Here is a 115,343-nt window from a genome sequence, read left to right as displayed (position 1 = left end):
TAGTTGTTCCGATCGTTGAGCCTTTTCCTGCATGAACATCTGGCATAATTCTCACCGTTTCATTTTTTACAAATTCTTGATCCAGCATTTCGATAATTTGAGATTTGGCGGTCTCTTCAACTTCTTCGGTGAATACCTTTGCTTGATTGAATTTCCCCTCTAGTAACATCATTCGTTTTCCTCCTTAATCAGAACCATCTTTTATGCGATCGGTGAGCATCTTTATATAATTTATCCAACTTACCTCACCTTCAACCGTTTTCATTTTTATACGTTTGGTTTGATAAAAACTACTATTATAAACACTTAACTACTAATACTATATTACTTTAGTCCGCTACTAACCACTTGTTCTAAATATTTTTTTAAAAGGCTTTTAAAAAAATTTGCTATTCACGACAAAAAAGAGCCAACCCTCACAGTTATCCTGTAAAGATCAGCTCTAAATTATTCTATGACAATTTTTGTACTTTATCCTGCAATGACGAAGCAGTCTCCTGCAACACGGCATTCAACTCATCGATATTCTTCCGTCCCACTGTTCGCAACCATTCGCGAGCCGCTTCTTCACCTTTCGTGATAAATGGTTCTACGCCGTTGGCCCAAGTTGCTCGGCCGCACAAGACACCATTAAAGGTTGAACCGGAAGATTTAGCAAAACGCAAAGTTTCTTGGAACAACTCAGCACTCACGCCAGCGCTTAAGAAAATGAATGGTAAATCAGTCGCTTCGCTTTGTTCAGCAAATAGTTTCGCAGCTTCGTCTTTCGTATAAACAACTTCTTCGCCGTAGCCTTCAACAAATTTCATGTTCACCGGCACTTCTACTTTCAGCACGTCCACATTGTAACGAGGATCAGAAAATTCCTTCATCATGTCGTTGACTTTGTGGGGTTTCACTTTTGCGTACTCTTTTGAAGCTGCATCACTGATGTTAGCGTCATAAGAAACTAACTCTAGGAAAAATGGAAGTTCTTCTGCAACACATTCTGATCCGATGCGTTCCATGTAAGCTTTCTTTTGGTCGTTAATTTCGTCGGATTCATCTACATCATAATATAGCAGGAATTTGCAGGCATCAGCACCGGCTTCTTTCAGACGTTTTACTGACCAGATGTTTAATGAATCAGGTAAGCGTCCCGGAGTTGATGCATCGTAGCCGGTTTTTTCGTAGGCCAATAATAATCCGGCACTTTCAGCCCGTGCTTTAGCTGCAGGCAAACCATATTCTGGGTCCAGCAAGATTGACGTTGCATAGGGCGTTAATTCTTCAGAAACGATTTTTTTGAAGTCTTCGATATCTTGATCCGTTGCTTCATCTTTGTATTTGGCGATCATCTTCTTCAAAGCTCCACGTTGGTCGATGGCTAAGGCACCGATCACGCCGTCTGGATTACAAGTATTCATCAAGCTTTCGTATTGGGCAGCTGTCATTTTTTTCACGATTAGTTGTCTCCTTCTAGTTTGCTGGCAATTAATTGAGCCAGCTGGTTGGTTGAATTGGTTTGGGCAAATTGGTTCTTAAAGTCTTCCTGCATCAGCATGCGAGCGACTTGGGACAAGACTTTCAAATGAGTCGTGCCGCCTTCTGCTGTTGGGATGAACATAGCGATAATGTTTTGGGTTGGTTTGCCATCCAGACTATCCCAGTCAATTGCGCTTTTCAGTTTAATCACGATAATTGCTGGTTGTTGAATCGCATCGCTTTTGGCATGGGGAATCGCAAAACCGTCCATCATGCCGGTAGTTCCTTCGGCTTCACGTTTTTTCAAGGCGTCATAAACAGCCGTTGCATCGGTGGCATAGCCTTTTTCCACGATAGTTTGGGCCAAAAAGTTAAACACTGCTTCTTGATCCTTCAAATCCAGATCAACAAATATTAATTCTTCGTTTACCATTTTTTTCTCTCCTTATTGAGCTTTCTGGACGCGATTTTTTTGGATCAAGCCAAGAATCACGCCGCCGACAATTGAGCCGATCAGAATTGACACCACCCATAGCATGCCATGAGTAACCACTGGCAAGACTAAAAATCCGCCATGAGGTGCTGGAACTTGAACCTTAAACATGTAAGTCAGTACCGCTGCGATGGATGAACCTACCATCATTGTTGGCAATACCCGCAACGGATCTTTCGCCGCAAAAGGAATCGCGCCTTCAGTAATATGAGTGGAGCCTAGGACAAAGTTCACTAAGCCGGCATTGCGTTCGCTGTTGTCGAAATATTTTCCAAAAAGCAGAACAGCGAAGCCGGTAATTAATGGCGGTGCGATACAGGCTGCCGAAACGCCAGCCATGAACGTTGTATTTCCTTGGGCTAGTAGTGCGGTTCCAGTTACATAAGCTGCTTTGTTAATCGGTCCGCCCATATCAAAGGCACACATGCAGCCGACAATAACTCCTAAAACTAGTGGACTGGAATTTTCAAAGCCAGCTAGGAAACTCATCATGCCTTCATTGATGCTGGACATCGGCCCAGAAACAAACGTCATAACCAGACCGGTTACTGCAACACCTAAAACTGGATATAAGAAAATTGCTTTCAAACCGTCCAAAGATTTTGGCAATGGGTTCAATAATTTAATGAGTCCTAACACCACGTAACCAGCTAGGAAACCAGAAACAATCCCTCCAAGGAACCCTGTTCCGCCATCAGCGGCAATTAATCCGCCGACAAATCCGACCACTAATCCTGGACGTTTGGCAATTCCTTCAGCAATATAAGCTGACAAAATCGGCACCATCATACTCATTGCGAAATTGCCGATGCCATTCAAGCGAGCAGCCATTTCGTTGTACTGGGCATTGGCTGGATCAGCCGAATAAATCCCCCACAGGAAAGAAATAGCAATCAATACCCCGCCGCTAACTACAAATGGCAGCATATGAGAAACGCCATTCATCAGGTTTTTGTAAATCGTATGGCCAATTCCGCCAGCTTTTTTATCACTTTCTGCGGCTTCAGCTTGAACCGGTGCTCCACCAGAAACGGTGCCTTTACCTGCTAATGCGTCATCGATTAACTGCGCCGCATCCTTGATTCCTTTAGCAACTGGAACCTCAATAATCCGTTTTCCGGCAAAACGTTCGGCATGAACATCCTTATCGGCTGCGATAATTACCGCTTCGGCATTGGCGATTTCTTCTGAGCTCAGCTCGTTCTCGACACCTACTTGACCATGGGTTTCTACCTTAATGGTGATGCCTTTCTTTTTGGCCGCCTGTTCCAAAGCTTCTTGAGCCATGTAGGTATGGGCGATCCCCGTTGGACAACCTGTTGCGGCAATAATTTGGTACTTAGTCATTTTCTTTCCTCCTAGTGATTTTGATTTGTTCTTCTAATATAGGAACATCTGAAAAATCAGTTAATCCTTTTTGAAAAGCTGTGGAGCTGCCGGCTGCCAGACTCCTTCGTAAAGTTCCAGCGGTATCTTGCCCCTGAATCAGTCCTGCCAGAAAGGTTCCTAATAAGGTATCCCCGGCACAAGCAGTATTGACCACTCTGCCTGTCGGCGCATTTCCTTTTACACAAGTGTCTTGATTGATGAAGATCGCCCCATCACCACCCAGTGAAAGCAGCACATTTTTGGCACCAGCTGCGATCAGCTTTTCGCCATAAGCGATGTACTCATCTTCGGTAAGCAGCTCCTTGCCGAACCATTCTGAAAGCTCCTCATCGTTAGGCTTCAGTAAAAACGGCTGATATTTCAGACAATCCAAAATTTCTTTGTAACTGCTGTCAATAATTAAATGGACACCAATTTCGTAACAAATGCGGCTGATCTCTACTAAAATTGTCGGCGGGACGCCTCTTGGCAAACTGCCGGAAACACATAAGTAATCGTCTGCTTCCAGCTGACTGATTTTTTCCAGCAAGGCTTGGGTGTTTTCCCCTTGAATTTCCGGTCCTTGATTCACCAGCTTGTACTCGGTGTTTTCGGCATTTACTTGTGTGAACACATTAATTCTAGTTAAGCCTTCCACTGGAACAAAATCGGTAGCAATCTTTTTCTCCTTTAAAAAAGCTTCTATATAATTACCGGTGAATCCGCCGCTGAAACCTAAAGCCGTGCTGGAAACTCCCAACATCTTCAAGACCAGCGATACATTGACCCCCTTGCCATTGGCTTGGATATCATCGTCAATCGTGCGGTTGACTACTCGCGGGAGCAGTTCTTCGGTTTCGATGAACAGATCAATCGCCAGGTTCATCGTGCATGTGTAAACTTTTGACATGTTGTTCTCCCCCATCTCCTTGAAACCTATTATGCCTGGGAAATAGCTGGCAATGTTTTCTAAAACTAGGCAAATCCTTGGAAAATTTTTCTAAGTGATTGGCAAAGGTTGGCTTTTGCCTAGTTATCAGGCAAAATACAGACTAGAGAGAGTTGTAATTTTAAATAGAAGTGATTAAACTGTGGGTGGAGGAGATGCCGCATGGAACACAAATTAAGTGAAACGGAAGATTATCTGTGGACATATATCACGAAAAACATTAGCGAGATTCCTAATTTGTCGATTGTTAAACTAAGTGAATTGGCCAACGTGTCGACAAGTACGATCGTTCGCACGATGAAAAAGAAGGGGTACGAGGGCTTTACTTCCTTCAAGCATCATTTAAAGGATCAATCCAATTCGACGATCAATTTTTCGAAAGTGGAAAAGGTGGATGAGGAAATTCGGCGTTCGATTATGAAAAACGAGCAAGAAGTGATCCGCACCATCAACATGCTGGACACCGGGGTGATTGAGGATGCTATTCAGAAAATCGAAAGCTCCCAGCGGATTATTTTGTTTGCCCGAGCCTTTTCGGAATTGATTGCCGAAGAAATGAAAATCAAGTTCCAGCTGGCGGGAAAATATTGCGAGCTGCATACTGATCCCAATATCATAAAAACCATGAGCACCCGGCTGAACAAAAGCGATACGGTAATTTTTGTTTCTTTAAATGGAGAAACTGAGGAACTGGTGATTGCGGCGAAGAACTGTTACGAAAAGGAAATTACTACGATTTTGATTACTGCTAATTCCGACAGCACCTTAGCTGATTTGGCAGAACTATCTTTAATCGGCTTTAAATCAGAAATTTCCTTCTTCCCCGATTACGAGGTGCGTTCTCGCCTGCCTTTGTCGGTAATTGCCCGCATCTTGCTGGACTCTTATGCGATTCGAGTAAAGAAAGAAAAACCCTAATTTTATGCACACGAAAAACGCCATGATTTTTCCAATCATGGCGTTTCTTTTCCAACTATTATTCTTCCACCGAAACCGGCACAACCTCAAACTTCGTCACGTCCACCAAGCCAACATCGGTAATCTTCAAGCTTGGAATCACCGCTAACGACATGAAGCCTAACGTCATAATCGGATCGACCTCTTTGGAGATGCCTAATTCTTGATGAGCGAGTTGATTAATGACTGCTTCCTGCTCCGCAACTTCTTCACCGGTCAGTTCGCTCATTAACCCAGCGACTGGCAAGGCCAGCTGCCCGATCACTTTTTCTTCAGACACCAGTACGACTCCGCCACCTAGTTCCTTCAAGGCTGCCACCGCTTTTGCCATATCTTCATCGTTGGTTCCGGTGACAATTAAATTATGGGAATCGTGGGCAATCGACAGGGCGATCGCCCCTTTTTTCAAGCCATAATCCTTCAGCAAGCCCACAAACACATTCCCAGTATTGTGATGGCGTTCGATCACGGCGATTTTAGTCACATCCTGTTGAGAATCGTAAACAAATTCGCCGGCGTCATTCCGCTGTACTGTGACAATTGCTTCATTGGTTAAAGCTTCCTGAGGTACTACTTGGATGGCCCGGGCTTTGTCGGCGGTTAAATTCAGCACTAGCTGTTCCTTTTGGAATTTATCGATATGGACACTGGACTGGACACTTTCAGTTGAAGTGGTATGGATTTCCGGCAGATATTCGCCGGCTTTCGCTACCAGTTCACCATCAATATAAGTTTCTTCCACTGCAAAATCTTCCAAATCAGCAAAAACAATCAGATCGGCTTTCTTACCGGGAGCCACCGCGCCACGATCCGTCAACTGGCAGCACTGTGCGGCATTAAGGGTCGCCATTTGAATCGCCGAAATCGGATCAAGTCCTTCTTCAATACAAATCCGGATACTGTTGTCCAAGTGACCTACTTCCAAAATCGAAGCCGCCTGCAAATCATCCGCCACCAAAACACAGCGATGAGCATTTTGTGGCGTCACACCTTTTAACAAGGTCCGTAAATTCTGAGTAACCGAGCCTTCTCGCAAGAACACGTACATTCCCCTGGCAATCCGATCCTGCAATTCTTGCACCGTCGAGCATTCGTGATCATTGTCAATACCAGCTGCCGCATAGGCGTTCAGTTCTTTGTCGAAAACCATCGGCGCATGGCCGTCGATTCGTTTGCCAGCATTTTTGGCTACCAGTAATTTTTCCAGCACTTCATCTTGGGCATGAATCACGCCAGGAAAGTCCATGAATTCGGCTAGTCCTTCTACTAATTGATCCTGCATCGGCCCGACCATGTCATCAGCCGTCAGTACCGCACCGGCATTTTCCATATTAGTCGCCGGCACACAGGATGGCAGCATGTATTGAATATCCAAAACGGTTCCCTTAGCTGCTTCGATCATATAATCCAGACCCTTCAAGCCCAGCACATTCACGATTTCGTGGGGGTCAGCCAACACCGTCGTCGTCCCATGAGGAACCAGCAGGCGGCCGAATTGTTCCGGTGTGACATAAGAAGACTCCACGTGAATATGCGGATCGATCAAACCAGGCGCCAGGTATTTTCCTTGCAGATCATGCACGACTTCGCCTTCATATTCGCCGCCAATTCCGGCGATCGTGCCGTTGATGACTGCGACATCGCCTTCCAGCACAGTGCCGTTATAGACATCGATAATTTTCGCTTGTTTAAAAACCACATCGGCAGTCACGCGACCGGCCGCCACATCAATCAGTTGTTTCAGCTGTTGTTTGTTCATCTTCTGCTCACTCCTGGAAAAAAGTATTTCGTCCATTATAACAAGTCAGCAGAATTCCGCAAAGTTTTTCTTTAAAGTGAAAAAAGGCTGCTCTTGTCTCCAGCAGTAAAAAATATCTCTGCTTTTTCTGCAGATAGGCACCACTTTTCACGACAAAACCTGCAGAAATTAAATTATTTTATTAAGATAAAATTACAGCAGGTTCTCTTTTTAGCAGGTTTATCCCTAGCTGATTCAGCAGAATTTTCACTGATTTTTGTTACTCCGCCCCGTATTAGGCGAGAATTTAGATAAATCCATCGGACTTCCAATATTTCTTTCCTTATTAATTATAAACGCATTATAACTTTTTTGGTTAACTATATAATTCACCTTATAACCAATGAAATTGTTTGGATTATTTAAAGAAAACGCTTGATTTTGATCAGCTATTTTTGTATTATAATTGAAAACATATTCCAACAATGGAATAATTCTAAGTAATCTTCAAAAGCGCCTTCGGGAGACCCGCAGCCCAAATTGACTACATCAGTAAGTTTCGGAAAACCTTTACCAACAAATCATTTTGAAATATGCAAACAGACGAGGAGCAGTGAACTATGACAACCGCAAAATACGTATTATCTTCCAGATCGATCAACACCATGAAAAGAACATCTCTCGAAAAACGCGTTCAGGATTTCCATTCTGAATCAGGTAACGATGTCTATACCATCCAAGCAACTTTAGCAGTGATGATTCGCAACGCCCTATCGACAGAGGACTTTTCTTTTTTGGCGGAGGATCTAATTCGTAAGATATTTTTGACTAGTAAGACTGTCCACGAGATTCGCTTGTCCTGCGTCTATTTCCGTGATTATTTCGATGCCGATCAGTGGGAAAAGGTCAAAAACCGTTTATTTGCCAGTGAAGCCGAGTTTGAACAGCTGACGAAAAGCACAGTGCTTTACATAGAAAAACTGCGTCCTCGCCTGATCTCCAAGGCACGACCCACCGAAAAGAAAACCAACATGATCTCTTATTTCAAAGACGGAAACGGCAAAAGACACAGCTGGAGTCTAAGCAACGTGAATCCCGATATCACCAAAAAGGAGCACTATGCCCTGATGTCTATTTTGAGTACCCTGAATATTTTCCACAAAGACGGCGTTCAGCGTTTTGCGGAGCCTATTTATGCTGACTTCACGGTTTATGAACCAAGCTTTGATCGTCGCGACGAAGAAGCTGCTGCTGAATTGGTGCAGAATGCTGGACAGCTGCTTCCACTTGATGCATCGTTATCCGATGCAGTTGAATCTACTGAAGCAGCTATTAATACTGAAATTGAAAACGCAACCGAAGACGAACCAATCGGTGATTCACAGGATGAAGACACTATTGTCGCAGAATCGGCAGAAATCATTGATGGACCTCCCAGCAAAACCTTATCCGAAGAAGAAGCACAAGCTTTAAATGATTTCTATACCGCCGGCTTTGATTCTTCCTCCGTTACTGATGAAGAGCGTGAAGTAATCGCCTTTAAAGCCGCCTTAGATAAACGGCCGATGCGGGAGATTCAGCTGGAAATGGAAAAAGAGAAGGAACGCGATCTGGAAAAAGCGCAGTCAGCTGATATGCCTAAAGGTAAAAAGGATTTGACCAAAAAGGAACGAAAGAAACTAGCCCAAGAGCGAGCAGATAAAATACAGCGGAATAAACAGAATAAATGGGGAATCTTAAGCCAGATCAATAAACGGGGAGGGAAAAAACGGAAGTAGCGAACAGAAAAGCTGCGTAACCTCGTTCAGCTTTGGAGGATCAGCTTTGGATTCCTCTGCTTTCTGATGGTGAAAAAACTTTTGCACACAGAAAAAACGTGCGGAAATCCGCACGTTAATCCAACTTATTCGGCTATAGAACCCAGCATCTTTTCTACATTCATATATTGGAAATCTTCCGGTTGAATGTAGACGATCGTCCCGGTTGCTGCCTGTATTGCTGCACTGATTTTTTCTTGATAGCGGGCGACTTGCGGAGTGATGAAGAAGACATCGTAGTCTTTGCCGCTGATTTTTTCTTCCAGCCGACTGACTGGAGCATAATCGATATCATAATCCAACTTATGCTCTCGAACAGCTTCCAGCATTTTTGAGACCAGCAGCGCGGCACTAATACCGGTTTCACAAACTATTAAAATACTTTTATCCAATTTGCTTCCCTTCTTTCTAATTATTGTGCGGCTAAGCCCCATGGAGAAAAGGCAACATAGGTCAAGATAACTACCACAACAACAATAATCGAGGCTAATTTTGTATATTTCCACGGCTTGATATCCACCTTGGTGTTAAAGATATCCAGCACGAATTTACCCTCTGGTCTCGCCTTAGAAACAGCCCAGATAATGAAGACGTCTAGGAAGAACAGAAGACTTAACACATACAAGAAATGAATATCGGCCAAGAATACTTTAGATAACGCATACAAGACAATGTGGACTCCTATAGTAACTTTGGCTGAGAGCGCCGTCGCCTTCTTAGAATAAAATGCGAACAAGATGATGACCAATAACGGCATATTATACAAGCCATTGAATTCCTGCACAAACTGGTACAAACCAGCTGGAGCCAAAGAGATCAATGGTGCTACGACAATCGAGATAACCCCCACAACAACGGTGGTAATTTTCCCGGCACGAGCAACTTGTTTATCATCTGCATCTTTGTTAATCATTGGCTTGTAAAAATCTAGGGCAAACAAGGTTGACGTTGAGTTCAAAGCGCCGGAGAAGGAAGATAAAATTGCGCCGAAAATTACGGCAGCAAACACCCCAAACAGCATCTGCGGCAACACTTCACTTACTAAAAACGGATAGGCATTGTCTGGATTCGACAACAGCGAATCGCCAAAAATATTGCGGGCAATGATCCCTGGGAAAACCAAGAACAAGGCGCCGAAAATTTTGAATACACCTACCATGAAGGCACCTTTTTGCGCTTCGGCCAAGTTTTTGCCGGACAGCGCTTTTTGCACGATCATCTGATTGGTACACCAGAAATACAAGTTGTTAAACAGCATCCCGGTAAACAATGTGGGCCACGGCACAACAGCCGAATCAATGGAACCCACGGAGTTCAACAGCTGCGGGGTGTTATCCACGATATAATCAAGCCCACCGATAAAGCTGCCGGATCCCAAATTCATTAGTCCTAAGAAAGGTATCAGCAAACCACAGGCCAGCAAGCCAACCCCGTAAACCGTATCACTATTGGCACTTAGAGACAGACCGCCGATTAAGAGATACAACACACCGACAATCCCGATGATTACCGCCACCAAAATAATAGCGACAATCGGCCGGATGCCTAAGAGCTCATCAATATGGAAGATCTTATTAAAGACCAATGCTCCTGAATACAGCACCACTGGTAAGAACGAGATCATATAGGTCACAATAAACAGAATCGAGACAATCCGCTTGGTAACGGTATCATAACGAATTTCAATAAAATCTGAAATAGTATTAATCCCATATTTGAAATATTTAGGTAAAAAGATTAGTGCTAACGCCACAATCGCAATGGCAGCAGTTACTTCCCAAGCCATTACTTCCATCCCGGCATGATAACTCTGACCATTTTGGCCGACAATCTGCTCGGTGGAAAGATTGGTCATAATAATTGTTCCAGCAATTGGTAAAGCCGTTAAGCTCCGCCCGCCCATAAAATAGCCTTCCGAACCAGAAGTATCGACACTTCTAGACCGTGAATAGGCAAAGACCCAAACACAGGCTACAATCACAACAAAGCTGATCATAGAAAATAAATTCACCGTTTCGCGCTCCTTTTTCTTTCTCTATTGTTTGTTGCCGACCCACTGAGTTTCCAGCGGACCGGCACAATGGTTAAAGTCCTGTTACTTCATTAATATAGGTTCTTGCCTTAACTGCATACTCAAACGGATTCGCTTTAGCAGGATCTTGTTCTGCTTCCACCACAATCCAACCTTCGTAGCCGCTGGCATCAATTGCTTCCCAAATTGGTTTGAAATCAATCATGCCGTCGCCGGGAACTGTGAAAGCTCCGCTCTTCACTGCGTTCAAGAAACTCATCTTCGTGCTCTTAACTTCCCCAACCACAACTTCGCGGATATCCTTGAAGTGAATGTGTTTGATGCGGTCTTGGTATTTGTTGTAGATCGCTACTGGATCTTCGCCAGAGAATACTAAGTGACCTGTATCAAACAACAGTTGAACTTTTTTAGGATCTGTAGATGCCATCAAGCGGTCAATTTCTTCCGTCGTTTGCACGCCGGTACCCATGTGATGGTGATAAACGATTTCCATATTTTTTTCGTGAGCCAAATCGCCTAATTTTTCTAAGCCATCTGTTAGTTTGTCCCATTCTTCATCTGTGAAGCTAGGTTTTGCATCAAAAACTGGTTGATCCATCATGCCTTGAATGCTGTGGCCTTGTTCGGCTACTACGATGACTTTTGCCCCCATTGCATGCAAGAAATCACGATGTTCGATGAATTCTTTAGCAGTTTCTTCAAAAGGTTTCGTGGTTAGGAAGGCACTAAACCAAGCGCTGGCAACCTTCAAGCCGCGGATATCTAAAAAGCGGTGCAATACTTTTGGATCACGGGGATATTTGTTGCCGATCTCAGTGCCGGTAAAGCCTGATAAGGCCATTTCACTAATAGTTTGTTCAAAGGTATTTTCTTTGCCTAATTCCGGCATATCATCATTGGTCCAGGCAATCGGTGCCATGGCTAACTGAATATTTTTTGTCATAATGTGCTCCTTCTACTTCAATTTGATGTAATTATTTTTCTCTGAAAAATAAATCTGATTATCTAGTCTTTCCCTACTTCAATCAAGCTGTCGGTGTCAAATGATTCTTGGCAAGCTAACGCAATACGAGTTGATTGCAGGCCATCGTAAGCATTGACTTCCGGTTGACGTTTGTCGTTGATGCAAGAAACAAATTCTTGGGCTTCGCGGACAAAAGCTTCTCTAAAGCGTTCAGGGAAATTTTGTGAGCATGGGCGAACTGTGCCGTGTTCGTTCATCACAGTTACCAAGTTTTTATCTGGTACTTGAGCAACGCGAAGCATGCCTTTGGTACCCATTACTTCTGTTTCAACATGATAGCCGTGAGCTGCGTTTCGGCCAGCCACTAGTAAAGCCATCGTTTTGTCTTCCAAACGCATCATTGCTGCGCCGGTTTCTAATTCGCCAGCTTGATCCAATTGTGGGTAAGCTGCGTTTTTACCAATTGCCCATACTTTGTCGACTTCTTGACCAGTCATCCAACGAACCAAATCGATATCATGGATCGCCATGTCTAAGAATAAGCCGCCGCTGTCATTGTTCATGGCAAACTCAACAAAACTTTCCATGCCTTCGCTAGGGTCAATGCCGTAGCAGCGAATTAAGGTAATTTCGCCGATTTCACCGTTGTCGATCATCGCTTTCGCATATTGATACGATTCGTCATAGCGGCGCATGAAGCCCAGCATAAAGACTTGATCCGGATGCTTAGTAATCACTTCTTGCGTTTCTTTGATTTCGTCTACCACTAAGCCGAGTGGTTTTTCGGTGAAGACATGTTTGCCATTTTTCATAGCTGTATCAACTTGCTGGCAATGGAAGCCAGATGGTGAAACGATGAAGACTGCGTCGATCACGTCGCTTTTAGTCATTTCTTCATAATCGGAGAAGGTGTTAAGAACTCCTAGTTCATTTTTGGCAAATTCTAATTCCTCAGGTACAAGGCTGCAGGCCGCTGTTAGTTCACAGCCTTGAATATTTTCTGCTAGATTGCGGGCATGAACTTTACCTAATCTGCCTAAACCTACGATACCGATTCTTACTTTACTCACAAAATTTCCTCCTAATTATAGATAAATGTCGGGACAAGTTTCCAATGCTATGTTGACTTTTTTGCCAGTTTCCCGGGCTTCATGCAGCGCCATCATAGTGATAGAAGCTGTATAGCCATCCCATGCAGTCGGTCCGGTAAATTTATCTTCTTGAATCGCTTGAACCCATATTTGGAATTCATAGTCATAGGCCTCTAAGAAACGCGTTTGCCAATCTGGTGAGATGGCGGTGTAATTTCTTTCTTCGGCTTTAGTGCGAATGTACGTTGGATCTGTCAGTCCGATTTCGGCTTCTTCACAAACTACATCGCATTTGATGTCATAACCAAAGCGGCAATTGACGAATACTTCCAAATCTATCGTGATTCCTGAAGTTGTTTCAAAAATTAGTAATTGGGGATCGTGTAAATCTTTGTGGGAATTTCTGGTTTTCTTCGGTAAAAGCAGCTGAACCGAAGCATAATCTTCTTCCACCAACCAACGCAGCGCGTCGATTTCATGGATGGCCGTATTGCTGATGGCCATTGGGGTAGTATAATTTTCGTCGGCACTTGGATTACGATGGGCACAATGCAGCATCAATGGTTCGCCATATTTCCCAGAATGAATCGCTTCTTTTAGTTCGATATAGCCGCGATCGTAGCGGCGCATAAAGCCAACTTGCACCAGCTTTTTGCCATAAGCAATTTCTGCATCGACAATCCGGCGGCAGCCATCACTGTCCATCGCCAACGGTTTTTCACAAAAAACGTACTTGCCATGCTTGATGGCTTCTAACACATATTGTTCATGGGTAGGGTCCCAAGAAGTAACCACTACTACGTCCACCTGATCTGAAGCGATTAGCGCTTCACCCGTTGCGAAAAATTCCGCATCGATTGATTTCGCCAGTGCTGTGGCTGCATCGACATTAATATCTGATACTGCAGTGACCCGGGCACCTTGTGTCTTCCCGTTAATTCGGTGAATGTGCTCAATTCCAATTGCTCCTGTACCTATTACGCCAACTTTGATTTCCATGTATAGATTCCTCCATAGTTATATATTCACGCAAAAATGCGTTGATCCCTTGAAAATTAAACGTTTTAATTCACAGATTCAGGTAATTCCTGATGAAAAATTGCGTAAACCCTAAATACTCAGCCTATCTTAACCAAAACCTCATAAAACTGGGAATTAAAAGTTTTTAAAATTGACCAACCGATGAATCAAGTCACCATTCAAATAGCTACTTAAGCATATTTTGATAATTTAATTAGCATCTCTTGATCAACTTAACTCCATTCTATTATCAAACGCTTACACAAGCAAGAACTTTTTCGTAATATAACAGTTAACTCCACAGAACGAACTGAACAAAGTCGATCACTTCAACGGATTATCAGCGAAATATTTTTTATAAAATATTTTTAAAACTGAAGAATCACTAAGAATATAGCGGTCAAAAACGCCTTTTTATTCAAGATATCGCTGATTCAAGACAAATTTTGGTACCTTTTTTCTATTCAAACTTCCCCATTGGCCATATTATGATGATATCAGTGCCTGTCTTGATTGCCTCAGTCTGACGAAAACTAGTGTTTATTATGTAGGAACTGATGATTTTCGTGGATATATCCGCGAATTAATACTCTTCATTTCAAACTCCAACATTTTACCAAAAGTTCAAAATATCACAAAATCATAGCTATCAACGTCTCCTGAATTTAGCACTTACCATCCTACTAAACATTACGAAATTATATCTAGTGGGCTGATTATTATACTTCCTTCGCTCCAAATAGACTGCAAAAAGTGGCACTGGCAGCTAGCTCATTTTATAGGTCTTCATTTTTCCAAACCCCTGGAAAAATGAATAAGATTTTCGTACGCTTACCATCCTTCTAAACATTACGAAATTATATCTAGTGGGCTGATTATTATACTTCCTTCGCTCCTATTAGACTGCGAAAAGTAGCACTGACAGCTAGCTCATTTTATAGGTCTTCATTTTTCCAAACCCCTGGAAAAATGAATAGGATTTTCGTACGCCTACCATCCTACTAAACGTTACGAATTTCTATCTAGTTGACCAATTTCTATATTTACTTCGCTCCTATTAGACTGCAAAAAGCAGCACTGGCAAAATAAAAAAACCCTTAACTGTTAAGTTAAGGGTGCGGTTGAGCTTCGTTCAACTAAGGCGACCGGTAAAATGACTTCCTCAGCCGGTTTGTCCGGGTTGTTAATTCGTTCCATTAAAATTTTGGCAGTGGTTTCGCCAATCGCCGGAATCGACTGAGCGACGGTAGTCAGCCTAGGCGTAATGTATTCACACATTTCCACATTATCGTAACCGATCACGCTGTAATCGTTAGGAATCTCCTTGCCAGCATCCTCCATTCCCCGATACAAACCAAAGGCCATCTCATCGTTGATGGTAAATATTCCAGTGGCCCGAGTTTGGACGATTTGCTCAACAGCTTTGCGTCCGCCGTCTTTACTCATCTTGGCATCGATAATGGTGATGGAAGTAGCTGACTGGTCATCGCAGGCTTTTTTGAAACCCCGCAGTCGATTTTGGATATGCTCTGGCGCGTCAATCGGCATGACAATCACCAGATCCTTGTGTCCTAGCTTCAATAAATGCTGGGCCGCCAGCTGACCGCCTTTAAAGTCATCCGACAAGACTGCATCACTCAGGCCTTCAATCCGCTTTTGGTCAATGTTGATGTAGGGCCGTTTTCGCTTCTCCAGCATTTCATACAAGGTCTCATTGGAAATCGCTGAAGTGGCAATAATAAAACCATCCACCCCGCGACGCATCAATTCCTCTAAGTAATACTTTTCCTTGCCTTCATCAAAGTTGGCATTACAGAGAATCGTAACGAAATTTTCCTGATAAAGCGCCTTTTCGATCCCGGATATCAGCTGACCGAAAAAGGGATTGGTGATATCTGACATCATCACCCCAATCGTCTTACTTTTTTTGATGATCATCTGCTGGGCAAAATAATTGGGCTGATAATCCAGCACTTCTTTAGCCTCCAGCACCTTCTCCACCGTTTTGCGAGAAAATTTATTTTCATTGCCGTTTAAAATTAATGATACCGTTGCGATCGATACTCCCGAATATCTGGCAACATCCTTGATAGTAACGCGTTTGCTTTCCATCTTAACCTACCCCTTCATCGTTTTTTGTTGTAAAAAATTAAAACGATTCACTCTTTCATTTTATTTCTATAACTTAATTATAAAAGTTGTTGCCAGCTTTTCAAGTAGTCTGTGTAAATTTTGATTGGATCTTTTTTTACACACAGAAAAACACCATGAAACCTCGAAAGATTTCATGGCGTTTGCTTAAATTAAGATACCAATTGATTGATACGGCTGCAAAGTGAAGTCTGAAGTAACTTCCGTTGAAAGATAGTTATCGATCAACACTTCACCACCGACAAACTCTTCCGGCAGCTGGACTTCAGCAGCTTGGGCAAAGAAGTTGTTTAACACTAACAGCTTCTGACCATTATGTTCTCTGACAAAGCCATAAACTGACTCGTGTTCCGGCACGAAGGCTTGATAGCTGCCTTCCGCAATCACCGGATATTCCTTGCGGAGACGGATCAGCTTTTGGTAGTAAGCAAAGATCGAGCCTTCTTCCAGTTCCTTGGCGGCATTGATTTCAGTGGCATGATTGCCGACTGCTAACCAAGGGGTTGCCTTAGAGAAACCAGCGTTGACCTCGTGGGTCCATTGCATTGGGGTACGGGCATTGTCGCGGGATTTGCTTTGCACAATTTCAAAAGCTCTTTCGGGCGATTTGCCTTGCTCCAGCAATTCTTGGTAAGCATTCAAGCTTTCCACATCTACATAGTCATCCATCGATTCAAAATCCGGATCTACCATGCCGATTTCTTCTCCCATATAAATGTAAGGCGTTCCCCGATTCAGGTGAATCGCTGAAGCCAACATTTTTGCGCCTTCCACCCGATAGTTTTCCACATCCACGAAACGGTTTAGGGCCCGCGGCTGATCGTGGTTATTCCAAAACCAAGCGTTCCAGCCTTGATTTTCACTCATTTGTGTTCCCCACGTGTGAAACAATCGCTTCAATTCAGCGAAGTCAAAAGGTACTTTGGTCCATTTTTTGCCTTCTTCATAATCCACTTTCAAATGATGGAAATTGAAGGTCATAGACAATTCATGGCGCTCCGGCTGAGTGTACATAATACAGTTTTCCACGGTAGTAAAGCTCATTTCTCCCACCGTAATGATCTCGGGATCACTACCGTAAGTGGCTTCGTTCATCATCCGCAAATACTCATGGGTAATTGGCTTATCGGTGTACTCCGGCTTGCCGTCACTCATCGCATTGCTTTGCAGCACTTCGTCTTTACCGATCAAATTGATCACGTCAAAGCGGAAGCCTTTAATACCTTTATCCATCCAAAAACGCACCACATTAAACAGCTCTTCCCGAACTTCCGGGTTGCGCCAGTTTAAATCAGCTTGGGTGATATCAAACAAATGCAGGTAATACTTGCCGGTATCACCAAAAGGTGCCCAGGCGTTGCCGCCAAATTTCGACACCCAATCGGTGGTTTCATCGCGAATAATAAAGTAATCCTGGTATTTTTTATCACCAGCTAAGGCTTTTTGGAACCACTCGTGCTCAATGGAAACATGGTTCAAGACCATATCCAGCATCACGTCGATGCCGTGTTCTTTGGCTTTTTGAATTAACGATTCAAATTCCTCCATCGTGCCGAAGACCGGATTGACCGCAGTGTAATCGGAAATGTCATACCCGTTGTCTTTTTGCGGACTTGGGTAGACTGGATTCAACCAGATCATATCCACCCCTAACAGCTTCAAATAAGGCAGCTTTTTAATGATCCCTGCTAAATCGCCAATCCCATCTCCATTGGTATCCAAATAAGATTTGGGATAAATTTGATAAATAACTTTGTCCTTAAAAGACATCTTCTTCCTCCTAAAACCAGGCAGCTGGGTTCTCCAGCCGCCTACATTCATTTATAAATGAGTGACAGTCATGATCGCTTCATCTAAGCTAATCGGTGCTGCTTCTAAAACTGGATCCACTTGAAATTCATTCGAGTTAGTGATGATTATCGGTGTTTGTACTTCATAGCCAGCTGCGCGAATCGCATCAATATCAAATTCCATCAACAGTTGACCCTTAGTTATCGAGTCTCCTTGGCTAACTTTGGCAGTAAAATGCTCACCATCTAATTTCACCGTATCAATCCCGATATGGATCAACACTTCGGTGCCATCTTCGCTTAATAAGCCAATGGCGTGTTTCGTTGGGAACAATAATGTAACTTGACCATCAAACGGCGCATACAATTTGCCTTCGGTGGGATCAATTACCACACCTTGGCCCATCATACCTTCTGCAAAGACTGGATCTTTAGCTTGGCTTAATGGAAGAATTTCACCTTTTAATGGAGCAAACAATTCTAATACTTGCCCTTTTTTGCTGACAACAGGTTGGTCAATGTCGTTTAAATCAACCGCCATTGCTTCGCCAACTCGGTCAATTTTGTTGAAAATTCCCGCTTTGCGGAAGAATAGTGTTAAGACAAATGGTACGGCAACCGCGATCACCATGCCGATGCCAAAGATCAAATAGTCTTGTGGGCGAATCGCCAAGATTCCTGGCAACCCACCAACCCCGATAGACAAGGCACGAACTCGGAACAGTGTCACAAACAAGCCGGCAATCCCGCTACCAATCATGGCCGCGATAAATGGATACATGTACTTCAAGTTAATCCCGAACATCGCTGGTTCTGTTACTCCCAGCCAAGCCGAAATGACAGATGGTACAGAAACTTGTTCTTCTTTTGTGTTGCCTTTATGGGCATATACGACTGCCAATACAGCAGCCCCTTGTGCGATGTTGGATAGACAGATCATTGGCCATAAATTGGTTGAACCAAAGTCAGCCACCAGCTGTGAATCAATCGCTAAGGTAGTATGATGCAGCCCGGTAATAACCAGCGGCGAGTAGATTGCCCCAAAGAATCCGCCGAACAACCAGCTGAAGCTTGAAGTCAAACCAGCATTTACTACAGTAGAAATCACGGTACCGATTTTCCAACCAATTGGTCCTAAAATCAAGTGAGCCGCAAGAATCGTTGGCAACAGTGAAAAGAATGGTACGAAAATCATCGAAATTGCTTCTGGAATACGTTTTCTAAAGAAGCGTTCCAGGTAAACCAGCAGGAAGCCGGCCAGCATCGCTGGAATAACCTGCGCTTGGTACCCGATTTTTTCCACCGTCATGAAGCCAAAGTTCCAAGTGTAGTCGGCAGCAATTTCAGCAGCTGTCGTTCCACTTACCGAATACGCATTCAGCAACTGCGGAGATACTAAGGTAATCCCCAGCACAATTCCCAAAATTTCGGTGGCACCCATTTTACGGGCGATACTCCAAGTAATCCCGACAGGCAGGAAGTGGAAGATCGCTTCCCCTGGCAACCACAAGAAGCTGTTAACAGCATCCCAAAACGTTGAAGACTGTGTGATGGTTTGTCCATCTAAAAAGCCCATTGGTACTGCTTCTAAAATGTTACGGAACCCTAAAATCAAACCGCCGACAATAATTGCAGGTAATAATGGTGTGAAAATTTCAGCTAAAACAGTAATGGCACGTTGAACAGGGTTTTGATTTTGCTTAGCAACTGATTTGGCTGCTTCCTTTGAAACGCCTTCAATCCCAGCCAAAGCAGTAAACTCATTGTAAAAGACCGAAACGTCATTGCCGATGATTACTTGGAATTGCCCCGCGTTGGTGAACATCCCTTTAACCGTCGCAATATCCTCAATCTTACTTTCATCCGCCTTCTTGTCATCAACTAATACAAAACGCATACGAGTGGCACAGTGAGTCACAGCAGAGATATTTTGTTTCCCACCAATCGCCTCTAACAGCGCCTTGGCATCTTTATCATATTTACCCATCTTTTTCCCTCCAATTTCTAAACTTGTATGGATAAGTTCTATCTGCCTTAACTATAAGGAATTCTCACCTATTTGTAAACCGCTTACAGTTTTGTCAACCCGTTTTTAATTAGAATTCTCTCATATTTATTTAAGGAATTAAAGGATTCAAGCTTCTTTTCTGTCTAGGTTTTACCGACCTGTTGCACAAATCACCTACAAGTGATCGATAAAAAATCCTTTAAATAAGTTTTTTCTAATGTTGTAAAACTATCTAGGAAAGCGCTTTACAATAGAGCGATTTTTATTTATACTTGTCTTGCTTATCCGTACAAGTGTAACGAAAGGCTTCGCAAACTCGCTCAGCTTTGGAGCATTAAGACTAAACTTTGGATAAACTGCACCTCAAGTTTCTCCAAAGTTTTGCTTAATGTCGACAAAGCTAGTTTGCGAAGCCGGACATGGAGTAACATACTATACATTAAATTGAATTAGGGTGCCAGTCCATCTTTTCGCAGTTCTGCAAACATCAGAAATCTTTCTAGAACTATTCTCTACAATAAAAGAGAAGCGGTTAGTTGGATGGTATGCGTGGTGAAAATCGAACTAATTTTTCTGTAGGAAAAATTAATACATTAAAATGAACTAGGAGGCATAACATGAAAACATACGAAATCATCTACCAGAACATTGAGCGGGGCATTTTAAAAGGCATCTACCCACCCGGCAGCTATCTTCCCAGTGAAAACCAGCTGCGAAAAACCTATGCTGTTTCTCGTGACACCATCAGAAAGGCCCTTTCTTTATTAATGGCCAACGGCTACATCCAAAAAATGCAGGGAAAAGGTTCTTTAGTGCTAAAGCGGGAGCAACTGCGGTTTCCAGTTTCTGGCTTAACCAGCTACAAGGAGCTGCAAAATTCTTACGGTTACGAAAGCGTGACGGATGTAGTAAGTCTGACAAAAGTGACGATTGATGAAGAAATGGCTCGCCGAACTGGGTTTGAGTTGGGAGAAATCTGCTGGTCCTTGATTCGTACCCGCCAAATTGATCAAAAGAAAATGATTTTGGATAAAGACCTGCTGCTGGTGTCTTTGATTCCTGAATTGGATACCGAGATTGCCAAGGATTCGATTTATCGCTACTTTGAGCAGGACTTGCATATCAACATCGGCTTTGCGGAAAAAGAAATCACGATTGACAGCTTAACTGAAGAAGATCGCGAATTGTTGGATTTAAATCAACACGACATCAACATCGTTTCCGTGAAAAGTCGCGTGTACACCTCAGAAGCACGGCAATTTCAATATACCGAAAGTCGTCATCAGGTGGATAAGTTTCGGTTTTTTGATTTCGCTCGGCGGAATCCGTCGACGATGTAAAAAGCGTCAGTATATTATAGAAGGAAGTGGTCCAGGTGGATAAGATCGAAATCGAAACATGGGGTAATTCGGCTGGTGTGAGGTTATCTGAAGAGATGCTGGAGGCTCTGGGTGTAAAAATTGGTGATACGTTAGAGATTGACATTAACAACAAGGAGCTTGTTTTGAAAAAATATAAGCCTTTTACTGTTGAAGACTTATTCAAAGGTTTCCTTAATGAAGCTGAGGAAACCTCCCCTTCGAACATCATAGCCTTCCCAACATTAGACAATGAGAAGTAGTAGAATAAAGATGACTAGAAAAACACCGATCCTGAGAGTTAGCTTGTTGGTCTAACTTTTAGGATCGGTATTTTTTTGGTTCTATTTTTCGTTCATTAACTCCATCCACCGCTCTTTATACTCTCCAGCCAATTCTTCCACCTGCTGAAAATCACCAATCGCTGCAGGAGCCAGCAAATTACCGCCTACTCCCACCATCACCGCGCCGGCTGCATGCCAGTCGGCTAAGTTTTCCAAATTCACACCACCGGTCGGCATCAGATTCGCGTGTGGCAGTGGACCTTTGACCGCTTTGATCATTTTTGGCCCTGCGCTGTCGCCCGGGAACAGCTTGATGACATCCACACCGCTTTTTAAAGCCTGCTGGATTTCGGTAATCGTTCCACAGCCTGGCAAATAAGGAATTTGATACAGGTTGCAAAGCTCTGCGGTTGCCGGATCGAATGCCGGACTGACAACAAAGGAAGCGCCGGCCGCCAGCATGCGTTCGGCACTGGCAACATTCAACACGGTGCCGGCACCGATGATCACATCTGCCCGCGAAACATATTCTGCTTGCAATTCCCGCAGCACTTCTTCTGCTTGAGGTACAGTCAGCGTCACTTCGATTCCGGTAATCCCACCTTTGATCAAGGCAAGGCAGGCGTTCAAGGCTTCCTGTTTATCCTTGCCCCGCACGACTGCGATCACTCCGGCTTGCTGCAATTTTGCTAATAACTCCATTCGTTGCATATTTTCCACTTCCTATTCTACGTTGACATGTTCGTGCAAGGCATCTTCGTTGGAGGTATCGTCACGTTTTGCCAGCATCAAAGTCAAGGCATCCATGGTAATGTGCACGGTTTGGTCAAATAAGGAAGACAGCAGCTGCACTGATTTCACGCCGGCACCAGTTTTGGTTGCACCGGGAACGACAATCACTTGATCCGCCAATTCAGCCAACGGCGACGTTGGATCGCTAGTTAAGACGACAATATCCAGTCCCAGCTTTTTAGCTGCTTGAGTATCCGCCACGATACTTTTGGTGGTACCAGAACCGGAAATCGCTACCCAAGTGTCGCCTTTTTGAATGGATGGGGTAATGGTTTCCCCCATGACGTAATCGGTATAGCCGATGTGCATCAGGCGCATTGCAAAACCTTTGCCTTGAAATCCGCTGCGGCCAGCACCGATCACAAAAATTCGTTTATCTTTTTGAAAATACTTCATGGCAGCTTCAAGCTGACTTTCGTCCACCTGCTGCATGACTTGATTGATCTCTTCCATAATAGTTGTCATTGTACTCATAAGTGTATTCCCTCCATAAATTCCCTGACGGCTTGTTGGGGATCGTCAGCTTTGGCAATTTTTGAACCGACAATCACGATTTCGGTTAAGCCTTGTTGGGCCAACCCCTTGGCCTGCTCCAAATCAATCCCGCCAGCGATTGCCAGTCGTTTGATTGTCGGAAATTTTTCGTGAAAAGCTGCCACACTAGCGACGGCATCCAGCTTGTCCTTGCGATCAATCGAATGATGCAAGGCGAAAATTGCCTCCTCGAAATCAGTTAGCTGAGCAACTTTCTCATCGCCAACCTCCAGCAAATCAATCATCATGGTTTTCTCCTGCTCCTGTGCCACCTCATAGCAAGCCTTCAAGGTATCATAAGAAGCAGCACCCATCACGGTCAAAATATCTCCGCCATAGCGATAACCTTGGCGAAATTCGTAGGCCCCTTCGTCAATGGTTTTCAAATCCACTAACAATTCAGTTTTAGGCAAGACCGCACGGATTTCTTCAATCGCGCGGTTGCCGTAGTCTTTAATCAGTGAGGTACCGATTTCTAAAATATCCGTCTGACCATCTAATTTCCCAGCCAGCTCCACAGCGTCTTCTAAACTTACTCGATCAATTGCGGTTTGCAGCTTCATTTTGCTACCACCTCGTGTTCTGCTAAAAAGGCCTCCAATTCTTCGGGCGTTGGGTAGCCATCGTTGTCACCAGGGGATTGAACCGCCAGTGCCCCCACAGCATTGGCCCGAATGACAGCCTCCTCTAAACTTTTTCCTTCTATTAAAGCAGTGATTAATCCCGCCGCAAATCCGTCGCCGGCTCCAACTGTATCCACTACCTCGTCTACCTTGAAACCGGAAATGGTAAAGCTGCTGCCATCCTTTTGCTTCACATAAGCGCCTTCGGTTCCTAATTTGACAATCACCGTTTTGGTGGCTGCGCCATTGGCTAAGTAAAAATCAGCAATCGCTTCTGGGTCACGGCTGCCCATCAAAATTTCCCCTTCGTTGATGCCAGGTAAAATAATTTCGGCATGAGAAGCCAGTTCATTGATGGTCTCCACCATTTTTTCTCGGGATTCCCACAGCTGTGGTCGCAAATTCGGATCAAAAGTCGTACGGATATTTTTTTCTTCTAATAGTTGAACAAAGTGACGAAAAGCAGTTAAGGCTTCTGACGAAATCGCTGGGAAAATCCCCGATAAATGCACCATCTTCACTTCCGAAAAATCAATCGTATCTAAAACCTGTTGTTGAAAATGAGCCGCAGCTGATCCTTTGCGGAAGTAGAAAATGCTGGGATCGCCGTCACTCACTCGATCCTTCAATTGAAAGGCGGTCCAGAAGTCTTCCGTTTGGTCCACATAATCAGTGCCTACTTTATTTTCATTCAGCTGATCAATAATAAACTCGCCAAAGGGATCTTTTCCTACGCGAGTGATGTATTGAGTAGAGTGCCCTAAACGGGAAACTCCCACCGCCACATTCACTTCGGCTCCCGCCAAAAACTTTTGGAAATTCTGCGCATCCTTCAAGCTTTTGTCCACCTCAGTCGATCCAAACAAAGCAATCGGTTCACCAATCGTTAAAAATTCACTCATCATTTTTTCCTCTTTTCTTCTATTATAATAAGATATAAGCTGTCGCCAGATTCAATACGGTTGCCAGCCAAGCCCAAGGGAGGCCGGTCATTAAGAAGGTCTTAGTATCCAACTTGGCATATTGGACTGACCACAAATTCCAGGATTGGGTGATACAAGCTGAGACCCCCATCATGGATGGAACCACCAGCAAACCATACAAGAAATATTGGTCAAACATGCCGGTTCCCACTAGGATCGCCGCCGTAGCTGCTCCAGCACCGTACAACATCAACGGCCCCCGGAAGTAAGACAGCGGTGCGATGACTGCGATGATAATTACTAGAATCAATTTGCTGTCAGGAATCACCTGTTGGAAAATACCGGTGAAGCCGGACATCGCATGAACGGCCGCCGATTGAAACATGGTCAAAACGAACAACATAATCAGCAGGCCAGCAATATCACTAATCGCATGCTTAGCAGTCTCGTTCATCATGGTGACAAATCGGGGATAGCTCTTCATGTTGCCAGTCGCCGCAAAAGCAATAATCGTTGAAAGCAGTAAAGCCGGCACGGCATCCCATTTGGCAAAAATACTCAAGGCTACCGGTAACACTGGTAAAATGTACGTCCAGATGGGCACTTCAGGAATTTCTTCACTGCCGTCGCTGGTAATAATTTCTGGTGTACCGTTACGAATTTTCTTGGCATTAAACAAAATGAACAACAGAACAATCACCATTTGTACGCCCATCGCCACAAAGCCGAAGCGTTGATAATGCGTCCCCCACTCGACTTCCGGGAAAAACACTTGGAACTGAACGAAAAGCACGTTGTTTACATACATTGCGGCGCCAATCGACATGGTGAAGACTAAAACGGCAATGTTCCGCGGCACGCCGATGGAAAACATAATCGGAAACAAGATCACACCTACCGCAATTGCCGAACCAACCCCGTAAGAGCTGGTGAAGATCAAAGCGATAACCAAGGCGATCAGCACGGTCGCCAGCACGGGACTTTTCTTGCCGACGGTTTCGGTGCGGCGGCTGATACTGCCGGCGATCCCGGTATCCACCAGCACCCGGCCGAACCATGACCCGAAGATAATATAAGCGGCGGTCTTGCCGTAATTTAAAACCGGTTCGGTAAAAATTTCTTGAATTGCTTGATTGAATGGCACCCCGCCGATAATCGTCCATAACACCGCCATTACGAAGAATCCGACGGTCAAGTTGCCGCCCTTCATGGCGTAAAGCACGAAAATAATGAAGGTAACCGCTAACAAAATTCCTATAATTGCACTACTCATGATTTGTCACCTCCTAATATTGATTTAACTCGCTTAAAATCTTTTGATAGGTAGAAACTGGCTTGCTGTGATCATCCACAAAAAACTCATTTTCCAAATTGTTAAAACGTTGCGCCAAGTAATAAGCACTTAGGTAGGCAGCCAACGCTTCTTTAGCAGCCGCCTCCATCTCGTCTTTTTCGATATCGGGTCGCTTAATCGTGTCCATAAAATGATAAGCGAATGTTTCGGGATCAATTTTAGTTTGTTGGTCTTGCATGCTGTTACGCCTCCTCTAATAACTGCTTAGCTGCTAAAATTTGTTCGTCTTCAGTGGTTGGGTATTCGATTGCCACAGGCACATCCTTTGGTAAAATAGCTAAAATTTCTCGCCATTGGATCACGCCTTCATCTAAACCGGCTGCTTGCGGCTGATCGTTTTCGTAAGCTACGTCTTTTACATGGATGTAACGAACATACTCCTTCAATGCTTCAGCCGCTTTTTCTTCAGACTCGCCAACAAAACGCCAGTTGCCTAGGTCATAAACATATCCAATGTCCAACGCTTGCGCCTTAACCGCTTCCATAAAAGTGGCAATGGCTTGGATGGTTCCCGATGTTTGGGTTTGATCGTTTTCGATATTGACTTCAATGCCTTGCTTGGTCAATTCCGCTAATTTATCCAATGAACTGTCGGCTTGAAAGTCGCCAATGTTCCATTTAATGTGTTTTACACCCATTTGTTGGGCCTCATTTAGATAGTCAGGCAGCTGAGGATTTATTGTGCCTTCAACAAAGACTTCCTCCGGCACACTGTAGAACAGCCCGATGCCCTGCTCCTCTGCCGTCTTTTTGATAACAGACATCTCTTTAGCTAAATCCTTAAAGTACTCACGACGAATCTCGACTTGATCAAATCCCAGCTCCTTGGCCTTGATTAGCAGGTCGCTTTGAAGCGCTCCCTTTTCGACTTTACTGGCAAAAACTAATAAATTTAAGACTACTTGTTCTTTCTTCATAAACAGCTCTCCTTCAATGTGTTAACCGGTTTCCATACTCATATAGTAAACCGGTTTCCAAAAGAAGTCAAACGCTTTCAGTTTAAAAACACCTTTCCGAGTACACAAAAAGAAAGAGAATCATGGAAACCGGTTTCCACGACCCTCTTTCTCGCCTTAAGGTTTTCTTAATTAATAACAACTATATTGAATGACGCCATTGCAGCTTGGTTGGCACCACGATTTCTTCTGCTAGATACTTCTCGGCTTTCAGTAATTCTAAAATCTTAGCAGCCGCCGTTTGGCCGATCGCTTGGGACTGCTGTTCAATACTGGTAATTCCCGGTCCTACCAGGGCGGTTAGGTTCCAGTCATCAAAGCCGGTAACCCCCACATCTGCCGGAATATCTATTTTTTCTTCTATTAAAAGCGTCAACACCGCCATCAACACCCGACCATTGGAAGCAAAGAGCATCGTCTTTTTCGGCGAATTGATTTCCGCCAGCACCCTCTTGGCAAATGCCTCATCCATGGTGGTTTCCATCAACTCGACATTCATGCCCGCTTTGCCAGCGATGTCCGCCACGGTATGATAGCGAATTTCCCGTGTGGTCACCTCGCGCAACGGTTCACTGACTACCACGATTTTTTGATAGTCCTGCTGGATGACGGCCTCCATGATTTTTTCAATCGCCGACACATTGTCGGTGATCACGGCTGGCCACTCAGCGGGATCGGTCTGACGATCCACCAGCAGCAACGGTATATTCCGCTCTTTTAAAAAGGCATAATGCTGGGGATCACGGGAAGATGGTTGTAAAATAATCGCCTCCACGCTTTGATCCAGCAGCTTTTCTAACAAATCTCGTTCTTGTTCAATCGAGTTAGCGGCATCCATAATAATCATTTGGTAGCCTCGCTTCTCCAGCACTTCCCCGATTCCCTTCAATAGTAAAGAAGAGTACATGTTGGAAATATCCGCTACCACTACCCCGATAAGGTAGCTGCGTTTGGATTTTAAAGATTGCGCTTGCCGGTTGGGGCGATAGTTCAGCTCCTCAATCACCGCTGCAATTTTTTCTTTGGTTTCCTTGGACATATTGCCGTAGCGTCCGTTTAAAAAGCGGGAGATGGTGGTTTTGGAGACCCCCGCTTTTTCTGCCACTTGATTGATGGTTACTTTCTTCTTCATGCAGGTTCCTCTTCACTGTAGTGTTTCTTTCATTCTAACGGATAGAATGAGCTTTGTGAAGAATTAGTGGGCCAACATCTCCTGGGCAATCTCTATCCCAGAAAGATCCACTGGATAGTAAGTCGGCCAATGATCCATTTCTTCTAATAAAGCATCTTGGCTGTCATTCCCATAGTAAATATGGAAATGCCCGGATTTTTCTGGGCTGATGCCGTGATCGCTGAATTGGATATACTTGAAGGCGTCGGTATCACCTTTGGCTTCAAATAAGAAACGCACGCCGCGGTTGCCGGCTTTGTAGTCTAAAATTTCATAGCCGGCTGACTTGTATTCCGCTGATTTTTCGGTGCCGTCGTCAAAAATGAAGGTCATAGTGTCGCCTTTGATTTTGATTTCCTTCACATCGGTTTGATAGCCGGTTTCGTAATACGCTTTGTATTCAGCAGCCGTTTGTGAGGAATCCTTCTTCTCTTTGTACTCCATCACTTGATCCAGCGTGCCATCCTCCAAATAAGGATACACCGATTGCCAGGCGCCGGCCCAGTCAGTTAGCGGACGTTCCTCCACATCTCCATCTTTAAAATAGCCGTTGTAGACATTCTTTTCTTTTTCAGGCGCCAAATTGCCTTCTTTGGGATTTTCGGTATCCGTCGTTTTCCGCAACGCAGTCAAATTTTCTTCCATCACGGAAATGTAGTCTTCGCCGTCATCCATTTGATCCTGGGTTAAGCCTTCCAACGGATTCAGGACTTCGGTTTCGATCTTGGTTTCGGCAGCTAGTGTTTCTGCGACACTGCTTTTGGCATTTTCTTCAAAGTAAACATATTGGATGCCGTTTTCTTCCACAAACTCCTTCAATTCCGCCAAACGTGCTGGGGAAGGTTCTTCTTCCGCCGACACGCCGGAAATCGGCACTTGGTTCAAGCCGTACTCCAGAGCTAGATAGCTGAAGGCCGCATGCTGCGTGACAAAGCTGGTTTGCTTCACATTCGTAAAAGCATCCGAATATTCTTGATCCAGTTTTTCTAATTTTTCCAAATATTCCGCCGCATTGGTCTTGAAGGCTTCGGCGTGTTCCGGGTAGCTTTCACTTAATTGATCACGGATCGCTTCGACTTCCTTCACCGCTAAGCTGGGTGCCAGCCACACGTGAGGGTCTAATTCGTGGTGATGGCCTTCTTCGCTATGGTCATGATCGTGCTCTTCTTCCTCGCCCCCCGGCATCAGCAGCATCCCTTCTGTTGCTTTAATGACTTCCACGTTTTCTTTTTCCAAAGATTTCGCAACATCAGGTACCCACATTTCCATGTTTTCGTTGTTGTATACCAAGGCATCGGCTTCTTGAATCTTGGCAATATCTTTCGCTGATGGTTCAAAATCATGGGAGTCGGTTCCGGCTGGTACCAGCAGTTCCACCGTTCCTTCATCTCCTACAATATTTCTAGTAAAATCGAACATCGGGTAGAAGCTGGCAACGATGGTTAACTCGCCATCCGCTGCTGCTTTTTCATTTTCATCGTTATTTCCACAGGCACCCAGCACCCCGGTTAATCCTATTAAAGCCAACCATTTCCAAGCTTTTTTCATTTTCTGCATGCTCCTTTACGCTTTATACTTGCAAACCGTAACATTTACGTTTTGCCGCATGGGTTTAAATTTAGCACAGGCGCATTTCTTTTGTCAACAACAAATAAAAAAATCCTCCAAAAAGAAAAACAGACCAAAATCTGAAATCAGATTTTGATCTGCTAAGTTAACCTTCGACAATTTCGGTCTGCTGATTCTTGTAGTGCTTGACACTTAAGGTCTCAAACACTGCTAAGACGGGATGCTTGTACTCCAAAGACTGTTGAAAATCATTTAGTTTGGCAGTGACAGCTTCGTAGCCTTCGATTTCTTCCAATAAGAAGAAGCCCTTCAAGGCCAGACTCTCGTGATTCTCCGGATCGACAAAGAATAAACTGCCGTTACGATTGGCACGAATATTTTCCGCGGTCCGACCGTCTTGGTTAATATAAAACTTGAAATAGTGAAAGCCGCCCCGTTCCAGCGGTTTGGATACCGCAATCACATGGGGAAAGCCGCGACTGTCAATCGTAGTCAAGGTGGCTGTGTCCACCTTTTCCAGTAACTCTTCAATTTCTTGATCCATTAGTTGCCTCCTTTGGCATTTACTTTTTTCTCAGGTACATAAATCGTTAAAAATTTGTGGAGCCAATCCAGCTCAAGGGGCAGCTTCGGCCCTTTATCTCCATCAATGCGGGCGACGATTTCGTTATCGGTCAAAGGCGTCAGGCGAATTTTCGTTGGCTGCAGGTACAGAACCGAATCCGAATTCTCCAATTTCCCGGTGAACACGAAACGGGCTAGTTGAATTAATTTGAAAATCGTCATGTTATGCAAAATGCTCACATGAAAGGATTCTGACCCCTTTTGGACATAACTCATACCACCGATTGAGCTGGTGGTGGTAATCAGGCCAAACCAGACCTTAATATCCTTTTTGAAAGAATCCGCCTCGATGCGAACTTTATAAGAACGTTTCTTACCGAATTGCTTGATGGCCTTAATCGGGTACACAATCAGTCCGAATTTTTGTTTTTCCTGCTGACGCACTTCGTTGGAAATATCCGCAAAGGTCCCAAAGGCAAAAGAGCTGACAATCGCCTTCTCTCGTTCGCCGCAAGAGCCGATGCCTACTTCTCGCGTGTGACCGGCAACGATCACGTCCATCGCTTCTTCCAAATCCATCGGAATATGCCAGCGTTTGGCAAAATTATTGACTGTCCCTCCAGGAATAATGCCAAATGGAATCGACCTGCCCGCCTGAACAAAGGCCGTTGCCACAATGTTCAACGTGCCATCGCCGCCGATGGCCACAAGCGCCTCGTAATCGTCTAAATGATCCTTGATTTTCTCGATAGCAGCCTCCGGATCTGGTGCCGTTAAGAACTCAGCCTCTTTGTTCACGGTAGCTAATTTCTCCTTCATTCGTTGCGCTGTTTCTTCGGCTTTGCCGTCGCCGGCATTTGGATTAAAATAAATTGCATAAGTCATGTGAATCCCCTCTTTCATTCATCTTAACAATATCACGAGTATCGAAAAAAAGCCTTTAAAACGATTGTTTTTGCCGCTAAATGGTTTTCTTTCTCACGAAAACTGCTATGATAAAGCTAGAAAGGAATGACTGCTATGTTTGAACCAAATAAACCCCGCCGCAGCGATGTTCCCGTCGAGCAATTGCCTGATCAAATGCAAAACGAATTGTGGCATATGATTTTCATTCGCCCCCACAAAGGCTTGCCGCTGACCTCGCCGCAGCGCTTTAACTTTTTTAAAAATCCTAATAAGACCTTGAGTGTTGTTCACTCCCAAAGTGAACCTTACTTCTCCGATAGTGTCACCGCGCCTTACGTAGAAGCTTACGAAAAGGTACCTTTTCCAACCCGTTTATACGTCTATGATACCGGGGAAGAATTAGTGATGACCCTACAAGAAAAAAACTGAGCCAGCGCGGCTCAGTTTTTTGTTGGTTTTATTTAACTACCATCACATTGCATTTGGCATGGTTTACTACATATACGGTAGTTGATCCTAAAACGCGACGTTCCAATCTATTCAAGCCAGTTTCTCCAATGACGATCATATCTACACCTAAATCTTCGGCAATTTTAACGATTTCATGCTTCGGATTTCCAGCTGCTACCTTCGCTTCTACTGGATAATCCGTGGAGGCCTTCAGTTCTGCTACGTTTCTTTCAGCGATTTTTTGCAATTCTTCGGTCAATTTGACGGAACTCTCACTAGCTGTTCCCCGAAAACCAGTTAAGTCAAGGACGGTAAGCAAGTGCAACTCGGCGTGGTTTCTTTCAGCGATGTGGCAAGCTTCTTCAAAGGCTTTTTGTGATTGCGGCGAACCATCCACTGTTACCAAGATTTTTTGATATTCCTTCATGTTTCTCACCCCTTATTTAACGACAAGGACACTGCAATTGGCATTGTTCAAAACATAGGAGGTTGTTAAACCCACCCGGGCCCGCTGAATCGCACCCTTACCGGTTGGTCCCATCACAATTAGGTCAATTCAGGAATAATATTGGCCGAAAATGTAACCGCCTCCTTTATCTAATTATAACACATTTGTAAGCATCAATTTTTCGATTATTGCTCAATTTATTGTGCTTTTTTTTGAATGATGCTACACTGTTGCCACACTCCCAGAAAGGGGACTATTTCTATGAATAAAAAACAACGAAAAAAGGCTCACTTGATTATTCACGGTGCTTCTTCGGCTGCCGCGGCTATCGGTGGAGGCATGGCTCAGCTGCCAGTATCTGACTCAACCGCCCTAATCCCTTTGCAAACCGCGATGATCATTGCCCTTGGTAAAGTATTCGATAAAAAGTTGACTGAAGGTGCCGCAAAATCTTTAGCCACACAAGTCGTAGCTCAACAGGCTGGCAAAATGACTGCTCGCTTCTTCGCCGGAAAAATTCCAGTTGCCGGCAACATTATCAATGCCACTACGGCGGCAGCCATCACTGAAAGCTATGGCTGGATGATCGCCAGAGAATTTTCGGAAGAAGCGGAACAAGCTTTAAAAAAACATTAAAAGAAGCCAAATAAAATAAAAGCTGTTATTCTTTTTGGTATACTTGTCTTGTGGATGAACACGGTGTTTCACTCGTTCAATGAAGTAGTCTGCATTTAACAAAGAGGTTTAGGTTCGACTCCTAACGTCCACATAGATGAATAAACAGTGATAGGACGCGTTCTTAACGCGTCTTTTTTTGTTTTGGTAAGGAAACAAATGCCCTGAATTGTGTCTTTCAACTCTTAAACTGCCTACATTCTTTTACAATTTAACTTCGCAATTCTGGAGGCTGATGAGTTAATTTGTAAAATTTCTCCGTTTTTATCTCTGTTTTTTACACTTTAACAAACGATTGTCTACGATTGACTCGTTAAAGTGTCAATCCTATTTTTGATTGCCCACTCTCCATTTCCCAGCCAGAATCACTGCTACATTCTTTTTTCAAAAAAGTTTCGGTTTCTGTGCATATTTTTTGTCGTATTCGAAAGATGATGGTAAAGTAAGAATGTAGCATATATCCCCACTACCCCATTTTTCCGATCACTAATTTTAGTGGTCGGTTTTTCTTTGCCCAAATTCAAAGTACTTCTTTATTTTTTACAACCGCCTCCCCTTCACTAGTCACTGAAATGATAGAATTATTGCTGATTCTTTGCTTTTTTGGCGAAATAGGCTTATTTTTCTGATAAACTTGCGCTGACATCAAATGTTATCTTTTCCTGGCAATTTTAGTGTGCTATAATTCATTTAGATTGACCATGACTTTTAGAACTTGCAGAATACAGATAATTAATTTGTTTACAACTATTACTATCTTTCTCAGGTCCTTTAATTTGTTTACGCATGTTTCATGGTCAATCCCTTTTTTATGCCCTCATCCCACAATTAAGGATATTTATTGTGAAATTTATTACAATTTGATACTATAATAGTGTCTAGTTCTTTTAACTATTGGGATAGTCAATCCGACTATCCTTTTTTAAGCGGATTAAATAAGTTTAGTCATTAAGAAAGAAGTGAACACATGCTCTTTATTAAGCTTCCCCTGCTAAACGAGATTCCCCCGTTTGATTCTCCTGAAGAGCTCTGTTTTACTTGCGTGACCAAAAGTCAAAGTGTTCACAAAATGACGCCTTTTTTAGCAACTGACGGCTCTTTTTTTTATATTGCCGAACACATCGAAGGAGCACCGGCGAACATTTGGACCCATCAAGATTTGGCCTTTGCAAGAAACCAGCTTAAGAGAAAAAACGCCGCAATCTTTTTCAAGCATCCTGATGATCTGTATGAAAAGATTACCGACTAGCCAGAATTGATCTGGCTTTTTTTGTTTCCTTGAAAATCTCCCCGAAAACTTACGATTTGATGAAAATGGCTGATGGGAATCTTCAGCGGCGTTTTTTTATCCATCATTTACTTATCATATTATCGCCATAATTCTTTTTATTCCTGCAGAATTCTGATATTTCCTATGCTATAATCAACATGAGTTCAATGTTTGAATAAAGGAGTTTGTTATGCATAAAGTTTGTTTACACGACCTGATTACCCGAAAAACCTTCTTAGCAGAGCTGTCTACTATTCCGGCAGTGGAGGAAACGATCCAAATCGACAACGCGCAGCGCTTCTATTTGGTTCATGGGGTAACGAAAAATATTTCCGATCAACTGGAAGCTTCCCACGATTTTGATCTTTATGTGGAACGAATCAACAAGGAATACTGGGTGAATTCTTTGCTGGATAAAATGCAGAATTGTTAATTTTGAGAACCTTTACATAGAAGGAGGCGGATAGTGCATGTCAATACTGACCATTAAAGGCTACCACGTACATCAGGTTCAGCTGGGTGACAAGAATCTGGTGACCGAAGACGGCCGAATGATCGTTGCCACACGTCCGCCTTGCACCAACCATCCATTAATTGATTCCATTACCCTCCGCGTAATTTCCCCAGAAGAACGTCACCAATACACCAATACCATCATGGATGTTATCCCTCTTTCAGCTAAAGCGTTGGGCAAGCTGGGTGAGGGTATTACGCATACCTTGACGGGCGTCTATGTTTTGCTGACAGGGGTGGATACGAATGGACGTCAGGTGTGCAACGGCGGCAGATCGGACGGTATTTTAGCGGAACAAATTGCTTGGGGCCGACCGGGTACGCCGGACGAAGAAGATTTTCTGATTGCCTTTGATGTTGTCTTGAAGGCGGATGCTTGGATGACCCGGGCAGGTCCAGATGCGATCCATTTAGCCTGCGATCAGTTTTGCGAAGTCTTTCGCCAGCAGCTGCGGACCTTTGACCCGGCCGCTTATCATGAGAAGCATGTGTTTGATGACCGCTTACGGCCTGATGCAAAACAGGTGGTTTTAGTCAAAGAGGTATCCGGGCAAGGTGCCGTTTATGATACACGGCTTTTTCCGACTGAACCCGCGGGCTTTCAAGGCAGCACTTCAATTATTGATTTAGGTTGTCTGCCGCAATTTGTGACACCGAATGAGTACCGTGATGGCATTATTCGCGCCATGGATTAAGGAGGAACTATTTTGGGATTAGGATCAAGTATGAAGGAAACGACCCTGCATCATTATCGCGATCCTTTTGTGGAGCTTTTGGCTGAGGACGCAGAAATTGATTTGCGGGGTGTGATTATTATGGGCAGTGCCGATGACACACCAAAGAAAATGCTGGCTAGCCGACGAACAGCTCAACTGATTCGCTCCCTGGCAGTTGACGGCGCAATTTTGTCCTGTAATGGTTTTGGCAATAACCACGTGGATTATGCCAATTTGATCAATGAGGTAGGCACTGCTCAGATTCCTTTTGTGGCCATGAGTGTCTGCGAAGCGGCCGATTTTGTTGTAAAAAATAATTACCTGACTGAGGTTCTGCCTTTTTACAAAAGTCCCAAAGCCAGCGAAACCGGCATCCTGGCACAAAATACCGTCACCTTGCTGGATGCCCAAAAAGCAATTGCCCGCCTGCGTTTGAAAATGCGTCATTCTTAAGAAGCTGAGAAGCTTCTTTTTTTGTTTAGCCTGTCAGAAAAGCCAGATTAACGGTAAAAATGTAGATTTTCTTAACTGTCGAGAAAACTCACTTTACAAAACGAACGTTTGTTCGTATAATAGTAGTGAGGTGATGACCATGTCCATGATTAGTGCTAATTCAGTATCTGATTTTTACCAAACCTATTATTCAATCGTTCAAGATACCGTGCCCTTAGCCCTGTTCCTTAGTGATATTGTTGAAAAGATGGATGATGAGCAAAGAGATTATTTCAAGGTAGCTGCCAAGCGCACTAAAGATAAAAAAGACAGCTATTTCCTCTTTGAACGGTCAAATGATGAATTGGTTTTTAGAGGGGTTCGCACCAGCGATACCCGATTCCACTAGCCCTGCAGGTAAGGAGTGATTGTGATGGAAACGTTAAAAGGTACTGTCAGTCATATAAAGATATTAAAGCTTTCTGATTATCCATTGGTTTATTTTCAATTGGACGGACAACACTGTCTTATTGCCAAGCATAGTTTAAACTTTTTAGCCGATGTCGAGGACGGCATGCAAATTGCTGTGGCTGGCCACCTTAATGCCCGCAATCAATTTGTCACTGCCAAGTATGCCGTCATGGGCAAGACCCGGATCATGATCGACATGGAGAAATTCCAGCAGGCTTATTCTGTATCGTAACTAGCTCGCTTTTAGCATAAATGAATAGAAGCCCGAAAAAGCATTGATCGCTTTTTCGGGCTTCTTCGATTAGTTATCTGTTTGGTAATCACGGGTTTCCTGCAAACTGCCATCGCGTTTATAAATCTTCAATTCAGATTCTTTATTCTCAGCAATTTCTTTTCCTCGTTGAATGGCTTGCGACTTTTTGTCAAAACGATCGCTGGCTCGCTCGGCTCCCTCTGAAATCACTATCCACTGATCTTCTTGGTATTTTACGGCAACTTTGGCGTTGATCAGCTTTTTCGTGTTGGGATTGGTTTCGTGTTTGTCGTTTTTCTGCGGATTTTTGGCTTTCTCTTCTTGATGAAGTTCTTCATCAGAAGCATCCGCATGCCACTTTTCAGCCTGGCTGATGGCAATTGGGATCGCACGATCTTCGGGATAGCCGTCTGCCAACAGGGCATTACCGATATCGATCGCTTTTTTGCGGGTGGTTTTTGCTAAATTCTTCATAGATGCGGGATAATCCTTCATATTCCAAGGCATAGGAATTCCTCCTTTTTTGGCTCTCTTTTATTGTATCGGCTGGCTGAGAAAAAAGGAAAATATCCGCTTGTATTATAAAAGACGCCACAAATTCCTTCAGCTTTCGTTAATAAAACAGCGCAAAAAAGACACTCTAGCTTTAGAGTGCCTTAGGGGAAAGTCTACCTATTATCATAGGCAAGGTAAGAAAGAATGAGAGGTTCCTTCTTATAAATATATTCTAACAGAAATTTAACATTTTCGCCATTTTTGTCTAAAAAAATTGAAAAGAAAGCTAACTTTACAAATAAACCGACTATATCTAAGTTCTTCACAGGGAAACCAAACGATATAAGAACAAAAAAAGGCAGCCAGTAAAAACATTAAGTACATGCTTTACAGACTACCTTTGATAATTTTTTCACAAGTTGTTAGAAAAAAATTAAACATGAACGTATTCCAATTCCACTCCCTTAGCAGCATCTTCATTTACCACTACTTGATAGGTATTGAACAGTTTGTCCATTGTTTTCGAATCGAATGCTAGAACGACACTTGTTGGTAAATCAATTGCTTCATTTACCTCGTTGATATTGACAGAAGCAGGTTTTTTCTTGCTTTTTTGCTGGAACTCTGCGAATGGGCGCATCATGTTAGCAAAGCCGCTAGTCAACGCGATTTCCTTTTTCTCACAACGAATGGCGTCCCTCAGTTCGATTGGATTGGCAACGATTTTTCTCATACTATCACATCTCCTTTTTTTTATACTTTAGCATACTGAAAAAGAGAAAGCAACGATTTTGTGAAAAAAAGCACAAATTTTTTTGGTCTTTTTTACCTCAAGCGTTTTCCAGTGCCACGACTCATGCTATACTCGAAAAAAGGAGAAAATTTATGAAAAGTTCTGATACTCAGCTAAAAGCCCGCGGTTTTCTGGATCAAGAGGACCTGATAAGCTTCCAGTCCTGTTCTTTTGAGCAATTGCTGGAACTCTTGGATGCAAAAGATCCGGTGGCCCGCAGCGGGGCGGCTCGGCTGCTGCCCCTCACCAACGAAACAACAAAGAAATTATTGCAAACAGTCCAGCAGGAAAAGAAGCTATACTGCCGTTTGGAAATGATGCGGAAATTAGAAAGCGGCGATTGCGAAACGGCTAGAATGATGCTGCCATATCTTGGAAAAATCGGCCGCAATCAGCATACCATTCCATTAACCAAACCTTCGGGGAAGAAATCCTTTCCCTTGCCGCGGGATTTGATCGCCCGTTCCTTAGGGAATATGTCGCCAGAGATTTTACCTATTCTGTTTGAGCAGTTGGATGTTCTGCCGGAAGCGGAGCTTAGCGAATTGATCGATGCCATCGGTCAGCTGCTGTTTTATCATCCTGAAGCGGTACAAGAGGAACACTTTGAACAGCTGGAACAGGTATGGGAACAGACAGAAAGTCCGCTAATTCAGTGGAAGCTGGTTGTCTGTTTTTCCGCCCTGCCTCAGAGTAGGAATTTATTGGAAACGATCGCGGCTTCAATGCCTGCGCTGACCGCCGAAGCTCAGCGCTCCCTAACGATACTTTCTCAAAGGAGGATCTACAAATGACCACTAACCAAAAAATCAAACAACGGCTGGAACGTTTTCAGGCCTTTGGCGACGAACTGCCTAAAGCCAAAGTATACTATCGTAACGATTGGGAGATTTTGTATTTCGATCTCTATGGCAAAATGTTCGGCATGATGTCGCCGGAAGCGGTCGAAACTGCCACGATTACTTTAAAAGGTCCACCTGTAAAAAATGAAGAGCTGCGGGAAATCTATTCCGATATCACGCCGGGCTACCACATGAACAAAAAGCACTGGAACACGATTGCCTTATCCACTGCACAATTAAGCGATGAGGAAATCGAAGGGATGATCACGTTGTCTTATCGCTTAGTGGCAAAAAAACTGCCGGCTGCCGAACGCAAAAAAGTAGAAGCGTACTGGCAATAGACGCTTCTACTCATCAGTTAAAATTGTATGAATCAATGTTTCCGGAATGGCTTGCTCAAAACCAATATTGATTCGTTTCTGCCCGGTGCTGTAACCTAGTTCCTGGGCTTTTTCACTTTGTTCAGTGGTTAAATCGGTTGAGAAACTAACACTTACATGACTTTTGTAAGCTGCAATGCTGGCACGTTTTACTTTAAATAAGAAAAAGGGCTGCCCCCATTTAATGGTTTCTTCTGTGGGCTGAGCCTTCCGTAAAAGCTTCGCCAGCTGGGCCAAAACAGGTTGAGCTGCCGGAGCTGCCAGTTGGATGTATGCTTCTGTATCCTTAACAGGTGTTTTTTTCGGCATCAAATCATCTCCTAGGCTTCACTATAGCAGAAACCTAAGAACCCGCCGAGCATTATGCATAGAAATGGATAATCTCTCTTAGCCATTGCGGCGCATCTTTTCCCACTCGTTCTTCGTAATACTTGGAGAACCGTTCGTCCAAGACATACATTTCTGCCACTCCACGATGGGCTTCGCTGGAATAGTTCTGCCAGCTGTATTCCAGCCAGGTTTTATGCAGCTTGAAGATTTCCTGCGCTAAATCACTGGGCAGCTGAGGAGCTTGCCCGTATTCTTTCAGTTTGGTCAACATTTCTTGTTCAGCAGCTTCCCGCTCTTGGAATTCTTTCTCAGAATGTCCCAACCATTTTTTCTTTGAGTCTTCAACCGTTTCCTCTCCGTATTTCTCCTGCAATTCTTCTCCATACAGGTTTTCATTTTCCTGCCAAGATTCATTTTTAAACAGATCAAATATTTCTTCGTTACTCATATTTTTTTCTCCTTTATAATGAGCCAAGGTCTGCTCCACCAATAAAAGCAGCTCGTCAATTTCCGCTCGTCGTTTAGCCAGCTGCGCCTTCTGCTGCCGCAAAGCCTCCTCAATTTCAAAATCCGGGTGATCGAGGATTTTTTGGATCTCCTTCAAAGACAACCCCATCGAGCGATACACCAAAATTTGCTGCAGGCGGTCAATTTCCGGTTGCTGATATAAGCGATACCCTGACTCGTTGACCTCTGCCGGCTTCAGCAGATTGATCTCGTCGTAATAGCGCAAGGTTCGGGGACTGACTCCCGATAAATCTGCGACTTGTTTGACTGTATATGCCACTTGTCTCACCTCCACAACTAAAGCATACACCTTTCCGTTGCGTGAAGGTCAAGTATAAATGACCGATATGCATTGTATTTCTTGCCAAACTTCAGTAGAGTAAAAAATAAAGAGGTGGAAATGATGCAATTAAATGGCGCTTGTCTTTGTGGAAACGTCCAGATCACTATCCCGGAAATTGTCGAAGAAATCACTGTATGCCACTGCCAGATGTGTCAAAAGTTTTTCGGCAGTTCTTTTCTATCATTGCCTGGTTTGTCTGCTGAGCAATTCGCGCTGCAAGGAGCTGAATTTGTCCAACGCTATGCTTCCTCTCAGTGGGCGGAACGGGGATTTTGTAAAAATTGCGGCTCCAGCTTATTCTATCATGCTTTAGGCCAAGACTATTTCTTCCCCACTGGTTTATTTGAAGGTGTCACCGGCAAAATTGTGCAGGAAATCTTTTATGATAAGAAGCCAGAATTTTATCAGCTGCAAAACGATGCACCAAAACTCAGCGAGAAAGAATTCCTTGCTCATTTGTTTGAAGGGAAATAGAAACGCGGCTCACCTGTCAAAAAAAGCTTAATTTAGCTACAACGATGATGATCATCTCCCACTTCGGAAGGTGATCATTTTTCATGGAAAAAGCTCACACTGTCCCTTCAGAAATACCCTCTCCAAGACCACCTTAATGTTTTCTTAATATTTACTGAAAGCGTTTCTTCAAACTTTAATTAAAGATGAAACTGATTTTCATAGTTTTCTTTCATAAAAATAACGGAATATAAATTCGTTAACCAGAATTTTTGTCTGTAATTAGATAAAGTAATATAACAAAGTTTTTTTAACTGTTTTTTGGGATGAGGATTTATCCTGATTTTGATGCAAAGTTCATTTCATAACCGCGATAAATATTTAAAATTTCTCTTGCCTTATGCAAAGGCTTTCTAGTATTCTGTTATTGAAATTGATAACTGGTGAGGAGCAAGGACGATGGCAAATGTAGAAGCGAAATTGGAGACGAAATCAGAAACTAAAGTAGGAGTTAAAGCAAAAGGGAGTATCAAGCTGGAAAAGCGGCAGGTTCTAACAATGAAAGTTGATAGTTTATCTCAGAGATTTGAGGAATATTACAAAAATAAACCTAACGATTCCTACATTATTCAGTGTGCAGCGGCTGTGCTGGTACGCAATGCTTTTAGCCCGCTGGACTTTTCTGACCTTTCCAAAAGCTTGATTCGCAATTGCTTTTTAAGCGGTGAGAATCTGACTTCCGTGCGCCATCTTTGTGTTTACTTCAGACCCTATTTCAACGACAAAGAATGGGATACAGTCATTGCCCGTTTATACAAAACGCCCCAAGAACGTTCTGAAATTAACGAAAACTATCGTTTACATATAGAAAAATTGATCCCACTTTTGCATTCAGGAGAGTGTGCTGTAGAGAAGAAGCACAACTTGAAGGCCGCCTTTGAAGATGGAACCGGCAAGCTGCACAACTGGAGCCTCAGCAATGTGGTCACCCACCTAACACCACAGGAAGCCCATGCGATTTTAACTATTTTTGGCGAGCTGACTATTTTCCAAAAGGATGGCGTGCGCCAATTTACCCGGGTAGTCTGGCTGGATTATGCTGTGGATGAAAAGCATCGCTCTTTTGATGTTCGCAAAGAAGATGATCCATTATATGAACCAAAGGAAGACGAAGAATCGGGAGCGGTTAAATCTACTGAAAAATCCGTTTCTAAAGATTCCGAAGTAACAAGCGGCGGAAAGAAAAAAGACTCCTCTTCCTCTAAGAAATCAGAGCAGCAAGTGACATCAGGAGCTTCTACCCCGCCGGAGAAAGATACCAGCGAAAAGGCAGCAACCGGCGAGAAAAACACCAAGGCCAACAAGAAACCCCAGCTGTCTAAATCGCTGAAGGGTTATCTATCCAAAACAAGCAAGAACGGCAAACCAGAGAAAAACAAGAAGAAGGACAAAGGCAAGAAGCAGAAAAACAAGAATAAAAACAACGGCGGGAAGAAAAAGAAGAAAAAACGGAAATAGTCGTCCGCAATTTGTTGCAAAAACAAAAAAGCGATAGACGCTAGAACTCTTTGCGCCTATCCTCTTGATGATGCTATTTTGGCTCTGAGCGATTGCAGAGAATCAGGTTTCCCAGCAAAGACTACTTATTCCTTTTTGAAAGTGTCCCAAAGAAACCAGACGATTTGAATGGCGATGGAAAGCAGCAAGGCAGCGGAACACAAATTGAAGAACATGCTTCTTTTCTCGGTGATTGCGAGCCCAGCAAGAATACTAGCAAAGGCAATTGCACCCAAAACTATGTTGATACGTCTGACATAAATGGTTAGTCGGCTCGTCTTCAAGCTGATCGCCTCCCTTTTGTTGCTAAATGAATAGCTGAAATCTTGATTAGAGCTGATTGTCAGCAGTGAACAAATGTAGAAAAAGACGGCATCCGGATGCGAATCTTTGCTTACCCTTATTATATCTTGTGCAATAAAGCGATTTTGCTCATTAATTTTAGTGTCGGTTAAGTTTCACAATTCACTAATAGATATCAGCGCTTATTTTGCTGCGGTCATTTGATCATAGACCCGTTTTATTGGATCGTTTCAGCTGCTTTTTGTTTTAAAAAATAGCTCTTTTAAAAATCAATATTTCGATAATATCCCTCGAAATATTAAAGGAATATTTGTCATGCTATTGTCAATTTTGTTACTTTCAGTAATCTTTGTAAACGTTCTCTTTTTTTGATAAAATCAATTAAAGGGGGTTTTATATGAAAAAGTTGTTCGCGGGTATGTGGGTCCTGTTATTGGGCCTGACACTAACAGGTTGTGGCAAACCGATCACAGCTGATGACCTAAAAGCCCATGACTGGACGATGGAAACACAGGAATCAGATGCCGAAACGAAATTCATCGCATCCTTTACAGATGACGAGATGATCCTCGCTTTCGATCTGTCGGATCTAGAAAGCAGCGCCTCCAATGAATGGGAAAAAAACGGAGAAGAATTAGGGAAACAGCTTGTCGAAAGCATGACTTTTCATGTGGCCTATCAATTAGACGAAGAAACCATTCATTTAAAAAATGAAGAATTGGAACTAGATAATGATTACACGGTCAGAAAAGATGAGGACAATATCGTCTTCACACCGGATGAACCACAAGAAACCGAAACCATCACCTTGATTCCAAAAACCGACACAACCGCTTCATCCGAATAATAACAAACGTAATTTTTAGGTGAAAAGATTGTGAAGATAGGCCCATATCTCTTCAGCATTTGCTATACTAGAATTAACTTAATTAAGAAAGAAGGTTCTTGTATGATCGATCATTTAAGTTTAGGCGTCACGGATTTAGCAAAAAGCAAAGATTTTTATCAAAAAACGCTGCAACCGCTAGGCTACCAAGTGAAAGTCGAAATGGATCACGGTGTCTGCTTTGGTTCTGGTGACGGCGGCGATCTTTGGATTGTCAAAAATGACCCCACCAAAACTCACGTTGCTTTTGGCGCTGCCACCCGGGAATTAGTAGATGCTTTTTATCAAGCAGCGATGGATGCTGGCGGTAAAGACAATGGTGCACCTGGTCTGCGTCCTCACTACCATGAAAATTATTATGGTGCTTTTGTAATCGATCCTGATGGCTACAACATCGAAGCCGTCTGCCACAAAGAAGCCTAAAAGGAGAAAAAAATGATTATTATCAATGTATTGTTACCGGTAAAAGAAGAAAAACGCGAGGAATTTTTAGTATTCGTAGAGGACTTAGTCAACAAATCTCGTAAAGATGAAGGCGCGGAGTTTTACGATTGCTTAGAAAGCTTGGATACAAGAAATCAATTCATGATTATCGAAAACTGGCGCGATCAAGATGCCATCGATAAACACAATGCAACTGATCATCTGAAAAAATTCCTAGCTGAGATTGACGAGTATCTGGCTGGCGATAAAGAATTGAAAAAAGTAGAATATACTGGATAGAAAATAAAAGGTGTCTAGGTGAACTTCGAACGTAGTTTTCGAGTTCAGCTAGACACTTTTTTTGCCATTCATTCTTTTTCCTTCAATTGTTGAAACACTTGCTTCAGCTGCTTCGGTAACGGGATAAAGACTGAGATATTTTCTAAAAAAGAAATTCCTTCATTCGTCAGGTAGAACATAATTACCGCCTCCCGCAATGGTAGATTGCTGCCTAATACTCGTTCAATCTCAACTGAAACAGCCACAACAATAAAAATTAGTATTTTGGTAATTAATCCTTGAAAGCCGATTCGACTATCAATGGTTCGCAATTTCCAGGCTTTAAGTAAGCCAGTTACATAATCAACCATCACTAGATAGATTAACGCATGCAAGATGGCATCCATGCCGCCTAACAGATGGACGATCGTTCCACCGATGATTCCGCTGATTATTGATAGTTCGTTTAGGTGTTTGCTCATTATTTTGCTCCTTTCTATGATTCACTAAATAAAAACAATCGAGCCCAATCATCGTCTCAATTGAGTACTCTGATAAAAGCTCGATCGTCTTGTAGACACTTCTTTATTCACTAGTTGTCTTTTGCTAAGCTTCCTTGTTTGAAGGTCGTGTCAATACTCCCATTAATCGAGCATGGTAAGGCACTTTTGAGCTAAAAGCAAATGTCGGCATATCCTTATTGTTGTTGGCTTTATAAATATCATTCAGAATCTTTTGTTCATCTGTGTGGGCTAAGTTAACAATTCTTTCTCCGTCAAAATATCGCACTGGGGCTTTTCCATCTACTGTATAAAAACATTTCATTTCAATCTCTCCTTCTTTTTGTCCTGTTCCTCCGCCTGATCCGCCATCAATTGAACCCTTTAATCGATAAAAATAGTTGGGTGGTCCGCCCATCCAGCCGGCAGCTGGGGTTTCACCGATACCATTTAAACCAGCTGTGCAGTGAATGATATGACTATTACTGATAAATACTCCAGTATGTCCATAAATGCCTCCGCTGCCGCCTTTTGGTCCTGAAACGAAAATATCGCCGCGTTTGACTTCATTTCTAGAGATAGGCTGCAGCAAACTTCCTTCAAGTCCATACAAAGTTTCCGTACTTCCAAGATGCGTCCCTCTTGGCAAAAATCCAGCTTCGATTAAAGCTGAGAAAACAGCTGAACTGCAATCGTAACTATTGGGACCATTACGGTAATCCATAGAGTAGGTAACTTTTCCTTCCCTAGCTTTGAACCAGGCAATGACTGTTTCTACACTTAACATTTTATTGCTCCTTTCCATAGCTGATGGTTTTCAGCTTTTTTAGAAGTGGCCGCTTCCACCTATTATATTACGCGAACTTATGTTCTTTTTGTGGCCAAAAAAAAGACATCATATCCCTAACTTTTCTGCTAACTCCATGAAGAACTGATTTCGTAGACGTGTCACTTGCCTTGTACTAAGAAAAACTTGATCGGCAACATAGTCTAGATTATGCTCCTTCTTTGTGTTCATATACAGCTCCTCAATAATCTTCTGAATTTCCGGCTCAGCATTTTCCAAACATTCTTTGATGATTGCTTGATTTCTTTCCAGATTTCTCAGTCTGCGATCAGAGGACAGGGTAATTAATAATTTCCCGTCACTAGTTGCTTCGCGTTTGTTTGCCTGAGAAAGTGACAGCTCCAGCTCTTTTTCTTTGATGTACTGATCCATTTGAGGATATTCCGCCAGAATACCTTTCAAATAATCTTTTTTCCATTTTTCCATCTCGTTGCCTCCTCGATTTTACTATTCTCACTCACTTTACTTGTGTAGACAAATATTCTACAATAATAGAAAGATAGCGAAAATTTGACACTCATCCCAGATTCTTATACAATTATTGTATACATATATTCTACAAAATGCAACTACGTCGATTATCCGTCTACATAAAACACAAGAAAGGTTGCTTAACATGAACGTATATGAAACGATCAAAGTATTAGCAAATAGTAAACAGGTTTCTATTCGTCAATTGGAAGAAACTTTAGGCTTCGGCAACGGCACAATTAATCGTTGGCGCTCTACAGTACCAGGAATTGATAAACTGGAAAAAGTCGCCGACTACTTCAATGTCTCTGTCGATTATCTTTTGGGTCGTACCGATCCCAATTCAACGCAAGCACCGGATAATCAGTCCATCGCCAGGCAAATTATGCTACGTTCCGATACCTCAGATCTTTCAGAAGAAGATGCCGAGGACATTGAAAAGGAAGTGGAGCGCTTTTTGAATTGGCGGTTGCAAGAAATCAAACGAGAACGTATAGAAAAGGATTGATTGCATGTCACGCGAATTAGAGGAATACCTTCAGTTTTCTACTAAAATCAATGAATATCTTTCCGCTACCATGCTGGGCTTGAATATGAACGTCGAAAATTACGACCACGAAGCTATTTGGCGGTGCATTATGGGCGACAACGTGAAAATTCGCGGCTTTCATTTTGAAGGCAAAGCCCGTCAAGCTCTTTCAGGCATGATAGTAAAGGATGAAAATGAGACCACCATCACGTATAATAAATACATGAATCAAAATCGGGTGAACTTCACGATTTCCCACGAGCTGGTTCACTATTTATATCATTTGGATAATGAAACACCCTATTATTACGACACCAAGCAGACATTGACCACCTATGATCATCATTCGCTAGTGGAATTTCAAGCCAATATCGGTGCAGCCGCTATTCTTTTGCCAGACCCAGTATTCATCCATGTATTGAAGCAAGGGAAAAAGCCGGCGGATATCTCGCAGGAATTTGGTATTTCTGAGGCAGCTTTAAAACTGCGCTTGATCCAAACGATGCAGGCTGAATTCAGTGCTTCCTATGAAGCTGCCAGCAAAACCAGCTTCAAAATTTTGAATCAGTTTGGTTATACAGGTGAGACGTTGATGAAGGATTTAGGCACCAACCTGGAACGAAAGATCATTTACACCAACCCTTTTTACGAGGCTTTGTGTATTTAAAAACTAATAGAAAAGAGTGAAGCAGAATGGGACTATTTGACGGATTAATGGGCAATGCTTCTGAAGTCAAACAAGCAAAGGCAGACAAAGATTTAGCAGACGTACTGGTTCCTGAAGAAACGGTAGATTTGGCTTTTGTTTTAGTCAGAGACTTGATCGTTTTCACCGATTATCGGTTAATCATTGTCGACAAGCAAGGCATGACCGGCAAAAAGACCGAGTACAAAAGCTATCCTTACAAGAGCATCTCCCGATTCAGCGTAGAAACTTCAGGTCATTTTGACTTGGATGCTGAGCTGAAAATCTGGGTGTCCAGCGCGTTAGAACCAGCTGAAACCCTGCAATTTAGAAAAGACAAAAATATTGTTAAAGTGCAGCAGGCCTTGGCCGCTGCAGTGATGAAATAAAGCAAAAAAGCTGCTGAAATGACGAGTAATCAGTCATTTCGGCAGCTTTTTTGGTGAATATATTCTACACTTCCAACATCTTCTCAGCAATCTGATGCTCTGTCTGGGAACCAGCCGTTTTCATCTGCGCATAAATCCGACCGTCCTTCAAGAAGACGACCTCCTTTGCCCCATTAGCAACTTTGCTGTCGTGAGTAATCATAAGGATGGTCACACCCAGCTCTTGATTGATCCGCGCAAAAGTCGCCAATACCTCTGCCCCAGCGTTGCTATCAAGATTGCCAGTTGGTTCATCAGCTAAAATTATTTTCGGCTGATTTACTAAAGCACGGCAAATGGCGGTCCGTTGCTTTTCCCCCACCGATAATTCTTGCGGCAGCTTATCCAGTAGTGGGCGGATGCGTAAGCTATCGATTAAAGGACTTAGTTGTTCTTCCACTTCATCTAGATCACGTTTGTCCAAAACTGCTGGCAGCAAAATATTTTCCCGCACGGTAATACTTTCCATTAACTGAAAATCCTGAAAAACAAAACCTAATTTGCGGCGGCGAATATCGGAAAGCTCATCTTGATACAAGTCCCGCGTGTTCTTGCCTTCGAAAAAGACTTCCCCGGATGTTGGTGGATTAATCATGCCCAAAATTTTCAGCAAGGTGGTTTTGCCGCAGCCGGAACGCCCCATGATGCTGATGTAATCCCCTTGATTTACTTCCAAGTCCAGTCCTTTTAACACCTGCTGCTGATCATAATTATGAACCAGCTGCTCCGCTTTAATGATTGCTGTCATTTTGTCACCCACTTCATCATTTGATTGCCGCACCAGCGATAACCACCGTACCAGACTAGCGCGTAAAAACTATCTACCAAAAATAAACGCCCAACAAATCCGACGACTTCCGGCGCTTCAAAAAAGCGTAAGCTAAGCATTGTCAGAATAAATCCGAAGCTAATCAATCCTGCTAAAACTCCCGGCAGACAAAAGAACAACCGCAATTGACTATTTAACAATTTGCGCCGCTCACTCTCGCGAATGCCCAACAAACACAGCAAATCCTGCCGACTTTGCCAAACACTTTTTTCACTGACATATTTGGTTAACAACAAGCTAAAGCACAGCAGCAAACTAATCGCCGTTAAGAAAACCAGCACTAACAGCTCCAAGCTGTTTTCAGTCACCACGTTTTCCTGTCGCTGCTCTTTCCCGTAAACCGGCAAAACCGAAGCATCCCAACGTTGTTCCTCGGCATATTTCTCCGACAAAAAGTTCAGTTCCTTCAACATGCCTTTCGCATCCACCACCTGAATCAACGCAAGCTGCCTCAGATCTTCCGGTTGCCTATCCGCCGCTTCTTGGAAAGCCTCATTCGGTAAAACAATCACATTTTCCTGCAGTCCGCGTTGAAACATCCCGGTTAAAATTGCCCGTTCCTGACTGTGAATATTCCGCATCGGAAAAATATTGTCCACATCCATTGTGTTGTACTCCTCCAACGGCTGACCAATCCGCAATCGCGGCAGCGAACTGCCGGGATCCCAATCAATCGGCTGCGCCTGAACACTGACCGCCTGCTGGTAGACCACATGCCATTGATCCCCTGTTAAATGCAGCGGCCGTTTCTCCAAACCGACTTCCTGACGCAAAAGCTGATAGGTGGTTTCCGAAACACCTACATGCTGGCCTTGAATAAACATCACTGGCCGTTGGGTGCCGTACATTTCCGGATCAGGATCACCATCGACGGATGTGATCGGCACCACCGGAAACATGTGAACCTCCGCCTGATATTTTTCGCCAATTTCCTGAACCTGGTGCACATCTTCAGGATGAAGCTTCGCCACAATCTCATAAGGAAACAGCGCAGCAGCATCAGTCATCTGATAAGTAACGATGCGAGGAATTAAAATCCCTAAACTAAACACCTGCAGCAAAATCAGCATCACCATTAAATTGGCGCTTTTGCCAAACTGATAGAAAAAATCGGTAAAGGTTAAAAACCGCTGGAAATAATCCGACCTACGTTTGAGTCTCTCGATAAACAAGCCCATCCCGCCATAAACAATTCCCAGCAACCCGACAATCAACGGCGCGAAAACAAAATAAGTTTCCGAAGACTTGCGACGGCCGAACCACCAAAAGGTAATCGTTAAAAAGACGACCCCCAACAGCAACCACACCGGCGCCCACTTCACTCGTTTGCGTTTCACCTTCACCGGCACTTTTTGTTTAAATTGCAGCATCCGTAAAATTCGTTCCTGATGAAAGGCTAAGGTTAAGACTGCCAAGAAAATCTGGATCAGCAGCGCCCACAAATAAGCCGTCACGTCGCCTCGTACAAAAGGCAGGATCATTATCGTGCCCAAGCCGATTGCCAAACCGCCAGCCAAAATGTACTCCCGCAGCAGCATCCACAAAAAAGTCTTGCGGCGAATGCCTAACAAAATCCACAGCTCGCTATGGGTATTTTTGAAAGACAAATAGGTTCCATTGATATAAGTCAAAAAAATCACTAATAATAGAAACAAGATCCCGCCCGATTCAATAAAGATCCGCAGCAAACCACTTTTATCAAAAATACTCTCCTGACTATGACTGCCGGCAAAGGATCGGTAAAAGGCCAGCAGCAAAGCAATCGACAGATAAGACAGCCAATTAGCCGCCACTAAAATCACAAGATCCTTGCGGTAATACAACAAGTTTTTCCTAATAATCGTCTGGAAAAGTTTCGGATACGACCCTTTGAAAGCCAAACGCTCCTGCTTATCCCGCTTCGTCTCCTCCTCTTCCCGTTTATTTTGCTCATATTCCCGATCCCGTTCCGCCTTGCCGTCAAAATAGCGCAGCAGCATAAACTCAATAAACGCCAGCCCCGGAAACACCAGCAGCAGGAAGTTCATTTGAAAAAATTCCAAAAAGGCTACGCCGATCGCGGCGAAAAACAAGGCCGCTGTTTTCAGCCGCGGCAGCCAGCGTCCAACTTTTCCTGCCGTTAACCTCGCCGCTTCCGCAAAACTCAAGCCCACCAGCAGCACCAACAGCCCTGCCCCTAACATTGCCTGAAAGCCGGAAAGGAACTGCTGCTGCCAAAAGTGCCAGAAATCTCCACTGGCAATACTTCTAAACCAGACACCAAATAAACTATAGGTGAGACCAGTGCCTTTAAAACCCGGCAGAATGATTGCTAAAACAAATAAACTATATCCTGTAACAATCGAAGTCGTCCTAATTTGTTTGTTCATCGTTTTCCCTCTTTTACACTCGCCAAAATAACGCTTACAATTTAAGCTTACCACTAAAATAAAGAAAAACAACCCTTGCCTTTACAAACAATTTACCTAAAATCCATTCAATCAACAAGCTTGCCAGCTATACTGAATGCAGGGGAAAGATTCCCGTCAAAGCAACGAATTGGCTAACTTGCTCCATTTGTGCTATAATAACTTATGGAATTTCGTTATCAACGTAATAGTTGCCTTTCGTTATAACCAAGAAAGGAGAATGAATATGACATTCTATAACACAGAATTAAAATATCGTGTAACACTGGATACTGAATTGAACGTTTTCGTTGTTATCAACCAAGATAATGCAGATCAATTTGCTACCGGTGTAACGATCGAACAAGCAGTACAAGAATTGAAAAAAATCGCATAAGGAGTGCCATCCTAAATGAACGGTTCCAGTTCTCTGTAAAGGCATCTACTCGAAAAAACGGTAGATGCCTTTTTTTTTGCTCAATTGCAGTCGGAAAATAGCAGATATCGGTTTGTCACGATCGTTTTTTATGTTAAGTCCTTTTTGATTCACACGCCCGCACTTCCAATGATAAAAATCAGCGAATCCCTCTCCTAAAAGACAAAATTGTTCAATCTTCTAGTGTTGCTCATACCTGCTGAAAATTGTTATACTGGAAACTAACAAAAGAACTTCTGAACCAAATACTTTCTTGTCATTTACTTCACCCGTCCATTCACGTGATCACCACAACTCTAACAGCCTTATACATATGTACCCGACGTTACCGATAAATAGATGCAGATCAATACGCTATAGCTGCTGCATATCCCAAGATAACATGACAATGTCTCCTGAAGAAGCCGACTTTGCGATCCGACACTTGACTGATTGAACGAAGTTAGGAGGAAGAACCATGGATAATACTTGTTTTTACTGCGGGCTGCCTTTGCGGGTTATTGATAGGATTAAATTGGCAGACGGAAACAAGATTTGCAAGGTTTGCCATAACAAAGTTTATGAAACACTCAATCTAAATATTATCACCGCCCGAAAATTGACAATTGAACGGATTGATGCCGGTTATGAAGCCCTGGGCCGAGATTTTTACGATGAAGTCCAAAGTCTGCTGGAAGCTAAAGATGCGATCAACGAAGTAGGAATTTTTTCAAGATTTTTCATAGAGCTTGCTGCTGGGGCAGGTCCGCTTCATGCACCGGGGAAGGTTTTACTGGTGCAATTGAATGATAATCGGATTATTTTAGATACTGAAAAACCAGAATACTACTATTTGATTGAGCGTAGTTTTCAAGGGCCAGCTTATAAATCCGTCTTTTCCAGTAAAACGATCAAAAATACTACCGACAAAACAAATGTCATCAGCGAATTTTTCGGTTTGGGAAAAAACAACGACAAAACGAATGCTGATTCCCTTCAGAAAACAGTGGAAACTTCACGGGATGTTGAAATAAAATCGCTGGCAACGATCAAACTTTTTCGTATTTCGGATGGAAAAATTCTGACAGCCGCTGTGCACGCTGACACAGAGGATTACAGTGAAATTCTCTCCCTTCAGCTTCATCCGATGATGGAAGCTGTTGATTACGAGGATAAAGCCGCTATTGCTGAAAAAATAAGCATCACTCCTGATGAAGCAGTTGAACGTTTGAAGCAGTTGAAAGAGCTGTTTGATCTAGGCATTCTTTCTGAAGATGAATTTGCAGAAAAGAAGCGAGAATACGTCAAACATCTGTAAATTCACTTTCAGAAAAGCTTAAAAATTCTATATGAATTGTGTGCCGATCGCCCACAATTACCTCCAAACCTAAAAGTATGTTATACTGTATCTATACGAAAGATATTTTTATGCGACAACTTTAACTCATTTTGATGAAATTTAATCAATCTGGCGTAACTATAGGGTTACAAGGATGTATTAGAGGATTTGGGAATACATCGTTTAAACGAGAAATAGTTAATTTTTAGTAATAGTCAACACCCTCAAACTTTAAGATATGAATATTGATTAGTTAGGTAGCCTTCTCTTTTTTAGAGAAGGCTATCGTTCATTTTAGGGGGAAAACTTTACCTATGAAACATATTCGGTTTTAGTTATAAAAACGGTTGCCTGATGCTTGAAAGAATGATAAGATTATCTTGTTTCGGGAGTGGATGGGTTCTGGTGTGCCCTCTGGTCTTCAAAACCAGTATGAGGAGTTAGTAGCTTCTTGGGTGGGTTCGATTCCCACACATTCCCGCCAATTATGCCTATTCTGCGATGGACTTTACCAGAGTCCATCGTTTTTTTGTGCAAAAAAAAGCCCTCAGCGAAACTTCAAAAGCTCCAGCTGAGGACTGCTTATTGTTATGGCTCCGTCGGGTACAAATCCGCCGTTGTTTGGTTTCCATGTTGGGAGTAGACGCTAGTTGATTTTTGCCCTTTTTCTTTTTCGATGGCTACGTTCTTGTCATCCAAATTGTGGTAATCGTATTTCTTGGCATCCACCGGCGTAAAGTCTTGCGGCGTGTAGAAGCGCAACAGATTTTCCTGATTCAATTTATCTGACAAGGACAATTCGGTTTTAACTTGTTTTTGATCCTGCGCCACCTGATCTTCCATTCCTGCTTCTTTGGCATCGATCACCTGACCGGTTTGATTGTCGTAGCTTTGACCGCCCAGCTCAGTATACTGCGGTGTCACAAAGTCACCATTTCTAAAGGCCACCACCTGACTGTGCTGCGGTGAAAGCAAATCGGTTCCGAAGTGAATATAGTTCTTGTCATCAATTCCCACCAAGTGCAGCAAAGTTGGCAAGGCGTCAATTTCCCCACCGTATTGGTGTTGAATCCCGCCATTTTCAAAGCCTGGAATATGGAACATCATTGGCACCCGCTGCATTTGCGCGTTGTCGAAATTGCTCCAAGTAGCCGGATCTTTGCCCAAAGCCTGGGCCAAATCTTTGTTGTTAGTATCGGAAATCCCAAAGTGATCACCATAAATCATGAAAATCGAATTTTGATAAATCCCAGCATTCTTCAAATAAGTAAAGAACTGCTGCAGCGATTCATCCAAATAATGAGCCGTCCGCACGTAGTCATCCACCACACTATCGCCCGTATTTAACGATGGAAAATTGAAATTCGTATCATCGGTATAATAAGGCGTGTGGTTGGTTACCGTTAGGAACTTCGCATAAAATGGCTGCTGCAAATGCTCCAAATGCCCGACGGATTCCCGCAGCATGTCTTTATCCAATATCCCGTAACCCAAACTTTCATCGGATTCATCGTAGTAGGTACGATCGAAGAAATTTTGATAGCCTAGATTTTTGTACACATGATCTCGATTCCAGAAGCTGCCGACATTTCCGTGGAAAACCGCACTAGTGTAACCAGCCGATTGGTTCAAAATAGCTGGCGCTCCTTGGAAGACATTATCAGAACCAAGTTGCGTGAATAAAGATCCTTGCGGCAAACCAAACGTACCTGTTTCCAGCATATTTTCCGCATCGCTGGTTTTCCCTTGGCCGACTTGATGGAAGAAATTATCGAAAGCCAGCGTTTGCTTGTCATTATACAAGCTGTTCAAGAAAGGTGTAACCTCTTGCCCGTCCACCTTCATGCCAATCAAAAATTGTTGGAAGCTTTCCAAATGAATCACGATCACGTTTTTATTCTTGGCTACGCCGAATAAATTAGGATTTGGCGCCGCATAATGACTGTCGGTATATTGCTTCACTTCATCCAGACCATTGCTGGAGGCATGGGCCCGCACACTATTAGCCATTTCGGTGGTTATGCCATCGTAAACGGTAAAAGCATCCAGCCCTAAATATTTCACAATATAAGAACGGTCAAAGGTCCGCTGCAACAATTGAGGACGATCGGCTTCACTCAATGATAAATTTACGGTGAAAAACAACACCGACAAGGCCGTCATCGCTACTGCTGCCGGCTTTTTCACCGGCCGGATAGTTAGCGGCACTTTTTTAGCAAATAGCCAGATCAACGCACCCAAAAATATCAAAATATCCAGCCAATAAAAAATATCATGCCCACTCATCAAAGCAAAGGAGCTGCCGGATATCCCGTCAGAAACCTTCGAAAAGCCCAGCACCGACTTAATGGTCACAAAATCGGTAAACTCCCGATAGAAAATGATGTTCAAATACAAAATCAAAGTATTCAGCACATCCAGCACAAACAACGTAATCAAGGCTGGCTTGAGCTTTTTAATATAGAGGAAAACCCCAAAAATCAAAGCCGTCGTTGCAATCGGGTTGATCCATAAAATAAAGGTCTGAACCGATCCCTTCACGCCTAATGAAAAATCTAAATGATAAGCCAGCATTGTTTTGGCCCAAAACAAGAGACTCACTACCAGCAGGATCACCCAACGATTGGTTAACCCGCGTTTTATTCGGTCCATCGGAACCACTTCTTTCTACTATTAAATTCTCCATTGTAAACTATAAACCTTTTGATAAAAAAACAGATACTTCTGATAAATAATTTAGGAAGTTTATCCTTTGCGCTTCAAATCACGACAACCACCCGCAACAGCCTTTGCCAAACCCAGCAAAATAACAGTTCCCACCTCTCCATCGCTTAAATTCCTTTAACAATTTATCTCACTTTTTTCATAATTCCGCCGCCACCGCATAAAATAACGAAAAACAGCAGGATTTTACTCCTGCTGCTCCAACACTAAATGCCGATACATCCACACCGTCACCACATAATAAATGAAGTACAGCAGGAAGAAAATTCCAAACGGCACCCAAAGCTGATGGTACGGTTCACTTAAAAAGGCACTGAACATTTGCAGGCCAAACAGCACATGAATCATGCCTAATAAGCCCGGTCCTAAAAACAGTACGCCGATTTCCCGACGAATTGATTGCTTCAGCAACGCTTGACGCGTCCCGATTTTGCTTAGCATCCGGTAACGCTGCACGTCACTGTGGGCGCCGGACAAGATTTTGAACATCAAACAGCTGGCCAGCATCGTTAAGAAGGCCAGTCCTAAGAAGAAGCCCATAAATTCCAAACCAGAAAAGAAGATGTTGTACATTTCATAGGCCGAAGCTTTTTGCCCCGACATGCCCATGCCTTCCATTCCGACAGCTGAAGGGTTAATTTGCTCATTTTCCTTCGCTAAGTCTTGAATCGGTTTTAGCTGATCTTGAAAATCCTTCACCTGAATCACTTGCAGCTGACCGACCGGTAAATTAATTCCAGCAAAATCGGCTGCTGAAACCAAGTGAATTTCTTTGCCCTGCTGATCCGGCAGCTCCACGCCGCGAATCGCATCCTGCGCAGTCACGTTGTCTTGCATTTCTTGACCAGTATACTTTTTCAACGCTGTTTTTCCATTCGGTTGATATTCCACCGACGAAATCGGCTGCTGATCAAACTCACCGGTCACATAATAGATATGATCCGCATCTTCTTTAAACTGATACGTCACATCAGACGTCGGCTGCAAAGCCGCCACCTTTTGCTGATCAATCTTTTGCGCATTATTCAACACCAAATCATAAGGCGCTACCGCATCCGCCATTTTAGGAATCTCATTGCGAAAACCTAAGCCCACCGTCAACGCACCCAGAGCTAAGGCCACCAACATTGCCACCATCGACAAAATGCGGGTGTATTCCTGCATCCGAAAACTTAATTGAGACAAAGTAAAATTGTTCAGCTGCTTCAAAGCAATCGAGTCGACTTTTTTCAGCAGCGACAAAATAAAGACAATCACGGAATGGAAGACAAAATAGGTCCCTAAAACGATCGTAACCAATGCACCGGCGATCCCGAAAATTTGCAGTGTCATCAGCATATCCATCATGACAAAACCTAGGCCCAGCAAAATCACGCCGACAATCGCTTCAAACAATAAACCAATTTTACGCCGCTTCACCTGCATGGGAGTTGAATTTTCCCTAAGCAAAGTCAACAGCGGCTTTTTCGCAATCGATGAAGCATTGGACACCGCCGCGATTAGAAAAAGTACCGCAAAGAAAATGACGGTGACTAAGAAAGCTTTGCCGTTGACCGGTGAAAAGTGCTGCACTTGAATATCCAGCTTAGTGGTCAGTAAATGATTCACCACTGAAGATAACCCCAAGCCCAGCACCGAACCGCACAATGTCGCTAAAATTCCGATAAAAAAGGTTTCCACAAAAATCATTTGCGCGATTTTCCCGGTTTTGGCTCCCAGCATCATAAACATGCCGTAATCCTTTTGCCGCATCGCCATCAAAAAGGAATTGGCGTAAAAAATATAGACCAAAGTAATGATGGACAACAGCACCGTGCCAAAATAGAAAATAATTACAATCGATGAGATAAAGGAATTGCTTTCCAAAAAGGTCTCGTTGCTGGCCATCGATTGGAACATGTAGAAGATGGCCGCCGCCATAACCAAGCCGGAAAACAACACCAAATAATCTCGCAAACGGCTTTTGACGCCGGTTAATGATAACTTGACTAACATACACAACCTCCTTCTACTGTTCCAATGTGCCTAATGTATTTAAAATCTCCCGATAAAAAGCTTCGCGATGCTGTTCGCCCCGCTGGATTTCTTGGTGAATCACGCCATCTTTAATGAACAGAATCCGTTGGCAGTAGCTGGCTGATAAGGGATCATGAGTCACTAGTAAAATCGACACTTGATCTCGTTGGTTTAATTCTTCCATTGTATCCAACAAATCCTTGGCACTTTTCGAGTCCAAAGCCCCCGTCGGTTCATCCCCCAACAAAATTGTCGGTTGAGTCACCAGCGCGCGAGCGGCTGCTACCCGTTGCTTTTGTCCGCCGGAAATGGCTGACGGATAACTGTCTAAAATATGGTCAATCGACAAACGTTGCGCTACTTGCTGCACCTTTTGTTTGATCACTTTCGGTTTGGCACCCTGCAGCGACAATGGCACTGCGATGTTTTCTGCGGCGGTTAAGTTTTCCAACAAGTTGAAATCCTGGAAGATAAAGCCGATTTCTTTGCCGCGAAAATCTGCCAATTGATTGCCTTTTAAATTCGCCACATCCTTTTGATTAATCTCGATCCGGCCATCTGTGGGGCGATCCAAGGTGGACAGCAGATTCAGCAATGTGGATTTACCTGATCCCGATGCCCCCATGATGCCGATAAATTCGCCTTTTTCAACCTCGAAGGAAATTCCCTTCAACGCCTCGGTCTTCTTTTCATTTTTCTTACCGTATACTTTTTTTACATCTTGAATTGATACAATCGTCTCCATTAGTGAACCTCCAATAGTTTTTCTTGCGCTTTTTTCGGTACGTCTTTTCCTTGAACCTCTTCATAGGAAGTGACACCTTTGTTTTTGTTCCAAGTGATTCTTAAGAAAGCTTGCTTACGCAACGGCCGTTCCTTCATCGCCGAAAACTCCATGTCCTTTTCTTCCCCATTTTGATTGTAGCCGGGCAGCACATAGTGGTAATTGGTGTAGGTTTGCCCTTGATCATCCCGCTCCGTTTCCTTTTCGCCGTCAGTGGTTACTTGGACGTAATAGCTGTCGCCTCCCATCACGACGATATCTGCTATTTTCAGACCCGCCACGCCGATCACAATCACTGTCACTAAACCGATTAAAAATTTTTTCAATTTCATTCGCTCCTTTGTTTTATCTTTAAGGCAAGTATAGTCCGATCCCGCTGTCTGCTCCATCGAACCAGGAAACAAGGAACTAACAGTTTTGTCATATCAAAGGCTTTGCAAACTCGCTCAGCTTTGGAGCAATAAGACTAAAATATGGAAAACTGCTTCTCAAGTTTCTCCATATTTTCGCTTATTGTCGACAAAGCTAGTTTGTGAAGCCGGACAACGCCCAACCATCCTCAACACAAAAAAGACCCAAACAAAGGATTTTACTCCTTCATTTGAGTCTCATGTTCTTATTCTGCCAAAGCCTTCACGGCCGCCACAATCAACGGGAATTCTTCCTCATCAATCGTGCGCACATCTAAATAATTGGCCTGATTTTTGATCCGACTAATAATCGGTACTCGGCTTTCCCGCAATTTTTGCTGCAGCTCTTCTGCCGAGAACGTATCTGACTGCAAGGCCACTACATACGTCGGCAGCAAATGCTCGGGATACGAGCCGCCCCCCACTGCACTGGCATCTTTTTCTACTATTATAGACAGCTCGCCTGCGACTTCTTTCAAATCGGCAGCCAAACTTTCGGCCTTCTGACGACACGCTTCTTCATCCAGTGACAGCATGTGCAACACCGGAATTTCCTTCACCGCCTGCGCTGGATCTAAGTACAATTCAAAAGTCGCTTCCAGTGCACTCAAGGTCATCTTGTCAATCCGCAATGCCCGCAGCAATTGGTTTTGCTTCATTTTTTCAATATAAGCTTTTTTACCAACAATAATGCCGGCTTGCGGGCCACCCAACAGCTTGTCGCCGCTAAAGGTCACCACATCACAGCCCTGCTCCAACGCTTCTTTCACCGTCGGCTCATAAGGCAAACCAAATTGCCGCATGTCGATAAACAAGCCGCTGCCTAAATCGTTGATCAACGGCAGCTCCGCTTGATGCGCCAGCTCCGCAAGTTCCGCCAAGGCCACACTTTCAGTAAAACCGACAATTCGATAATTACTGGTGTGGACCTTCAGGATTCCGCCGGTTTCTTCGGTTAAGGCCTGCTGATAATCCTTCAAATGGGTTTTATTAGTCGTCCCAACTTCCACAATTTTTCCGCCGCTGGAGGTCACCACATCCGGGATCCGAAAGGCACCGCCGATTTCCACCAGCTCACCACGGGAAACTAAGACTTCCTGCTCCTTAATCAAGGTGCTCAACACCAACAGCACCGCCGCTGCATTATTGTTCACCACCAGCACATCTTCCGCGCCGGTCAGCTCTTTGATGATCTCCACCAAATGACTGTAGCGGGAGCCGCGCGTGCCCGCCGCCAAATCGAACTCTAAATTGGAATAATGGAAACTAATCTCTCCCACCTGCTGCTTCACCCGTGGGCTCAAAGAAGAACGGCCCAAATTGGTGTGGATCACCGTGCCGGTGCCGTTAATCACTCGCCGCAGCGAAAATTGATGCTCCACCAGCTGCTGAGAAATCATTTGCTCCAATTCCGACATCTCCGGCAATACTTCGCGTTTTTCCTGCAGCACTTCTTGGCGAATCGAACTTAGCGTTTCCTGAATCGCCGCCTTCACCGCTCCTCGGGGATACCGCTCCACTAATTCTTCCATCGCCGAACGTTTCAAAAGGACATCTACTGCCGGCAATTTCGCCAGCAGTCCTTGGATTTTTTCTGCCATCGTCTTCCTACTTTCTTTCCGTCAATTCCCGCAAGGCCCGCAGGACTTGATCGACTTCTTCTCGAGTGGTAAAACGGGAAAAAGAAAACCGAACCGTTCCCCGTTCAGCGGTTCCTAAGGCTTCATGCATTAAGGGGGCACAATGATAACCGGGGCGGGTCGCAATTTCATAGTCTTCCCATAATAAATCACTCACCAACGCCGAATCGGCATCCGCGATATTCAAAGAAAACACATTGACCCGCGCTCCCGCAAAATCACCATACAAAGTAATATCCGGCATCTCCTTCAACTGCTCTACAAAATAGCGGCCTAATTCTTCTTGACCAGACGCAGGATTTTCCATGCCCCAATCAACTGCCGCTCCTAGACCAGCAATTCCCGGCACATTCACCGTTCCAGCTTCCAGCAAAGTCGGCAATTCCTTCGGCTGGGTTTTGGAAAACGAACGCATCCCATCGCCACCCGTCAACACTGGTTCGATATCAACATCCTTACGCACACAAACCCCGCCGGTTCCCTGTGGTCCATATAACGATTTATGCCCGGTAAAACAAACCGCCACAATTTGCTCATCACTTAAATCAATCGGCAAAACCCCCGCCGTTTGAGAAATATCTAAAATCAACAATAAGTCGTAGCGTCGACAAAAAACCTTCACCCAGTCCAAGTCCAACACATTACCCGTCACATTGCTGGCATGGTTGCAGACCACGACCTTCGTTTCGGGACGCAATTTTTCTTCGAATTCCAAATAATTCAAACGCCCAGTCACAGGATCACTGCTGACAAAATCCAGCGTTGCGCCCGCCTGCTCCAATTGATATAAAGGCCGCAGCACCGAATTATGTTCCCAGCTGGTGGTCAACACGTGATCTCCCGGCTGAATCACACCCTTCAAAACTTCGTTCAAGGCCACCGTTGCATTATTAGTAAAGGCCACTTCATACTTATCGGTTGCTCGAAACAGTTTTTTCAGCGACTCCCGCGCCTCGGCCACCACCTGATAAGCCTGCAGCGAATACAAATGTGCTCCCCGGGAAGGATTACCGTAGCTGTCAGCGCTCAACACCTCCGCCACTTTTTCCGCCACCACTTTTGGCTTGTGAATCGTCGTCGCGCCGTTATCAAAATAGAAACTCATGCTATTCCCCCGTTTCTGTTGATGCTCCTAAGACCCGATAGTTTTCCACCCGTTTGGTAATTTCCTGCTTGTCCATGTATTCCAAAATCAGCATGGAAGATTTTCGGCTGGAATTGGTCATATCCCGGAAATCCCCTAAGGTCATCTGCTGGTTTTCCCCGATCGTTTTGCGAACCTGCTGAACTCCTTGCCAATAAACCTTAGCCAGCAACACATACTCATGAGTCAAGAAAATCACGGTGTCGCCATTCAAGGCCTCCAACACTTCTTCGGCATTTTTATCTAAGTCGTACAGCTCTTCTTTTTTCACCGGAGTATAGCCGTTTTTCGCCAAGGCTTTTTCGATTTTTTCCTTGGCGGCCTGCTGGTACTTGTTAAAGGTCACCTCAAAATCTGCCGCAGCCAGTTTATCCTGCTGCTCCTTGATCGCCCCGTTTTCTTTCAGTAAGCGAATCAAGGCCGACAATTCTTTCTCTGCCAACTGATCCCGCATTCGGGAACGAAACTCTTCCGCCGGCATCCCTGGCCGCAAGCGATGTTTCTTATGATATTCATTTAACACAGTCAACGCTTTTTCCTGCAAGGCCTGATAACTCGTTTCCGCCAAATAGCCGGACTTGGTTTCGATCACTTGCTGGTTCTCCACCATTTCCGCCAGCAATGGCCGCAACTCTTCCACTGATTGACCCAGATATTCATGAAGCTGCTTCACCGTCGTAAAAGGCTGCTTTTTATTGGTCATAAAATCAAGAATAATTTCTTCAATGCTGCCGGCTTCCTTGGCCTTCAAGCTTTCCAAAATTTCCACCTTGAAACGACGATGCTTAGTTGGCGCCGCATCCAGCACTTCGCCGCCGGCAATCGTGTGCATCGGCGAATACGAACGCAAAATAAAATGATCCCGCTCCTTCACCGCCACCTGATCCTCCAAGCGCAGCTGCAAAAAGCCTTCCGTTCCCGGCTCGATCCATTCCGTGCCCAGCGGTACCGTCCGCGCCATAACTTCCCGAGTGCCAATCAACAAACGCACCCGATCCCACAGCCCGATGCCCGTCTCAACTTCCGGCAAACATTTTACCTTCACATCCAGCATCCACGTTGGCTGCAAATTCGCCGAAGCCGCTAAAACATCACCGCGCTCCAATTCGTCTTTGCCGATATTCGCCAAATTCAGTGCCGTCCGCTGACCAGCCTGGGCCTGCTCCACATCCTGCTCGTGGACCTGAATATTTCTGACCCGCACTTTTTTGCCGCTAGGGTAGACAAACAATTCGTCCCCCGTGTGAATCGTGCCATCCAGCAAGGTTCCGGTAATCACCGTGCCAAAGCCCTTCACACTAAAGACCCGGTCAATGTTTAAACGAGCCATCCCGGTGCTGCTTTTTTCCGTTAATTCCTCCGAACGTGCCTGGATTGCCTGCCGCAATTCTTCAATTCCGGTTCCGCTCACCGCGTCGGTTTCAATAATGTCCACCTCAGCCAGCGGCGTATCCGAAAGCTGCTCGCGAATATCCTCCACCACTAATTCCTTCAGATCCGGATCAACTGTGTCCACCTTGGTCAACACCACCAGAAAATCCTGAATCCCCAGCAAAGTTAAAATATCAATGTGCTCCTTGGTTTGCGGCATGATTCCTTCGGCTGCATCAATCACCAAAAGGACTAAATTGATCCCCGGCAAACCAGCCACCATATTTTTGATAAACTTTTCATGCCCCGGTACATCCACAATCCCGACCCGCTGCTGATTCGGCAAATCCAAATAGGCGAAGCCTAAATTAATCGACATGCCCCGCTTTTTTTCTTCCTTGGTGGTGTCGGTTTCGATCCCAGTTAGGGCCTTAATTAAGGTGGTCTTGCCATGGTCAATATGCCCAGCCGTCCCGATTACAATATTTGCCATTTAAAGGTCCTCTCTTAGTTCATAGTCTGTTTTCAACCCTTCGCGCTTTACGTGATAAAAGCCTTCCGATTTAACCTCTGCTTCCTGCAAAAGCTTCCGCAGCTGGCCTTCTTCCTCCAGCTCAAACTTTAAAGAAAAGCCGCAACTGGCGTGAATTTTCTCCGGTGTCGGAATAATTCGCACCTTCAGTTGGGCTTCCTTGGCTAGTTTTTCGGCTTTCATGGCTTCGTGGGTTGAGTAAAAAAGGGTTACTCCATAGGTTTGCATAGCCGACTCCTTTACGGTTTCACCACTTTTGGTGCTTGGCGCATCATTTCCACAATCCGATACATGTTGGTAATCTCGCCAATCGCCACTTTTTCCGTTAATTCAAAGAAATTCAAGCAAGCGCCGCAGGCATAAATTTCCACGCCTTGATCCGCCATCATTTGCAAGTCCTCTAACGAATCTGAATCTTCCGTCACTAACGACACCCCGCCGTTGTAGAAGATCACTTGCTTCGGCAAAACATCCTGTTCAGTCAAAGAATAGATAAACATCTTCAACAGATTTTTGCCCAATTCATCCGAACCGCGACCCATCACATTGGTATCCACCACCACGATATAATCTTCTGTAGTCACTACTTCTTCAACAACCTCTGGATCAGCCATTTCCACTAAATCCTGGTTGCCCTTTGCGATGGTCACCTTGTAATCATCACCGATTGGTTCCATTTGATAAATGTAGCCCAATTGATCCGCCATTTTTTTCAAGTTCTGCGTAGCAATTTCATTATCTACTAACGTCTCAACCGCATCATTTTCTTTTAACGCTTTTTTCGTTTCAATCACTGGTAACGGACAAGCCTTGCCGATTGCATTGATTTTATACATAATCCTTTTCCTCCAATTACTTCTTTTTTAGTTTCTGCCAAAAACAGAACTAGCAGCTATCTCATAATAGGGTACTTATTTTTCTCTGAAAAATAAGTCCGACTTTCGTTTCGCATACCATTCTACTAAGTAGCTCGTTACTAATCTTGATTTACCATTCTTTCGTGGATCTCGAACCTTTACATACTGCGAAAAGTAGAACTGGCATCAAAATACAGTAATATCCTTCTTGCCACGTTCAGTCACTACACCAAAATCCTGTGCAGGAATCCCGGCTGCTTGCAACTCTTTCACTAGGGCTTCCACCTGATCTGCCGGCACACTTACCAAAAGACCGCCAGAAGTTTGCGGATCAAACAGCAATTCTTCAATCGCAAAATCATCCACCACAAAATTCATTTTTTCTTCCATATAATTGCGATTGCGCTGACCGCCAGCCGTCAAAATAAATTCCTTGGCCCCCGCATACGCTTCTTCAAAATAAGGCAGCTGCTTAGACTGAATCTCCGCCGAAAACTGCTCATTCAGCATCTCCGCCAGATGCCCTGCCAAGCCAAAACCAGTCACATCAGTACAACCATGAATCTCGTAGGTGCGAATAATGTCCATCGCGTACTTGTTCAAGGTCTGCATGCTATCCGTCGCCTTCACAAAACCAGCTTCACTAATCTCGCCAGCACTGTAACCAACGGTGATAATACTTACCCCCAACGGCTTAGTCAAAACTAAATGATCCCCCGCCTGACAAGTATTGTTTTGATAAATCCGGTTCGGATCGATCGTGCCAGTTACTGACAAGCCGTATTTTACCGAATGGTCGTGAATCGAATGACCGCCAGCTAAAATCGCACCGGCTTCCAGCACTTTCTCCGCGCCCCCGCGTAAAATTTCTTTCAAAATCGCCAAATCCTTTTCTTCCGGAAAGGCTACTATATTTAAAGCAGACAGCACTTCGCCCCCCATCGCATAAACATCGCTTAAGGCATTGGCTGCCGCAATTTTGCCAAATAAATACGGATCATTCACCATCGTCGGGAAAAAATCCAAGGTCTGAATAATCGCTAAATCATCCCGCAGTTTAATAACAGCTGCATCATCGGTGGAATCAAACCCCACCAGCAAATTCTCATCTTGCGATTTCGGTAAATCTGCTAATAATTCTCCTAAATTGCCGGGACCGATCTTGGCGTTGCAGCCGCCGCAGACAATTAATTGTTCGATTGTATCCATTTTTCTATCACACCTCCGCACTTCCTATTATAACAGTTTAACTAGCTCTTCTCCATGTAAGCGGCTAACTTTTTGTTCCTCAAAAAAAGCCTCCACCCAGGATAAAATACACCTGGAATGAAAGCATTTCTTATTTATTGTGCAACTTCTGGTCTACGGCTCTTACGAATATAAGTAAAGCCAGTATAAAGAACGACACCAATGATGATCCATGTCAGAATCGTTAAATCCAAATTCGTGACAAATTTCGCGGCAATGATTACCCCGACGATCCCGCCTAAAGCAATCCCCAGACTGACTTTGCGAGAATAGTCACCAGTTTTGATAAAGTTCAAGCTGGCAACCGGCATCAAGGCGCCACAAGAACCTGACATAATTGGGAAAGCTACTAAAGGACTCAAGCCCAATAAGTAAACCATCGCCATACATGGTGCGTAAAGCCCAACACCAATCGTCATCAATGCGCCAAAAATTCCGTTACCGATAATCCCAACAATTAACAATCCGCCAGATAAACCAGTCGCTGTATTGCCGGCTCCTAGAATATCAATCCAGCCTTGTAGACGAGCCAACATCAGAAGTGCGGTGACGATTAACGCCCAACCCATCCAAAATTGAACGGTTTTTTCTGGTAATTTTGTTACAGTCTTTGAGCCCAGCCATGATCCAACGATCGAGGATGCGATCAAAGAGAACAACGTTAACGGATCAACATTCACTACTGTGATAAAAATAAGTCCTTCTAATAAACAAGAAAGTGCATGTCCTACGTTTAACGTCCCAGGTAAATGACGGTCAGTCTCCAACTGCTTGGTCGTATCCAAAAGCATCGCTGTTGGGGCAAAACTCCCAATTCCCAAAGTATCGAGAAAGTCGGTGACAAAACCAATAAGAATAGAAACAATCCAATTACCGCTGCCAAGATTATCCTTATGCTTGATCAAGTCGCGGCCTAAAACAAAAATATGCATCACAGCGAATAAAACTAAAACACCTAAAACAATCTGTATCATCTTCTCTTCCTCCAATTTTTAAAAGACTACTTGTCCCCCTCACAAGAAGGACTAAGTAGTCTTAATCATAACACACTATGCAGCTTCTGGCCTTCTGCTTTTTCTAATATACGTCACACCAGTATAAATAATAACTAGAATAATGATATATGTTAGAACATTCAAGTCTAAACCTGTAACAAATTTAGCCGCCACAATTACACCTAAAATACCACCTATAGTAATGGCCAAACTTACTTTACGGGCATAATCCCCTTGTTTGACAAAGTTCAAGCTGGCAATCGGCATCAAGCCGGCACAAGAACCCATCATTACTGGGAAGGCTACTAATGGACTCAAGCCCAACATGTAAACCATCGCCATACATGGTGCGTACAAACCAACACCAATGGTCATCAACGCCCCTAAGAAGAAGTTGATCACAACACCAATGACTAATTTAATACCGGTTAAGGCAGTCGCCGTATTGTCGGCACCTAGAATATCGATCCAGCCTTGTTGACGCGCGAACATTAATACCGCAGTCACGATCAACGCCCAGCCCATCCAAAATTGAACTTTCTTTTCTGGCAAACCAGTTACTAATCTTGAACCGATAAACGCACCAACTGTCGCCGAACCAACCAAAGCAAACAATGTAACCGGTGATACATCTACAACCTGAGTAAAGATGAACGCTTCAACCAATACCGGAATACCGTGTCCCACGTTCAGTGTTCCCGGCAATAGACGGTCACTGGATAATTGTTTGGTAAAATCCAATAACATGGCTGTTGGCGCGAAACTCCCGATACCAAGTGTATCCAAGAAGTCAGTAATAAAACCAACAATCCCTGAAATAATCCAGTTACCGTGACCTAGATCTTCTTTGTGAGCAACCAAGTCCCGTCCCGTATTCACTGCATGCAATAGAATCAAAACAATATATATACCTAAAATTATTGTTACCATAATTCTTACCCCTCCTTCATTTCTCTACCCTAGAAGGAAACCATCCTTCAAGGAGTCCTTTGGATCAACCAAAAATGTGTTATACCCGGTAACATAAGCTGATCCAGATACGCGAGGGATAATCCCCTTGTAGCCGCCAACTTCCGCTTCACTAACAATTTCACCTTTAAATTTCGTGCATAAAATACTTTCGTAAACAAACGTATCCCCAACCTTCATTTCACCCTTGCCGTATAAAGTCGCAAGCTTCGCGCTTGTACCAGTTCCGCAAGGTGAACGGTCAACCTGTCCATCCCCGAAGACTACCACGTTTTGATACGTTGCATCTGGGCTGGTTGGCGGTCCATAAAATTCCACCAAGTCTACTTCTTTAATGTGCTCCAAGGTCGGATGTTGAATTTCCACTTGCTCATTCACTGCATCGCGAATAATCATGCCTAAGCGATTGAATTCTGATCCATTTTTAGGCTCGATGGTTAACTTCACTTGTTCAGCTGGCAAAATCGCAAAGAAGCTGCCGCCGAATGAAATATCAATCGTCAATTCGCCTACTTCAGGAACGTTTACTTTTACGCCTTCTTTATATAAGAAAGATTCGACATTTTCGAATGATACCGATTCAGCTGAAAAATCTTCATCTAAATGAACCGTTCCTCGAACAATGCCTGCTGGTGTGTCTTGAACGACCTTCACTTCACGATCGCCTTCTTTAACCTCTACCCAGCCTTGTTCCACTGCTGTAGTCATTGCGGCAATCGTATTGTGTCCGCACATGTTTAAGTAACCGCCGGAATCCATAAAAATAATACCGTAATCCGCTTCGTCGTTTACCGGTTCAGTAATAAAAGCACCGAACATGTCGCGGTGGCCCCGTGGTTCAAGCATCAGCATCTGACGCAATTGGTCTTGCTGTGTTTCTAAATATTCTCTTTTTTCAGCCATCGTTTTACCAGGAAATTTTGGAATTCCTCCAATAATCAAACGTGCTGCTTCACCTGCTGTATGTGTGTCGATTGCTGAGATCATTTTTGATACTTTCATGTGTATCCTCCTCAATAATTTAAGGAATTAATCTTTCCAAGAAAAATTATCTGATCTTCATTTCATGCCCTACTCTGCTTTTTTCAAGTAAAATAAGCATCCCAAATAAGAACTGCCTTTTTCATAGAAAAATTAGTTCGATTTGTATGATAGGCACCTTTTTTCAAAGCGCCTCAACTATCTAAGCGTTTGATTCTCTTTACGCATCTTTAATTTGATTGAAGCTAATGCCTTGGCTGCATCTCGTTGATTGATCGTATTTTCACCAACTACCTCAGTTTCGATACCCTTTTCAGACTTGTTAAAATCTAAAACATGCTTTGTATAGGCATTTTCCACTACGAACTTCGCTTGTGATCCAATGAACTTTAGACCAATCACGCTAATATCACGCTGGCCGATTTCCTCAAGCATGTTGGCAAAGTCCACGTCGGAATTTCCCCAGCCATCGGTAGAAGCAATCACGCCGTTTGTGCGCATACCCTCCAACCAAGCTGCGGCCCTGCGACCAACCAAGTGTTTCATAACATTACTTTGAGGGGTTCCCACTACCACGACACCTTGGAAATCAATATCCGGGTCGTTGGCTAAGAGATCCACCAAAGGGTCTTGAAAATGATGCAGCGAAGTCTCTTTCGTTGATGGGCCGATTCCCATAACGTCTCCCCCTCGCAAAATTCAGACTAAACCATCGAACGGATGGCACCATCGCGATATTCATTGGCTGTCAAATACACCGGCATATTGTTCATGTCTATAATCGATACCCCGCCGGAAAATCCGCTGGGCTCGTTCGGAAAAAGCAGCATGTCATACATCGCGCCTTGTCCTGCCACCTGTTTCACCAGAGCCACTTTAGGTTTTCCTGGATGATTGGTTTCTTCATAAACATGGGTTTCAACCGCCTGAGTGCCTTCCAGCATCTTCATTCGTTCCCGAATTTCCTGAACATAACGATCCACGATTTCGAACATTTTCAAACTCAGCTCACGATTAAAAGGAGTGCCCTTTTTCGCCACTAAGTCAATTAATATAATGAAATCGCTCTCTTTTGGTGTTCCAGCCCGATTCAAAACCAGGTGATCCCGCAAATTTCCTTCAGAAGAGCCGAACTCATGCATCTGCTCGCCTTCTTCAATCGCACCGGTCATCACAACCGCCACGCCGGTCAAGGTATGAGTGATCCCTGTCCCCAACGCCCCCAATACCTTCGTGGATATCGGCAAGACATCCATGATGGTATTGGTTTCAATATCTAATTGATTGGGTTGGAGTACTTGAATGGTTAGTTCCTGAATCTCGGGGCAGCCTGCCTCAAAGTCGGCTGGAATCGTTAAACGATCGGCCTCCACATGGAAGTGATCACCAACTGTGACCTCCTCCATGTGGAAAACTCTGATTTTCAGTGCTTCGCCTCGCATAAATTCACCTACACTCTATACGTGTGCAATATACTCGTATGGTAATGGAACAATCTTTCCTGGTGTTTCAATGGTAACTAAGTTTGTTAAGGTATCCTTCAAGATACCAGTTTGCATTTCAATGTTGTGTGGTTCTCCAGCATTTGCGCCCATTGGAACCATCGGTGCAACCGCACGTGGTGATCCATTTTGACGAACAACTGGTGGTAATGCTGCAATTAAAATAGTAGGAATTCCCGCTTCCTCAATAGCTCTCTGCACGATCACGGCAGTTCTATGACAGGTTCCTCAGCCAGCGGTCATTACGACAGCGTCGACTTCTTCGTCAACTAATTTTTGAGCGATCTCAGGACCCGTTACATCGTGAAATGCTTCTTGGTCTCCTCCGCCGCCCATAAATGCGTAATGTACTGGTGCTGCTTCTTTAATAAATCCAGCTTTAACTAATTCATGCAGACGATCGATCGGGAACATTGCGTTCACGTCACGGTTTACGTCTCCATTATCGTATCCACCATGAGATACCATTAATTCGTCGCTTGGTGTATCATTTGGCACCTCGCGGTAAGAAGTATCTCCTGCTAAATTGAATCGTTTATCACTTTTTAAATGAACACCCGCTGCTGTAGCTAAAGCAACGCGCATTTCTTTAAGCTCTTTTGTGACGGGTGTGTAGACAGATTTCGGCGTAATCGGCACGAAAATTTCTGACTGCAGCCCTTCAAAGACTGTTAAGCCCATGTGTTAATTCTCCTCTCTCTGTGTCTGTTCTTGTTTTTTCAGAGCTTCCAAACGACGACGCTCATGCTCTTTAATGGCATGCACATAGTGGTCATTAGGTTCTTCTTCCAAAACTTCGGGATAGGTCATTAAAAATCCAACTTCCTGTCCAATGGCTAAATCGTATTCAGAAATCAGCATACGACGAGGGATTTTCAATTGCCCTAAACGTCCTTTAATGTCGATGGTTACACTTGCATCATGAAGTTCGACAATGATTCCCTCAAACATTTGCTCGGTTGAAGTATATTTGAGTAAATCTATTCTATCCATAGTTTTTCGTCACCTAAATTTCTAGTCTTTTTCGTAAATTTCTTGACGTTTTTTACTCTTAGGTAAAATTTGTTCATTGTCGACAAGGTCAACTTTCTTGCCCGTTGTTTTTTCGATGATTTCGATATTGTTCAATTTCACGTTTGGATTCCATTTGCGTTCAGCCTTTTTAATTTCGCCGCCGCCCATCAATGTTTTCAGCATTGCCAAGTCGCGAATTGCATCTTCTTTACACAACGTATTGTTAGACAAGATTTCGTTTTCGATCCCTTGTTTTGATTTGTTGTTGTCAACCATCGCACCCATTTCAGCATTCCCTACTACTAGGGCACCCTGCATTGCTGAGTAAGAATCGCCGACAACCTTGACACCACGTTTACCAATTTCTTCAATATGTGAAGCAAAGTCAATGTGGTTGTTCCCAAATCCTTCAGTCGTTACAATAGCTCCGTCAATATCCATCGCTTCAACAGTCATACCTAGACGTTTTGACACATAGTATTTTTCTGTATTTGCTTGTGGTGAACCGACAAACATAATACCGATTAAATCAATTTCTTCATCATTCATGGCTTCAATCACCAATGGTTCTCTCCAGTAATGACGAGAAGTTTCTTTCGATGCAGGCCCAATACACGTTAAGGCATGGATACCGCCATCTAGAACTTCCGTTGGAGCTAACATAATTGGCAAGTTCCCCAAGTCAACGTTTGGTTTCGCACCTAACGTACCTACTGGTTCCACCGGCATGATTAAGTTGTCGTGCATTGCCCCTTGACCCATGATTTCTTTCACGATCAAGACACGTTTGTTGCCGCGACGACGTTTTTGTACAATTTCTTCTGAATTTGCCACCAATGATTCGTCCGCCTCTTTCAGGGCTACGCGAATTTCTTGGGCAATATAATCAGAAGCTTTATGAGCCGCCAATGGTCCAGGACGTTCCATGTTGGCATTGGCTTTAATCGTTACTTGCGTTTTAATGAAAATTTCGCCTTTTTCCGGTGCACCAGGACGACCCCACATAATATTGCGGTCCAATTCACCTTCCGATGAACCAAATTCCCCGATTTGTACTCCGTTAGCATCCGTACCAGTAACAACTAATACGACGCCATCCAAGACGCGGGTAACCCCATGGCCGATTTCGCCTTCTGCTTTGGCAGCAATTGGCTGAACGTCCATGATGGTTTCACTGTATTCTTCATACCGATCTGGTGTAATAATTTCAAATGTCATGCCTTCCACTAGTTCTTCTAGCTCAACTGCTTCGGCACACATATCTTCCATTTTACGTAACGTTAAGGTTGTTCCTTCGATTTTGGTTTCTTCGCCAAATTCTACTTTTTCAATCGAGAAATGATCCCGACGTACGGAACGAACCACTGTTGCTTCTACTTCTACTTCTGCCTCCGCAGCTGGTGCTTGCGGTGCAGGAGCGGCTGCTTGATGTTCTGCTGGAGCAGCTGGCGCAGGTGGCATAACGCCCATTGAGCCGGCTACCGACATAGGAACCTCTAAGTCAATGCCTTTTCCTTCCGCAATATGAATTTTGATGGTTTGTCCTCCATAAACTGGTGCTGGTGGTACTGGAGGAGCTGGATGAACAGGTGCTTCAGGAGCAGGTGGAGCCGCTTCAACAGGAGCTTCTTCAGCTGGTGCTGGTGCTTCCTCCGCCACTTCTTTTACCCCATCAAGAATTTCTCTTGTTAAAGGAATCAAAGCATCCGTTGTTTCCTTTAGAGTCGTGCCAAGTACTTGTTCGATTGTTAACGCGTTTTCAGGAATCTGTAATAATCCTGAATCCTCCAAATCTTCAAAGATCGCTGGATCTTCTAAATCATCAGGCGCGATCACTTTCCCTGCTTCTGCACGGCAACATAATACTGCAGGATCTTTTGCATGTTCTTGAGCAGTTTCTGCTGTAATAGACATTCGTTAATTCCTCCTAAAATTTTTCTATTTCGTCGGTAATTTACGATATAGTCTGTGCCCGTCTGCCCGCAGTACGTGATCAGTGTGATGATAAACCGGAACTCCTAACCTAGGAGCTACACCCATGACGGTGTTCGTTCAATCAGAACAGGACCCGGTCATTACTACCTCGGCACCTTGTTTCTTCAAGGCTAACACCGTTTGAGCTTGACCCGGACAAATACCTGGTAAGGCACACCTATATCTTCCATTTACTTCTACCATTCGCTTGCAACGTTCTGCAGCAACAACTTCGGCGCCCATATTGTTGACAATCTCCGTCATGCGTTCAGCTGAGCCGCCGCATTCGCAGATCAATAAGCCAACCTTGCGATGTTCCTGTGGAAATGGCATGGCAACTAAAACGCCGCCGCTTGTTTTGGTGATTGGTGTGGTTTCTTCTCCAGAACGACCCGTCATCGGTCCGCCAATGACAATCTCGCCATGAGGCTCAACGTAACCGCCAACGTTATTAATCAAGGTTTTCACTGGTGTGCCAATCGGTACATCCACAAAGACTGTTTCCTTTTGCTTCACCCGACCTGACACCGTCACATCCTTGTCAATAAACGGCTTGCGATCCTCAATTGCTTCTACTATACGTTTGATGGTTTCAACATTATCAACGACCGCTCCCACTTCAATCGGGATCTGGCCTGGTTCCAAAATCACATCCATTACTTCACGAACAATCATCCGTTCATCTCCTGCTGGATAAATATCCGGCAATTGATAGATGTCAATATTCGCTTCTGACTCAACAGCTTTAAGCATGCGCATCACCAATTGACGATGCTTGGCTTTGACAGCAATTACGCCCCGCGGCGCTTGCGTCATCTCCATGCAGTACTTAATACCCCGGATCAATTGATCGATGTGTTCACTCATTTGTTTGACATTATGAGCAAGCAGCGCTTCACATTCCGCCCCGTTGGCAATAATTAAGCCTTCAGGAATTTCACAGGCAAGCTTCAAGAATGTCGGAAAACCAGCACCGCCGGCTCCCACAACTCCTGCTTCTTCCACCGCTTTGATCATGGTGTCTGTGTCAGGAATTGGGACATAGCTGGAAAAATCTTGTTCCTCATCAATCATGAGAACGACATTTTCCTCGCTGACATCAACGACTTTACCTGAAAAACTACTGTGAATGTTCGCGCCTAGGCCGTTTGGCTCCGCAACCAGCTGACCACGCTTGACCATTTCTCCCGCTTTGACCACTCCTCTACAAGGAGCACCAACATGTTGTTTTAATGGTATAAGAATCTGTGTCAAATTATTTCACCTCCCCTTTTTTTATCTTGTTCGAACTTGAGCAAATCAGCCGCCCGTAGTTCAAATAAAGCATATCACAACCGGGAATTTTAATAAAGGTAATTTTGTCTATTTGTCTCGAATTCCTACAAATTTTATTCACCAAACGACTGTTTTTTGGACTTATTTTTTGGATTCAATCTAAAGTAGCAAAAAAAGATCTATCACTCAAAAAAGCACTTATTTTCCTTGTATAATGCCGCTTTTATAACTCCTATAATGATTTCTAATCGTTTTCTCTTTATTTTCTAATCTAGTTATTTATACTGATTATCAGCTTGATAACCTCGTTATTTTAGTTCGAATATTGCCGACAACCCTTGGCAGATCGATAAATAAATTTCGTTAATTTACAACCTTTCAAATATAAAAACAACATAAGTATAAACATTCACATGAAAACGATTGCTAAAATAAAGCTAGTAGTTGTCTAGTCCAATCGAGTTCTTATCAGCTTTTGCTACTACGATTGTGTCAGAATAGATAACAGAGGCTTGTTAAAAGGAGCAGGCGAGATTCTTTCAGCAAAACTAGGAATACTTCTGACTTCTCATGAATCAGTACAGATTAAAAAAGACTTCCTTAAAATGTTAAGGAAGCCTGATTCCATTCTATTTTATGTCTCTTTGTCTCATGTAATCATCATTCCGCCAGCCGAATAACGAATTTTTTCTGGTACTCGTCATTATCTTGACGCAGCTCGATGGTAAAACCATGCTTTTCCACAATCGTCTTGGTGATGGCTAAGCCTAAGCCGCTGCCGTTGAAATTCCGCTCCGTTTCATTTTCGCTGACGAAGGGTTCAAACATCCGCTCCCGTTCCGTTGCAGGGATCGGTGTGCCGTTGTCGGCGAACACAATCACCGGGCTGCCTTTTTCCTGACGAATAGCAATCAACAGCTTCGTCCCAGGTGGATTGTGCTTGCAGGCATTAATCATCAAATTGGAGAATACCCGCTTCATCTCCCGTTTATCAATTCGATAGACCAGCGGTTCCTCCGGTAAATCCAACACCAATTCAATTTCCCGCTCCTCGATTAAATCATAATTATCGGCTGCCGTCTCCTTTAATAAATAGCTGATGTCCTCGGGCTGCTTGTTCAGCTGGTAATCCGCTGAATTCAGCTTGGTATAATGGAACATCAGATCCAGCAATTCATTCGCCACCACCGATTTCTGATAAATAATCGCCGAAACTTCTTTCGTTTCCTCCGGCTCCACAATGTCTTCACACAAAGCCTTGGAAAAGCCGGTGATACTGGTCAACGGTGTTTTCAAGTCGTGGGCAATATTGGCAAACAGCGTGCTTTGATCTTTAGCCAGCTGCTGGCTCTTTTTGGTAATTTTCTGATCCAGGCTGCGATAAAACAAAAAGGAAAACAGTCCGATGGATACGATTTGCAGCAGGGCACAGATTGGCATGATAATTAGCCGATACTCTTCCGGAAACTGCGGAGAAATAACGCCGCTGGATACTTCTTCCAATAGTGAAACGGTAATAGTCAGTCCAAAAAAGTAAATGACAAAAGCTTTTAGTATTGCTCGTTTAAGATCCTTCATTGGCCGCCTCCAGTCGATAGCCCAAGCCTCGAATTGTTCGAATTCGCTCGTTGCCGATTTTTTCTCTTAATTTGCTCATCATGACCCGCACATTATTGTAGCCGGTCAGGGAGTCTTCCCAGCCGTGTTCATAGATTTGTTCCTTAGTAAATACTCGGCCCGGCTGTTCCATCAAAAGCTTCAACACCCGAAATTCCACCGCCGTCAGTTCAATCGATTGGCCCGAAACCAACGCACTGCAGGAATGCAGATCCAGCTTCAAATCTCCCACCGTTAATTCAGCCGCCGACGCCTTTTCCGCAACACCTAATCCATGATAGCGCCGCAGCAAAGCCTTCACCCGCGCGATCGCCTCATGAGGATCGAAGGGCTTGGTCAAATAATCATCCGCCCCCAGCTCCAAACCGAAAATTCGGTCGGAAGCTTCCACGCGGGCCGAGATGACTAAGATCGGCATGTTGCTGATCTTTCTAACCTTCCGAATCAGCTCAAAGCCATCAATTTTAGGCATCATCACATCCACAATTAACAAATCAATCTCGGTCTTACTAATAATCTCCAACGCTTCCTGGCCATCATAAGCTTCCAGCAGCGTCATCTCTTCACTTTTCAAATACATCTTCAACAGCTTAATAATCTCTTTTTCATCGTCCACATGTAAAATCGTATACGCCATTTTTCTCCACTCACCCTTGTCCAACCCTTTTCTAAAAGTTTATCATACAGCCGGTGAGAAGTTGCAGCTATTTTTTAAATCTCCGTCTTAAGCACTGTTTGAGCCACCAATTCCATCCGGCGCTCCAGCTCTTGGTTCGTAAATTTCCCTAGATACAGCTCATCCACCAGCTGACCATCTCCTACAAACAGCACCCGTTCACTTTGAGCAGCCACTTTGGCATCATGTGTTACTACAATAATCGTCGTTCCTTCTTCATTAATCTTCGACAAAATAGTCAAAATCTCCTGCGCGGCCTTCGAATTCAACGCGCCCGTGGGTTCATCGCCGAAAATCACTCGCGGCTGTCCCATTAACGCCCGGCAAATCCCCGCCCGCTGCAGCTGTCCGCCGGAAACTTGATTGATTTTCCGATCCTTCAGCTCACTAATGCCGACTTTTCTCATCAAGTTTTCCGCCCGTTTTACCAGCTCATCCATGCTGCCCTTTTTTTCTTTTAGACTAGGCAGGATGATGTTATCAATGATGGACAAATTCTTCAAAAATGTCGGCTGCTGGAAGATGAAGCCCATCTTCCTGCGGCGCAAATCGGCCAGCTCTACCTCGTTCATTTGATTGATGACTTGGCCGTCAAAGGTAACTTCGCCTGAATCAATCGTGTCCATGCCGCTGAGGCCATACATCAAAGTGGACTTTCCGGAACCAGACGGCCCCATAATCGCCACGAATTGGCCTTCTTCAATTTGAATATCCACATCATTCAGAACGCGAACCTTTTCCTGGCCGTTGCCAAAGCTTTTCACTATCTTTTTTCCTTGAATCATCGTTTTCATTTTCTTTACCCTTAATCCTTCAAATTCTCGGCAACTTCGATCTCGCCGGTGTGTTTAGTTACCATTTTTGTCGCTAAAACCGTGGTTACGATCATTAACAGTGGGCAGCCTAGATAAATCAACAGGTTGCCGCTGAAGCGAACGGAGGTTAAGCCCATCAAGGAAACCAGAAGGCTGGCGATCCCTTTACCCGCCGTCATCGCCAGCAAGGTGCCGGTCATTAAGCCAATCACTAGGATTACCATGCTGCGAGCTAGATATTGCCTGGCCAAATCTTGATTGGTAAAGCCAAGTGCCTTCAAGGTGGCGATCTCTCGTTTGTCTTTGGTTACCAGAAGCTTCATAAATAAAGCAGTAATCAATCCCGTGATGATCACGGCGGTAATCGTCGCCCCAATCGCTGCCAGCAGCAACGAACGTGCAGTTGGCCCAATGGTCTGTTCCCGGAAAGCTGCGATACTGTTCACTTTGGCAAAAGGCAGGTCCTTTTTGTACTGATCGGCCTTGGCTTCCATATCAACGTCGGGCTTCAAATGGATATAAATATTGGTCCACATTTTTTCCGTGTCCTCATCCTTAAAGGTCCCCTTCGCGGTTTTCCCTCCATTAAAGGCATTGGTGTAAATACCAGAAACCGTTAGCTGTTTTTCTTTGCCATTTTGGATAATCGTTAAGGTGTCACCCACTTTTTTACCGTACTCTTCGGCATTAATCGTTGACAGGGCCACCTCGTTTTCGGCCTTCGGTGCAGCGCCTGCTTGATAGTCCACCGTGAATTTTTGATGGTTGCCTAGTTCAATCCGCAGCACACCTTCCGCCTTGTCTTCTTTGACGTTGAAGCTTTTTGCGACGATCTTATTGTAATCTGCAACATCTGAATCTTTGTCCAGCAGCTGCTCAATCGCTTCTTCCTTACCTTGACTGTTGGGTGAATCGTAAAGACTGGTCACAACATTGACCTCTTCGCTGTAGCCAATAAATTTTACAAACGAGTCATCAGAAATGGTACGATAGGCCATCCACGGTACGATCATAATAAAAGAAGAAATGATAAACACCAGCAGCATGGTCACATACATTTTCTTGCGGTTCGCAATGTCAATGATTCCCAGCCGCGTATTGTAAGAAAGCTTCGTCAGCTTGCTTAGATTGAAGCCGTTTTTGCTGGAGATCTTCTCGTTAGCGCCACTAAAACGAATCGCCTCCACCGCCGAGATTTTCTTGAAGCGGTTCAGCAGTCTCGACACATACAGAATCAACAACAGCATAACCAAACAAACACCGACGATTGCCATCAGCTTGCTTAATTGTTGATTGCTGCTTTCCCCGAAGGTCAGCCTGATATTTTCCAGCAAAAGGTTGCTGATGGGCAGTGAAATCAGATAGCCCAGTAAGCTGCCGATAACTGCAATCGCCACATACTTCGACAAGTAAATTTTCTTGATGTCCCGCACCTGCATTCCAATGGCCTTCATCACACCGATTTCTTGATAATCGGCTTCGATCTTCGCCAACAGCGTAAAACGAATACACATAAAGGTCATCAGAACCACTAGCATACTAACCAATAAAAGAATCGCGATCAGCATGCCATCAGAAATCGCACTTGCCAATCGAAATAGTCGATAAGTAGCGGTTGGACCATTCATTTCCAAGTTGGCTTTGCGATACGCCGCCTCAAATTCGTTCAGCTTTGATAAATCCTTTAAGCGGAATTGGATCAGGTGCTCCGGTGTGCCAGAGGGAACTAAGGCATCGTAGTCTTCTTGATGAACCAAGAAACGCTTGGAACCGGTCATGGGCGAATTCATCTCACCGTCCCGAACAAAACCGTCCACTTTAAATTCCCTGCCAGCAACTGTCACCTTATCACCAAGCTTAGCAGTGCCGGCCTTCTTCAAAGAAATCGGCACATACATCTCACCCGGCTTAGGATAAATCGGCTGATTGTTCTCATCCAGCAAAAAATCCATCTCTTTATTTTGTGTCGCCATCCCATTGTCATCGACACTATCGGAAAAATTGTAGTCGCCAACTTGAATTTTCGACCCTTCAATATTCAAAAACATCGAGTCTTCGTAACGTTCCACATTGTCGTTGCTTTTGACGAAGGCCTGCATCCGATCCTCATCCAGGTCCCCGGTATGCATTTGCATCAAATGGGCTACCACGGATTTTTCCAACAAGGTATCAATCGACCCCGATAAATTGATACTGAGTATCGTTGCCAAGGCAACCAACAAAGCGGCTACCGTAACAAACATCGTTGTCGTAATCGTGATTAATTTACTTTGCAGCACGTCATTTTTTATAATTCTGAAATACATCCCGTTCACTCCTGACTCCTTTGTAATAAGAACTATCTACACTATAACCAGCCAAGGTTTCCTGAATGTACAGGAAGTGTTAACTGAATATTAAAGTTGAAAAAATCCGCCAAATTCGGAGGGGTTCCGAGTTTGGCGGATTGGTTTATATTAAGCACTTAATTCTTTCAAAAGTAACACTTTAGCTGGACGAAAAAGACAGCTAAATAAAATAAGCAGTCTAAATATAAAAGAATTTATCACAAACTAATTCGTTATTTTTGTTCAGTAAATTCAGTCAACTCCAATTTTTCAGACAGTTGTAGAAACTGTGTTTGTTTATCGTATTATAAAGATCGTATGTGTATAACCAGTGAATTGCTGTTCTTTTCCCACTTCATTTATTGTTGCTTCGCTAACAAGTCACTTTTATTTTCATTTAGCTGACGAACAAGCGTATACATCACTCCTCTTGTAATACCTAAAAACTGACAAGATCCGTTTTCTTCTTCTAGGCTTACTCAGGTACATTACTTAAAGACGAAAGATATCTTACCTATATTTTTCGACCAAATAAATCGTAGTATAAAGATTACTGATTTTAATTACAACCCATTTCTACTGTACTAGCTAGTTCATTTTCTTTTATCAAATTTGGCCATATTGAATAGGTAAAATAATTTCAGTATACTAGAGTTATCCAGTAGCTGAATCCATAATTTTTTTAGAACTAGAAAATCGTATAAAAAATAATAATTATGGTCAAAAGGAATACATTCACATTAACAACTGAGCTTTGGTAGTAAAAATAATGATTGAACGGGGTGGCAAATATGGGTACATCAGATTTTAAATCCAAACTGCTTAAAGATATAGAGGAAACAGGATTCCCTTTCGAGATGGAAATATCATCAATGTTGAGAAATCGAGGATGGCATGTTTCGAATGGTTCTTATTATATTGATAAAGATGAAAACAAAGGACGAGAAATTGATGTAATTGCAGAGATTCATAAAGACCAACTTATTAGCAAAGAAGCCACGCTTGAAGTAGTATTTTCTTTAATACTTGAAATAAAAGAATCAAAAAAAAAGCCCTGGATATTTTTTACGTCTGATGCAACTTCTTTAATCGATTCAACAATCCCTAAAAAGTATACTAGTGGTGGTTTTGAAACTAAACCATATCGCTTAAATAGCTTATTAAGAAAATACACTGTTAAGGCCCAAGATAGAATAGGCAGAAATTTTTACATAGGCTTTTCTGGTAACGGAGCAAGAGATGACATTTACAAGTCGCTTTCTGGTTTAACAAAGGCATTAAATCACTTCATGGAAACAGATACCAATAAAGATAACAAAAGTGAAGATAGGTTGTTTAGGTATTTTGAACCCATTGTAATTATTAAAGGGGACCTTTTTGAAGCATTCATAAATAAAAAAGGAACTATGGAGTTAGAAGAGAGTAATTACATTCAGACCTACTTTAACTATTTGTCACCAAATTATTCTAATAATGCCCATAATATAATTCATGTTGTTAGCGAGAAATACTTTGAGGAGTTCATCTCTCTACAAGAAAAAGCATTACAGACTTTTTTTGATGCATTAATAAAGGAAAATATTGATTAATGTTTTAGACCTTGAATTTTTTTCGAACATTTTCTCTGATGAGGGTTTTAGGATAAATTAACCGTGTTAAGCGAACTACCCAATCAAACCTAAATCTAAATTTTCTGTTTAAATGGTCTTCTTTATTGAATTCCTTAGATTGGCTAAAAAAATACATCAATTATACTCGTAAATCTATTAAGTTGATTATTTCTACAAAATTCATGATTTTAGATAACCCACACTAGCATTTTATTTAACGAATTTCCGATTTGAAAAAGAAAAAAATATCAATAATTTAGTTGAGGGCTTCGAGGGATTCCTAGTTGCTCTCCAGTAATCTCAGACGCAATTCCGTTTATATATTGAAAAGGGGTAAATGATATAAACTCTGATAATAACCAACTATGTTCACTTTTTATATATTCATTTAGAATTTTTGGATCATAGCGTGCCAGTTCGCTCAAGGTATGCATTATTAAAAACATAACAACTAATGGATTCATATCTATAGCCTGGTCATTTTTAAAATTTTTGAAGTACCATCTAGAGTTTGTTCCAGCAGATATTTCTTGAAAATATCTTCTTAATTTCTTATGAAAAGTTATAACTTCTTCTCCACCAACTTTTCTCATATCTCCCAGTTTTGGGCCCTTTTTCCAAGAAAAGTATTTGTACTCGTTATCACGTTTATCAAAACTAATTTTATTAGAACTATTAAAAGTTTCGAATACTTTTTTTGTACGATACTTTTCATCTACCTCAGACACCAAAGTTATATGAAGATCTGGCTTACGTTCAAATCTTACAGAGTTGAGTGGTAAGAACATTTCCTCTGTCTTCTTTGTATTATGAGAGATAGTATACGCTCTGTGTATGAATACTAAATTAAATAGAAGTCTGTCTAACGTATAATTTGTATTGTTGATCTTGTCACCTAAAAAGGCGGCTAACTCTGGGCATATACCCTTAGATTTAATTTCTGTGGTTTCATTACACAAACTACATTTCTTACTTCCATGAACTTTCTTAGGGGTTCTTTTAACTCCATGATACTCATTTTTTATTTCTTCGTTTTTGAACAATAATAGTGCTTTTGTAGCGTTCAAGAAACTATAATACAATGGTAACGGGGAAGAAGTAATCGATAGATTTCTACTTGAATTATAAAATTCTTCTGCCTGATTCCAAAAAAATAGAATATTAGCTAGATTTTTTCTCTTACCTCTCGGTAAAGAATTAAGATAATATCTTACGTAGTCCCATCTGTTTTCTACTAATACAGTGCGACCTCTCATATTAGGACTATTTATACAAGTTTTTAAAGTTATAGGTATGTTATTATACTTCAATATCTTTCCCATTTACATCACCCTCAAAAAAATATTGCACAACTTCCATACAGAAACTTTCATTAAATCATCGATCATCCCTTTATAATCTTCTTTACTCGATATCATATCTGCAGCATAAATCATATGATTTCCTCCATCCCTACTTTTAGAAAACGATATTAGTTTATAATTATTTAAAGCTAACATAGATCACAAATATCTTGGTGTCATTCTATTTTTATTATACCATTCCCAACATGAAGAAAAAACTAGAATAAGAATTGAGCTTACTTAAGTATGGAGATTACAGATAAAAATTGAGCGCGCAGGTTAGTTACATTAGCTTTTGTGTATACACTTGCGTCGGTTCTCACTTTCTCGTGGAGTCGGCATCTAGTTTCTTACGCATTGACAGCAGTCTTTCTCCTCAAGAGAAAGTTTCCTAACATAAAACTTTTCAGCGGTTCACTTTTATTTGTTTTCACAAATCGTCTTCACTAATATGGTTTAAGCTAACTTCTCACTTTTAATCTTGTATCATAACAATACTTTGACACGGAGAAGCGGGACCTCAGCAATTAAGGTTCAACATCTTCAGATACACCCATGATTACCGATAAATATCGAACAGCCTCTTATTGTACTCATCACCGCCATCGATATTGCTGCTTCTAAATACCGGGACATCCACTCCCCACTCAACCTACATCTGGACAAACGCGGTGACTACTAGTTGAATAATGAAACAACTCATAACCGTAGATGTCGGGCCGTCATAACAAGGTCTGTGTGAGCGATACTAGCATCCCCGTAAAAAGAACGATTATCTAATCAACTCAAACACAAACGAAGTCCACTCGCGTGTCGACTCGCGCTATTTTTGAAGCATCTAAGGCAGTCAGGGCGATAATCCCCACACCCATTTCCTTTAGCCGCTGGGCAAGTTCAACTAATAAGACATTGCGATCTGAATTTGAGGTCATTACGATGACATTGCCTTTTTTGGAAAAAATATAATTACATGATTACACCCGCGTAGTCTGTCGTACATTCGATCATGGTACTTTTAAAAGCATGATTCATCCCTAACTCACTTTCCAAAATGGGAATGAATCCAGTGTAGCCTCCTGCCCGAGCGAAGACTTCCTGTACAATCATATCTGAGTGCCCGATACCAAAGAAATACACCTTCTTTTCTTGCTGAATACAGTCAATCATCATTTGTGCGGCTTACTGAATCACTTCTGTTTCTTCATTTATCACATGTTCCATACTTTCTTTCAGTACTTGATAATACTCGTGCATTAAGTTCATCGGCGTAGTTGATATTATTAGCCCAACGGCTTTTCAATAATATCTTCCCTTCTTTAGATTTTGATATGGGGTGCTTGACGTGCTCATTAACCGCCGAAAAACCGCTTACATTTCGTTCGTCTTTGCTCATAAAAAGCGGTCGCCATAAAAATCATCTAATTACAACTCATCCGTCTTTTCACTCATGTGAGCACAACTGATGGCGACAAACAAACCGATTAAAACCCATGGCAACGCTACACCTAAAAAATCGATAACCATTTTTATCTCTCCTTAAAATGCTCATTTGTTCACTTCTTATACTTATATAATAGCAACAATCCTATCAAGCTTCAATCAAATTTATCGTGTGATTAGCGTTTGCTCTGGCTCAAAGAATGGAACAAAGATTATCAAGCACAACAATAGGAAAACCACGAATATATACCTACCAACGATCCTTTTCATATCATCCCCCAGTTTGAACTATGACTATCAAAAATCCATCCCATTCTTACTTAAGCCAACGGCAAAAGCATTTCATACTGTCCGCTAGTAATTTCTGCCCCCATGTCACGCAAAAAGTTGATGCAGCCGTCACAAGAATCATCTACATTCACAAAGCGCAATTCCCCAGTCTCCGTGTACTGCATTAACGTGGAAATGATACCTTGTCCAATTCCTTTTCGCCGGAAGTCTGGCCGCACAGCAAATTGTGGTACATCTCCCGTCGCTTTTTCAACGATCCCATAGCCAACAATTTCAGAATCACGACGCACCAATACATAAACGAATTGTTCCGGCACTGCCTGGACTGAATCAATAGAGTTTTGCCAAGAGGCATCAAAATCCCAGAAGCTCTTCACTATTTCCCATTCATCCAGCGCAATGCCCGGCACACAAACAATTCCTTCCGTCGTTGTGGTCTGCACACTATTTTTATTCAACTTAAACACCGAAAAGGTTCTTGTTACCGTGAACCCTTTTTTTTGTATAGTTCAAATGCCACTTCATTACTCTTGAGCACTTCAAGCAAATATTGTTCCACACCTCGCTGCTTTAGTACATCAAGCACCTCATCAAATAGGCGGCTGGTAATTCCTTGCTTTCTGTAGGCTGGACTTACACCCGTTCCGGTATCATAGGCGGTCAGCTTGCCTTGCCAGTGCCTTAACCCGTTCAAAACAAATCCCACCAGATCCTGGTCTGGTTCAGTAAACGCGCCTATTGATATATCCGGGGTAAAGCCTCGTCGTTTCATCATAGTTTGAAAATTTTCTAACAACATAGGAAGCTTCACTGCATAATCAGAAAACGCCTCCTGAAAAGCGCGGTGGATTACTTGGATATCAATGTTTTCAAGCAGTATAGGGTTGATTTCTTTCATGTTGAATAGTCTCCTTCTCTTTTAATTCGAATGGTTCAATTGAACTCCCTCTTTATTACCTCTTTTTAGGCTTCACCTTCACGCCTACCAATCGCACAATATCAGGCAGTTCGTCATCACTGACAACCGAACGATGAAGCCAGCCGCCGTTAGTACCGCAGGGATAGCGGTTAATCCAAAGAGTTTGTATTTCAGGAAGTAACTCCCCCAGCATGGCTTCTACTTGCGGCGCTCCTTTGTCGTTAATCGAAATGGTGCAGCAAAAACCGTCCTCCTCAAAAAATACATACAACAACAATGACTTTTTATGGGAATACCTAAAGCCCCAGCCATAATCAGCTCCAAAAGGAAACTTCATCTCTCGATTCAGATCATACCGTTCCCGCAGCATTTCCTCAAAGCGCATCAAGCGCTGCCAAGCATCTGCACCCATAAAAAGTTGGACAGATTCTTCGGTAGGTTGCTGCGTCTTTTCGGTCATTCGTTTCTTATCTTGTTCATCACGAATTTCCTCTGCCATAAAAATCCCCTCACGATCCTTCTTTTTTATTCCATAATAGCATTAGTCGTCATAGAAAGCAGACCTTCTCTTCTACAAAATAGAGTACTGGTATACAAACTTTTTTGTTCTCGTATTCTATTTCGATTTAAGAACCATTGGTAGTAAGTCCTCTAGAGTATGTAAGTTTATTGACCAAATACAAGGCTGACATCTTTCGATCAGGTTAAACTACCTATCGAAAATCTTGACGTTAGCTCGTAAGCAACAGACGCTCAGCTTTTTCGGTTCGTGACTGTTAATAAAAATCGCTTAGGATTCATCCTCCAAAAATCATAAAATAGCGGTCATTCACAACGAACAACCGCTTCTAAAACCGAGTATAAAAATTATCCAATTACGATTCATCCGTCTTTTCACTCATACGAGCACAACTGATAGCGATAAATAAACCGATTAAAAATCATGGCAATGCTGCACCTAAAAGATCGATGATCATTTTTATCTCCCCTTCAACTCCCATTTGTTCACTTCTTATATTTATATAATGGCAACAATCCAGATAAGCTTCACTCAAATTCATCATTTGATTAGCGTTTGCTCCGGCCCAGAGAACAGAAAGAATGACTCCTCCTAAGAAAAGTCATCCTGCTAATTTCTGATTATAATACTAGCGAATTAAATCCTGCTAGAATTTTTCCTTCTATTATATAGTGCATTCTATTGATAAATCTGTTGCTGGTTACCGACACATTGCTGGTAGAAGGCTTCACTTAACTGATAACCTTTGCCCCAGTGAGTCACGATAATCTTGCCTTCCACTCCTTGCTCTTCAAACTTGCGCTTAATCCTGTTGACCATACAAGACAGCTGGCTCATGTTGGAAGGTGTTTCTCCTTCAGGCCAGATTTCTTCGCAGATTTCCTTGCGAGTCATTAGTTCGCCTTGTGCATGAATCAATAAGTCCATTAATCGGCGTTCCTTACCAGTCAAATGCACCTGCAACGCATCCAGCTCCTGTCTGATTCCACCATTTGGAAATGGAACCACCCGGCGATTCATATCGCTGGTCTGTATTACGGCGGCCAGGCTTTGTGCCAATTTTTCCCTTAGATTAATCAAGCTCTCTTCTTCTAGCAACCAATCCTGGAGTCCTTGTTCTTGCCACTTGTCTTTTTCCTCTGCAGTTGGCAGCTTTTCGACTTCTCGTAACACCGCAATCGGGTACCGGGAGAAAAATTCTAACAAGTTTTCTGTCTCTGAATCACAAATGGTTTTACTGAAAATCACTATCTGAAATTGTTGGATGACAGTGGGTGGTGTGCCAAAGCGTTGAACCTGATCAACTAGCTGTGCGGAGCACCACACTTCATGGTTTAGCTGCTGCAGCTTTTCCTGCAGCAGCTGATTGGATAAAATATTTTTAGTCAGAAGCAAGACTTGAGTCATGAGCTTCGCCCTCTTTCGTTCATTTTAAATTTTTTTCTGTATAAGTTCTACAGTTCCTTATTCATAGTGATCTTGGTGCCGGCTAATTTATCCACATGGTTTTGCAGCTCCTTGAAGATTTCCATGACATCCCGTTTGGATTCGTTGACTTCAAAGGAAATTTCCTTCGCCCGATCGTAAACCACTTCTAGATCTTCTTCGGCAGAGCGAATCATCGCTTCGGCGTCCATTTTGGCTTTTTCAACAGTCCGTTTGGCTTGTTTACGAGCTGAAACTAGGACTTCGCCGATTTCCTGTTGTGAATCTAGCGCTTCTAGTTTTAATGCTTCGTTTTCTTTTTGCAGTTGGCTTAATTGGCTTTGCAGCTGCTGTAAAGCTTCGTGGTCAATGACACTGTCGGAATCACTGTCTTCCAACAAACTCTTAATCGACGCATCCTTTTCGGCAATGACTTGATTCAGCTCATTTAACTGTGTATCCTTTTCCGACATTTCAGCTAGTAAGGCGTCCATTTTTTCCTGTAGTTGTTGATTGGCCTTGGCGATTTCTTCCGCCTCTTCCTGACTCTTTAGGGCTTCCCGCAGTTTTTGGCTTTCGTTTCTCAATTTCTGAACCTGTTGCTGGGCTTGTTCTTTTTCCGTTTCCAACACGCCCATGGCACTGCGCAGTCTTTCTTGTTCGTTCATCATTTTTTGATTTTCAATTCGGCGATCGGTCTGCTGCTGAATCAGCTCTCTCTCCCGCTCTTCGGTGATCTTTTGTAATTCCTCTTGCAGACGGGCGATTTCACTATCAGCTGACCCTGCTCGTTGTGTTCCTTGTTCGATCGGTCTTTCTGGTGTTCTTTCCACGGCTCTTTCCACTGGTTTCTCCCCATTCTTGTCCATTAAATAGACATTTGATCCCAATTCTTCTTCTACTTTGTTCTCTGGGATAGCGTTGATTTCATCGACGATACTCTTATTGAAAAACCAACCGTTCTTCTTTTTGTTTGTAGACATAGGCTACCTTCTTTCTTTTTATTCTTCCACTTCTACTTGGGTAAAATCTTCTTCATTGTTGGATCGAGTAAAGGTGCGATTGTAAGTTTTTTCTTCGTTGTTCTCATCCGTCACATGCATCTGGAAGGTCACTTGCGTTAAGTTGGTGACCACCTTCGCCTCTTGAACAAAGGCCAGCTGATTGGCTTCCAGCGTTTCCAGCTTGTCTTCGGTTCCTGAGTTGCCCACCATCGCGATGCTTAAGGTTTTGGATGGTATATCTAAAACTATCAACGTCGAAGATAAGCCGAAATACGGCTCCGCCTTGGTTGACAGATCATTTTCAATTTCGTATTGCACCTTGCGATTTTCGTGTTCAAATATTTCCTGCCACGCATAGTCCCCGAGTCCCAGCCCTTCTTCCGGATAGGCCTTAATCGGAATATCATTAATGAACCGACGCTGTTCTTGGCGCATTTTGTACAGCTCATCCTTCAGCTGAGAATTTTTCTGGCTTAGGTTGTGCATCTGGTCTTCTACTTCAAACAGGCTATACGTGCTCAAAAGCATCCCGGCCGCAAAGAGCAGGCTTAAGAACAAAATGAAAGAAACATGCTTTTCCTGCTCCAAATATTTTACGTAGGCCAGTTTTTTCTGGAAAGATAGGGGTTGGCCTTTTTGTTGGCTGATTTTTTTAAGCCGTGAATTGACCGCGAATCGATAAAACACGATGATTAAAACCACCAAGACCAATCCCACACTAATTAAATTGATAATAAACACGTTTCTCCCTCTTTTCTATCATCGTTTTTTGTCGCAAATTAGTGAATATTGGCGAGGTGAAACTGGACGGTCCCTTCAATTTGCTCTTTTTTAACAAAGCCGAATGTGCGACTGTCTTTGGATACATCCACATGATCCCCGATGACAAAATAGCTGTCTTCAGGAATCGATGTGAGAGCTTGTAATTCCTTTGCCACAGGCGCATTGATTTGAAACGTATAGACAGTTTCAAAATTTTCTGGTGCGCCGATATTCAAAACCATTCGGTTATTTCTGATAATAATGGCATCCCCCGGCATACCAACCACCCGTTTCACAAACATCTCCGACTCCTCTGGCAATTTAAAAGCAATCACTTCGTACCGTTTAATGGCAATATCCTTTCTCACCAGGACCGCATCGCCATCCTCTAGGTTCTGCTCCATCGAAGTGCCTGATACCCAATGAATACTGAAATGTTCCCTTAATTGCAGATTCAAAAAGTATCCCACCTCTATGCACAACGCGATCAGGCAGACGATGATCAACCCTTTTAAAATTTTTCGCCTTTTGTCAATGACGGTCGGTGAGTGATGTCTAGACATAGTTGTCCTCCCAACTCCTTATTTCGGTTTAATGTAGGAAACGAGGTTGGACTGCGCCAAGTCGTTTCCGATCACCCGATAAGAAATGATGGTGCCGCCGTAGACATTGCCTTCTGAGATCAAAATCCCTTCTGGTCCGACCGCTTCTACAAAAGCGACATGACCATACCGAGCATCCGATCCGGCAGAACCTGGGGTGAAGGAAACCAACCATCCGGCTTTGGGCTGATGACTGACCTCATAACCTAAGCGCTTGCCGTTGATGCCCCACTCGCCGCCGTTGCCCATGTAATCATCTACTGATTTTCCTAGCTGCTTCACTCGGTTAAAGGCGTACCACGTACATTGCCCTACCGGATAAGAACCAGAGCTGTTGTAGTTTTTCCCATCGTAATCTGGGAATTTCATGCGTTCCTTGTAACCCACTGGAATCTCTTCCTTGCCTTTGATAAAGACGCTGGAGTCATTGGCTTTCGGCCGATCGTATTCCGTCAGATGATACACCGCAATTAACGAGTTCAGCTTTTGGAAATACTCGGTATCCGTGGCATAGCTTCCAGTTAATGAATACGTGGCATTCAAATAATTCTTTGCTTTAGAACGCCATGTATTTTGATAAAAAGCATCGTTGCCAGAAATCCCGCCTCGCAGCAGGGTCACATAATCTCCTAAAGAGGCTGCGTAATTGGGGTAGCGACGGAAAGCAGATTGAATCTGATACAGTTCACCATTCCCTCGATCTTCGTTTGTGGCAAAAGAGACCGACTGTCCTTGGTAAGTTCCTTTTACGCCAAACAAATTGTGATAAGGAGCTACCGACAAACCACTACTGCCTGACCCGCTTTCTAAAATAGCTTGAGCAAGCATGACTGAAGCGAAAACATCGTATTCCAAGCCCAGTGTTCGAGCATCTTCACTCAGTGAATCAATAAATTTTTGGGTACCTTCATTAGCCTGAAAATCCTTAGAGGCTGGATATTCAGCCACAACGGATTGGCCATATTCGGTAAGAGTGACTTCCGGCAAGCCTTGCGCATAGATATCTTCTTCCAGCTCGCTGACTAAGCGAACTACGGCTTGCCGTTCTTTTGGTTTTTCCGTTTCCGACTCTGCTGGTTCTGCTTCGCCGACTTCTTCGGTTTCTTCCGATTCTTCATTTGTCGCTTCCTCTTCGATCTCCACATCGGCAATCGTTAAGTAACTGTTGTTCCCCAGATACATCCCTACCAATACATCCTTCTGGTACAAAAGCATTCCGGCAGTCAGCTCATCTTCTTCTGTTTTCTGATTATTTTCGGTAATACCCGCTCCAAACAGCTCCGTATAGAGCTGATTGAAAAAGGCTTCGGCGGTTAATTCATCAGCTTGCGCTTTCCCGACATGCTTAATCCCGCCATAGATTAGTGCTGCTTCTTCCTGCCGCTTGAAAGAAGAAAGTAATGGCAGTTCAAACAATCCTAAATCCGATTCAGCCAAACGTTCTGCCTTGAATTCGCTAGGTAGATTCAGCGTACTGGTATTAGACAACGCTGCCTCCGAAAAAGTTGGATTACTCGCCGGTGCCCATGTTGGACTAGGCGTGCTGATCTCCGGTGTTGCCACAGGCGTCACAGGTGCTACTGGCGTTGGTGCTGGCGGTTCACTAGATTCTGCCGGCACTGTTTCCTCTGCTTGTGACTCATTTGTACTAGAGGTTTCGGTTGTAGTTGAATCGCTAGTTTCCGGTTCTTTCTCCCCCGATGATTCCGAGGTGGACGGTTTAGTTGATGACGTATCTGTTGATGTTGAGCTTTCACTTGTTTCTGATGAAGTCGGCTCTGTAGACTCCCTAGTCGAATCACTCGTTGAAGATTCCACGCTTTCTTCTATTGAAGAGCTGCTGGATTCGACGATAGGTGCTTCGCTGGATTCAGCGACTTCACTAGATTCCACCGGTGGTGTTTCGGTTACCGTACTGGATTCCGGTGTTTGGACCGGAGCTTCCGGAGTCTTGTTCTCTTCGACGACAGTTTCGACACTTTCGGAAGAGCTCCCGATATTCACCGACAACCCAGTTGACGATTCCAGCGTCGGCTCTAATTCATCCGCCTTCAACACGCCGCCCTTTAAACTGGCTACCGCGCTACCCATTAATAAGATGGCACAGATTCCTGCAGCAACTTTTTTCATTCGACTTTTCTCCTTACTCATACTTGTGACTTCATTTTTTCCCGCTAAATCAAATCAAACTAAAAAATAGAATTGGTAATAAGAACAATAAAAACAATGGAACAATCGTCTGCAAGGGATCGCTGATAATTTTCGCCGCCAAGGTCATACTGATATGTTCCGGGGTACTAATCGGATCGGCCTTCAAGATATCGCCGTTGATCTTGCCCTTATTGCGCTTCAAGTTCATTTGATCCATCAAATTCTGATCCGCACCCCGTAACGGCACAATACTTTTGAGACTTCCTTGAACCAACCGTCGATAAATCGTCCCGATATCCCCTTCACAGCGCAGCAAGGTTAACAGTGCCTTGCCGCTCTCAGGATTTTTCTCGACATACGACACTTCAGTCTCCTCAATAACTTTGTTCAAGTTAACCTCATAAACATAGATATCCTTGAAATCGGTGGTGTACATCAGATCCCCATTCTTCAAGTTTTGGATGCGATGCAGCAGCACATCCTTATCGAAAATATTGTGGGCCAATAACACGTAGTTGCCTCGGCCCAGCTGCTGGTCCAGCCGATAGGTGGCCGCACCACTGAGTAAATTTTCATTGGCTAGGCCCGCCAGGATCGGCAAATCAATCTGCGCATTGGGAATCACGATTTTGCCGATGCCCCAATTATTCGTCGTGGTTTGAATCGCTGACTTGGCGCGGGCATAATCGGCAATTTTGACACTGGCAATTTGTTTCTCTTCATAATTAGCATTGGAAATTTTATCTAAATTAAAGCCGCTTAATTCTTCCTGCGGTCCGATATTAACACTGGCCGAAGCCGGCTCCTGCTCCATGTGCAGATAACCATAGATCGCGGTACACATGACCGCCACCATACTGATGAACAAAATGATGAACAAGGTCTTGGTCACTAGGAACAATCGCCTTAATCGTTTCCGCGCTTTACGAACAACTAGCGGATCATCTGATCGGAAGCGCCGGATATTGTACTGATAGATCGCCATCAACAGTAAGAAAATCGCGACATTGATGCCTAGCGTAAGCAAGACAATGTTTTGGTAGCTCCACAAATTCCGTTTTTTAACGGCTCGTTGCGTCGCTTCGTTGTAATCCACCCGATGGCCGGTTACTAACAATCGGAAGGTATTAATCCCCGGTGGCGTGCAGGTCAACAGCGTGACCTTATCTTTTCCCGGCTGAATTTTGACCTTTTCGGCATCGGTGGGTAGTATTTCTTCAAACTCATCAATTTCATAGGCCAGGCGTTTGCCTAAGATATTGATGAAAAACAAATCCCCCTCTTCTAAATTACGAATGTCGGTAAAGAGCACTTGGTTTTGGACCCCGCTGTGCCCGGTGATTACCGCCCGCGTATTGTTCCCGCCAATCGGAATCGAGGTTGGCTCGAAATGACCCAAGCCTTTGTCCAAGGTTCGAAAGGAGGTCCCATGGTAAAAGGGCATTTGTTCAATATCAATCGCTGGAATATCGATCGTTCCCATCACGGTGCCTTGTTCCATGATGCTTTCGTAGAGAATTTTTTCTCCGCTGAGATCGCCTTCCTGCTGCTTGAATATGTATTCATTGTAGGCTTGTGCTAATTCTAGCTGTTTCTGCTTGTCTTCCTCAGACATTTTCTTCATCGTATCGTCGTACTCAGTTACTGCTTTACTCCGCTCACGGTTCGCCAAATAATTCCCCGCGATTGGATACAGCAGGGTCAAGACGCCGCCCAGGATCATGAGAAGCGCAAATCTTCTAAGAAGGGATTGCCCTTTTTTATTTCGTTTCTTTTTCCTCACAATCGTTCCTTCTTTCATTCGCAGCTACGGTAATTCCCGTTATCTTTATAAACAAAGAATCAAGGATACTCCAATAAGCATCCAAGATTCCTTGTTTAACGCATCTTTACTTCCTCTAAAGCGCTAGAAAATATCCTTCTTTCGATGGATGTTAAACATGCCGATTAGGCCCATCACAACAATCATCGCCAGAATCCAGAGCAAGGTTTGATACGTCCCAATATTTCCACTCGTTTGAGGCAACCGTTTGTTTGGCTCATTCGGGCTATTCGGATTATTGGGCGTATCTCCGCTAGTGTTTGGTAATTTTGGCGTCAGACTAACCGCACTGGATTTCGGATAAATGTAGACTTCATTTAATGGTTCACCTTCTCGTTGCGGGAAGGGTAATTCCACAACAACCGGCTTCATGACTTCCTTCAGCTGATCATGGGCCATTTCAGAAATCTCATACATCCCTTGTGCCAGACCCCCGACACTGGCCAATCCACTAGCAGTAGTGGTTACGGTGGTGGAAAAAGCTCCCTCACCCTTCATTGCTTCAAAACCACTGCCGCCTTGAATCGGCGTTACCCGGGTAATCTGGTAAGAAATGCCTGCCATTGGCTCCAGAGCATTCCCGTTTTCGTCCGTCACTTGATCCACTTTGATTCCGTCAAGAGGCAATGCATTTATCTCCTGCTCATCAATTTTGTACTTTTGAATATTGATGGTGTAGCCAGAATCAACAGGTTGCGTGTCTTCACCGTAAGCAGTTGTACTCTGCAGCAAGCACGGAAGAAAAAGAATAAGTGACAGCAATATACGACTTAGTTTTTTCATCTTACTCTCCCTTTCCGTACTTTGCGTAGTTTGATCGGATGAAAATGATGAATCACACCGATCATTCCTAAGAGCATCAGACTACCTGAAACGATTAAGACAATTTGCATCGGTTCATTACTACCAGTAAATGGCAGCAAAGTTTCACCTGTGTCAGACACGTAGACTTTGAGAATGTAATTGTATTGCGGAACCGTCACTTTGATTGGTTCCTTAATCAATTCATATCCCGGTGGTGCCTTGGTTTCGACAATTGTGTAATCGCCTGGCGCAAAGCCTTGGGTGAATTCCAGCCAACCAGTCCCATCTGTTTTTGCCGAACCGATTTTATCTGCTGGGTCTGTGCTGTTGCCTTTGTAGATATCGAATTCTGCATTGCGCAATGGCGTTGCTGTATTTTCGATCTCTTGTTCACTTAACTGACCATCATTATTTTGATCAACTGCACTGCCTTCTACATATTTGAAGAGGCGTATCTTCGAGACTCGAACCAACCCGGCATTGACATCAGTCACATGACTAACAGATTGACCTGGCTTACAAGCAGCTGGCAAATCAGTTAATTTCGGCTGATCGTACCAAGGGGTAATGAAGAGATCTGGATCGGCCTTCGAGTTCTTCGTTGCATCTGATCCGACCAATTGCTTGGTCACGATCATGACTTTGCGAATAATAACCAAATCGTAGAGACTGAATTCAACACTGTACTCGCCTTCTGGTAAATTCTCAAATTTGTATTTCCCATCAGGTCCTGTTTTGACTAACGAATTTCCACTGCCATCAATGAACTTCTCCCCAGTCAAACTCTCTTTGACTACCTGGTCTTTATAGCTAGGCTTTTCTTTACTAGTACGGTAAAGCTTAACTTCAATATTAGACGCTGGATCTTCTGGCGTGCCGTCTTTCTTATTACCGATTAAACCATCGTAGTCGTCGTCATACCAAACATAGCCTGTTAGGTCACGACCGTAGACTTTGGTTTCGACGATGTTACTGTTAACCGGCAGATATAGCGTGCTATTAAAGCTCGCACGATTTCGATAAACATCCCCCGCCTTTTGACCAGTAGGTGAAATAGTAATCTCAAACTCCAATTCATCCCCTACCGCCAATTCCCTTGCTGTTATTAAGAATGCTTTGGCATTTTTTATAGCAGTGGAGCCAGACCCTTGCGTATAAACAGGCCATAACGGGCTTGAGGTTGGGATTGAATTTGGATTCGTATTTTCAATGTTAGTCAAAGTAGCGTCAGTGTAGTTTATGGTTCCCGTCCCTTTAGTAATTTTTATACCTGCGACCGTATAAGATCCATTGAAAGATGTGCCGAAAGAATCTCCATTATATGGTAGTGCGTCCAAAATTTTTGCATTGACTATCTTGTCGGAGCTATCATTTCTTATTTTGATCTTATATTTGATGTCGGTGGACAAGGACGTATTCGCCGGATCATTCTTTCCAACTTCAATCAGTTCAGGTACTGCTTCTTTGGTTAGAGAAATTTTTTGCATCTGATAAAGCTGTACCTTACCAGTTGATTCTCTCACCTGAATTTTAGACGTATCTTTTTCATTAGGACTTCCTTTGATCCAAATCTCACCTTCTGTATGAACAGTTACTTCTGAAACTGCTGAGTCATTAAAGGTTAAATCCTTCATAACAGATGCTGTATCAAAGTTAACCTCAGGAATGTCACCCTTTGAAGGATTGATATTATCAATCAACCAGACGATTGTTGTTGAACCGTCCGCATTTTTCTTAGTACTTTGAGGTGAGATCGAATTCCCTTTGCCATCTTTAGCTGTGCCAGTAGTATACTCCAGTCCTTTAGGGATAGTCGTTGTCAATCTAACCGTGTGATTGGCATTTCCGCCCGTTACATTTCCCGAAACCTTCCAGCTGACAGATTCGTCAGTTTTGTAAATCGATTTCCCGGGTTCTGTTGTCGTAGTGATACCGACACCATTGATCCACAAAGTATCCCCATGACTAGCTTGATATCCTGCTTGTCCAATATCTTGACCCGCAGCATTTCTGGCGTAGTGACCACCTGTTTTTACTCCGCTTGTGTTAAAAACACTTGGAGCATAATAATTACCAACGTTAGGTCTTGCATATCTAACTTGACCGTTAAGACCATAAGTGAAGGTATTCATCAAAATAATATTGGGATTACCCGAACTATCTCTATAATCATTGATAGGACCTATCGCTTTAACAGGCACTTGTAATCCAAAGTTTCCAGCATACCGTCCACCTACGGCCTTCACAGCAGATATTATCTTGCCTCCTGCTAATGCTGTATTAACATCAGAGTACCAAGTATACTGACCCTCAATTGCAGTTTCTGTTAAATAAGTATTTTGTGGAACTGTACCGGATTTCTTCACACCATAATAAAATGTGTATAGGTCAGGGTAATCACTTACGACTTCCATGTTTCTAGTGGAATCATAAGCTATCGAGTTAGCATTCCATCTTCCATAGGCAACAACTTTTGATGTCAACATTCTATTCATATCCGAATATCGAACTGAAGCTGTGAATTCATACCCTTTTGCTACCTTGGCATCACCGCGTCCATCCCATTGACTATTTACACTTCCCAATGAGTTTCCTTGTTGTTTAGTAACTGGGTTATAAGGGTATGTCCACAAAACATGCTGAGATATTGTTCCTGGATCAGCAGATATTGATAAAGTAGTCTTACCCTCGCCTGCGTGAGATTGATTTTCATATTTAATATTAGTTATTTCAATCGTAGCCTCATAAGTCTTAGCAGTTTCAGGACGATTAGCAAAATACAAGTTACTCCATTCGACAAGTAGTGATGTGGAAGCAAAATATTTGTTGTTTTTTCCTACATCAGCACTCGCCATGGAATAAGTATAAGGATTCCAAACAGGCTCATAATCAGATACCTTCACTATCGTATCTGTCGGTACCGTAACTGTTCCTGTATCGTAAACACCGATTTTAGACAAATCATTTGTCGTAGGTTCACTGGAATGAATTTGTATACCTTTACCATAAGGGATTCCCTTAGACAAAATAGCACTATCAATATTTAACGTGCGAGTCCCCGATTTATGACTATACCAGTCCCAATTACTAGCAGTAGAATCCAATGATCCCCAAGTACCTGCTATGATTTTGACAGGATAAGCTTGGGTTGTACTTGTTGAATTATTACCTATAGTTACATTAGAAGGTGTCCCATTTCCTATTTGGTAAGTAGTTTTTGTTGTTCCTAAGGTGAATTGAATATCTCCTACTGGAAAAGTTGAACCTCTAAAATCTCCTGCAGCTCTTCCAGAAAGTTCTTTCAGCTTAATTCCTACACCGAGTCCCGCAACTTGCCAATTGTTTCGAGTGCTGGCATTCCAGCCACCTCCAGAAATTGTTGATCCGAAAGGTTTTTGCTGCCCCTTTACTAGCGAGGTATTAATATTGGCTTTTGCTGACACTCTTGCGTCCGGAACTTTTAACGCTGATAAGTTATTCTCATCATAAACTTGATTAATCGTTTCGACGCTGCCTGTGTTTTCGTTTAACGCGCTAATAATCGTAATTTTCATTTTAGGCTGAATCAACGTATTATGCTGTGCGCCAAAAACATTCACAAAAATCGGCAATAGTATCTGTCCGTTCGAATTGATGGACGATTCTACATAACCGTTCTCTGTTTTTGTTCCATCTGGTTCAGTCCTCAAATTCCCACTGTTTTCAGCGATAATACCAAAGTTGTTCCTAGTTTTATTCGAGCTGTCAAAACCATAAGCGTTGGGCAAATCCATGTCTATACGATATTTAATATCTTTATAGGTTACACCTGGATCACTGCCTTCTAGAGAGAATGTTAATAGATAAATATTAGAATCAAAGGTACGAACCCATTCATTGGTTGCGTCAGCATCGTTCCCTGGATTACTGTTAGCATCAAAACTAGCCGTTCCTGTTCGAACTTGCATCCTTGCTCCCGTAACATTAATTGGAGACGATGCCCTGCTTTGCTTTTTCTTTTGACCTTCTTCAAATGGTAGAGCAATCGGCTTGAAGGATTCTGCCTCTGAATATTCTCTTTCCACCAGTTCTTCAATTGATTCTTCACCAGTTATTTCTGGTGCCTGGGGTTCTTCAACTTCTTCTGGCGCCTCAACTTCTGGTTCTTCTTCAGTTTGTTCTGGTTCCGTTTGCTCCGGCTCTGGTTCAGGTTCTTGTACTTCAGGTAAAGTAAAAGTCATTACCTTCTGCTTCGTTTCCAGCACTACATTTTCTAAAGTTACTTCGGTATTCTCCTCAGTTTCTCTAGTAATATAAACCTTTTTCGCATCATCTTTCAGCAATTTCAAATAAGTTGTTGCTTCTCCAGTTTCAAAGTTTCTTACTATAATAAGCTCACTTTTGGGTTCGGTTTTTTTGTCAGCTTTCTCTTCCAAAGCTGCCTTTTCCTGTTCCAAATCAAACTGTGAAGACAAGACCTCTCGAACAGGAAGATTGTTTTCCTCTTCATTGGATGACGAAAGGCCGACATTGTTGCTTTCAACTAACCGAAATAACTGATTCTCTTTAGCTGTCAATTCTAGTAGGACTGAAGGCTCTAGAATACTAACATCCTTACCAGTGACGTCCTCGTCACCTTGACGAACCGTCAGCTGTGATGAAGTATCATCCGCTCGTAATGAATCCATACTAGATATTGCGTGAACAATACCTAGTATGAATACGATAGGAAGTAGGATGGCGACTATTTGCTTTAATTTGATTTTTCTGCGCATCGTCTGCCCTTCCTTTCTACCTCCATTTTATGCTGCGCGGCGTTTTTTATCGATTGCGATCGCCACTGTACCGATAGTAATTGCACCTAACGCGATTGACACTAACAACATTGTTCCAGTTCCCCCAGTGAATGGTAGGTCTGTTTTTGCTTTATTTTCTACTTCTACAGTCAAGCTAGTATGAGTATCTAATTTAACAGTAACTTTTACTGGCTCTTTGATTAATTCGTAACCAGTTGGAGATTTTGTTTCCACGATCCAGTAGTCTTTTTCGATGTCTGCTCTTGGCCATGTTGCTTCACTCGGGATACTTGGTTCTTGTTTACCATTGTTGTTGCTATCGGTAAACCAGTTTAGTTGCAAACCATCAAACTGTGCGTCACCAGTAGCATTTGTCGTGCTAGTCAAGTAAGTTACACCTGCCGGTAATACTGGTGTACTAGTTCCATCGTCGTTTAAAGTATAAGCTTTGCCATCAGAAGCCAAGAATTTTTTAGCCCGTGCATCAGCTTCAGTTTCAGCAATGTAGAATTCTGCTCCAGCTAGTTCAGTTGTTTTGTCTTCAGCTAACTTTTTAATTTTGAATCCGCCATCGTAGTATTCTGGCTCATCACTATTTTCTGTTACTGGTTCTTGACCAGGAATCAGGTAAGCAACATCGTATTTATTGGTGATTACACCGTTAAAGTTTTGTTCAACACGTACCTTGTAGATAACTTGAATGTGAGTATTTTCATCCTCAGTTAGTTTCTTCATACCAGGCTCTGTCAAGCTGATGACTACTTTTTTAGGATCCCCTTTAGTTGTGTTAGTTACCGCATTACCAGCTGTAACAACAGTCCCATTCAGCTCTGCTGTGTACTCTGTACCATTAGTTAATGTAGTCCAAGTGATACCATCTTTACCAAGTACTCTTACTTCTACATCATCTAAAAGTAAATCAGTATTCAAATCATCATTAACTCGGAAATAACTTCCGTACACTTCATCACCAACAGCAACTACTTTATCTGGTGCTGGAAGATGAGTGACAGGATCCACCATACCAGTAATGATCATTGGTTTATCAGCTTTGAAGTATAATCCGCTTGGTAATTTAGTTGTTGCTTCCCATTGGAATTTTTCTCCCGCTTTAATTGAGAATCCTTTACCGCCTTCGACAGTCTTATCTAATTCAGTATCAGTTACAATATTCTTAGGATGCACATGAACGTCATAAATCAATTTGCTTGTGTCATCTCTTTTTGTTTGAGGTAACCAAACAAAGAATGGATCCATTGGTTTGTTGATTTTTAATCCAGTTTCTAGTGGATTAGTACTTGGATCAGAGTACGTATAATCTCCATTAGCATCTGGAATTTCTGTTACCAGATAGATACCGTCGCCAGCTTTACCTGTTCCTACATCAAAGGTTAAACTTCCGTCTGCCGCTGTTTTGCCTGTCTGTTTCGTGAATGAAGAATCAATTGTATAATCTCCGTTGGCTACTGTTTGAACCAATGGATTAGTCAGCTTTTTACCTGCTGCAGGAATCACTCGTATAATTTCAAAGTTAACATCCTGCATCACTTTTTTGCCTTGTAAGTCTGGTGCTTGAGCTGGATCTAAAGATTCACCATCACCACGTCCACCTAATTCTGAAGCACTATTAATTTCATACTTCCAAATGGTGATCGAACGTTTTGAAGTTGTATCCGACACTGGGTTTTGCGTGATATTTTGTGTAGGCGGTGCTGCTAATACTGATGTTCCCGCACCTAGTCCGACGCCTCCTAACATTGTCAACAACCCTAAACTAACTGCTACTCTGCTTATCCATTTACTTTTCTTCTTCATAATAAGCTCCTTTTCTATCCTTTTTTTTTGTTTGGTGTATACTTTAACTAGATAACATTTGAAAAAGTCTTAATTGAGAGGTCCCACTTTCAAGCATACTTAATCCATATCAATCGTCGGAAATGACCAGACTATTGATATACTTTTTGCTATCTAATTAACAATAGATATTTTTTCTATCCTTCGATAGACATGCCCCCTTCCAGGCAAAATTGATGAGCCAATAGATAGTAATAGTCACTAAAAGCTACTATCTTCAGGCTCGCGGTTTTTCTTTGACTATTAAAATCCAAGAAAAGTGGCTAAAATCAGGGCTTTGCGAGGTTATTTGACGGCTCGCTGACGGCGTAAAAATCTATAATACTGACTGAAGCTTTCTATAAAACAGTAAAAAGCCCATCCGATTTTGGAAGAGCTTTTTTTGCTATTTATATGTAATTTTCAGGAATCGTTTTCATTTCTTTCCATGAAACATGGTTCTTTATATAGAAGCTTTTTTTTAATTAGTCATCTAGCCTACCCATTTTATATCTAGACGATTCACTACCTTGCGGCGCTCGGTTAAATCTGAACCCGTGTATACATCTAAAGTCATTTGGGTAGATGAATGGCCTAACAATGCACTGATATCAGCAATCGTTCCTTGTTTTTCCAGCAAACGAGTCGCAAATGTATGGCGCAGCTGATGGAAATGACAGTTTTCGACCCCTGCTTCTGTGCAAATCCGTTTAAAATGGTAAGAAATCAACCGTGGTTCCATTGGATGATCCTTCACTTGAAAAACAAAGCCGCAAGCATCGGCTGGCTGCCAAGAAAGCAACCATGTTTTCAAGGCATTAGACATAGGAATGATTCGTTCTGATGCCTTGGTTTTTGGTTTGCTTAGTTGAAGTTTCGTTCCTGAATCTTCGGATAATATCCGTTGATAGGTACTGTCAATCGTGATTAGGCCAGTAGAAAAATCAATATTTTCCCAGCGTAAAGCCGCCAGCTCACCAATCCGCAAACCGGTTTGCAGCGCGAATAGGACGGTCTTTCCGTGTTTATCCTGAGCTGCTGTCTGCTCCAATTTCTTTTGCTGGGTGTTTGTTAAAGGCTCAACCTTTTTTACTTCTTTAGCTGGCAGTACTACTTCTTGAAAAGGATCAGATCCTAGATGGCCTTCCTTTACTGCCTGAACAAAGAAACGGTGCGCCAATTGAAAGACCGTGTGAATCATGGTTCCTGATAAAGGGCGCTCTACTAATGCATCTACCCACTCCTGAACATCCTTTTGAGCAACTTCCCGTAAAGAAAGCTCTCCAAGATAAGGAAAGACATATTTTTCTACCTTATATAGATAGGTTGTGTGCGTGGATTCCTTAATTTGCGGCTTTTTCTTGTCTAGACAAAAGGAAAGCCAATCATGAACGGTTCCAGCATACGTACCATGGACTTCCTGAATTTGCTGGTACTCCCACTTCTTAGCTAGCAGCTTCTCCTTCATTTTCTTGAAATTTCGGTGATATACATAACCGTATTGGATTTTTCCATTTGCTTTTCTGCCTTTAATATAGCGTCCCTCCCATCTTTTGTCCTTACGTTTATAAATGTTTTCGCCTCTGCGACTCATGTAAAACTCTCCTTTATATTGATTAGATTTTTGACGGCTTATTTGACGGCTTATAAAACCACAGAAACTGCCAAAAAAGTCCGATTTGTATGATATTGTCTCTCTCGCTCGACTGGAAAACCTCTTCCCCCCAATGTAATTATTCAAAATATTTATTTTCCCAAAGAATATTGACGAATTTCTACGGTTATACTATACTTTGAATAGAAAGATTATGTTTATTTTATTACTGTTTTTCTTAGATTTTAATATACAAAGAAAATTAATCTCCTTGCTTAAATCCAGCTCTAACTCTCTCATTTTACAATTTTACCCACACCCTTTCATTATTTAATTTTAATTATTTTGGAATATCTTGATTAAAACACCTCTATTTTGTTATCTAAATTTATTTTCGCGACACCAAATCCTTTTCGACATTTTTGTTATTATTATCATTAAAATACAATCCTTTTTTTACAATAAGTATAAACAGCAAACGAGGCTCCTACCCTTATGACTAAACTGATTATTTTGCACTACTACCTGCTATTCAGAATAAAAATAGTGGTGTTCTGGATAACTCAAAAAAGCGACCAAAAGACCGTTTCGTCTTTTGATCGCTTTTTTTGAACTATTCTGTTAGTTAGCAGGACCGTTTTCGTATCCGAGAACAAAAATGTATCTACTCACTATCTTTCTCAATGAACAGGAGTAACCACCAAATTCTAGCCGCATCACCTTTTGTTTACATTCTAAGCTTCAAACCCACATTAGTGAAAAAGTTCTCCATGATGCAAATCTATAGATTGCGAGACGACTGTAGGTGAACTCTCTCATTAATGGTGATCGATCCAACTTGACTGCCCTCTAACGAAAAACAATAAGATGCATTAGTTTCTTTGAAAATTTGTCTCAAACCTCTGCAAAACCTTCCAATCGCAACCGGCCGAGTCCCCCGCCTATTTACTCCGCCACACAAAAAATGACTCTTCAATTGAAAAGTCATCTCGTCATTTCTTGATTGTAAAACTGTAACAGCTTCGGAGACAGGCGATAGCCATAGCCCCAGACGGTGTCGATCATCTCATCTTGGAAGCCTGCTTCATGAAGCTTAGCTTTCAAACGTTTCACCAGAACTGAAAGCTGGGTCAACCGAGAATTATTCGGTGGCTCTTCCCAAATGTACTGACACATAGACTCGCGAGAAATAATTCCATCTTCGCTTCCCAATAGACATTCAAAGGTTTTCCGTTCTTTTTTCGTTAGTCTGCCCTTGAACTCTGTTAATGTCCTTGGCGATTCATCCTTCTGATAGAGAAAGACGATATTTTGGTTCTCATTTTTCTGGCAGCTAGCCAGATTAACCGCAAATTGCTCCCGTAGGAAATCCAGTGAACACGTATCACAAACCCACGTAGCAATTCCCAACTGATACATAACTTCTTTTTCTTGTGTCAACGGTTCTCTATTAAACTTACGAACCAGTAAATTGTCTTCGAAATCCACGAATATCAGTAGTTCACGAATTTCTTCATTGGTCAGTGTCTCACTGAAAATAATTGCCTGATAGCTTTGGATTATCTGCAGCCAATTCGGGTTGTTTTTCATTTGTTTCAACATGGCGACAGAGCTAAATACTTCATAGTTTAAGCGCTGCAGCTGATCTTGTAATGTCTGTTCCACCAGTAGATTCTTGGTTAAAATTAAGATTGGCCTCACTACTACCCCTCCTTTATTTTATTCTCCTATTGAACGTTATTCATAATTCCATCTCTAATTCCTTGATCCTGCCCGTTGTCACACAGGATTGCTTCTAATAAAAAAAGCGAGATAACCAAACCTAGTCAGTTCCCTCGCTTTTCAACAGACAAATACGATACTTAGTTAAAACCAAAATCCTTTTCTTAATCAAAGGAGTGAATATTCACTCCTTTGCCTTTAACTACCCGAAAAAAAATTCAACTGTGTCTGCCAGTTAAGGTATAGGAAGATCGCGGCGCCCACAGCCAATAATGCGACAAAAAGCAACCCGCAATCCACCAGCAATACCATTGGCTTCAGCTCCATCGTTACTCGAAGATTACTGTCTTTGATAAAAAACAACAGGAAACTAACTAGCCCGATCACGGCGATTCCTGCAAATATTCCTAACCAGATTGGAATAGTCATTCTTCACTCTCCTCATTTTGTATCGTAGTCGAATGATTCACGCTACAGAATTATCAATCAAAATTATTAGATACTAACTTCTAATTCACCAGCTTTAAGGCGTATCATTCAACGACCAGGTCAGCTTTGCTTTGTATAAGGTACTCTTTTTACCTGCGTTAGCCGGTACATTTAATGAAATAGCATTAAACGGCATTCGCAGCTGCCAAATCTCTTGTCCTTCGCCAGGCTGTGCCGAAATTAGGATTTTCGATGTTTGTCCCGCAACTAAGGTTTCTGATGTCTGAACCGTACTTGGCGTTCCAGTCGGTGTCGGATTGATCGTTTCTTGCGGCGTATCTCGATCTAGAATATTTTCAATCGAAAGATTTCCCAAGACTAATTCCGTCCCCGCACTATTCGGCATCACTTGACCCTGCGCATCCTCAAAATTTGATAATCCGACAGTAAGTTTCCACCCCGTACTCACAGCACGATCGTCCTTAATTCGAGTATGAAATCCCTTAGTGGTCACATTTGTATTCGTTTGATAGTTGTATGGATGAAGATTGTACGTTGCTGCAGTTGATTTCATTTCCTGTACACCGTAATTGAAAGCTTTCGGAAATGATTCGAGTGCTAAATCCTTAGATTCTTCAGGCTTATAGACCTGTTCGTCATCTAAAATTTGAACAGCCCCTTTTGATTGGTTCGAGTACGGGCCCGCAGTGGTATCATCTTCCCAACCTAGATCTCCTGTTGCTTCCAGCCAATCATCTACATTACCAGATGCAGTGGTTTTAAATGTGATAGTGATATCCTCTCCCTGATCCAAATCACCTAAACTATTCGTGACTTCAAGATCACCAATAGCTGGTCCAGGAGATCCGTTCTTTTGAACGACAATACTTCCCGGAACAATGGATAATCCAGCAGGTAAGTTCAACTTAGCTTGAATATTTTCGGCTTTTTTAGTTGTTAAACTGGTGATAGTCCAGTTCCACTCTACCTCTGTATCTCTATAAACCTTATTTCTGTTGACCGGCTTCAACTCGTTACCTAACTCACTTAAAGGAATAAAAGTTATAGTCCCGCTAAATTCTTTAATTCCTGTAGCAGCACCCTCAACCAGCTGTGAAGCGTCATAACTAAAATTGATGTACTTCTCCCTTAAAGATCCACTAGTCACATTAGATAATAAAATTTTATCGCCATTATAGTTAAAAGTTGGGGAAGGCGAAACCGTACCATTACTAGCTGATAAACCCGCCTGAGCTGTTGTTCGTAATACATCAATTTCTGCCTTTCCATCAATAGAGACAGGCGGAACAGGAATTAGGATTTGTTGGCCCCTTGCATTAAACTCTCTTAATTTTGTTAAACCATTTAAGCTAGTTATACTAGTCAATTGATTGGATATGCATGACAAATCAATCAATTCAGGGTTGTTGCTTACATCTAGTGTGCTTAACTGATTGTAATGACAGGACAAATACCTCAACGCAGGGGTGCTACTGACATCTAGTGTGCTTAGCTGATTATTTTGACATTGCAAATCCCTTAACGCAGGGGTGCTGACATTTAGTGTGCTTAACTGATTCCTATCACATTGCAAATTTCTCAGCTTAGGGTTGTTGCTTACATCTAGTGTGCTTAGCTGATTCCTATCACAGCGCAAATTAGTCAGCTCAGGGTTGTTGCTTACATCTAGTGTGCTTAGCTGATTACCGTTACAGATAAACGTAGTCAATTCAGGGGTGTTGCTGAGATCTAGTGTGTTCAACTGATTGACCTGGCAATCCAAATAAGTCAATTCAGGGGTGTTGCTTACATCTAGTGTGCTAAACTGATTATCACTGCAGTTCAACCTAGTCAATTCAGGTTTGCCGCTGAGATCTAGTGTGCTTAGCTGATTACTATAACAGACCAACTCAATCAATGCAGGATTGTTACTGACATCTAATGTGCTCAACTGATTGAACTCGCACTCCAAATAAATCAATTCAGGGCTGCTACTTACATCCAATGTGCTTAGCTGATTCTCCTTACAATACAAACTAGTCAATGCAGGAGTGCTGCTTACATCCAAACTACTCAACTGATTACGCTCACAATTCAAATACCTCAATTCAGCTTTGCCGCTGACATTTAAGTCGCTCAACTGATTGTTACTACAGTTCAAATGAGTCAAATTCACCGCAAACTCAATCCCTTTAAGACTGGTAAGATTTCGACTGCTAACACCCAGATTCGTCAGGCTCTCCATAAAATCATCCGTCATAGGATTCGGTGCAGCCGGATAGATGCTCCGAATTGCATTCGCAAAATCCTCATCAATATCATAAGGTGTTAAACTACTCGGTGATCCTTCTTCCAAGACATTCCCTGCCATCGGCATAATTCCGCCTCTGGTTTCAATGCGTTCGTTCTTGATTTCCGGCGGTTCTCCACCTGAATCACTAGAAGGAATAGGTGCTGCTTCTAGTCCTACTTCTGATGAAGCATCTGACTCAGACTCTGCTTCCGGTACATCCAGAACGTCTGTGTTTTCAGGAGTAGGAACTTGATTCTGTGCTTTTTCCTTGTATTCCTGCAACGGATCTTCTGCTTTTGATGAAATAGTTGTCTCCCCGACAGGTACATCCTGCACCGTTTCCGCAAAAATCAGGTTTGCTGGAAATAGTGTACTGCCCATGATCAAAACACAGCCTAAAGTTCTTAATTTCTTACCCATTCTCTTCCTCCTCTCTTAGACGAGTGAAGAGAAACAACCAGAAACAACAGGCGATACAGGCTAATCCTATGCCTTGAAGCAGCACCACTTGTCGTTGCTCACCGGTCTTTGGCAAGGTTCCTCGACTAGTTGCTTGTGCTTGATTTGGTTGCGTCTGGTATCTCGTTTGTCCCAAAGTTAGGGGCAGAACATTATTTGATGGTGATGGTTCGTAAGGTGCCGGATCAACTGGTGTTGGTCCAGGTGGATTCGTCTCCTCAATGAAACCAATCCCCACCTTCGTCTCTTTAGAAGAATGTTCTTCTGCCATTACTGGCGTTGGGAAAAACAAACTAAGCATTGTCATTACTAGTAGAAATTTTTTGAATTTCACATCCCTCACTTCCTCCCTTCTTTCCATTGCCTTTGACGATAGACGAGGTAACCGATTAAACCAACTAACGAAAGGATCAACAGAGCTGCCACCCACGGCACCCAGTCTGGTACGGTAACCTTAAAGACGGTATCTTCGTTCACCTTGTCTGCTTCTTCACGACCCACCGTGAATTCTTCTTCCCAGGTCCAAGTTCGCTCGTCACCCTTGGCTTCACCTGTAAAGACATACGTACCCGGCATAAAACGTTCGATTCCTAAAGGCATTTCAAAGTCAAAATTCGAATTAGGCGCAACAGAAAAGTCTTGCATTTCCAGATCTACCAAGACTTCCTTCTCGCCTTTTTTTCTCACTTCACCTTTGATGTTCATCTCTTGCAGTACTTTCGGCTGATCGTTTTGAATTGTAGCCGCAATCACTTTTCGCCCATTGGATAAGGTTAAGCCCACCTTCTTCAAATGCAGCTCTGCTCCATGATTAAAGGTCTCACCATCTTCAGTAAGCATGAGCGCAATCACTCGAGCATATTCTGACACTAGTCCGCTTTCATTTTTCTCACTCTCGTCACCTTCTCGAACAAAGCGTAACGAGCCCAATTTAACACCAGGGAAAGTGTCCTTTGGTGCGGTGATTTCGTATTCCACCAGCTTTTCTTCAAAGTTTTGAACCGTGACTTCTTTGAGATCGTCTTTAATCTTTACTAAGCCCGTGATAGGATCGGTAAGACTCTCATCCAGCTTTGGCTCCGGGTTGGCATAGTCAATCGCCCCCACCGAACTGCTTACGGCATCGTGTACCGCTAGCTTTACCGTGACAGGTTCTTCTTGTGTACTGATGACCTTCACTTGGATCGTCTGTTTTTGTTCCGGCTCCAGCTTTAAATAATAGTAGGTTTTGGTTTTATCCACTTGGTTGTCAGGAATCACGCTTTCAACGGTGAAGCCTGCTGGGCTCTGCGCCTCGTCTGCCGCCTGTCCAATTGCTGGGAAAAAGAAACTCATCCATAATAATAGTAAAAATAGACTCGCATTTTTCCCTTTTTCCCGTATCGTCATGACCTTCTCCTCCATAAAAAAAGGGGAGAGGAGATGCCTCCTGCTCCTCTTTCCATCATTCACTGTTAAATTGTGTCATCCAATGACCAAGTTAATGTACCAGTATATTGTTTACCTGCTTGGGCCACACTAGCTGGAACATTCAGTTTAATACTGCTGCTCTCCATTTCCATAGCAGTCATGCCTTTGTAAGAGGTAGTACCAACACCATCATCTTGCATTACCGGTACAGCCGTTCCTCCTTGAGTAAGTGTCTGAGTAGCTGCTGCCATAACTGCGGTATGTTGCGCAGTTGGTGCAGTGATTGACCCAGGTGTTTCTGGTGCTGCTGATCCGTTATAAGCTTTCTTCACAGTACCGAATTCCAAAGTTGCGCCAGTCAGTTGTGCAGATCCGCTCATCATATTGCTTAAGCTGGCAGTCAATTTCCATTCATCCGTAGTTGGAGTTGTACGTCCGTCACTAACAACCACGTATTTATTGGAGCCAGAATCTTCATTGAAGGTAGCTGCCACAGTATTTACTGTATTCGCACTACCAAAATCAAAATTAATTGGAGCCCATTTAATCTCTAGTGGATCACCAGTAGTACCAGGATCATGCCCGCTAAATCCAATCCCAACTTCAGTCTCAGCATTGTCTGTCTCATCAGCCAATGCCGTTCCACCTAATACACAAACACCCAAAACACTTGCGCTCGCTAGTAAACTAGCCAATAATTTCTTTTTCATTACCATTTCCCCTTTTCCTTTTTATAAAAATTATTTATATCAAATGGTACTTCTCCATTGATACCGAAATAATAGAAAAATCATCGTGCTATAATATAAAGTGATGGCTTTCTATTTCTCCTGTTCGTTGGAAAAACAGGATAAGCACAAATCCCTCTACAGCGGGCTTGTTTGCTATATTTGACCATTTATTTTGACCACTTATGGTTAGTTAAGCGAATTATAAAATAACAAAAAGAAATTTTTCGGAGGTCAAATTTTTGAGGTTTTAGCGAGATTTAGGAGCAAATGAAAAGTTTCTAGCAATTATTTGAAATAGAAGGGCATTTTTCTGAATAATTAGGAAGTAAACGATTACTTGAAAAAAAGCAAAAAAAGGGAGGGTAAGGAGTGGAATACCACTTTTTAAAAACGATTAATTAAGCGATTGCGCGGTCCATTGCCCGAATAGCAGCGATCTTCTGATCGTGGCTAGAGTGGGCATAGGTATCCAAGGTCATCTTCGTTGAAGAATGCCCTAATAGCTGGCTAACCGCCATAATATCGGCATTTGTTTCTAAACAGCGCGTCGCAAAGGTATGGCGCAGCTGATGAAAATGGATCGTTGAAAGCCCTGCTTTTTCACGAATCTGATGAAAATGATAAGTTAAGAGTCGTGGTTCACAGGGTCTGCCATTGGTTGTAAACACGAATTCTTCATCGTTTGTTTGGTTTTGCTTTAAGTTTAACAATAATGCTTTAATCGATTTACTCATGGGAATAATTCGTTGTGCAGCCTGAGTTTTAGCCGTTCCTAACGTTAATTCCGTCTTATTTCCGCCAATTAATACCCGTTGATAGGTATTGTTTACATGGATTAACCCATTATCGAAGTCCACTTCTTCCCACTTTAATGCAGCAATTTCACCAATCCGCATACCTGTCCCCATGGCTAAGGCAACTGATTGTGCCCGCGCATCCTCTTGGGCATCCACGACTTTTTGCAGTCGTTTTTGTTCCTTTAGAGTCAATGCCTGTACCTGTTTCTTGTCTGCTTTAGGCAGTGGCATACCGATACAAGGATTCTTATCCAGGATCTCTTCAGTTACAGCTTGGTCCAAAATTTGCTTCAATAGACGAAAAACGACGCGCATGCTGCTCCAGGACAGACCTCTTAGTCGCCAAGCTTCAATCGCTATCGCAATTTCACGATCATCAATCTGGTATAAAGACAGCTTCCCTAAGTGTTCCCATAGATATTCACCTAATTTGTGTTGATAGCTGGCATAGGTGGCAGGCTTCAAGGTACTCTTTTTTTCCTCCACCCAATGCTCACTCCAATCTTTGAAGGCCATAATACTCTTACCGTATAGGCGCATCATGATTTCTGCACTCTTCTTTAAAGGCTCTAATTTTTGCTTCACTTCATCATACGTGTCACCATAAATCGAACCGTAAATCAGTTTTCCTTTAGCGTTACGGCCCTTGTGATATCTGCCCTCCCATCTCTCGTCAGATCGCAAGTAAATACATTCTCCAGTGCGTGCCATAAAATAATCTCCCCTTTACATAGTAGTCTATTCGTTGACCAAGTAAGTTGACCAAGTAAAAATGGTAGGTGTTTTGTCAGTTCTTACAAGAGAAACCACCTTTCAAAACACCTAAAACAAAATATTTTAAAACAATCTGTAATATGATGTTGCTTTCTTGGTTAATTTATTTTATAATTTTAACGAAAAGTGGTTTTAATATCATCAGAATCACAATAGTTATTGCTTAACAGCTTCAATATCCTGTTTTTCCAACGAACAGGATAACTTATAATAATTACTTCTCCCCTTCAAACCTATACAATTTCTTTTATTTTTACAAGTCTAATTTAAAATAACATAAGTTATTTTAAGATCAAGGAGTTTTTTTCGGCACTTTTTGATTGTTTTTAGGTCGATTCTGATGAGAAGCGTTTATTCCGACGAATTTCCCGCTGATCGTTTCTAAAAAATCAACAGTTCTCATTCATCCATTGAAATGTTCGTGCATTATTTTATTCCAAATGAAGGCTAACATTAAATAACTAATGTTATTGTGATTCGTTGATAAATTTGAATGAGAATATCGTTTGTTCTCATTATCTTATAAATAGCTTATCTGCTTATTTATTGAATTTTCTTCTACTCATCGATTTCCTTTCCTTTTTCTTGAATGACTTCCAGCGAGGATTAAAATAAAAGAGATAAAATTTTTTTATGCCTGGTCGTCATTTGGTTTTGTTCTCTTCCCTTCCCCAGTGTTTCTAATACCAAATAATCTGCACCGTATTTTTAATATTTATAACGATTTTCGATTACACGTTCCTCGATCATTTATTATAATAACTAATTATAAAAATCCGAAGGTTCATCTTATTTGTAGTTATTTTCAAATAATAGGTGCTTTACAATAGCGGAATATTTGCTATACTTATTGAAAAATAATGAAGGGGTGCTTTTTATGGATTATTCTTTACGAAAAGAACTATTAAAAGGGACAGTGTTAACAGGAACGAAATTATCAGAAGATTGGCTGCAGCTTTGTGAGCTCTCTAAAGAAAATAATTTTTATAACATGAAGAAAATAACAGCTCTATTGGAACTGCCTTGTGATCTGGGAACTTTGGTGATTTGTGATTGGGAGATGTATATTGCCGATAGAAAACCGCTAGAGCTCTTAGAAGGATATTGTGACGCGCATCGACTGCTTCAACCAGAATTGGAACCGCTATCTGAAAGAAGATCTTCTTTCATACTGTCGGAGTTCACCTTATTTTCACTAAACGACTCGATTTGGTTAAATCCTTTAGAGATTCATCACCTACATATGCAAGGAAGGCGGCGTTTGGTTGAATTGGCAAATGGCTTAGGGCTGGAGGTTGGCCTCCGTGAAGAAGAAATCATTCAGCTGGCAAGTCAGGCTGCATACGGGTTGGCTCTTCGGCGAGCGGATGGAGCTACAGACTTGCGGCCGTTGGATCGTTTGCGGCTTCCAGCAGCACCTTTTGGCGATTTTTTACGTGAACAACCTCTTTTAACGAACTGGTTATTGCCATCTGGAAACTATCTATTGCCGTATCAGCTGAAGTGTCAACAGGAATTATTGTGGCGCAAGCTGCTGCTGGATTCTATCTTCTCCCCTGCGTTAGTCAGAGTTTAATGAGGATGGAGCGGATGAAACCTATGGAAAGAAAAACGTTGAACGACAAAGTTTTGAGCGATGTAAAACTCCCAGAGGATTGGCAGTATTTCTTAACTTCAGCCTCTGCTTTCAGTTATTGGCAACTGGGCGTGATCAGTCTGGTTTACCCATTACCAAATGGTCAAGGAACGCTGGTATTGCTGGACGATGTTCCTTATCTGGCAGAGGAAAAGCCGTTGGAAATGGTAGAAATGTTCTTTGAAGCCCATCGTTTGATAGATTACACCTTAATGCGGCAAACGTGCCAGTTATTGCCGGCGTTGCCTTCCAACAAAGTACCGATTGTGAACGCGCATTTTGCCTTGTTCCCAATTGAAGCGCCAGAAAATTCGGTCTGGCTCAATCCTTTGAGTATCGCTACTGTGCAGTCACAAGCGAGTGATTCGTTATTGGAATTGACTAACGGATTATCTTTGGAACTGCCAATTCATCGCAAAACCTTGCTACGCCTGTCTAGCAGAGCAGTTTACACTTTGGCTACCTATCGTCAAGATTATTCGGCTCTTTTACAGGCAGAAGGCCCGCCATTGAGTTATGTTCCTTTACAGGATACTCCTTTTGGCAGCTTGTTAAGTAAGCAAGAGCTTCTCCAGCAATGGTTATTGACACCTGGAGAGTTCTTCAATCAATACAAGCAGCAGGAATACCTGCAATGGTATCAATCAGAATTCAATCCATTGGACTAGCTGTCCACCCTCCTATCAGAAGTGATTCTGGTAGGTTTTTTTGACTTTTCATTTAAAGCAATCCACATGACCCTTGATATCCTTCTGTAGGATACTGTTATATTTAGATTTTTGAAAAATCTGATTTTTGCCCAAATATGCTTTTATATCAAGCTTTCATGCCTTTTCTTTTCAAAAAATGAAAGTTTCCCCAACACCCCCAAACTTTCCATTGGTAAAATTTACTGTGCGATTAAATCAACGTTTTACAATTTGAAAGTGGACAGTTTCTAGGGTCTGGGGACAGAATCCCATTTTGTTTTTTTATTCTTTTGGTTTATCTTTTAGTCACCGGCCGGAACAAAAAAATTAATCAGGAGGAATCGTGAAATGATTCAACAATTGGGAACAAAACTACAAGTACAAATCGAACAAGAAGGCGAAGACAAACAAAAGAAAGTCAACTTCAGCAACGTCATTTCAAATCCAGTAGAAGCCGACATCGTGAAATTGGGTGAAGTCATGGCAGATTTGGGACAAGAAGGAAGTTCTTTAGATAGTGTCATCGTCACTAACCAAACTCGTGTCGTTAAAACAGCTACTGAGTAAAGGAGGAAATTTATGCCAGAAACGAAATTAGTCGTTCGCTTCCGAAACGAACAGGACAAGATCCACACTTGGAGCTATGACAAGCCTAACACTAGTAAAACCCCCGCTGAAATCAAAGCAGCGATGGAGCAGCTTACTGAACTAAAACTGTTTAAAAAAGACGGGATTCACTTATTCGCCTCAGTTGTGAGCGCCGAATTCGTCACCGTCCAAGAAACAGAGTTATTCTAAAAAACTATTTCCGCGGCTTGATTGCCGCGGAATCTCAAGGAGGAAACCATCATGACTGATCTACCATTTACTCAATATCAAGTGTTTCATTTGAAAGCCAAGACGTTAAGAGAACAGATTTCTGCTTATTACCAAGAAACGCACAATAGTTCTGTTACTATCCAGCTGTTATTAGCTATGAAAATCCGGAATCAGCTGGGTGAACAGGATTTCGAACTATTTTTGAAGGATTTAGTGCGCCATCTATTTAGTAAAGCAACGGTTAATCGTGCGCTACGCCGCTATTTCTACTTCTTTAGCGAGTATTTTGAAGAAACTGAGTGGGAAATGATGACAGCAAGATGTTTTCCGCCTGCCTATGGAAGTACTGATTTAATGGAAGTCGTTCAAGCAACTATCACTGAAAATGGAACTGAATCCGAAGATTCGGAGAGTTCCTGAAGATAAATTCAAATAAAAAAACTAATTAAGGAGAGAAAAACACTATGTTAAAACTAGCAACTGTATTCGAAAACGCCGCCGGTAAAAACCACCGTTGGTCTTACAATGATCCAAATCCAAACAAAACACCTGAACAAATTAAAGCAGCGTTGGAAACCCTGACGACGTTGAACCTATTCCAAAAAGACGGAGTCCGCCAATTCTGCAAAGTCGTTTCTGCCAAATTTGTAGAAACTATCGAAACACCAATTTTCGATTTAAGTAATCAGGCAGAAACCTATGTCGCAGATCCTAACAATGCCTTTGCGCCATTCATTATTGCGGATGAAGTTACCCAAGTCCCTGAGCCAGTCAAAGAAGTTGAAAAAGCAAAACAAATCGCAGAACCAAAAGCAGCTAAAGAAGTTAAATCTGTAGCAACTGCTGTTAAATCTATTGAAGCCACAGCACCTAAAGCAGTGGAAATTAACAACAAATCTGTACAAAAAACAATCGAAGCAGCCAGTGTACCGGAGGCTGTTGTAGAAAGAGCTGGGATCACTAGCCAGGCCAAATCTACCTTGGACGCTTTTGCAGCAGGAACGACTACCGCAAAAGGTCCAGTAGTAACAGCAGATGTCATCGAAAAAGCTATTAATAAGACTGCTTCAGCTGAACAGCTGGAAGATGCTGAAACCGGACTTGAAGCACCTGCCGCAGAAAGTCCTGCAGTCAAGAAATCGTCCAATCCTCGTAAAGAAAAAGTCGATCGCCTGCGAGCCTATCACGAGGCCAACAAGAAGAAAACGAAAAAAGGGAAAAAGAAAAAACGCTAACTAGCGGCCCTAATTTCTTGTGCCGGAAAGGTGGTGATGCCTAACATTGCAGTGTTTATGGCGATGGCTGAACTTCTATCAAAGGAGGGATGCGACATGTTCATCCTAGGAAAGGAACGCTTGCCATGACTGTGTATCAAGCGTTGGCCTTAGCAATCGCTTTTGCCAGCTTGATGATCACCATTGACCGACATCACAAGAAATAAACCAAACTTACTCACACTTCGGCCATCGTCTTAAACGGTGCTGCCTTGAAGGTGCGTGCGCGCCGCACCTTTGATCTGAGTAAGGATCGGTTATTACTTAGGGCGTCTTTTTCATCTGTGAAGCTGGCTCTTTGAAAACTACATATTTTGAGGTGTTTTAGAACCTGATTTTACAGGAAATCACCTCTCCTATTCTCTCCAGCAAGTGATCATTTTTCGATTCATTCAAATCTTTTTGGATTTTTTCGAGAA

At 42.9% G+C, this 115,343-nt stretch carries 113 protein-coding genes, 1 tRNA gene and 2 pseudogenes (1 of these 116 running past the window's edge); 32 read left to right on the top strand and 84 right to left on the bottom strand.

What is annotated here, in order from left to right; genetic code table 11:
• The 5 genes and pseudogenes from JZO70_RS08620 to pfkB all read right to left on the bottom strand — a co-directional run.
• A pseudogene (locus JZO70_RS08620) lies at window positions 1-88 on the bottom strand (RtcB family protein); it reaches 1,013 nt to the left of the window's first position.
• Window positions 89-452: 364 nt separating this feature from the next.
• Window positions 453-1,433, bottom strand: a complete 981-nt coding sequence (gene lacD / locus JZO70_RS08615; RefSeq protein WP_207673209.1) for a tagatose-bisphosphate aldolase — start codon at window positions 1,431-1,433, stop codon at window positions 453-455.
• Between the two features lie 11 nt (window positions 1,434-1,444).
• Entirely contained in the window at window positions 1,445-1,897 is a 453-nt protein-coding gene (locus tag JZO70_RS08610) for a PTS sugar transporter subunit IIA (RefSeq protein ID WP_207673150.1), read from the bottom strand.
• A gap of 12 nt (window positions 1,898-1,909) precedes the next feature.
• The gene (locus JZO70_RS08605) at window positions 1,910-3,304 is read right to left on the bottom strand and encodes a PTS fructose transporter subunit IIC (RefSeq protein WP_207673149.1); all 1,395 of its coding nucleotides are present in this window, start codon (window positions 3,302-3,304) and stop codon (window positions 1,910-1,912) included.
• Window positions 3,297-4,235, bottom strand: coding sequence for a 1-phosphofructokinase (gene pfkB / locus JZO70_RS08600; RefSeq protein WP_207673148.1), 939 nt, complete (start codon window positions 4,233-4,235; stop codon window positions 3,297-3,299). The genes JZO70_RS08605 and pfkB overlap by 8 nt, the downstream gene beginning before the upstream one ends.
• A 201-nt stretch (window positions 4,236-4,436) precedes the next feature.
• Here pfkB and JZO70_RS08595 point away from each other — a divergent pair, with 201 nt between their 5' ends.
• Entirely contained in the window at window positions 4,437-5,192 is a 756-nt protein-coding gene (locus JZO70_RS08595; RefSeq protein ID WP_207673147.1) for a MurR/RpiR family transcriptional regulator, read from the top strand.
• 58 nt (window positions 5,193-5,250) lie between these two features.
• Here JZO70_RS08595 and ade read toward each other — a convergent pair whose 3' ends face one another.
• A complete protein-coding gene (ade, locus tag JZO70_RS08590; RefSeq protein ID WP_207673146.1) occupies window positions 5,251-6,990 on the bottom strand; it encodes an adenine deaminase in 1,740 nt (579 codons plus the stop codon).
• 599 nt (window positions 6,991-7,589) lie between these two features.
• On the opposite strand from ade, the gene JZO70_RS08585 reads away from it, so the two are divergent.
• A complete protein-coding gene (locus JZO70_RS08585) occupies window positions 7,590-8,747 on the top strand; it encodes a DUF2922 family protein (RefSeq protein ID WP_207673145.1) in 1,158 nt (385 codons plus the stop codon).
• 125 nt (window positions 8,748-8,872) lie between these two features.
• Here the strand turns inward: JZO70_RS08585 and JZO70_RS08580 are convergent, their stop codons facing one another.
• The 8 genes from JZO70_RS08580 to treP form a co-directional block, all read right to left on the bottom strand.
• Window positions 8,873-9,178, bottom strand: coding sequence for a PTS sugar transporter subunit IIB (locus JZO70_RS08580; protein WP_207673144.1), 306 nt, complete (start codon window positions 9,176-9,178; stop codon window positions 8,873-8,875).
• Between the two features lie 20 nt (window positions 9,179-9,198).
• Window positions 9,199-10,797 (bottom strand): solute:sodium symporter family transporter, encoded by a 1,599-nt coding sequence (locus tag JZO70_RS08575; RefSeq protein ID WP_207673143.1) that lies wholly within the window; start codon window positions 10,795-10,797, stop codon window positions 9,199-9,201.
• A 73-nt stretch (window positions 10,798-10,870) separates the two neighbouring features.
• Window positions 10,871-11,761, bottom strand: a complete 891-nt coding sequence (gene iolE, locus JZO70_RS08570; RefSeq protein WP_207673142.1) for a myo-inosose-2 dehydratase — start codon at window positions 11,759-11,761, stop codon at window positions 10,871-10,873.
• Between the two features lie 62 nt (window positions 11,762-11,823).
• Window positions 11,824-12,852 carry an inositol 2-dehydrogenase gene (gene iolG, locus JZO70_RS08565; protein WP_207673141.1) on the bottom strand — a complete coding sequence of 343 codons (1,029 nt, stop codon included), beginning with the start codon at window positions 12,850-12,852 and terminating at the stop codon, window positions 11,824-11,826.
• 15 nt (window positions 12,853-12,867) lie between these two features.
• Entirely contained in the window at window positions 12,868-13,872 is a 1,005-nt protein-coding gene (locus tag JZO70_RS08560) for a Gfo/Idh/MocA family protein (RefSeq protein ID WP_207673140.1), read from the bottom strand.
• A gap of 1,125 nt (window positions 13,873-14,997) precedes the next feature.
• Window positions 14,998-16,005, bottom strand: coding sequence for a ribose utilization transcriptional repressor RbsR (gene rbsR, locus JZO70_RS08555; protein ID WP_207673139.1), 1,008 nt, complete (start codon window positions 16,003-16,005; stop codon window positions 14,998-15,000).
• Between the two features lie 186 nt (window positions 16,006-16,191).
• Window positions 16,192-17,814, bottom strand: a complete 1,623-nt coding sequence (treC, locus tag JZO70_RS08550; protein WP_207673138.1) for an alpha,alpha-phosphotrehalase — start codon at window positions 17,812-17,814, stop codon at window positions 16,192-16,194.
• Window positions 17,815-17,865: 51 nt separating this feature from the next.
• Entirely contained in the window at window positions 17,866-19,821 is a 1,956-nt protein-coding gene (gene treP, locus JZO70_RS08545) for a PTS system trehalose-specific EIIBC component (protein WP_207673137.1), read from the bottom strand.
• 638 nt (window positions 19,822-20,459) lie between these two features.
• Between treP and treR the strand changes: the two genes are divergently transcribed.
• Together treR and JZO70_RS08535 are read left to right on the top strand one after the other, a co-directional pair.
• The gene (gene treR, locus JZO70_RS08540) at window positions 20,460-21,182 is read left to right on the top strand and encodes a trehalose operon repressor (protein WP_207673136.1); all 723 of its coding nucleotides are present in this window, start codon (window positions 20,460-20,462) and stop codon (window positions 21,180-21,182) included.
• Window positions 21,183-21,217: 35 nt separating this feature from the next.
• Window positions 21,218-21,463 carry an AbrB/MazE/SpoVT family DNA-binding domain-containing protein gene (locus JZO70_RS08535; protein ID WP_207673135.1) on the top strand — a complete coding sequence of 82 codons (246 nt, stop codon included), beginning with the start codon at window positions 21,218-21,220 and terminating at the stop codon, window positions 21,461-21,463.
• 81 nt (window positions 21,464-21,544) lie between these two features.
• On the opposite strand, the gene JZO70_RS08530 is transcribed toward JZO70_RS08535, so the two are convergent.
• The 11 genes from JZO70_RS08530 to JZO70_RS08480 all read right to left on the bottom strand — a co-directional run bounded on the left by JZO70_RS08530 (window position 21,545) and on the right by JZO70_RS08480 (window position 30,855).
• Entirely contained in the window at window positions 21,545-22,195 is a 651-nt protein-coding gene (locus JZO70_RS08530) for a bifunctional 2-keto-4-hydroxyglutarate aldolase/2-keto-3-deoxy-6-phosphogluconate aldolase (RefSeq protein WP_207673134.1), read from the bottom strand.
• A 12-nt stretch (window positions 22,196-22,207) separates the two neighbouring features.
• Window positions 22,208-22,750: a 6-phospho-3-hexuloisomerase gene (gene hxlB, locus JZO70_RS08525; protein ID WP_207673133.1), complete on the bottom strand. Its 543-nt coding sequence runs from the start codon at window positions 22,748-22,750 to the stop codon at window positions 22,208-22,210.
• Entirely contained in the window at window positions 22,747-23,373 is a 627-nt protein-coding gene (locus JZO70_RS08520; RefSeq protein ID WP_207673132.1) for an orotidine 5'-phosphate decarboxylase / HUMPS family protein, read from the bottom strand. The genes hxlB and JZO70_RS08520 overlap by 4 nt, the downstream gene beginning before the upstream one ends.
• Window positions 23,370-24,335, bottom strand: a complete 966-nt coding sequence (locus tag JZO70_RS08515) for a sugar kinase (RefSeq protein ID WP_207673131.1) — start codon at window positions 24,333-24,335, stop codon at window positions 23,370-23,372. Before JZO70_RS08515 ends, JZO70_RS08520 begins: the two co-directional genes overlap by 4 nt.
• Before the next feature lie 22 nt (window positions 24,336-24,357).
• Window positions 24,358-25,629: a gluconate:proton symporter gene (locus JZO70_RS08510; protein WP_207673130.1), complete on the bottom strand. Its 1,272-nt coding sequence runs from the start codon at window positions 25,627-25,629 to the stop codon at window positions 24,358-24,360.
• A gap of 13 nt (window positions 25,630-25,642) precedes the next feature.
• The gene (locus tag JZO70_RS08505) at window positions 25,643-25,888 is read right to left on the bottom strand and encodes a hypothetical protein (RefSeq protein WP_207673129.1); all 246 of its coding nucleotides are present in this window, start codon (window positions 25,886-25,888) and stop codon (window positions 25,643-25,645) included.
• 4 nt (window positions 25,889-25,892) lie between these two features.
• Window positions 25,893-26,627, bottom strand: coding sequence for a sugar phosphate isomerase/epimerase family protein (locus JZO70_RS08500; protein WP_207673128.1), 735 nt, complete (start codon window positions 26,625-26,627; stop codon window positions 25,893-25,895).
• A gap of 181 nt (window positions 26,628-26,808) precedes the next feature.
• On the bottom strand, window positions 26,809-27,798 hold the full coding sequence (locus tag JZO70_RS08495; protein ID WP_207673127.1) for a LacI family DNA-binding transcriptional regulator: 990 nt from the start codon (window positions 27,796-27,798) through the stop codon (window positions 26,809-26,811).
• A 63-nt stretch (window positions 27,799-27,861) separates the two neighbouring features.
• The gene (locus JZO70_RS08490; protein ID WP_207673126.1) at window positions 27,862-29,385 is read right to left on the bottom strand and encodes a metal ABC transporter solute-binding protein, Zn/Mn family; all 1,524 of its coding nucleotides are present in this window, start codon (window positions 29,383-29,385) and stop codon (window positions 27,862-27,864) included.
• A 166-nt stretch (window positions 29,386-29,551) separates the two neighbouring features.
• Window positions 29,552-29,950 (bottom strand): pyridoxamine 5'-phosphate oxidase family protein, encoded by a 399-nt coding sequence (locus JZO70_RS08485; RefSeq protein WP_207673125.1) that lies wholly within the window; start codon window positions 29,948-29,950, stop codon window positions 29,552-29,554.
• The gene (locus JZO70_RS08480; protein ID WP_207673124.1) at window positions 29,950-30,855 is read right to left on the bottom strand and encodes a diacylglycerol/lipid kinase family protein; all 906 of its coding nucleotides are present in this window, start codon (window positions 30,853-30,855) and stop codon (window positions 29,950-29,952) included. The genes JZO70_RS08485 and JZO70_RS08480 overlap by 1 nt, the downstream gene beginning before the upstream one ends.
• A gap of 135 nt (window positions 30,856-30,990) precedes the next feature.
• Between JZO70_RS08480 and JZO70_RS08475 the strand changes: the two genes are divergently transcribed.
• A complete protein-coding gene (locus tag JZO70_RS08475; RefSeq protein ID WP_207673123.1) occupies window positions 30,991-31,305 on the top strand; it encodes a DUF960 family protein in 315 nt (104 codons plus the stop codon).
• 28 nt (window positions 31,306-31,333) lie between these two features.
• Here the strand turns inward: JZO70_RS08475 and JZO70_RS08470 are convergent, their stop codons facing one another.
• A complete protein-coding gene (locus tag JZO70_RS08470; RefSeq protein ID WP_207673122.1) occupies window positions 31,334-31,753 on the bottom strand; it encodes a universal stress protein in 420 nt (139 codons plus the stop codon).
• A gap of 12 nt (window positions 31,754-31,765) precedes the next feature.
• Window positions 31,766-31,882: pseudogene (locus tag JZO70_RS08465) on the bottom strand (universal stress protein); the annotation flags it as partial.
• 153 nt (window positions 31,883-32,035) lie between these two features.
• Between JZO70_RS08465 and JZO70_RS08460 the strand changes: the two are divergent.
• The 7 genes from JZO70_RS08460 (at window position 32,036) to JZO70_RS08430 (ending at window position 36,083) form a co-directional block, all read left to right on the top strand.
• Entirely contained in the window at window positions 32,036-32,410 is a 375-nt protein-coding gene (locus JZO70_RS08460; RefSeq protein WP_207673121.1) for a hypothetical protein, read from the top strand.
• Between the two features lie 1,006 nt (window positions 32,411-33,416).
• Window positions 33,417-33,698 (top strand): hypothetical protein, encoded by a 282-nt coding sequence (locus tag JZO70_RS08455; protein WP_207673120.1) that lies wholly within the window; start codon window positions 33,417-33,419, stop codon window positions 33,696-33,698.
• Between the two features lie 211 nt (window positions 33,699-33,909).
• Window positions 33,910-34,152: a hypothetical protein gene (locus JZO70_RS08450; protein WP_207673119.1), complete on the top strand. Its 243-nt coding sequence runs from the start codon at window positions 33,910-33,912 to the stop codon at window positions 34,150-34,152.
• 37 nt (window positions 34,153-34,189) lie between these two features.
• Window positions 34,190-34,927, top strand: a complete 738-nt coding sequence (gene prdD / locus JZO70_RS08445; protein ID WP_207673118.1) for a proline reductase cluster protein PrdD — start codon at window positions 34,190-34,192, stop codon at window positions 34,925-34,927.
• Between the two features lie 12 nt (window positions 34,928-34,939).
• Window positions 34,940-35,401: a glycine/sarcosine/betaine reductase component B subunit gene (locus JZO70_RS08440; protein ID WP_207673117.1), complete on the top strand. Its 462-nt coding sequence runs from the start codon at window positions 34,940-34,942 to the stop codon at window positions 35,399-35,401.
• A gap of 139 nt (window positions 35,402-35,540) precedes the next feature.
• Window positions 35,541-35,789 (top strand): DUF5960 family protein, encoded by a 249-nt coding sequence (locus JZO70_RS08435; protein ID WP_207673116.1) that lies wholly within the window; start codon window positions 35,541-35,543, stop codon window positions 35,787-35,789.
• Window positions 35,790-35,813: 24 nt separating this feature from the next.
• Window positions 35,814-36,083 carry a hypothetical protein gene (locus tag JZO70_RS08430; protein WP_207673115.1) on the top strand — a complete coding sequence of 90 codons (270 nt, stop codon included), beginning with the start codon at window positions 35,814-35,816 and terminating at the stop codon, window positions 36,081-36,083.
• A 69-nt stretch (window positions 36,084-36,152) separates the two neighbouring features.
• Here the strand turns inward: JZO70_RS08430 and JZO70_RS08425 are convergent, their stop codons facing one another.
• Window positions 36,153-36,611, bottom strand: a complete 459-nt coding sequence (locus tag JZO70_RS08425; protein ID WP_207673114.1) for a DUF2188 domain-containing protein — start codon at window positions 36,609-36,611, stop codon at window positions 36,153-36,155.
• 421 nt (window positions 36,612-37,032) lie between these two features.
• Window positions 37,033-37,332, bottom strand: a complete 300-nt coding sequence (locus JZO70_RS08420) for a hypothetical protein (protein ID WP_207673113.1) — start codon at window positions 37,330-37,332, stop codon at window positions 37,033-37,035.
• Window positions 37,333-37,484: 152 nt separating this feature from the next.
• Here JZO70_RS08420 and JZO70_RS08415 point away from each other — a divergent pair, with 152 nt between their 5' ends.
• Both JZO70_RS08415 and JZO70_RS08410 read left to right on the top strand, forming a co-directional pair.
• Window positions 37,485-38,186: a hypothetical protein gene (locus JZO70_RS08415; protein WP_207673112.1), complete on the top strand. Its 702-nt coding sequence runs from the start codon at window positions 37,485-37,487 to the stop codon at window positions 38,184-38,186.
• Window positions 38,183-38,575 (top strand): MmcQ/YjbR family DNA-binding protein, encoded by a 393-nt coding sequence (locus tag JZO70_RS08410; RefSeq protein WP_207673111.1) that lies wholly within the window; start codon window positions 38,183-38,185, stop codon window positions 38,573-38,575. The genes JZO70_RS08415 and JZO70_RS08410 overlap by 4 nt, the downstream gene beginning before the upstream one ends.
• A gap of 6 nt (window positions 38,576-38,581) precedes the next feature.
• Here the strand turns inward: JZO70_RS08410 and JZO70_RS08405 are convergent, their stop codons facing one another.
• Entirely contained in the window at window positions 38,582-38,923 is a 342-nt protein-coding gene (locus JZO70_RS08405) for a DUF1801 domain-containing protein (RefSeq protein ID WP_207673110.1), read from the bottom strand.
• Between the two features lie 52 nt (window positions 38,924-38,975).
• Entirely contained in the window at window positions 38,976-39,731 is a 756-nt protein-coding gene (locus JZO70_RS08400) for a TipAS antibiotic-recognition domain-containing protein (protein ID WP_207673109.1), read from the bottom strand.
• A gap of 120 nt (window positions 39,732-39,851) precedes the next feature.
• Between JZO70_RS08400 and JZO70_RS08395 the strand changes: the two genes are divergently transcribed.
• Window positions 39,852-40,268: a GFA family protein gene (locus JZO70_RS08395; protein WP_242703853.1), complete on the top strand. Its 417-nt coding sequence runs from the start codon at window positions 39,852-39,854 to the stop codon at window positions 40,266-40,268.
• Window positions 40,269-40,706: 438 nt separating this feature from the next.
• On the top strand, window positions 40,707-41,765 hold the full coding sequence (locus tag JZO70_RS08390) for a hypothetical protein (protein WP_207673108.1): 1,059 nt from the start codon (window positions 40,707-40,709) through the stop codon (window positions 41,763-41,765).
• A gap of 125 nt (window positions 41,766-41,890) precedes the next feature.
• Here the strand turns inward: JZO70_RS08390 and JZO70_RS08385 are convergent, their stop codons facing one another.
• Entirely contained in the window at window positions 41,891-42,088 is a 198-nt protein-coding gene (locus tag JZO70_RS08385; RefSeq protein ID WP_207673107.1) for a hypothetical protein, read from the bottom strand.
• Window positions 42,089-42,504: 416 nt separating this feature from the next.
• Here JZO70_RS08385 and JZO70_RS08380 point away from each other — a divergent pair, with 416 nt between their 5' ends.
• From JZO70_RS08380 to JZO70_RS08370, 3 genes are all read left to right on the top strand, one after another.
• A complete protein-coding gene (locus JZO70_RS08380) occupies window positions 42,505-42,954 on the top strand; it encodes a peptidoglycan-binding protein LysM (RefSeq protein WP_207673106.1) in 450 nt (149 codons plus the stop codon).
• Between the two features lie 102 nt (window positions 42,955-43,056).
• On the top strand, window positions 43,057-43,416 hold the full coding sequence (locus tag JZO70_RS08375) for a VOC family protein (RefSeq protein WP_207673105.1): 360 nt from the start codon (window positions 43,057-43,059) through the stop codon (window positions 43,414-43,416).
• Between the two features lie 12 nt (window positions 43,417-43,428).
• The gene (locus tag JZO70_RS08370) at window positions 43,429-43,716 is read left to right on the top strand and encodes a putative quinol monooxygenase (RefSeq protein ID WP_207673104.1); all 288 of its coding nucleotides are present in this window, start codon (window positions 43,429-43,431) and stop codon (window positions 43,714-43,716) included.
• Between the two features lie 68 nt (window positions 43,717-43,784).
• Here the strand turns inward: JZO70_RS08370 and JZO70_RS08365 are convergent, their stop codons facing one another.
• The 3 genes from JZO70_RS08365 to JZO70_RS08355 form a co-directional block, all read right to left on the bottom strand.
• Window positions 43,785-44,177: a phage holin family protein gene (locus tag JZO70_RS08365; protein WP_207673103.1), complete on the bottom strand. Its 393-nt coding sequence runs from the start codon at window positions 44,175-44,177 to the stop codon at window positions 43,785-43,787.
• Between the two features lie 124 nt (window positions 44,178-44,301).
• Complete coding sequence (locus JZO70_RS08360; RefSeq protein ID WP_207673102.1) at window positions 44,302-44,982, bottom strand: peptidoglycan amidohydrolase family protein; 681 nt, start codon at window positions 44,980-44,982, stop codon at window positions 44,302-44,304.
• A gap of 108 nt (window positions 44,983-45,090) precedes the next feature.
• Window positions 45,091-45,468, bottom strand: coding sequence for a transcriptional regulator (locus tag JZO70_RS08355; protein WP_207673101.1), 378 nt, complete (start codon window positions 45,466-45,468; stop codon window positions 45,091-45,093).
• 190 nt (window positions 45,469-45,658) lie between these two features.
• On the opposite strand from JZO70_RS08355, the gene JZO70_RS08350 reads away from it, so the two are divergent.
• The 3 genes from JZO70_RS08350 to JZO70_RS08340 are packed head-to-tail and all read left to right on the top strand — an operon-like array spanning window position 45,659 to window position 47,116.
• The gene (locus tag JZO70_RS08350; protein ID WP_207673100.1) at window positions 45,659-46,021 is read left to right on the top strand and encodes a helix-turn-helix domain-containing protein; all 363 of its coding nucleotides are present in this window, start codon (window positions 45,659-45,661) and stop codon (window positions 46,019-46,021) included.
• A gap of 4 nt (window positions 46,022-46,025) precedes the next feature.
• Window positions 46,026-46,709, top strand: a complete 684-nt coding sequence (locus tag JZO70_RS08345; RefSeq protein ID WP_207673099.1) for an ImmA/IrrE family metallo-endopeptidase — start codon at window positions 46,026-46,028, stop codon at window positions 46,707-46,709.
• Window positions 46,710-46,735: 26 nt separating this feature from the next.
• Window positions 46,736-47,116 carry a PH domain-containing protein gene (locus JZO70_RS08340; protein WP_207673098.1) on the top strand — a complete coding sequence of 127 codons (381 nt, stop codon included), beginning with the start codon at window positions 46,736-46,738 and terminating at the stop codon, window positions 47,114-47,116.
• 64 nt (window positions 47,117-47,180) lie between these two features.
• Here the strand turns inward: JZO70_RS08340 and JZO70_RS08335 are convergent, their stop codons facing one another.
• A complete protein-coding gene (locus tag JZO70_RS08335; RefSeq protein ID WP_207673097.1) occupies window positions 47,181-47,903 on the bottom strand; it encodes an ABC transporter ATP-binding protein in 723 nt (240 codons plus the stop codon).
• On the bottom strand, window positions 47,900-50,353 hold the full coding sequence (locus tag JZO70_RS08330) for a hypothetical protein (RefSeq protein WP_207673096.1): 2,454 nt from the start codon (window positions 50,351-50,353) through the stop codon (window positions 47,900-47,902). Before JZO70_RS08330 ends, JZO70_RS08335 begins: the two co-directional genes overlap by 4 nt.
• Before the next feature lie 265 nt (window positions 50,354-50,618).
• On the opposite strand from JZO70_RS08330, the gene JZO70_RS08325 reads away from it, so the two are divergent.
• From JZO70_RS08325 to JZO70_RS08315, 3 genes are all read left to right on the top strand, one after another.
• The gene (locus tag JZO70_RS08325; RefSeq protein ID WP_207673095.1) at window positions 50,619-50,768 is read left to right on the top strand and encodes a hypothetical protein; all 150 of its coding nucleotides are present in this window, start codon (window positions 50,619-50,621) and stop codon (window positions 50,766-50,768) included.
• A 496-nt stretch (window positions 50,769-51,264) separates the two neighbouring features.
• Window positions 51,265-52,104, top strand: a complete 840-nt coding sequence (locus tag JZO70_RS08320) for an SHOCT domain-containing protein (RefSeq protein ID WP_207673094.1) — start codon at window positions 51,265-51,267, stop codon at window positions 52,102-52,104.
• Window positions 52,105-52,512: 408 nt separating this feature from the next.
• A tRNA-Sec gene (locus JZO70_RS08315) sits at window positions 52,513-52,609 on the top strand.
• A gap of 104 nt (window positions 52,610-52,713) precedes the next feature.
• On the opposite strand, the gene JZO70_RS08310 is transcribed toward JZO70_RS08315, so the two are convergent.
• The 24 genes from JZO70_RS08310 to JZO70_RS08195 all read right to left on the bottom strand — a co-directional run bounded on the left by JZO70_RS08310 (window position 52,714) and on the right by JZO70_RS08195 (window position 78,975).
• On the bottom strand, window positions 52,714-54,777 hold the full coding sequence (locus tag JZO70_RS08310; protein ID WP_207673093.1) for an LTA synthase family protein: 2,064 nt from the start codon (window positions 54,775-54,777) through the stop codon (window positions 52,714-52,716).
• 258 nt (window positions 54,778-55,035) lie between these two features.
• Window positions 55,036-56,844: an ABC transporter permease gene (locus JZO70_RS08305; protein WP_207673092.1), complete on the bottom strand. Its 1,809-nt coding sequence runs from the start codon at window positions 56,842-56,844 to the stop codon at window positions 55,036-55,038.
• 13 nt (window positions 56,845-56,857) lie between these two features.
• Window positions 56,858-57,610, bottom strand: coding sequence for an ABC transporter ATP-binding protein (locus tag JZO70_RS08300; RefSeq protein WP_207673091.1), 753 nt, complete (start codon window positions 57,608-57,610; stop codon window positions 56,858-56,860).
• Window positions 57,610-57,975, bottom strand: a complete 366-nt coding sequence (locus JZO70_RS08295) for a YxeA family protein (RefSeq protein WP_207673090.1) — start codon at window positions 57,973-57,975, stop codon at window positions 57,610-57,612. Before JZO70_RS08295 ends, JZO70_RS08300 begins: the two co-directional genes overlap by 1 nt.
• A gap of 290 nt (window positions 57,976-58,265) precedes the next feature.
• Window positions 58,266-59,660, bottom strand: coding sequence for an L-seryl-tRNA(Sec) selenium transferase (gene selA, locus JZO70_RS08290; protein WP_207673089.1), 1,395 nt, complete (start codon window positions 59,658-59,660; stop codon window positions 58,266-58,268).
• Window positions 59,661-59,667: 7 nt separating this feature from the next.
• Window positions 59,668-60,804: an aminotransferase class V-fold PLP-dependent enzyme gene (locus JZO70_RS08285; RefSeq protein ID WP_207673088.1), complete on the bottom strand. Its 1,137-nt coding sequence runs from the start codon at window positions 60,802-60,804 to the stop codon at window positions 59,668-59,670.
• A 1-nt stretch (window position 60,805) separates the two neighbouring features.
• Window positions 60,806-62,707 carry a selenocysteine-specific translation elongation factor gene (selB, locus tag JZO70_RS08280; protein WP_207673087.1) on the bottom strand — a complete coding sequence of 634 codons (1,902 nt, stop codon included), beginning with the start codon at window positions 62,705-62,707 and terminating at the stop codon, window positions 60,806-60,808.
• Window positions 62,708-62,974, bottom strand: coding sequence for a putative Se/S carrier protein (locus JZO70_RS08275; protein ID WP_207673086.1), 267 nt, complete (start codon window positions 62,972-62,974; stop codon window positions 62,708-62,710). It lies immediately after the preceding gene.
• 11 nt (window positions 62,975-62,985) lie between these two features.
• Complete coding sequence (gene yedF, locus JZO70_RS08270; protein WP_207673085.1) at window positions 62,986-63,582, bottom strand: sulfurtransferase-like selenium metabolism protein YedF; 597 nt, start codon at window positions 63,580-63,582, stop codon at window positions 62,986-62,988.
• Window positions 63,583-63,789: 207 nt separating this feature from the next.
• Window positions 63,790-64,812, bottom strand: coding sequence for a selenide, water dikinase SelD (gene selD, locus JZO70_RS08265; RefSeq protein WP_207673084.1), 1,023 nt, complete (start codon window positions 64,810-64,812; stop codon window positions 63,790-63,792).
• A 134-nt stretch (window positions 64,813-64,946) separates the two neighbouring features.
• Window positions 64,947-65,825, bottom strand: coding sequence for a sulfite exporter TauE/SafE family protein (locus JZO70_RS08260; RefSeq protein ID WP_207673083.1), 879 nt, complete (start codon window positions 65,823-65,825; stop codon window positions 64,947-64,949).
• 75 nt (window positions 65,826-65,900) lie between these two features.
• Window positions 65,901-66,776, bottom strand: a complete 876-nt coding sequence (locus JZO70_RS08255; RefSeq protein ID WP_207673082.1) for a sulfite exporter TauE/SafE family protein — start codon at window positions 66,774-66,776, stop codon at window positions 65,901-65,903.
• Window positions 66,777-66,800: 24 nt separating this feature from the next.
• The gene (locus JZO70_RS08250) at window positions 66,801-67,817 is read right to left on the bottom strand and encodes a proline racemase family protein (RefSeq protein ID WP_207673081.1); all 1,017 of its coding nucleotides are present in this window, start codon (window positions 67,815-67,817) and stop codon (window positions 66,801-66,803) included.
• A gap of 177 nt (window positions 67,818-67,994) precedes the next feature.
• Window positions 67,995-68,474, bottom strand: a complete 480-nt coding sequence (locus JZO70_RS08245) for a glycine/sarcosine/betaine reductase component B subunit (RefSeq protein WP_207673080.1) — start codon at window positions 68,472-68,474, stop codon at window positions 67,995-67,997.
• Between the two features lie 26 nt (window positions 68,475-68,500).
• A complete protein-coding gene (gene prdD, locus JZO70_RS08240) occupies window positions 68,501-69,238 on the bottom strand; it encodes a proline reductase cluster protein PrdD (protein ID WP_207673079.1) in 738 nt (245 codons plus the stop codon).
• Window positions 69,239-69,253: 15 nt separating this feature from the next.
• Window positions 69,254-69,499 carry a hypothetical protein gene (locus JZO70_RS22785; RefSeq protein WP_207673078.1) on the bottom strand — a complete coding sequence of 82 codons (246 nt, stop codon included), beginning with the start codon at window positions 69,497-69,499 and terminating at the stop codon, window positions 69,254-69,256.
• 27 nt (window positions 69,500-69,526) lie between these two features.
• Window positions 69,527-69,979 carry a glycine/sarcosine/betaine reductase selenoprotein B family protein gene (locus JZO70_RS22780; RefSeq protein WP_207673077.1) on the bottom strand — a complete coding sequence of 151 codons (453 nt, stop codon included), beginning with the start codon at window positions 69,977-69,979 and terminating at the stop codon, window positions 69,527-69,529.
• Between the two features lie 3 nt (window positions 69,980-69,982).
• On the bottom strand, window positions 69,983-70,291 hold the full coding sequence (locus JZO70_RS08225; protein ID WP_207673076.1) for a CBO2463/CBO2479 domain-containing protein: 309 nt from the start codon (window positions 70,289-70,291) through the stop codon (window positions 69,983-69,985).
• A gap of 21 nt (window positions 70,292-70,312) precedes the next feature.
• Window positions 70,313-72,226, bottom strand: coding sequence for a D-proline reductase (dithiol) proprotein PrdA (gene prdA / locus JZO70_RS08220; protein ID WP_207673075.1), 1,914 nt, complete (start codon window positions 72,224-72,226; stop codon window positions 70,313-70,315).
• A gap of 24 nt (window positions 72,227-72,250) precedes the next feature.
• Entirely contained in the window at window positions 72,251-73,540 is a 1,290-nt protein-coding gene (gene prdC / locus JZO70_RS08215) for a proline reductase-associated electron transfer protein PrdC (RefSeq protein ID WP_278252600.1), read from the bottom strand.
• Window positions 73,541-74,221: 681 nt separating this feature from the next.
• Window positions 74,222-75,139 (bottom strand): sensor histidine kinase, encoded by a 918-nt coding sequence (locus JZO70_RS08210; RefSeq protein WP_207673073.1) that lies wholly within the window; start codon window positions 75,137-75,139, stop codon window positions 74,222-74,224.
• Window positions 75,126-75,815 carry a response regulator transcription factor gene (locus JZO70_RS08205; RefSeq protein WP_207673072.1) on the bottom strand — a complete coding sequence of 230 codons (690 nt, stop codon included), beginning with the start codon at window positions 75,813-75,815 and terminating at the stop codon, window positions 75,126-75,128. The genes JZO70_RS08210 and JZO70_RS08205 overlap by 14 nt, the downstream gene beginning before the upstream one ends.
• Window positions 75,816-75,889: 74 nt before the next feature.
• Window positions 75,890-76,648 carry an ATP-binding cassette domain-containing protein gene (locus JZO70_RS08200; protein ID WP_207673071.1) on the bottom strand — a complete coding sequence of 253 codons (759 nt, stop codon included), beginning with the start codon at window positions 76,646-76,648 and terminating at the stop codon, window positions 75,890-75,892.
• Between the two features lie 11 nt (window positions 76,649-76,659).
• Entirely contained in the window at window positions 76,660-78,975 is a 2,316-nt protein-coding gene (locus JZO70_RS08195) for an ABC transporter permease (protein WP_207673070.1), read from the bottom strand.
• Window positions 78,976-79,787: 812 nt separating this feature from the next.
• Between JZO70_RS08195 and JZO70_RS08190 the strand changes: the two genes are divergently transcribed.
• Window positions 79,788-80,585: a hypothetical protein gene (locus JZO70_RS08190; RefSeq protein ID WP_207673069.1), complete on the top strand. Its 798-nt coding sequence runs from the start codon at window positions 79,788-79,790 to the stop codon at window positions 80,583-80,585.
• Window positions 80,586-80,854: 269 nt separating this feature from the next.
• Here JZO70_RS08190 and JZO70_RS08185 read toward each other — a convergent pair whose 3' ends face one another.
• The 23 genes from JZO70_RS08185 to JZO70_RS08080 form a co-directional block, all read right to left on the bottom strand.
• Window positions 80,855-81,928, bottom strand: a complete 1,074-nt coding sequence (locus tag JZO70_RS08185; protein WP_207673068.1) for a YaaC family protein — start codon at window positions 81,926-81,928, stop codon at window positions 80,855-80,857.
• A gap of 806 nt (window positions 81,929-82,734) precedes the next feature.
• Window positions 82,735-82,881, bottom strand: a complete 147-nt coding sequence (locus JZO70_RS22410; RefSeq protein WP_242703852.1) for a hypothetical protein — start codon at window positions 82,879-82,881, stop codon at window positions 82,735-82,737.
• 34 nt (window positions 82,882-82,915) lie between these two features.
• Window positions 82,916-83,119 carry an SIS domain-containing protein gene (locus tag JZO70_RS22405; RefSeq protein WP_242703851.1) on the bottom strand — a complete coding sequence of 68 codons (204 nt, stop codon included), beginning with the start codon at window positions 83,117-83,119 and terminating at the stop codon, window positions 82,916-82,918.
• A gap of 590 nt (window positions 83,120-83,709) precedes the next feature.
• Window positions 83,710-84,147: a GNAT family N-acetyltransferase gene (locus JZO70_RS08175; RefSeq protein ID WP_207673067.1), complete on the bottom strand. Its 438-nt coding sequence runs from the start codon at window positions 84,145-84,147 to the stop codon at window positions 83,710-83,712.
• 14 nt (window positions 84,148-84,161) lie between these two features.
• A complete protein-coding gene (locus JZO70_RS08170; RefSeq protein ID WP_207673066.1) occupies window positions 84,162-84,578 on the bottom strand; it encodes a GNAT family N-acetyltransferase in 417 nt (138 codons plus the stop codon).
• Between the two features lie 55 nt (window positions 84,579-84,633).
• Window positions 84,634-85,098, bottom strand: a complete 465-nt coding sequence (locus JZO70_RS08165) for a DUF3788 family protein (protein WP_207673065.1) — start codon at window positions 85,096-85,098, stop codon at window positions 84,634-84,636.
• 699 nt (window positions 85,099-85,797) lie between these two features.
• Window positions 85,798-86,526: a winged helix-turn-helix domain-containing protein gene (locus tag JZO70_RS08160; RefSeq protein WP_207673064.1), complete on the bottom strand. Its 729-nt coding sequence runs from the start codon at window positions 86,524-86,526 to the stop codon at window positions 85,798-85,800.
• Between the two features lie 47 nt (window positions 86,527-86,573).
• Complete coding sequence (locus JZO70_RS08155) at window positions 86,574-87,527, bottom strand: coiled-coil domain-containing protein (protein ID WP_207673063.1); 954 nt, start codon at window positions 87,525-87,527, stop codon at window positions 86,574-86,576.
• An 18-nt stretch (window positions 87,528-87,545) separates the two neighbouring features.
• On the bottom strand, window positions 87,546-88,289 hold the full coding sequence (locus tag JZO70_RS08150) for a hypothetical protein (RefSeq protein WP_347565113.1): 744 nt from the start codon (window positions 88,287-88,289) through the stop codon (window positions 87,546-87,548).
• A 38-nt stretch (window positions 88,290-88,327) separates the two neighbouring features.
• Entirely contained in the window at window positions 88,328-88,873 is a 546-nt protein-coding gene (gene lepB / locus JZO70_RS08145; RefSeq protein WP_207673062.1) for a signal peptidase I, read from the bottom strand.
• Window positions 88,874-88,891: 18 nt separating this feature from the next.
• On the bottom strand, window positions 88,892-91,042 hold the full coding sequence (locus tag JZO70_RS08140) for a glucosaminidase domain-containing protein (RefSeq protein ID WP_207673061.1): 2,151 nt from the start codon (window positions 91,040-91,042) through the stop codon (window positions 88,892-88,894).
• A gap of 49 nt (window positions 91,043-91,091) precedes the next feature.
• Entirely contained in the window at window positions 91,092-92,864 is a 1,773-nt protein-coding gene (locus tag JZO70_RS08135) for a class C sortase (RefSeq protein ID WP_207673060.1), read from the bottom strand.
• 105 nt (window positions 92,865-92,969) lie between these two features.
• Entirely contained in the window at window positions 92,970-93,668 is a 699-nt protein-coding gene (locus tag JZO70_RS08130; protein WP_207673059.1) for a pilin N-terminal domain-containing protein, read from the bottom strand.
• Entirely contained in the window at window positions 93,665-98,443 is a 4,779-nt protein-coding gene (locus JZO70_RS08125; RefSeq protein ID WP_207673058.1) for a SpaA isopeptide-forming pilin-related protein, read from the bottom strand. Before JZO70_RS08125 ends, JZO70_RS08130 begins: the two co-directional genes overlap by 4 nt.
• Before the next feature lie 27 nt (window positions 98,444-98,470).
• On the bottom strand, window positions 98,471-100,279 hold the full coding sequence (locus tag JZO70_RS08120) for a SpaH/EbpB family LPXTG-anchored major pilin (protein WP_207673057.1): 1,809 nt from the start codon (window positions 100,277-100,279) through the stop codon (window positions 98,471-98,473).
• A gap of 511 nt (window positions 100,280-100,790) precedes the next feature.
• Window positions 100,791-101,891 carry a tyrosine-type recombinase/integrase gene (locus JZO70_RS08115; protein ID WP_207673056.1) on the bottom strand — a complete coding sequence of 367 codons (1,101 nt, stop codon included), beginning with the start codon at window positions 101,889-101,891 and terminating at the stop codon, window positions 100,791-100,793.
• Between the two features lie 984 nt (window positions 101,892-102,875).
• Window positions 102,876-103,592, bottom strand: coding sequence for a winged helix-turn-helix domain-containing protein (locus JZO70_RS08110; protein ID WP_207673055.1), 717 nt, complete (start codon window positions 103,590-103,592; stop codon window positions 102,876-102,878).
• 219 nt (window positions 103,593-103,811) lie between these two features.
• On the bottom strand, window positions 103,812-104,042 hold the full coding sequence (locus JZO70_RS08105; protein ID WP_207673054.1) for a hypothetical protein: 231 nt from the start codon (window positions 104,040-104,042) through the stop codon (window positions 103,812-103,814).
• 94 nt (window positions 104,043-104,136) lie between these two features.
• The gene (locus JZO70_RS08100; protein ID WP_207673053.1) at window positions 104,137-106,755 is read right to left on the bottom strand and encodes a WxL domain-containing protein; all 2,619 of its coding nucleotides are present in this window, start codon (window positions 106,753-106,755) and stop codon (window positions 104,137-104,139) included.
• Complete coding sequence (locus JZO70_RS08095) at window positions 106,748-107,128, bottom strand: EF2685/EF0750 family sortase-dependent surface protein (protein WP_207673052.1); 381 nt, start codon at window positions 107,126-107,128, stop codon at window positions 106,748-106,750. The genes JZO70_RS08100 and JZO70_RS08095 overlap by 8 nt, the downstream gene beginning before the upstream one ends.
• 5 nt (window positions 107,129-107,133) lie before the next feature.
• The gene (locus JZO70_RS08090) at window positions 107,134-108,183 is read right to left on the bottom strand and encodes a WxLIP family cell surface protein (protein WP_207673051.1); all 1,050 of its coding nucleotides are present in this window, start codon (window positions 108,181-108,183) and stop codon (window positions 107,134-107,136) included.
• Between the two features lie 65 nt (window positions 108,184-108,248).
• Complete coding sequence (locus JZO70_RS08085; RefSeq protein ID WP_207673050.1) at window positions 108,249-108,914, bottom strand: WxL domain-containing protein; 666 nt, start codon at window positions 108,912-108,914, stop codon at window positions 108,249-108,251.
• Between the two features lie 419 nt (window positions 108,915-109,333).
• Window positions 109,334-110,443: a tyrosine-type recombinase/integrase gene (locus JZO70_RS08080; protein ID WP_207673049.1), complete on the bottom strand. Its 1,110-nt coding sequence runs from the start codon at window positions 110,441-110,443 to the stop codon at window positions 109,334-109,336.
• 940 nt (window positions 110,444-111,383) lie between these two features.
• Here JZO70_RS08080 and JZO70_RS08075 point away from each other — a divergent pair.
• From JZO70_RS08075 to JZO70_RS08050, 6 genes are all read left to right on the top strand, one after another.
• On the top strand, window positions 111,384-112,082 hold the full coding sequence (locus JZO70_RS08075; protein ID WP_207673048.1) for a hypothetical protein: 699 nt from the start codon (window positions 111,384-111,386) through the stop codon (window positions 112,080-112,082).
• 14 nt (window positions 112,083-112,096) lie between these two features.
• A complete protein-coding gene (locus JZO70_RS08070; RefSeq protein ID WP_242703850.1) occupies window positions 112,097-112,810 on the top strand; it encodes a competence protein ComK in 714 nt (237 codons plus the stop codon).
• Between the two features lie 369 nt (window positions 112,811-113,179).
• The gene (locus JZO70_RS08065; protein WP_207673047.1) at window positions 113,180-113,398 is read left to right on the top strand and encodes a DUF1659 domain-containing protein; all 219 of its coding nucleotides are present in this window, start codon (window positions 113,180-113,182) and stop codon (window positions 113,396-113,398) included.
• Window positions 113,399-113,410: 12 nt separating this feature from the next.
• Window positions 113,411-113,629 carry a DUF2922 domain-containing protein gene (locus tag JZO70_RS08060; protein ID WP_207673046.1) on the top strand — a complete coding sequence of 73 codons (219 nt, stop codon included), beginning with the start codon at window positions 113,411-113,413 and terminating at the stop codon, window positions 113,627-113,629.
• 51 nt (window positions 113,630-113,680) lie between these two features.
• Window positions 113,681-114,070: a hypothetical protein gene (locus JZO70_RS08055; RefSeq protein WP_207673045.1), complete on the top strand. Its 390-nt coding sequence runs from the start codon at window positions 113,681-113,683 to the stop codon at window positions 114,068-114,070.
• Window positions 114,071-114,114: 44 nt separating this feature from the next.
• Window positions 114,115-114,885: a DUF2922 domain-containing protein gene (locus JZO70_RS08050; protein WP_207673044.1), complete on the top strand. Its 771-nt coding sequence runs from the start codon at window positions 114,115-114,117 to the stop codon at window positions 114,883-114,885.
• Window positions 114,886-115,343: the final 458 nt, after the last annotated feature.

It is taken from the genome of Candidatus Enterococcus moelleringii (assembly GCF_017377575.1).
Lineage (GTDB): Bacteria > Bacillota > Bacilli > Lactobacillales > Enterococcaceae > Enterococcus_A > Enterococcus_A moelleringii.
This window is presented reverse-complemented; position numbering and strand designations above follow the sequence as displayed.

Coding starts and splice junctions, on each gene's coding strand:
- rbsR (WP_207673139.1), bottom strand. CDS start 16,005: ATGGAAAGCAAACGCGTTACTATCAAGGATGTTGCCAGATATTCGGGA.
- JZO70_RS08495 (WP_207673127.1), bottom strand. CDS start 27,798: ATGAAGAAGAAAGTAACCATCAATCAAGTGGCAGAAAAAGCGGGGGTC.
- treC (WP_207673138.1), bottom strand. CDS start 17,814: ATGTCTTTTAAGGACAAAGTTATTTATCAAATTTATCCCAAATCTTAT.
- JZO70_RS08395 (WP_242703853.1), top strand. CDS start 39,852: ATGATGCAATTAAATGGCGCTTGTCTTTGTGGAAACGTCCAGATCACT.
- JZO70_RS08605 (WP_207673149.1), bottom strand. CDS start 3,304: ATGACTAAGTACCAAATTATTGCCGCAACAGGTTGTCCAACGGGGATC.
- JZO70_RS08420 (WP_207673113.1), bottom strand. CDS start 37,332: ATGAGAAAAATCGTTGCCAATCCAATCGAACTGAGGGACGCCATTCGT.
- JZO70_RS08340 (WP_207673098.1), top strand. CDS start 46,736: ATGGGACTATTTGACGGATTAATGGGCAATGCTTCTGAAGTCAAACAA.
- selA (WP_207673089.1), bottom strand. CDS start 59,660: ATGGCAGAAAAAATCCAAGGACTGCTGGCGAAATTGCCGGCAGTAGAT.
- JZO70_RS08355 (WP_207673101.1), bottom strand. CDS start 45,468: ATGGAAAAATGGAAAAAAGATTATTTGAAAGGTATTCTGGCGGAATAT.
- JZO70_RS08390 (WP_207673108.1), top strand. CDS start 40,707: ATGGCAAATGTAGAAGCGAAATTGGAGACGAAATCAGAAACTAAAGTA.
- pfkB (WP_207673148.1), bottom strand. CDS start 4,235: ATGTCAAAAGTTTACACATGCACGATGAACCTGGCGATTGATCTGTTC.
- JZO70_RS22405 (WP_242703851.1), bottom strand. CDS start 83,119: ATGATGATTGACTGTATTCAGCAAGAAAAGAAGGTGTATTTCTTTGGT.
- JZO70_RS08155 (WP_207673063.1), bottom strand. CDS start 87,527: ATGTCTACAAACAAAAAGAAGAACGGTTGGTTTTTCAATAAGAGTATC.
- JZO70_RS08405 (WP_207673110.1), bottom strand. CDS start 38,923: ATGCCGAAAAAAACACCTGTTAAGGATACAGAAGCATACATCCAACTG.
- JZO70_RS08140 (WP_207673061.1), bottom strand. CDS start 91,042: ATGAAAAAAGTTGCTGCAGGAATCTGTGCCATCTTATTAATGGGTAGC.
- JZO70_RS08425 (WP_207673114.1), bottom strand. CDS start 36,611: ATGCCTTGGAATATGAAGGATTATCCCGCATCTATGAAGAATTTAGCA.
- JZO70_RS08585 (WP_207673145.1), top strand. CDS start 7,590: ATGACAACCGCAAAATACGTATTATCTTCCAGATCGATCAACACCATG.
- JZO70_RS08610 (WP_207673150.1), bottom strand. CDS start 1,897: ATGGTAAACGAAGAATTAATATTTGTTGATCTGGATTTGAAGGATCAA.
- JZO70_RS08135 (WP_207673060.1), bottom strand. CDS start 92,864: ATGAAAGAAGGAACGATTGTGAGGAAAAAGAAACGAAATAAAAAAGGG.
- JZO70_RS08120 (WP_207673057.1), bottom strand. CDS start 100,279: ATGAAGAAGAAAAGTAAATGGATAAGCAGAGTAGCAGTTAGTTTAGGG.
- JZO70_RS08260 (WP_207673083.1), bottom strand. CDS start 65,825: ATGATACAGATTGTTTTAGGTGTTTTAGTTTTATTCGCTGTGATGCAT.
- JZO70_RS08070 (WP_242703850.1), top strand. CDS start 112,097: ATGAAACCTATGGAAAGAAAAACGTTGAACGACAAAGTTTTGAGCGAT.
- JZO70_RS08210 (WP_207673073.1), bottom strand. CDS start 75,139: ATGAAGGATCTTAAACGAGCAATACTAAAAGCTTTTGTCATTTACTTT.
- JZO70_RS08250 (WP_207673081.1), bottom strand. CDS start 67,817: ATGAAAGTATCAAAAATGATCTCAGCAATCGACACACATACAGCAGGT.
- JZO70_RS08105 (WP_207673054.1), bottom strand. CDS start 104,042: ATGACTATTCCAATCTGGTTAGGAATATTTGCAGGAATCGCCGTGATC.
- prdD (WP_207673118.1), top strand. CDS start 34,190: ATGTCAATACTGACCATTAAAGGCTACCACGTACATCAGGTTCAGCTG.
- JZO70_RS08515 (WP_207673131.1), bottom strand. CDS start 24,335: ATGAGTGAATTTTTAACGATTGGTGAACCGATTGCTTTGTTTGGATCG.
- JZO70_RS08505 (WP_207673129.1), bottom strand. CDS start 25,888: ATGCAAGACCAACAAACTAAAATTGATCCCGAAACATTCGCTTATCAT.
- JZO70_RS08365 (WP_207673103.1), bottom strand. CDS start 44,177: ATGAGCAAACACCTAAACGAACTATCAATAATCAGCGGAATCATCGGT.
- JZO70_RS08310 (WP_207673093.1), bottom strand. CDS start 54,777: ATGGACCGAATAAAACGCGGGTTAACCAATCGTTGGGTGATCCTGCTG.
- treP (WP_207673137.1), bottom strand. CDS start 19,821: ATGGGTAAATATGATAAAGATGCCAAGGCGCTGTTAGAGGCGATTGGT.
- JZO70_RS08090 (WP_207673051.1), bottom strand. CDS start 108,183: ATGACGATACGGGAAAAAGGGAAAAATGCGAGTCTATTTTTACTATTA.
- JZO70_RS08360 (WP_207673102.1), bottom strand. CDS start 44,982: ATGTTAAGTGTAGAAACAGTCATTGCCTGGTTCAAAGCTAGGGAAGGA.
- JZO70_RS08470 (WP_207673122.1), bottom strand. CDS start 31,753: ATGAAGGAATATCAAAAAATCTTGGTAACAGTGGATGGTTCGCCGCAA.
- JZO70_RS08325 (WP_207673095.1), top strand. CDS start 50,619: ATGACATTCTATAACACAGAATTAAAATATCGTGTAACACTGGATACT.
- JZO70_RS08510 (WP_207673130.1), bottom strand. CDS start 25,629: ATGAGTAGTGCAATTATAGGAATTTTGTTAGCGGTTACCTTCATTATT.
- JZO70_RS22780 (WP_207673077.1), bottom strand. CDS start 69,979: ATGGGCTTAACAGTCTTTGAAGGGCTGCAGTCAGAAATTTTCGTGCCG.
- treR (WP_207673136.1), top strand. CDS start 20,460: ATGAAAACATACGAAATCATCTACCAGAACATTGAGCGGGGCATTTTA.
- JZO70_RS08050 (WP_207673044.1), top strand. CDS start 114,115: ATGTTAAAACTAGCAACTGTATTCGAAAACGCCGCCGGTAAAAACCAC.
- JZO70_RS08350 (WP_207673100.1), top strand. CDS start 45,659: ATGAACGTATATGAAACGATCAAAGTATTAGCAAATAGTAAACAGGTT.
- JZO70_RS08245 (WP_207673080.1), bottom strand. CDS start 68,474: ATGGGAATCGGCCCATCAACGAAAGAGACTTCGCTGCATCATTTTCAA.
- JZO70_RS08205 (WP_207673072.1), bottom strand. CDS start 75,815: ATGGCGTATACGATTTTACATGTGGACGATGAAAAAGAGATTATTAAG.
- JZO70_RS08490 (WP_207673126.1), bottom strand. CDS start 29,385: ATGAAAAAAGCTTGGAAATGGTTGGCTTTAATAGGATTAACCGGGGTG.
- hxlB (WP_207673133.1), bottom strand. CDS start 22,750: ATGAGTACAATGACAACTATTATGGAAGAGATCAATCAAGTCATGCAG.
- prdD (WP_207673079.1), bottom strand. CDS start 69,238: ATGCGAGGCGAAGCACTGAAAATCAGAGTTTTCCACATGGAGGAGGTC.
- JZO70_RS08305 (WP_207673092.1), bottom strand. CDS start 56,844: ATGTTAGTCAAGTTATCATTAACCGGCGTCAAAAGCCGTTTGCGAGAT.
- JZO70_RS08165 (WP_207673065.1), bottom strand. CDS start 85,098: ATGGCAGAGGAAATTCGTGATGAACAAGATAAGAAACGAATGACCGAA.
- JZO70_RS08130 (WP_207673059.1), bottom strand. CDS start 93,668: ATGAAAAAACTAAGTCGTATATTGCTGTCACTTATTCTTTTTCTTCCG.
- JZO70_RS08370 (WP_207673104.1), top strand. CDS start 43,429: ATGATTATTATCAATGTATTGTTACCGGTAAAAGAAGAAAAACGCGAG.
- JZO70_RS08125 (WP_207673058.1), bottom strand. CDS start 98,443: ATGCGCAGAAAAATCAAATTAAAGCAAATAGTCGCCATCCTACTTCCT.
- JZO70_RS08595 (WP_207673147.1), top strand. CDS start 4,437: ATGGAACACAAATTAAGTGAAACGGAAGATTATCTGTGGACATATATC.
- JZO70_RS08170 (WP_207673066.1), bottom strand. CDS start 84,578: ATGAAAGAAATCAACCCTATACTGCTTGAAAACATTGATATCCAAGTA.
- JZO70_RS08475 (WP_207673123.1), top strand. CDS start 30,991: ATGTTTGAACCAAATAAACCCCGCCGCAGCGATGTTCCCGTCGAGCAA.
- JZO70_RS08530 (WP_207673134.1), bottom strand. CDS start 22,195: ATGCAACGAATGGAGTTATTAGCAAAATTGCAGCAAGCCGGAGTGATC.
- JZO70_RS08500 (WP_207673128.1), bottom strand. CDS start 26,627: ATGAAGAAAGAACAAGTAGTCTTAAATTTATTAGTTTTTGCCAGTAAA.
- JZO70_RS08075 (WP_207673048.1), top strand. CDS start 111,384: ATGGATTATTCTTTACGAAAAGAACTATTAAAAGGGACAGTGTTAACA.
- JZO70_RS08300 (WP_207673091.1), bottom strand. CDS start 57,610: ATGGAGACGATTGTATCAATTCAAGATGTAAAAAAAGTATACGGTAAG.
- JZO70_RS08255 (WP_207673082.1), bottom strand. CDS start 66,776: ATGGTAACAATAATTTTAGGTATATATATTGTTTTGATTCTATTGCAT.
- JZO70_RS08455 (WP_207673120.1), top strand. CDS start 33,417: ATGCTCTTTATTAAGCTTCCCCTGCTAAACGAGATTCCCCCGTTTGAT.
- JZO70_RS08225 (WP_207673076.1), bottom strand. CDS start 70,291: ATGGATAGAATAGATTTACTCAAATATACTTCAACCGAGCAAATGTTT.
- JZO70_RS08055 (WP_207673045.1), top strand. CDS start 113,681: ATGACTGATCTACCATTTACTCAATATCAAGTGTTTCATTTGAAAGCC.
- JZO70_RS08415 (WP_207673112.1), top strand. CDS start 37,485: ATGAAAAGTTCTGATACTCAGCTAAAAGCCCGCGGTTTTCTGGATCAA.
- lepB (WP_207673062.1), bottom strand. CDS start 88,873: ATGTCTAGACATCACTCACCGACCGTCATTGACAAAAGGCGAAAAATT.
- lacD (WP_207673209.1), bottom strand. CDS start 1,433: ATGACAGCTGCCCAATACGAAAGCTTGATGAATACTTGTAATCCAGAC.
- JZO70_RS08345 (WP_207673099.1), top strand. CDS start 46,026: ATGTCACGCGAATTAGAGGAATACCTTCAGTTTTCTACTAAAATCAAT.
- JZO70_RS08085 (WP_207673050.1), bottom strand. CDS start 108,914: ATGAAAAAGAAATTATTGGCTAGTTTACTAGCGAGCGCAAGTGTTTTG.
- prdA (WP_207673075.1), bottom strand. CDS start 72,226: ATGTCTATTACAGCAGAAACTGCTCAAGAACATGCAAAAGATCCTGCA.
- JZO70_RS08460 (WP_207673121.1), top strand. CDS start 32,036: ATGAATAAAAAACAACGAAAAAAGGCTCACTTGATTATTCACGGTGCT.
- JZO70_RS08190 (WP_207673069.1), top strand. CDS start 79,788: ATGGGTACATCAGATTTTAAATCCAAACTGCTTAAAGATATAGAGGAA.
- JZO70_RS08520 (WP_207673132.1), bottom strand. CDS start 23,373: ATGAAGCTGCAAACCGCAATTGATCGAGTAAGTTTAGAAGACGCTGTG.
- JZO70_RS08160 (WP_207673064.1), bottom strand. CDS start 86,526: ATGACTCAAGTCTTGCTTCTGACTAAAAATATTTTATCCAATCAGCTG.
- JZO70_RS08560 (WP_207673140.1), bottom strand. CDS start 13,872: ATGGAAATCAAAGTTGGCGTAATAGGTACAGGAGCAATTGGAATTGAG.
- JZO70_RS08480 (WP_207673124.1), bottom strand. CDS start 30,855: ATGACTTATGCAATTTATTTTAATCCAAATGCCGGCGACGGCAAAGCC.
- JZO70_RS08100 (WP_207673053.1), bottom strand. CDS start 106,755: ATGGGTAAGAAATTAAGAACTTTAGGCTGTGTTTTGATCATGGGCAGT.
- JZO70_RS08320 (WP_207673094.1), top strand. CDS start 51,265: ATGGATAATACTTGTTTTTACTGCGGGCTGCCTTTGCGGGTTATTGAT.
- JZO70_RS08330 (WP_207673096.1), bottom strand. CDS start 50,353: ATGAACAAACAAATTAGGACGACTTCGATTGTTACAGGATATAGTTTA.
- yedF (WP_207673085.1), bottom strand. CDS start 63,582: ATGTATAAAATCAATGCAATCGGCAAGGCTTGTCCGTTACCAGTGATT.
- JZO70_RS08185 (WP_207673068.1), bottom strand. CDS start 81,928: ATGGGAAAGATATTGAAGTATAATAACATACCTATAACTTTAAAAACT.
- JZO70_RS08410 (WP_207673111.1), top strand. CDS start 38,183: ATGACCACTAACCAAAAAATCAAACAACGGCTGGAACGTTTTCAGGCC.
- selB (WP_207673087.1), bottom strand. CDS start 62,707: ATGGCAAATATTGTAATCGGGACGGCTGGGCATATTGACCATGGCAAG.
- iolE (WP_207673142.1), bottom strand. CDS start 11,761: ATGACAAAAAATATTCAGTTAGCCATGGCACCGATTGCCTGGACCAAT.
- JZO70_RS08380 (WP_207673106.1), top strand. CDS start 42,505: ATGAAAAAGTTGTTCGCGGGTATGTGGGTCCTGTTATTGGGCCTGACA.
- JZO70_RS08430 (WP_207673115.1), top strand. CDS start 35,814: ATGGAAACGTTAAAAGGTACTGTCAGTCATATAAAGATATTAAAGCTT.
- JZO70_RS08450 (WP_207673119.1), top strand. CDS start 33,910: ATGCATAAAGTTTGTTTACACGACCTGATTACCCGAAAAACCTTCTTA.
- JZO70_RS08115 (WP_207673056.1), bottom strand. CDS start 101,891: ATGAGTCGCAGAGGCGAAAACATTTATAAACGTAAGGACAAAAGATGG.
- JZO70_RS08060 (WP_207673046.1), top strand. CDS start 113,411: ATGCCAGAAACGAAATTAGTCGTTCGCTTCCGAAACGAACAGGACAAG.
- JZO70_RS08195 (WP_207673070.1), bottom strand. CDS start 78,975: ATGTATTTCAGAATTATAAAAAATGACGTGCTGCAAAGTAAATTAATC.
- JZO70_RS22410 (WP_242703852.1), bottom strand. CDS start 82,881: ATGACCTCAAATTCAGATCGCAATGTCTTATTAGTTGAACTTGCCCAG.
- ade (WP_207673146.1), bottom strand. CDS start 6,990: ATGAACAAACAACAGCTGAAACAACTGATTGATGTGGCGGCCGGTCGC.
- JZO70_RS08335 (WP_207673097.1), bottom strand. CDS start 47,903: ATGACAGCAATCATTAAAGCGGAGCAGCTGGTTCATAATTATGATCAG.
- JZO70_RS08080 (WP_207673049.1), bottom strand. CDS start 110,443: ATGGCACGCACTGGAGAATGTATTTACTTGCGATCTGACGAGAGATGG.
- JZO70_RS08435 (WP_207673116.1), top strand. CDS start 35,541: ATGTCCATGATTAGTGCTAATTCAGTATCTGATTTTTACCAAACCTAT.
- JZO70_RS08200 (WP_207673071.1), bottom strand. CDS start 76,648: ATGAAAACGATGATTCAAGGAAAAAAGATAGTGAAAAGCTTTGGCAAC.
- JZO70_RS08285 (WP_207673088.1), bottom strand. CDS start 60,804: ATGAGTTTCTATTTTGATAACGGCGCGACGACGATTCACAAGCCAAAA.
- JZO70_RS08065 (WP_207673047.1), top strand. CDS start 113,180: ATGATTCAACAATTGGGAACAAAACTACAAGTACAAATCGAACAAGAA.
- JZO70_RS08485 (WP_207673125.1), bottom strand. CDS start 29,950: ATGGATCAAGAAATTGAAGAGTTACTGGAAAAGGTGGACACAGCCACC.
- JZO70_RS08275 (WP_207673086.1), bottom strand. CDS start 62,974: ATGCAAACCTATGGAGTAACCCTTTTTTACTCAACCCACGAAGCCATG.
- JZO70_RS08375 (WP_207673105.1), top strand. CDS start 43,057: ATGATCGATCATTTAAGTTTAGGCGTCACGGATTTAGCAAAAAGCAAA.
- selD (WP_207673084.1), bottom strand. CDS start 64,812: ATGGATACAATCGAACAATTAATTGTCTGCGGCGGCTGCAACGCCAAG.